Origin of the sequence: Mobilicoccus pelagius NBRC 104925 (assembly GCF_000247995.1) — a bacterium.
Lineage (GTDB): Bacteria > Actinomycetota > Actinomycetes > Actinomycetales > Dermatophilaceae > Mobilicoccus > Mobilicoccus pelagius.
The window spans coordinates 113,635-228,977 of sequence record NZ_BAFE01000094.1 but is presented as its reverse complement, the minus strand read 5'-3'; the positions used below and the strand labels follow the sequence as shown (position 1 = coordinate 228,977).

Below are 115,343 nucleotides of genomic sequence, written 5' to 3'. Positions count from 1 at the left end.
GAGCTCATCGGCGCCCTTCCCGGCGTCGAGCTCCGCGAGATGCCGCGTCACGGCATGAAGTCGTTCTGCTGCGGTGCCGGTGGTGCCCGCATGTGGGCCGAGGAGAACCTCGGCACCCGCATCAACCTCAACCGCACCGCCGAGGCCGTCGAGACCGGCGCCGACCGCATCGCGATCGGCTGCCCGTTCTGCCGCGTCATGCTCTCCGACGGGCTCACCTCGATGCAGTCCGAGGGTTCGGCCCGCGAAGAGGTCGAGGTCGTCGACGTCGCCCAGATGCTGCTCGCCGCCGTCCGTCGCGACGAGGAGCCCGAGGCCGCGCCCGACGCCGAGGTCGACGTCGACTCCGCCGGTCGTGGCGGAGACGCCGGGGCCGACACCCCCGAGCAGGTCGAGGCCGAGGCGCAGGAGGAGTCCGCCGAGGGCGGCTCCGGCGAGTTCGAGACGAGCGACGCGACCGCCCAGGCGGCCGCGGAGGCCCGGCGGCAGGAGGCTCCCGCACAGGCCGCCCCCGCCGCCGACACCACCACGGAGGCCCCGGCCACCGAGGCGCCCGCCAAGCCCGCCGGCGGCAAGATGTCCGCCGCCGACGCGCTCGCGATGATGCAGGCGCAGGGTGGCGCCCAGGCCGAGGAGACCCCGGCTGCGGATGCTCCCGCCGCTCAGGCTCCTGCCGCCGAGGCTCCCGCCGCTCGGGCGGGTACCGAGTCGGTGGCGCCCAAGGCCATGCCGAAGGGCAAGATGTCGGCCGCCGACGCACTCGCGATGATGGGTGCCGCCTCCGGCGGTGCCGCTGCCGAGGCCCCGGCCGAGGCTCCGACCGCTCCTGCCACCACGGAGGCACCTGCCGCGCAGGCTCCTGCGACCGAGGCGCCTGCCGCCCCGGCGGCAGAGGACCCGAAGGCCGCTCCGGCGACCGAGGCCCCCAAGGCCGCTCCGGCGGCTCCGGCGGCTCCGGCGGCCAAGGCCCCGGTGGAGATGCCCCAGGGCAAGATGTCCGCGGCCGACGCGCTCGCCATGATGCAGGCGCAGACCGCTGCGGCTCGCGCCGAGGAGACCCCGGCTGCGGCCCCGGACTCCGAGGCCACTGCTGCCGAGGCTCCTGCTGCGAAGGCGCCCGTCGCCGAAGCACCCGCTGCCGAAGCCCACGTCGCCGAGGCCCCCGCGGCCGAGTCGACGCCTGCGGCGCAGACCGAGGAGACCCCGGCTCCGGCCGAGGCCTCCGCGGCCCCGGCTCCGCAGGCCGCCGCTCCGTCGGCGGAGAAGGCCCCGGCCCGCCCGGCCGCCGCCTCCGCGAAGAAGATCGAGATGCCGTCGGGCCGCATGTCGGCCTCCGAGGCCCTCGCTCTCCTCAGCGGTGCCGCGGCCACGGCCGCGGCGGAGGCCCCCGGGGAGCCCGTGATCCCGGCGCCTGCCGCCAAGGCACCCGCCGCCGAGGCACCTGCCGCCCAGACCCCGGCCGCCCTGCAGACCGAGGAGCCCGCTTCCCCGACCCCGACGTCGGAGGCCCCGGCCCCCGCCGCCGAGGACGCGACGGCTCCGGCCGACGCGGCTCCGTCGACCGAGGCTGCGGCCGCCCCGGCGACCGTCACCGACACGCCGTCGACGGACTCCCCCGAGGAGCCCGTGCCGGCCCGGCCGGAGACGCCGACGGCGAGCCCCGCCCCGGAGGTGCAGGCGCCCACCCCGGCACCTGAGCCCACCGAGGAGCAGGCGCCGGTCGAGGCCCCGCGGGAGGCCCCGCAGGAGCAGGCCGCCCCGACGGCTCCTGCGGCCACCGAGCAGGCCGCTCCGGCCGCGGGCCCCCGCCCGGGCTCGGCCGCCTGGCAAAAGCTCCTCGACGCGGCGGACGGCAAGCCCATCGCCGCCTCCGAGGCGCTCAAGATCCTCGGCGGCTGACCGACGGATCGACCCGACGGAGCCCCCGTCACCACCCCGGTGGTGACGGGGGCTCCGTCGCTGCCGAGGGGACACCCCGCGCCACGGGCTCCTGCTCTGGCCCCGCCCCGTGTGCCGGACCGAGCCCCTCACGACGGGCGCCAGGGCGGGAGCGGGAGCGGTCAGGTCTGCTCGCCCGCGAACTGCGCAGCCTGGAGGCGGGTGTAGGCCCCGCCGGAGGCGAGGAGCGCCTCATGTGTGCCCTGTTCGACGATGCGCCCCTCCTCCATGACGAGGATGAGGTCGGCGTCGCGGATCGTCGACAGGCGGTGGGCGATGACGAAGCTCGTGCGGTCAGTGCGGAGTGCGGCCATCGCCTGCTGGAGGAGCAACTCGGTGCGGGTGTCGACGCTCGAGGTGGCCTCGTCGAGGATGAGCAGACTCGGGCGGGAGAGGAACGCCCGCGCGATCGTGATGAGCTGCCGCTCCCCCGCGCTGATGCTGCCGCCGTCGTCGTCGAGCACGGTGTCGTAGCCCTCGGGAAGGTGCTGGACGAACCGGTCGACGTACGTCGCCTCCGCCGCGGCGCGGATCTCCTCGTCGGTGGCGCCCGGGCGGCCGTAGGCGATGTTGTCGCGGATCGTGCCCTTGAACAGCCACGTGTCCTGCAGCACCATGCCGATCTGGCTGCGGAGCTGCTCCCGCGACATGTCGGTGATGTCGACACCGTCGAGGGTGATGCGGCCGGCGTCGAGTTCGTAGAACCGCATGACGAGGTTGACGAGAGTCGTCTTGCCGGCGCCGGTGGGGCCGACGATCGCGACCGTCTGCCCCGGCTCGGCGACGAGGTCGAGGTGCTCGATGAGGGGCCGCTCGGGGTCGTAGGAGAACGACACGTCCTCGAACTCGATGCGGCCTCGGGCACGGTCGGGCAGGCCGGGGTGCTCGTGGTCGGGGGTCTGCTCGGGGGCGTCGAGGAGTTCGAAGACCCGCTCGGCGGAGGCGACGCCCGACTGGAGGAGGTTCGCCATCGACGCGACCTGCGCGAGGGGCTGCGTGAACTGCCGCGAGTACTGGATGAACGCCTGCACGTCGCCGAGGCTCATCTGCCCGGAGGCGACCTTGAGGCCACCGACGACGGCGACGAGGACGTACGTGAGGTTTCCGACGAACATCATCACCGGCATCATGAGGCCGGAGACGACCTGGGCCCCGAACGTCGCCTCGAAGAGCTCGTCGTTCGTGCGCATCGCGTCGGCGACGGCCTCCTTGCGGCGGCCGAAGACGGTGACGAGTTCGTGGCCGGTGAAGGCCTCCTCGATCTGCCCGTTGAACACGCCGGTGCGGTTCCACTGACGCACGAAGAGCTTCTGGCTGCGCTTGCCGATGACGGCCGTGGCGATCGCCGAGAGGGGGATCGCGACGAGGGCGATGAGCGTGAGGGTCGGGCTGATCCACAGCATGATCGCGAGGATCCCGACGACGGTGACGAGCGAGTTGAGCAGCTGCCCGAAGGTCTGCTGGAGGCTCTGCCCGAGGTTGTCGATGTCGTTGGTGACGCGGCTGAGGAGTTCGCCGCGGGGCTGACCGTCGACGTAGGCGAGGGGGAGGCGGTGGAGCTTGTCCTCGACGTCGGAGCGGAGCCGCCGCATCGTCACCATCGAGACGTCGTTGACGATGCGACCGGCGCCCCACATGAGCACCGCCGCCGCGAGGTAGAGCCCGAGAACGACGAGGAGGACGCCGCCGATCTCGTCGAACGGAACCCCGCGACCCGGGACGACGTCCATCGACGCGAGCATCCGGGCGAGGTCGGTCTGGCCGCGCGCCTGGAGGCCGGCGACGACCTGCTCCTTGGACGTTCCCGCGGGCAGTCCGGCGCCGACGACGCCGGCGAAGAGGAGGTCGGTGGCCCGGCCGAGGACCTTGGGGCCGAGGACCGAGAGGGACACGCCGAGGACGGTGAGGACGACGGCGGCGGCGACCTGGAGGCGCACCGGCGCGAGACGGCCGAGGAGGCGGCGACCCGAGCCGAAGAAGTCCATCGATCTCTCGGCGGGCATCCCCATGCCGCCGTGCCCGTGGCCACCGCCGCGACGACGCGCGGCCTTGGCGACGGCGGCCTGGTCGAGCTCCTCGTGTCCGGCTCCACCGTGACCGCCGGCGCGGGTGGAGTCGGGCGTGGAGCCCGGGGTGGAGGCGCGCGTGGACCCGCTCATGAGCCGGACTCCTCGGTGACGTGGGGGCGGTCGGTGGTCGAACCCGGGCGGGGCAGGGCGTCGAGATCGGAGGCGCGGAGCTGGGAGGCGACGATCTCCTGGTAGGTCTCGCACTCCTCGAGGAGGCCCTCATGGGTGCCGATGCCGACGACGCGACCGGCGTCGAGGACGACGATCTGGTCGGCGTCGACGATGGTCGCGACCCGCTGGGCGACGATGATGACGGTCGCGTCGGCGACGACGGGGGCGAGCGCGGCACGGAGGCGGGCGTCGGTGGAGACGTCGAGGGCCGAGAACGAGTCGTCGAAGAGGTACAGCTCCGGCCGCGCGACGAGGGCGCGGGCGATGCAGAGGCGTTGGCGCTGACCGCCGGAGACGTTCGAGCCGCCCTGGGCGACCGGGTGGTCGAGGCCGTCCTCGTAGGTGCGGACGAAGGACTCGGCCTGGGCGACGCGCAGTGCCTCCCACAGCTCCTCGTCGGTGGCCTCGGGTCGCCCGAAGCGGAGGTTGGAGGCGACGGTGCCGGAGAAGAGGTACGGCTTCTGCGGGACGAGACCGACCCGCGTCCACAGGTCCTCGGGGTCGATGTCGCGGACGTCGACCCCGTCGAGGCGGACGCTGCCGCCGGTGGCGTCGAAGAGGCGCGGGAGGAGCTTGAGGAGGGTCGTCTTGCCGGAGCCGGTGCTGCCGACGATCGCCGTCGTCGTGCCGGGACGGGCCGTGAACGACACGTGGTCGAGGACGGGGGCCTCGGCGCCGGGGTAGGTGAACGAGACGTCGACGAGATCGACCTCACCGTGGAGGTCGCCGAGCGGCACGGGATTCTCGGGTGCGACGACGCTCGTGCGCTCCTCGAGGACCTCGCCGACGCGTTCGGCCGAGACCGACGCCCGCGGGATCATCGTCGCGACCATCGTCGCCATCATCACGCTCATGAGGATCTGGATGAGGTAGGTGAGATAGGCGAAGAGGGAGCCGATCTGCATCTGACCTGCGGCGACGCGGTGGCCGCCGAACCAGATGACCGCGACGGTGGAGGTGTTGAGGATCGCCATGACGAGGGGGAACATCACCACCATGAGCCGCCCGACGGCGAGGGTCGTGGCGGTGAGATCGGCGTTGGCCCGGGCGAACCGCTCCTGCTCGTCCTGCTCACGCGTGAACGCCCGCACGACGCGCAGACCGGAGATCTGTTCGCGAAGCACCCGGTTGACCGTGTCGATGCGGGTCTGCTGCTGCCGGAACAGCGGCACCATGCGCCGGATGATGAGGAGCACCGAGACGAGGAGGACGGGGACGGCCACGGCGACGAGCCACGAGAGCCCGACGTCCTCCCGGAGCGCCATGAGGACGCCGCCGGCCATCATGATCGGCGCGCTCACGAGCATGATGCAGCCCATGACGACGAGCTGCTGGATCTGCTGCACGTCGTTCGTGTTGCGGGTGATGAGCGAGGGCGCCCCGAACCGGGCCATCTCGCGGGCGGAGAAGCTCATCACCCGGTCGAGGACGTCGGCGCGGATGTCGCGGCCGAGGCTCATCGCGGCCTTGGCGCCCGCCCACACCGCGCCCACCGAGCAGACGATCTGGAGGAGGGAAGCGAGGAACATCCACCACGACACCCCCCAGATGTGGGCGACGTCGCCCTTGGCCACGCCGTTGTCGATGATGTCGGCGTTGAGCGAGGGCAGCCACAGGGCGGCGAACGTCGACCCGAGTTGCAGGACGAGGACGACGGCGAGCAGCCCCGTGTACGGCCGGAGGTAGCGACGCAGGAGTCGGATCAGCACACGACCATGATGACGCCCGCGACCGACCGTCACCGCCACTCACCGCCACTCACCGCCACTCACCGACACTCACCGACACGTGGGCCCCGGCCTGCGCGTGGCGGGTCGGGGCCCACGTGTCGTCCGCGCGTCGGACGGGGCTCCGGCCGGGGATCGCCGAACGCGCGGGGCGTGTCGGCGGGAGCCGGGCGTGTCGGTCCGGCGGGGTCAGCGCTGCAAGGTGCGGGCGAAGAACGGCTCGAGCTCGGCGAAGGCGCGCTTCTCGCCCATGTCCTGGTAGGAGGAGGTGTCGGCCATCGTGAAGCCGTGCGGCGCGTCGGGGTAGATGGCGCTCGAGTACGTGAGTCCGGCCTGCTCGAGGCGGCGTTCGAGCTCGGCGACGGCGTCCGCGTCGTTCATCGTGTCGTTGTCCGCGTGGCCGAAGAGGTAGTCGGCGTTCGTGCGCGGCAGGAGGAGGTGCGGGGAGTCCTCCGCGTCGTCCTCGACGAGGTTCGCGCCGTGGAACCCGGCGACGGCGGCGACGTCGTCGGGGTGCAGGGCGGCGGCGCGGATCGCGAGGCGCGCACCCATGCAGAACCCGACGGTGCCGTACGGCGTCGACGCGTACTGCCCGAGGGTGTCGAACCACGCCTGCGTGTCGGGGTTGGAGAGATCGGGCGTGTACGCCTTGACGCGCGGACCGCTGATCTCGCCGAACTCCTTGCGCTGCTCGGGGTCGGTGAGGTCCATGTCGGGCGCGAGCTCGGCGACGGTGCCCTCGCGGTAGAAGACGTTGGGCAGGAGCACGACGTACCCCCACGAGGCGATACGGTCGGCCATCTCCTTCGTGCGCTCCCGCACCCCGATCGCGTCCATGAACATGAGGACGCCGGGGCGCTCCTGCGCGTCGGGGCGGGTGAGGTAGGCCTCGGCCCGCCCGGCGTCGGTCGTGATCGTCAGCATCTCGTTCATGTCCCCTGCCTACGGGACGCGGCCGGGCCACGCAAGAGGACGAGACGCCGGCCCCGCCCGTGGACGGTGTACTCCCGGGCCGCGACTCGTGGCGTCACGCCGGGCCGTCCCCCCGCGACGAGGCCCCACGACGAGGCCTCTGTCGAGGTCCCGCGACGGCGCCGGGCGGGTGCGCCCCGGGCGCCGTCGCGGAGAGAGACGTCAGTCGAGCGGGTGCCCGTCCAGGTACTCCTCGGCCACCTGGGCCGGGTCGGCGTGCTCGACGTCGACCTTGGTGAGCATCGTCTGGAGGTCCTTCGTCGTGAGGGAGGTCGACAGGGCGTCGAGCGCCTCGACGGCCTTCGTGTTGCCCTGGACCTCCTTGGTGATGAGGGGGACGACGTTCTGGCTGCCGAAGAGGCCCTTGTCGTCCTCGAGGGGGACGAGGTCGTGCTGGGTGAAGGCCGGGTCGGTGGTGAAGACGTTCGCCGCGTCGACCTGGCCGTTCGTGAGGGCCTGGACGAGGGCCTGACCGCCGAGCGCACGGACCTCCTCGAACCGGATCCCGTAGGTCTTCTCGAGGCCGGGCACCCCCTGGGGGCGGTTCTTGAACTCCGACGGGGCGCCGAGGGTCATCTCGTTCGACACCTTCGCGAGGTCGCCGACGGTGCGCAGCGACTTCGACTGGGCGGTCTCGCGGGTGACGGCGATGCAGTCCTTGTCCTCGGCGGCGCTCGGCTTGAGGACGGCGAGGTTGCCCGGCAGGGACTTCTCGAGGTGGCTGTAGACCTCGTTGGGGTCGGTACCGGCGAACGACTTGTCGTAGTGGAGCGCGAGGGCGCCGGTGTACTCGGGGATGACGTTGATCGAGCCGTCGTCGAGGCCCTTGAGGTAGACCTCGCGGGCGCCGATGCCGAGGCGGGGCTCGTTGACCTGGACTCCCTTGGCGCGGAGCGCGCCCGTGTAGAGGTGGGCGAGCAGCTTGGACTCGGAGAAGTCGGCGGACCCGACGGTGACGGTGCCGGCCGGGGCCGCGGTGCCACCTCCCCCACCGGAGTCCTTGGCGAGGGGGTCCTCTCCGCCGCCGCAGGCGGTGAGGATGACGGCGGTGGCGGCGACGAGCGCGAGGGCGCCGACGCGGGTGCGGATGCGGGTCACGGTGTGGACCTTTCTGCCGGAGACGAGGAGGGGGTGGAAGCGGCCGGGGCCGAGGCGGGCGCGACACCCGCGGTGTCGGCGGCGGTGGACGTGGTGTCGGTGGCGTCGGCGGAGCGCCGCGAGCGTCGGGATCGTGCGGGGTGGGCGTCGAGGCGGAGCCCGGGCGAGACGACGCGGCGTTGGACGAGCGCGAGGATTCCGTCGAGGAGGAGCGCGAGGGTCGCGACGAGGAGGGCGCCGCCGGCCATCTGGGCGTAGTCGCCCGAGGCGAGGCCGTCGACGAGGTACCGGCCGAGACCACCGAGGCTGATGAACGAGGCGATCGTGGCGGTGGCGACGACCTGGAGGGTCGCGCTGCGCACCCCGGAGAGGACGAGGGGCAGGGCGCAGGGCAGTTCGACCCCGGTGAGGACCTGCCGCCCCGTCATGCCGATGCCGTAGGCGGCGTCTCGTGCCGCGGGGTCGACGGCCTCGACGCCGCTGTAGGCGCCCGAGAGGAGCGGCGGCATCGCGAGGACGACGAGGACGAGGAGGCTCGGGAGGACGAACGCGAGGTCGGAGGAGAGTCGCGGGCCGAGGACGAGGGCGACGGCGAAGAGCAGGCCGAGGCTCGGGATCGCCCGGGCGGCATTCGCCGAGGTGACGACCCACTTGCCCCGACCCGTGTGGCCGATGAGGAGGCCGACGGGGACGGCCACGGCGGCGGCGAGGAGCACGACGACGACGGAGTAGACGAGGTGTTCGAGCAGCCGGGTGGGGATGCCGTCGGCACCCGCCCACCTGGCGGGGTCGGAGAGCCAGGCGAGGAGGCGCGCGATCATCGGACACCTCCTGCACGGGTCCACGGCGTGAGGAGTCGCGCGGTGACGACGACGACGAGATCGAACGCGAGGGCGAGGAGGAGGCAGGAGACGATGCCGACCCACAGCTCCTCGGGGAAGTTGCGTCCGTACCCGTCGGTGAGGAGCACACCGAGCTGCTGCACCCCGATGAGGGAGGCGACGCTGACGATGCTCACGTTGCTCACGGCCGCGACGCGGAGCCCGGCGGCGATGACGGGAACGGCGAGCGGGAGGTCGATGCGGAGTGTGCGGGCGAGGCCGCCGTATCCCATCGCGGTGGCGGCGGCGGTGACGTGCTCGGGCACGGAGTCGAGGCCGTCGGCGACGGTGCGCACGAGGAGCGCGATCGTGTAGAGCGTCATCGCGACGACGACGTTGACGGGGTCGAGGATGCGTGTGCCGAGGAGGATCGGCATGAGGACGAACAGGGCGAGCGACGGGATCGTGTAGAGGAGCCCGGTGCCCGCGACGAGGACGGGCCGCCACCGTTCGCGGCTGTGGGCGAGCCACCCGAGCGGGAGCGCGAGGGCGAGACCGACGAGGAGGGGGACGCCGGCGAGGACCGTGTGCGCCCCCGCGAGGTGGGCGACGGTGCCGAGGTTGTCCGGCAGCCACGTCATGGCGCGCCCTCCGCATCGTCGGCTCCGGCACGGCCCGCGGCCTCGATGGCGGCGAGGACCTCACTCGGGTGGACGATGCCGACGAGGACGCCGTCGTCGTCGACGACGACACCGCGGCGGCTCGGGGAGGAGAGGGCGGCGTCGAGGTAGGCCCGCAGGCTTCCCCCGCGTCGTGCGAGGGTGCCGCCGAGGCGGAGCGACTCGGGCGCGGCGACGTCCTCCCCACCACGGGCGGGGCTCCCGTCGATCCAGCCGAGGGGGCGGCTCTCGTCGTCGACGACGAGCCGCCAGTCGCCGCGGACGGGTTCACCCATGCGCACGGCGGCCTCGCGGTGCAGCGGCACGTCGACGTCCTGGAACGCGAGCGAGCGGTAGCCGCGGTCGCGGCCGACGAAGGACGCGACGAAGTCGTCGGCAGGTTCGGCGAGGAGGCGGGCGGGCTCGTCCATCTGCGCGAGACGACCCCCGACGCGCATGACGGCGACCCGGTTGCCGAGTTTGACGGCCTCGTCGATGTCGTGGGTGACGAGGAGGATCGTCTTCTGGAGCTGCGCCTGGAGGCTCATGAGCTCGTCCTGCAGCTGCTCGCGGACGACGGGGTCGACGGCGCTGAACGGCTCGTCCATGAGGAGGACGGGCGGGTCGGCGGCGAGCGCACGGGCGACGCCGACGCGCTGCTGCTGGCCGCCGGAGAGCTGCCCGGGGTAGCGCGAGGCGAGATCCGGGGAGAGGCCGACGACCTCGAGGAGCTCCCGGGCGCGGTCACGGGCCTCGGCCCGGGGGCGGCCGAGGAGACGCGGCACCGTCATGACGTTCTGCTCGATGGTGCGGTGCGGGAACAGGCCGCCGTGCTGGATGACGTAGCCGATGCCCCGCCGCAGCTCGGCCTGCGACATCGTCGACACGTCGACGCCGTCGAGGAGGATCGTGCCCGAGGTGGGCTCGACCATGCGGTTGACCATCCGCAGCGACGTCGTCTTGCCGCAGCCGGAGGGCCCGACGAGCACCGTGATCTCGCCACGCGGCGCCTCGAGCGTGAGGTCGTCGACGGCGACCGTGCCGCCCGGGTACGTCTTCGTGACGTGATCGAACCGGATCATGCGCCCAACGTAGCGGTCACGACCGACGACCGCCCGCCCGACGCGATGTCGTGTCCGATGTCGCGCGGTCCCGGATCCGACGGGGGACGACCGCGGTTCGCGGCGGCGGCAGCGCGGCGTGGCGTGGCGTGGCGTGGCGCGGCGTGGCGTGGCGCGGCGTGGCGTGGCACGGCGCAGCGCGGTGGGGGCCGGGGTCCGCGACTGTGCGGTCTCAGCCCTCGGGGAGCAGCGTCCGCACGAGGTGGTGGGCCGCGAGGTCGTGCCACTGCGAGGCGCGCCGGTACATGCCGTGCCCGCACCCGGCGAGGATCTCGTAGTCGACGTCGCCGCCGGCGTCGCGGAGCCGGTCGACGAACGCGTCCGTCTTGTGTTTCGGGCAGATGAGGTCGCGGTTCCCCTGGACGACGAGGACGTCGCGCCCGACGAGGTGATCGACCGCGTCGTGGGGTGTGACCCACGGGGCGAGGGCGGCGACGGACGTCACCTGCGAGTGCCCCGCGGCGGCGAGGGCCGTGCGCCCGCCGAGGGAGTGACCGAGGAGGCCGACGGGCAGCTCGGGTTCACGACGGGCGAGGTCGGCGAGGAGGATCCGCGCCTGGCCGAGGGTCGTCTGCTCGCCGCCGTTCCAGCCCGTCTGGGTGTGCCGCACGTGGACGATCGCGATGCGGTCGCCGGAGAGCTCCCGGATGCGGCGGCCGAAGGGGAGGAGCCGCAGATAGGCGGCGTTCCAGGCGGCGGTGCGACGGAACCCGCGCTCGGGACCGCCGTGGAGGGTGACGACGACGGCCTCGACCGGCCGGCGCCCACGGCGGAGCGTGTGGATCGCCCGCTCGAGCGGCTCCCGGCGCAGGACCCGGGACACCTCAGATGTCCGCCTGCGTGAACCCCGCCCACGAACGACTCGCGGTCGGGCCGCGCTGCCCCTGGTAGTGCGAGCCGTACACCTCGCTGCCGTAGGGATGCTCGGCCGCGGAGGACAGCTGGAAGAAGCACAGCTGCCCGATCTTCATGCCGGGGTAGAGCTTGATCGGCAGGGTGGCGACGTTGCTCAGCTCGAGGGTGACGTGGCCGCTGAAGCCGGGGTCGACGAACCCGGCCGTGGCGTGGGTGAGGAGCCCGAGGCGCCCGAGGGACGACTTGCCCTCGACGCGCGCGGCGATGTCGTCGGGCAGCGTGACCTGTTCGTACGTCGATCCCAGGACGAACTCGCCGGGGTGGAGGACGAACGCGTCGTCGCCGTCGACCTCGACGAGCCGGGTCAGTTCCGGCTGCTCCGCGGCGGGGTCGATGAAGGGGTACTTGTGGTTGTCGAACAGCCGGAAGTACTTGTCGAGCCGGACGTCGATGCTCGAGGGCTGCACCATGCCCGGGTCGTAGGGGTCGAGGGAGACGCGCCCGGCGTCGACCTGGGCCCTGATGTCGCGATCTGAGAGCAGCACGGGGGTCACGCTACCGCCCTGAGCAGCGGCGGAGCATCCCCCGTGGGGAGCAGGACGCCCGGTGTGAGCGCCGGGCGTGGGCCAACCCTGGGAGCCCGGTTCGCTCAAGGTCACCCGGACGGGTGTCGAAGAGGGGGCTGCGGGTCACGTCACGAACGGGTCACGGCGCCGGATGCACTGGGACACAGGGCGACTCGCAATCGACCTGCATCACCCCACCCGATTCGAGGCCCCATGCGTCCGCACACCCCCTCCTCCGCCCGCCGCGTGGCCCCGCTCTCCCTGGCCGTCGCGACGCTCCTCACCCCCGCCCTTCTCGCCGGCCCGGCGACCGCCGCCCCTACGACGACGACGAGCGCTACGACGACGAGCGGCACGACGAGCGCCACGACGACCGCCACGACGACCGCCGCGGTCGCCACGACCACCGTCACGAGGTCCGCCCCGAGGACGAAGGCCGCGACCACGCCGACGACGGCGGCGATGCGCGCGCGTCTCGACGCGGGTGCGCAGAGCCGTTACCTCGCGGGTGGGTTCTCCGGGATCGTCCTCGACGAGGCGAGCGGGGCGACGCTGTGGTCGCGCAACTCGGCGCGGACGCGCATGCCGGCGTCGACGCAGAAGGTCCTGACGGCGTACACCGTGCTCCACTCGACGTCGCCGCAGACGCAGCTCGTCACGCGGACGTTCCGGTCGCGCGCCAACCCGGGCAACGTCTATCTCAAGGGCGCGGGCGACCCCTCGCTGTCCTCGGCCCGGTTGCGCACCCTCGCCGCGCGGACGGCGGCGGAGCTGAAGAAGGACGGCCGCACGTCGGTGACGGTGTACGCGGACGCCTCGGTGTTCCCCGCGCCGGTCTCCGCGACGGGGTGGAAGCGCAGCTACGTGCCGGGTGAGGTGCAGCCCGTCCGGGGCCTCACGCTCGCCGGCCATCGCGGCACGAACGGGTCGATCGCCGCGGCGAACTCCTTCGCGGGCTCGCTGCACAAGGCGGGCGTGAACGCGACGGTCGGGGGCGCCGGCGTCACGCCGCAGTCCGCGGTGCAGGTGGGCGAGAGCTGGTCGGCGCCGGTCTCCTCGCTCGTCGGCCGGATGCTCGCGGTGAGCGACAACACGTACGCCGAGTACCTGCTGCGCATCGCGGCGAAGGAGTCGGGTCTGCGTCCGACGTGGACGAACTCCCTCACCCACCAGCGCGCGATGCTCTCCCGCGGAGGCGTGCCGCTCGCCGGGTACGTCAACAAGGACGGGTCGGGCCTCTCGCGGGCGAACCGGATGCCGGTGCGCACCCTCGCGACGACGGTCGACCGCCTGTGGGACGACCCCTCGACGCGTCGGGTCGCGTTCGCGTGGGGCGCGATGCCGCGGTCGGGGCAGACGGGGACGCTCCGTTCCCGGTTCCGTGCACCGGCGCAGCGGTGCGCCATGGGCCGCGTCATGGCGAAGACGGGCACGCTCGGCGACGCGGTCGCCCTCGCGGGTGTCGCGGAGGGCGTCGACGGGCGTCGTCGCGTGTTCGCGTTCATCGAGAACGGGAGCACGCGGACGGCGTCGGTGCGCTCGGCGGTCGACACCCTCGGCACGGCCGTCGTGGGCTGCCGCTGACGTGTGACGCGCGGGGCGAGGTGAGCACGGTGGGGCCATGAACGCTCCGCCCTGGGGGTGACGCCGCGGGCGCGACGGCGGATGCACGGAACGCCGCCGGTGCCGTAGACTGCTTCCCACGCGGTCATGCGCCGCCGACCCCGCCGCTCCCCCCACGGGAACGGGACAGGTCGGAAACGGCACCTGACCTGCGAAGACGCGAGTGTAGTTCAATGGTAGAACACAAGCTTCCCAAGCTTGATACGCGGGTTCGATTCCCGTCACTCGCTCCACGACGAAGGGCGGTGGCCGAGGCCACCGCCCTTCGTGCTGTCCGTGCCGGTCGTCGATGCCGGTCGTCCGGGGCGGAATTCAGTCGTTGCGTCGTTCGTCGACGGCGAGGATCCGCCGCTGCAGCGGATGCGTGGCCGCGAGGGCCGTCGCCGCGACGAGCAGCCCCCCGAGCAGGACCGCGAGCATGGGGACGAGACCGCTGTCGTGGGCGTCCAGGCCGGACTCCCGGATCTGGCGCGCCATGGGCGCGGCGAACAGCAGCCCCAGGCCCGCGCCGAGGACCGTACCGACCACGAGGGGCGCGAACGTCTCGACCCACATCACCCGCGTCGCGAACCCGTCGGGAACGCCCATGCGGTGCAGCGCCCGCGACTGCTCGGCGCGTTCGATCGTCGCCGACGCCTGCGTGATGAGCAGCGACGTGGCGGTGAGCACGAACCCGAACGCGAGGGTGATGATCGCGCCGCGCGTGAAGTCGCCGCCGGCCTCGCGCATGAACGACGCCTCGGCGTCGCTGTGCGCGTTGGCCGCGTCGTAGGCGAACGGCATGTTCGCCAGGTATCCCCCGATGAACGCGAGGACCCCCAGGGTCGACACCCGCGCCCACGTCGCCCTGGGCGAGGCGACCACGCGCCGCGCGGCGGTGACGACCGTCGGCGACGGCACGACGAGGAGTACGCGGGCGAGCAGCTGCATGAGGAACGGCCCGGCGAGGTTGACGGCGGCGAGCACGGCCGCGACCACCCCGGCGGCGATGAAGAGTGCCCTGCCCATCGCCTGTGCCCCGGAGGGCAGGAAGGTCATGACGAGCCCTGCGACCGCGACGACGACGACCAGCGCGACGAGTCGCCACGCCCGCACGGCCGGGGAGTTCACTCGGCGCGACACCCCGAGCGGGGAGACCCGCACCTGGTGCAGCCCCCACGCGGACGCCCCGAACCCCAGTCCCACGAGCACGACGGCGAGGGCGACGGCGTACGTCCACGGCAGCACCATCTCGCCCGGGTCGATGGGTGTCGCCTCGAACCGCAGGTTGCCCCACAGCGGGAGCGTGAGGCGGTAGACGAGGAATCCCAGCAGGGTGCCGAGCGTGGTCTGGGCCAGGGCGTCGATCGACGCCATCCGGGTGACGTCGCCCGACGAGAGCCCGAGGAGCCGCAGCGCGGCCAGGCGCCGCTCCCGGCCGCGCGCCCCGAGCTGCGCCCCGGCCGCGCACAGCGACACGAGCGACGGCACGACGAGGGCGCACGCGAGCGCCGCGAGCGCGACGTAGGAGCCGAGCAGGACGCGGAACGTCGGGTCCTGCGCGAGCAGGGCGAGGGTTCCCGTGGGGTGCGCCCACCGCTCGTAGAACATCCACGTGCCGCCGGCGACGGTGAACGCGACGCCCGAACTCACCGTCGCGGCCAGCACCGAGGCGCCGTACAGCAGGGACTCGCCGTTGCGGGCCGCGAAGCGCGCCCGGGTGAGGCGGACCGTGAACGGGACGAGCCCGGTGACCCCGGCGGTCATCGGGCGGCCTGCGCGTCGAGGAGCCGGTCGGAGTGCACGAGCCCGTCGCGGATCTCGACGAGGCGGGAACACCAGGCGGCGACGTCGGCGTCGTGGGTGACGAGGACGAGCGCGGCATCGGCCATGCGCGCCGACGTGGTGAGGAGCTGCATCATCTCGTGGCCCGTGGCCTGGTCGAGCGCGCCCGAGGGCTCGTCGGCGAAGATCACGGCCGGCTGCCCCGCCAGGGCCCGCGCGATCGCCACGCGCTGCGCCTGCCCGCCCGACATGTCGCCGGGACGGCGGTGCCGCATGTCCCCGAGCCCGAGCTGCCCCAGGCGCTCGTCGGCGGCCTTGAGTGCCCTCCCACGCGACGTACCCGTGAGCATGAGCGGCAGGGCGACGTTCTCGCGGGCGGGGAGCTCGGGCAGCAGCTGACCGTCCTGGAACACGAACCCGAACTGACGCAGCCGCAGGTGGGAACGGTCCCGGTCCTTCAGGCCCGACAGGTCGACGCCGCCGAACGTGACGCGGCCCGCGTCGGGCACGAGCACTCCCGACAGGCAGTGCAGCAGGGTGGACTTGCCGGAGCCGGAGGGGCCCATCACGGCGACGGACTCCCCCGCGTCGATCGTCAGGCTCACCCCCGCGAGGGCGGGCACGTCGCCGAACCGCTTGGTGATGTCGTGGGTCGCAAGGCATGTGTTCATGTCGTCCATTCCATCGGCGGGCGGGTCGCAGGACCATGGTGCGCGCACCCGTTCCGGGGTAGTGCCAGCGCTACCGCGCGCGCCACCCCCGGGTCGCTACCGTGGCGGCATGCCCCTGTTCCGCCGCCGTCGCGCCACGGAGTCGACGTCGGCCGAGCAGACCGCCCGCCGCGAGGTCGAGGCCCTCACCGCGTCGCGGCGGGTCATCGTCGACGCGTACGAGGTGGAGCGGCGCCGCATCCAGCGCGATCTGCACGACGGGACGCAGCAGTACCTGGTGGCGGCCGCGATGAAGCTGGGCGAGGCGCAGCTGTCCCCCGCCGTGGCGGCCGATCCCGCGCTCGCCGCGCTGCTGGGTGAGGCGAAGGGCGCGGTGCAGGCCGGGCTGGACGCGCTGCGCGTGACGGTGCGGGGCATCCACCCGCAGGTCCTCGGTGATCTGGGCCTGGAGGCGGCCGTGCGCGACGCGGCGGTCGCGAGTCCCTCCGACGTGCGTGTGGTCTGCCCGCACCGGCTGCCCGACATGCCCGAGGGGGTCCTGGCGGCCGCGTACTTCTTCACGGCCGAGGCCCTGACGAACGCGGCCAAGCACGCCCCCGGCGCGCCCGTGACGGTGCTGCTCGCGGCCGACGCCGCGCTCACGGTCTCCGTCGTCGACGCGGGGCCCGGTGGCGCGCGCCTGGTCAAGGGTCACGGCCTGGCGGGCATGCGGGAGCGGCTCGCGGCCTTCGGCGGATCGCTCGAGCTGGCCGCCCCGCCCGGCGGCCCCACGCAGGTGGTCGCCCGCATCCCGCTGCTCCTGGCCCACGGGGAGCCCGGCGTCGTCGTGGGGGCACCGTGACCACCGCGAACTGGGCAGGTCCCGCAGCCGACACCCCGGCCCCCACCGTCGTCCTGGCCGACGACTCCGCCCTGCTGCGCGAGGGCGTCGCCGGGCTGCTCGGGCGGCAGGGGTTCGACGTCGTCGCCCAGGCGGCCGACGCCGACGAGCTCCGCTCGTGCGTGCGGGATCTCGCCGCCCGGAGCGCGCTGCCGGACGTCGTCGTCACCGACGTGCGGATGCCCCCGACGATGACGAACGACGGCCTGCTCGCCGCCATGGATCTCAAGCACGAGCACGACGTGGCGGTGATGGTCGTGAGCCAGTACGTCGCCCCCGCATACGCCCAACAGCTGTTCTCGCTGCCGTCGGCGAGCGGCACCGGCTACCTGCTCAAGGATCGAGTCTCGGAGGTCGCGGACTTCGTCGCCTCACTGCGGGTCGTCGCCGCCGGCGGCGTGACGATCGACCCCGAGGTGACGCGGGCGATCATGCGATCCCGCACCGCGGGCCTCGGCGACCTGACCCCGCGAGAGCGCGACGTGCTCGAACTCATGTCGCGCGGCCTGTCGAACTCCCAGATCGCCGCCGAGCTCGTCGTTTCGGGCGCCGCCGTGGCCAAGCACGTCGCCAACATCTTCACCAAGCTCGGCCTGGAGGCCGGCGAGGAGAACCGTCGGGTCCGCGCGATCCTCACCTACCTCGGTGAGGCCGGGCGCCCCTGACGCCGGACCTCGACGACGGGGACACCTCCACCCGCGGCGTCATCACCATCACCGCGGCCCGCACCCGAGCTCACGCCCACGCCCACGCTCACGCCGGGACACGACGAACGCCCTCACCCCGAGCGCGCGATGAGGGCACTCGACGGCCGGGGCGCTCAGCCGAGGGCGGCGGCCGCCTTGCGGGCCTCGTCGAGCAGCGGGACGTAGCGTTCCTCGACGCTGCGGGCCACGGCGTACTCCCGCTCGGCGAGGACGCCGTAGGTGAACGTGTCGCGACCGCTCCTGCGGGCGTCCGCGGCGAGCCGCATGACGACCCCGCGGGAGACGACGCTGTCCTGGTGGTCGCCGAGCGCCTCCTGCAGATCGGTGAACGCCCCGACGACGTCCTTCGCGGAGGTTCCCGCCGCGGCACCCGCCGCCTCGGCCGCGTACCGCGCGGCCTTGGCGAGCTTGCGGATCTCGTGGACGGCCTCGTCGCGCTCCGACCCCTCCGGCATCGCGGCGGCCCTCTTAGCCTGCCTGACGACCTTGGCCGACGCCTTGGCGACGAGTCCGGGCAGGACCTCCGCCGCCGGCTCGGACGCGGCGGGGAGGAACGGCGGGTGGAGGAGGAGGTCGGTGAGGTCGGCCATGAGCCGCTCGTACCGCGGCGAGTCGAGCCCGGCGACGAGCGCTGCGTGGGCCTTCGCGTGCTCGGCCTCGAGCGCCTCCCGCATCGCGACGTCGGCACCGTCGACGACGAGGTCGGGCTCGAGGGAGTCGAGGAGCCCGGAGATGCGCTGGAGCATCACCTCGCCGTCGCGCGGCTCGCCGAGGAGGCCCGTGAGCCACTTGACCTCCTCGCGCAGCGGGTCGGTCTCGACCCGGTCGAGGACGTCGCGGTAGGTGCGCACCGTGCTGCGGAGACGACGGGTGGCGACGCGCGCCTTGTGGACCGCGTCGTTGGCGTCCTCACGGAGCCGGTTCTCGCTGCCCTGGAGCACACCGATCTGCGTCGAGAGGTAGTCGAGGACGACCGCCCCCGCGGTGCGCCCCTCGCCCTTGCCCGGCAGCGGACGCGCGAGCGGCTCGGCGAGGGCGCGACCGAGCTTGCTCTTGTGGGTCGACGGCGTGAGCCCGGACGCGACGAGCGCGGCGCTCACGGCCTCGAGGTCGGCGGGGGTGCCGTCGACGATCTCGACCTCGACCTCTCGCCAGCGGTGGACGCGTTCGCCGTCGACGTACGTCGTCGCCTCGACGGTGTCGTCCTCCACGAGGACGAGCACGGTGCCCGCCTCGTCCTTGACGGCGCGGCGGGTGCGGCGGGTGCGCAGCTGCGCGACGGGCACGAGCGCGGCGTCACCGACGAGGTCGGCGACGATCTCCCGCAGCTCGACGGGGACGAGCGCCGCGGAACGGCCGAGCGGCAGGCGGTGCTCGACGCGACCGCTGCCGTCGCCGGGGGTCTTGAGGTGCCACCCGGCGTCGCTCCCGCCGGTCCGGCGCCGGAGCGTGTGCCGCCCCCGCAGCAGCGCCAGGTCGAGGGTGTCGAGGTAGGTGGCGGTCTGCGTGAACCGCCTCGGGGCGTCGACTTCGGCGACTCCCTCGACGCGGTCGAGTCGCGGCATCGCCCACCGGCGCGGGGCCTCGAACTTCGACTCGGCCTCGACTGCGACCTCCGGCGTCGCCGCGCCCGAGGACGTCACCTCCGGGGCGGACGTCGTGGGCGTCTCGTCCACCGCGGACGTGGTCTCCGGCCGCGTCTTCGCGGGTGCGCTCTTCGCGCGGGGCGCGTCCTTCGCCGTGCGGGCGGACTTCTTCGTCCCCGCGGCCTTCGTCCCCGCGGCCTTCTTCGTGCGCTTCCGGTTGCCGGCCTTGGACTCCCCGACCATGTCGTTCACCTCGTGTTCACGTCGTCGACAACTCACCTCCACCCTATCGGCTCGACCCTCCCGCCGCCTCGGACGACGAGGAGTCGACGACGCCTCGGGGAGGGGGCGACACGGGCCTCCGTCGATGCGATCCCGGTCATGAGTCGGGGCGCTTGCAGGAGTGCGCACCTTGGGTCATGCTGATTACCCATCAGTAATGTGCCCGGCGTCGCGCACCCAGCGGTGCGAGGTCGGCACGCGACGCGACGACGGAGTCGGGTTCCACCCGACCGCACGAGGGGAAGGCCGACGTGGGCCACTACAAGAGCAATCTGCGCGATCTCGAGTTCAACCTCTTCGAGGTGCTCGGCCGGGACGAGGTCCTCGGCACCGGGCCGTACGAGGACTTCGACGCCGACACAGCCCGCCAGATCCTCCACGCCGTGGGCGAACTGGCCGAGAACGAACTCGCCGACAGCCTCATCGACTCCGACCGCAACCCGCCGGTGTTCGACCCCGAGGCCGGCACCGTCACGCTGCCGGAGTCCTTCAAGCGCTCCTACAAGGCGTTCGTCGACGCCGACTGGGGCCTCCTCAGCGTCCCGGCGGAGCTCGGCGGCATGGTCGTCCCGCCGTCGCTCAACTGGGCGGCGGCGGAGCTGGTGCTCGGTGCGAACCCCGCGATCTACATGTACTCGGCCGGTTTCGGCTTCGCCCGCGTGCTCTACGAACTCGGCACGGAGGAGCAGAAGAAGCTCGCCGCGCACATGGTCGAGAAGAAGTGGGGCGCCACGATGGTGCTCACCGAGCCCGACGCGGGCTCCGACGTGGGCGCCGGCCGCACCAAGGCCGTGCAGCAGCCCGACGGCACGTGGCACATCGAGGGCGTCAAGCGCTTCATCACCTCGGGTGAGCACGACATGTCCGAGAACATCATCCACCTCGTCCTCGCCCGCCCCGAGGGCGCAGGCCCGGGCACCAAGGGTCTCTCCCTCTTCGCCGTGCCGAAGTACATGGTCGACGCCGAGACCGGTGAGCTCGGCGACCGCAACGGCGTCTACGTCACAGGCGTCGAGCACAAGATGGGCCTCAAGGTCAGCACGACGTGCGAGGTGCGCTTCGGCGAGAAGCACCCGGCCGTCGGCACGCTCGTCGGCGACGTCCACGACGGCATCGCCCAGATGTTCCGCGTCATCGAGTACGCCCGCATGATGGTCGGCACGAAGGCCATCGCGACGCTCTCGACCGGGTACCTCAACGCGCTCGAGTACGCCAAGGAGCGCGTGCAGGGCGCCGACCTCACGCAGATGGCCGACAAGGCCGCCCCACGCGTGACGATCACCCACCACCCCGACGTCCGCCGCTCCCTCATGCTGCAGAAGGCGTACGCCGAGGGCCTCCGTGCGCTCGTGCTCTTCACGGCCATGCAGCAGGACATCGTCGACCAGCACTACCTCGAGACGGGCTCGATGGAGGGCGAGAAGGGCTCGGCCGTCGACATGGCCGTCCGCGTCAACGACCTCCTCCTGCCCATCGTCAAGGGCGTCGGCTCCGAGCGCGCCTGGGTCCTCCTCGGCACCGAGTCGCTCCAGACGTTCGGCGGGTCCGGGTTCCTCCAGGACTACCCGGTCGAGCAGTACGTCCGCGACGCGAAGATCGACACCCTCTACGAGGGCACGACCGCGATCCAGGGCCAGGACTTCTTCTTCCGCAAGATCGTCCGCGACAAGGGCAAGGCCCTCACGTGGATGAGCGAGCAGGTCATGGCCACCGTCAAGGGCGGCGAGGGCCTCGAGTCCGACCCGCTCGCAGCAGAGCGCGAGCTGCTCGGCAAGGCGGTCGAGGACATCACGGTCATCGGCGGCTCCATGATCGACCAGCTCATGAAGTCCGACCCGCGTCAGGAGGGTGGCGACATCACCAACCTCTACAAGGTCGGCCAGAACACCACGCGCCTCCTCATGGCGGCCGGTGACGTGCTCGTCGGGTGGCTCCTGCTCAAGCAGGCCGACGTCGCGCAGAAGGCCCTCGAGGCCGGCGCGTCGGGCAGCGACGTCGACTTCTACACCGGCAAGATCGCCGCCGCGCGGTTCTTCGCCCGCACCCAGCTCCCGCTCCTGCAGGGGCAGCGCACGGCGTGCGAGCTCACGGACAACTCCCTCATGGAGGTCCCCGAGTCCGCCTTCTGACGGACCGCACCCCGGGTTCCCCGCGCGGGAACTGACGAGAACGCCGCCCCCACCGAGATCACTCGGATGGGGGCGGCGTCGTCGTGGGGTGATCCCACGAGCGCGTCCGTGACCACCCGCGAGGGATGCGCGCGGGCGGGGACGGCCGACGCCGCCCGGCCGGGCGGGTCGGTCCGGACGGACGGGTCGAGCGGTGTCGGCGGGGGTCAGGCGGCGTAGGGGCTGTGCGGGTCCTCGACCGTCGTCGCTCGACGGGCGACGACCGCGCGGGAACGGGTCATCATCGTCGCCGAGACGAGCGCCGTGACGAGACCGGCCGCCATGAGGATGTAGCCGATCATGGTGAGGTCGACGCCCGGCATGGCGTCCTTCACCGCGAACGACAGGATCGCGCCGAGCGCGACGAGGAAGATGCCGAAACCGATGGACATGGTGCCTCCGCAGACGAATGGATGTCGCCCAGTCCATCGGCAGGAATCGGGCGAACCCGATGAGGACGGGCCCATCCGTACCGGATCGGCCCCGTCGGAGACGCAATAAGAGACCCCCGATCGACGTTGACACCCCCATGAGTTCGTCACGCCGTGTCCCCCTGTCCGTCCTCGACCTCGCGCCGGTGAGCGCCGGTTCCACCGCCGCCGACGCCCTCCGCGAGAGCACGGAGCTCGCCCGCACGGTGGAGAAGGCGGGATACACGCGGTTCTGGATGGCCGAGCACCACGGCAGCGTCACCTTCGCGAGTTCGGCCACCGCCGTGCTCCTCGGGCACGTCGCGAGCCACACGGAGTCGATCCGCGTCGGCTCCGGCGGCGTCATGCTCCCCAACCACGCCCCGCTCATGGTGGCCGAGTACTACGGCACCCTCGCCACGCTCTACGGCGACCGCATCGACCTCGGCCTCGGCCGCGCGCCGGGCACCGACCCGGTGACGGCCGCGGCGCTGCAGCGCACGTCGGCCGAGCTCCGGGACTTCGCGCAGGACGTCGCCGACCTCGCGACGCTCCTCGGCGACCGGGAGAACCCGGGCCGTGACGGCATGCGCGTGCGGGCGCTCCCCGGAGAGGGCACGAAGGTGCCGCTGTGGATGCTCGGCTCCTCCCTCGGTGGCGCGAGCGTCGCCGCCGCCCTGGGGCTGCCGTTCTCGTTCGCCTCGCACTTCGCACCCGACGCGATCGAGTCCGCCCTCGAGGTGTACCGCAACCGGTTCACCACCGAGGCGTACACGGCGCAGATCGACGCGCCGTACGCGATGGCCGGGGTCAACGTCGTCTGCGCCCCGACGACCGAGGAGGCCCGCCACCTCGCGACGACGGCCGACGCGCTGCGCACCCGCATCCAGACGGGCCGCCTCGCTCCGCTCGACCCGCCCGGTGAGGACATGCTCGCGTCCCTCCGCGGGGGGCCGCGGCTCCCTCGTGCCGAGCGGACGGACGGTCGCCCGTCGTTCTCGGCGGTGGGCACGCCCGAGGAGGTCGTCGCCCAGCTCGACGACATCGTCGAGCGCTACGGCGTCGACGAACTCATCGTCACGACGTACACGTGGGACCCGGCCCTGCGCCGCCGCAGCTACGAGCTCCTCGGTGAGGCCTGGGGGCTCCCCCGCCACTGAGGCGCCGGTCGGGAGCAATGCGACGCGCCTCGCGGCGTCAGGCGACGCGACGTGGCTCGATCCGACGGACGTGCCCCACGCGCACCGGCACCCGCGCACGACGGCCGCCGGTCACCGACGAGGTGACCGGCGGCCGTCGTGCGTGCGGGCCGGGGACGGCTCGGGTCAGCGGGTGAGGCCCTCGTCGGCGAGCGCCTGCTCGAAGCGGGCACGGGCGCGCTGCCACACGTCACCGTCGGGGAGGGTGAGGAGCGTCGGGAGGAGGTCCTCGGCGTACGTGCCGGCGGCCTCCGCGGGCAGCAGCGAGGGGAGGTTGTCGATCGCGATGATCCGCACCTCGGGGTGTCCGTTCTCGGGGTCGGCCGGGCGCAGCACCCGCACGGGCTCCGGCCACGACGTGATGTCGTCGTAGATCGGCAGCACGTTGCAGTCGGAGGTGACGTCGCACGTCACGTCGGAGATCACCGAGAGACGACGGCCCGGGGCGTCGAGGTCCTCTGCCGTGACGAACGGCGGCACGGGGGTGCTCACCATGACGCAGTTGACAAGGATGTCGTGGCCGATCAGGGCCTCCTTGTCGAGGTTCTTCGTCTCCTCGACGTCCCAGCGCGTGGTCGCGATGCCGGCGACCTCGAGAGCGTCGCAGGCGCCGCGGCCGCTGCGACCGAGGGCACCGATGACGAGAGCGGTCGCCTCGTCGCCCTCGGCGTCCTCGCGGAGAAGCGCGTCGAGCTCCTCCTTCGTGCGACGGGCCATGCTCGGCTCGAGCCGACCACGATGGTCGAGGACGGCGAGCGCCGCGCCGACGTATCCCGCCCAGTAGCCGAACGCGGCGACGCGGCGGCCGTTCTCGTCGACGAGGTACTCGAGGTCGAGGAGGGTGCCGCCGCCGGCGACGAACCGCTCGAGGAGCTGCTTGGCGCCGTGCTGGTGCTTGAACGCGTGGCCGAAGTAGACGTGGTCGCGCAGAGGGGTGTCGCCCTCCGGGAGCTCCTTGAGGCCGACGACGATCGCGTCCTCCGGCGCCTCCGGCCACGAGTTCGTCGGGGCCGTCTCGCAGCCCGCGTCGACGTACTCCTGGAGGGGGAACGACCGCTGGTCGCTCTCCTCGACGGTGATGGGGAACCCCGCCTCGCGCAGCACCCGGGCGCTGTGCGGGGAGATCGCGGCGCGCCCCTCTCCGGGACGTACCTCGTGGCGGAGCCAGAGCTGGGGACGGTCGGTCATGACGCACTCCTTCGTCGCGCGGGAACACCTCTCGCGCCCGACACTAGGCGAGCCGCGGGCATGCGTGCGCCCCGGGCAGGGACGGCCTCCTCACAGTGACGCCGCCCCGCCCGACCGTGAGGGTCGAGCGGGCCGGCAGCGGTCCGGCGGCGGTCCGGTGGCGTCTCCGCCGCATCCCTGGCGGGTGCGGCCGGGACGGCGGAGGCGTCACTCGTCGGGGTGGTGGGAGCCCCCGTGCCGGTGAGCGTGCTCGTGGCGTGCCCGGTAGCGGGCCTCCTCGGCCTCCTCGGCCCGGCGCAGCGCCTCGCCCCGCTGACGGAGCGACGCGTTGTACGCCTCGAGGGCGGCGTCGTGGTCGCGGGCGGCCTGACGGTCGTGCCGCTTGGCCTCGTGCTCCTCCGACTTCATCCACGTCGCAAGCGTGAGGAGGGCGAGGACGAGCATCGGGAACTCGCCGATGCCCCACGTGATGAGGCCGCCCTTCTCCTGATCGGCCATGAGGTCGCCCACCCACGGCAGATTGAGCTGCCGGAAGTAGTCGCCACCGAGCAGCGTCGACATCGACGTGATGACGACGCCGAAGAACGCGTGGAACGACATCGTCGCGAAGAGGAGCACGAGCCGCAGCGACGGCGGCCAGCGACGCGGGCCGGGGTCGACGCCGACGAGCGACCAGGCGAAGACGTACCCGGCGAGCATGAAGTGCACGATCATGATGACGTGCCCGGTGTGGGTGCGCAGGGCCAGGTCGAACAGGTGCGTGAAGTAGAAGATGTAGAGGCTGCCGGCGAAGTTGAAGCCGGCGACGACGGGGTTGGCCCAGAAGTTCATCCACCGGGAGTGGGCGGTGGCGAGGAGGATCTCGCGCGGGCCGAGCGTCTTGTCCTTGCGGGGCCGCAGCGTGCGGGATGCGAGGGTGAGGGGCGCACCGAACGCCATGATCACGGGTCCGCCCATCGTGAGCATCATGTGCATGACCATGTGTGCCGAGAACGTGAGCCGGCCGTAGACGCCGGGCGCACCGCTCGTCGTCCACACGAACGCGAGCCAGCCGAGGGTCCACAGGATCGTGCGGTGGACCGGCCACGAGTCGCCGCGGCGGTGGAGACGCAGGACGCCCGCGAGGTAGAGACCGACGGCGAGGATCGACGCGGCGAGGAAGATCCAGTCGGGCCGCCACACCGTGAACCAGTCGAGGCCCTCCAGGGGTCCGCCCGGGTCGGGGTATCCCGTGAGGGAGGTGACGACGTCGGGCGACGCCTCCTGGGAGATCGGCGGCGCGGTGCGCGACATCGCGACGGCGACGCCCTGCGCGAGCGCCATGAGAGCGATCTCGCAGCCAGCGAGCGTCGCGAACGCGCGGCTGTCACCGTGGTCCGCCTCGAGGCGACCGATGAGGTGGTCGCGCATCCGCCACCCGGCGACGCCGAGGACGAAAAACGTGACGACCTTGGCGCACAGGAGCATCCCGTACGGCGTGAGGAGGTCGGCGGGGCGCGCGATGCGCAGGGATGCGTTGAGGACACCGGAGACGACGACACCGCCGTACGCCCAGATCGCGAGGGCGGAGTACCGCTCGACGACGACGGGCAGATCCACGCCGAGGACGGGTCGCAGGACGACGACCGCGATGAGGCCACCGAGCCACACGGCCGATGCGGCGAGGTGCACGGCGAGAGAGTTGACGGCCGTGTCGTGCGCGGCCGCCCCGCCGGAGTGGCCGGTGAGCGAGAGGACGAGGAGCGCGACGAGACCGAGGACCGCACCCCACGTCATCCCCGTCGTCGTCCGCGACGCGAGCGCGCACAGCGTCGCCCCCACCGCGACGAGGGCGCTGATGAACACGGCGCGGAAGTAGTCGAAGTCGAGCGCGGAGGCGAGCTGCCCCCCGAACGTCGGGTCCGTGACGGAGACACCGGAGATGTTCGACATCGCGAAGACGATGACGGCGAGGGAGGCCACGACCCACACCGACCCGGTGACCACCGCGATGCGGCAGGCCGCACGGCGGCGGTCCGTCGACACCCGCTCCGGGACGATCGTCCCGGCGAGGAGGAGCAGCCCGATGGTCGCCGAGGCCGAGACGTCGAGGATCACCCGGGAGACCGGCACACCCCACCGGGCGAGGGCCCCACCGTCGTCGAACCCGACGAGAGGGGCGAAGATCCCCCCGACCGCCCCCGCGAGGGCCATCGCGGCGAGCGCGACACCCCCGGCGACCAGCAGGATCGGTGTACGCAGCGACCGATGCGGCGACGACGCCGACGCCGGTGGCTGCGGAGTGGTTGAAGACGTACGGACCCGCTCCGAAGTGGCCATGACGACCAGCCTAGTTAGGCTGAGGGCATGCCCATGCACCCGGCCGCTCCCGAAGATCTGTCCGGACTCGTCGACGCCTACACCCAGACCGCCCAGGCGCTCGTCGACCTGGCCTTCCCCTGCTCCGACCCCGACTTCGACAAGCCGACGGAGTGCCCGGGGTGGACGGTCAAGGACCAGATCTCCCACATCGTCTCCGCGGAGGCGGCCCTGATGGGCCGCCCCGACCCGCAGGTCGACGTTCCCGACTACCCCCACCTCGGCACCACCCTCAACCGTGCGATCGAGAACGGCGTCGAACTGCGTCGCTCCTGCCCCGGCCGTGAGGTCGTCGAGGAGCTGCAGACCGTCGTCGCCCGGCGACTCGGCCAGCTCAAGGACCTCCGCGACAACGAGCCCGAGGACCTCGACGAGGTGACCGTCGACATGCCGATGGGTCCCAAGCCTCTCCTCGAGGCGCTCCGCTTGCGCGTCAACGACCTGTGGTGCCACGAGCAGGACATCCGCGCCGCGCTCGGTCGTCCCGGCAACCTCGACTCCCTCGCCGCGGCGACGTTCTGCCAGACGGTGATGGACGCCCTGCCGATGATCGTCGTCAAGCGGGCCGGAGTGCCCACCGGCCGGGTCGTCATGGTCGAGCTCACCGGGCCCGTCGTCGCCCGTACCGGCGTCCGCGTCGAGGAGGGCGAGGACGGCTCCCCGCACGGCTCGCTCATGTTCACCGGCGGCGTCGACGAGACGGGCCCCATCCCCGTCATCGGCAAGACGACGAGCATCCAGATGAGCACCGAGGCCTTCACCCGCCGCGCCGCCGGCCGCCGCGCCACGAGCGACCTCCACTACTCCGTCCATGGCGACGACGAGGTCGCCCGCCGCGTCCTCGACGGTCTCGTCATCACGCCCTGACACCGCGGGCGCTCACCCGTATCGGATCTTCGATCTTCACTGCCCCTGACGCTGGCGACTTCTCGACGTGGGGAAGGGGTTGCTGGGGTGGGGGAGGTGACGTCCGCAGCGGCTCACCTCGGGTTCCCCGCACACCCCCGACGACCTCACCGGTTCACCTCGGCAGTGAAAGTCGACGCCCCCGGCAGGTGGGCCATTGCCGTATGCGTTCAAGAGGGGTTTCGGTTTCCACCCGTCGTGTGTCTTCGTCGACCACGGTCCGGACGGCACCGGGGCGCCCTTGGCGATGCTGCTGCGCCCGGGTCACGCCGGGTCGAACACCGCGACCGATCACGAGCAGGTGATCAAGGCCGCGCTGGCCGCGACGCCGGGGGTCGACCTGGCCCGGCCGGGCAAGAAGGTGTTGATACGCGCCGATGGCGCCGGCCGAGATCACCGGCCCGTTGAAGCTGAAGGGCTACCCGCCGGGCATCCGGGTCATCGTCCGTCGTGAGCGTCCTTCCCCTGGGCGCAGCTGCGGTTCGAGGACGTCGATGGGTACCGCCTGACGGCGTTCGTCACCGACACGACCCGTGGGCAGCTGGCCGACCCGGAGTTACGCCACCGCCGCCGGGCCCGTTGCGAGGACCGGATTCGTATCGCCAAAGACACCGGACCGAGGAACGTGCCCCTGCAGGGGTTCGATCAGAACCGGCCGTGGCTGCTGATCGTGCACCTGGCCAACGACACCCTCGCGTGGATGGCCATGCTCGCCCTGAACGGTGACACCGCACGGCGGTGGCGCGAGGGTCGAGGTCCCGCACGGAGCCAGAGACTCTGCCCCTCTTCTGGTCGCCAGGAGACACGACTGCGTCTGACCTCAGTGGCGGGCAGCGACGCCGGTGGCGGCGGCGATGTGCAGGACGCTGCGGGGGTCGTAGGCCGTGCGCCAGAGACCGCCGTGGGCGGCGTGGGCGGCCTCGTCCTCCCACGGGTGGGTTGTGGCGGGCCGGTCGGCGTAGAGGTCGTGGACGAGCAGCGCGGCCATGAGCGTGTTGCTCGTCGCCGGGTCGAACACCTCGACGCCGAACCGGTGGGCGCCCGCGTAGGCCGCGGCGAGCGCGCGGTTCTTCACGACGGAACGGGTGCGCGTCGGGGGTGCGACGGCGAACGCGACCGGCACCCCGGCGGCGCGGGCGTCGGTGGCGCGCCAGCGGTGGATCCGCTTGGCGAGCAGGTAGTTCGGGCCCTGCTGGGGGACGATGCAGTCGGTGATCCCCGGCCCGTCGAGACCGGCCGGGTAGCCGGGCCGGTAGAGCGCCCCGCGGGTGGCGGCCCGCAGCCCGGCCGTGAACATGCGCGCGCGGCGCCCACCGAACCTCTCCCGCGAGTGGGTCACGGCGGAGGGCGGCACGGCGAAGACGTCCGTCGGGGTCGCGAGGTAGGCGAGGGCGACGTCGGGACGGTGCTGCAGGAGCCGCACCGTGAGCGCGTCCGTCGCGGCGGAGAGGCGCAGGTTGAGGGCGCCGTCGGCGTAGACGTAGTTGCCGAGGACGAGCCCGTTCCCCGACGCGAGCCCCTCGGCCCACGCGGCGATCCGCGGCAGGTCGTGGAGGAGGTCGGCGCCCGCGCGCTCCTCGACGGGACGCACGTCGGTCCGCTGCATCGGCACGTGCAGGGTGCCCGCGTAGCGGCGCACGTCGGGGAGGAGCCCCTTCCACAGGTCGGGGCGCGGGAGGTCGAGGGCGGCAACGTCGGCACCCCACCGCAGGAGCGAGCGCAACGGCCCCATCTCGGCCGCGGCGCCGAGGACGAGCGTCGTGCGGCCGGGCAGCGACAGCCACTCCGGATGTTCCTGGACGCGGCGGACCGCGTCGGCGAGGTCGGGTTCGACGATGCCGTGCTCGACCCAGCGGTCGACCTGACGCCGGAGGTCGTCCCCGACGAGACGCCCACCGCGGTACGGTACCGAGAGCTCCGTCTCCGGTGTTCCGATGCCGACGACCGTCTCCGTCGTGAGCGGCGTCTCCTCGCCCGCGGGCGAGGAGAGACGATCGGCGAGCGCGGCCTCCGGCGCCTCGGGATCCTGCCAGCGCATCCGGGACGCGAACGAGTCGAGACCGTCGGCGGCGATGCGCCGCGCCACGTCGGCCGAGCCCAGCCCGACCTCGACGAGTCGCCGGAAGTGCGCCGGGTAGCCCTTGCGCCAGTCGGACTCGTTCTCCGCGACCGCGGCGCCCGCCGGGTCCACGCCCCGCAGCGCGTCGGCGACGACCGCCCGCCCGAGCGCCGACGTGCTTCGCTTCCCGTCGACGAGGGGCACGACCACACCGGTGGATTCACTCATGGCCCTACCTTGACACGCCCCTCGCCCGAGACCGCGCCGGCCCGTGCCGCGCGACGGCCCCCGGCCCCCGGCCCACACCCGCGCTCGGTCTCGGGCTCGGGCTCGGTCTCGGGCTCGGGCTCGGGCTCGGTCGAGGGTGCAGAACGACGACGCAGCCGGGCGGTCGTGACGACGACCACCCGGCTGCGTTCTCGATTGTGCTCTCGGCTGCGTGCTCAGCCCCAGACGAGTCCCTTCGCGGGGTCGTGGAGCACGGCGGCGACGTCGGCGAGGAACCGGCTGCCGAGGTCACCGTCGATGAGGCGGTGGTCGAAGCTCAGGCCGAGCTGGGTGACCCAGCGCGGCTCGATGCGCTCGTCCGCACCCTCACCGACGACCCACGGCTGCCGACGCACGGCACCGAACACGAAGATCGCCGACTCGCCCGGGTTGATGATCGGGGTGCCGGTGTCGACGCCGAACACGCCGACGTTCGTGATCGTGATCGTGCCGCCCGACATGTCCGCCGGCTGCGTCTTGCCCGCCCGCGCCGTGTCGACGAGCTGCCCCATCGCCTCGGCGAGTTCGCGCATGCTCATCGCGTCGGCGTCCTTGATGTTCGGGACCATGAGGCCCCGCGGGGTCGCCGCGGCTATGCCGAGGTTGACGTAGTGCTTCTGCACGATCGTCGCCGAGCCGTCGCTCTCCTCGACCCACTGCGCGTTGACGCCCGGGTTGCGCTTGCACGCGAGCAGGAGCGCCTTGGCGACGACGAGGAGCGGCGTCACCTTGACGTCGCGGAACTCCCGGTCGGTCTTGAGCCGCTCGACGAGTTCCATCGTCGCCGTGACGTCGACCGTGACGAACTCGGTGACGTGCGGGGCGGTGAACTTGCTCGCGGTCATCGCCTGCGCCGTGACCTTGCGGACGCCCTTGACGGGGATGCGGGTCTCACGCTCACCGGAGCGGGCCGGAGCCGGGGCCGCCGCGGCGACCGTCGTGTCCGTCGCCGTGGCGGGAGCAGTGGCCTGCGCCGATCCGCCGGAGACGAACGCCTCGACGTCGGCCCGCGTGATGATGCCGTTCGGTCCCGAGCCGGGGACCTGTGCGAGGTCGACGCCGTTGTCCTTGGCGAACTTGCGCACCGGCGGCTTGGCGAGCGGACGCCCTTCCCGCAGCGGCACCCCACCGGGGGTCGAGACGGGGACGGACGCCACGGGTGCCGGGGCGGGGGCGGCAGGCGCAGGAGCGGGGGCCGGAGCAGCGGGCGGAGCGGCGGGCGCGCTCGGTGCCGAGGCCGCCGGTGCCGGGGCGCTGCGGCGGCGACGGCGGGTCGTCGACGTGGCGATCTCGCCGTAGCCGACGAGGTTGGGTTCGCGCTTCTCGCCCGAACCCGAACCACCGGTGGCGGGAGCGCCGGTCTCGGCGGGACCGTCGACGGCGATCGTGATGATCGGCGCGCCGACGGGCACCTCGGTGCCCTCGGCCTCGAGGATCTCGACGACGGTGCCCGCCCACGGGATCGGCAGCTCGACGAGGGACTTGCTCGTCTCCACCTCGACGACGATCTGGTTGACCTCGACCTCGTCGCCGGGCTTGACCTTCCAGCTCACGATTTCGGCCTCGGTGAGGCCCTCGCCCGGGTCCTGGAGGTTGAACGTGCGGACCGTGCCGCCGCCAGCCGGGGCGCCGCCCTTCGCGGGGGTGACGTCGGTGACCTCGGTCGCCGCGGACTCGCCGGTGGATCCCGGGGAGGCCGTGCCGCCCCAGCCACCGCCCGCGTCGGCCGGCGGTGCGGCCGGGACGGCGGGGATCGGGGACTCGTCGCCCGCACCCGCGACCTCGACGCGGATGATCGGCGCGCCGACCTCGACCTCGGTGCCCTCCTCGACGAGGAGTTCGGCGACGGTGCCGTCCCACGGGATCGGCAGTTCGACGAGGGACTTGCTCGTCTCGATCTCGACGACGATCTGGTTGACCTCGACCTCGTCGCCGGCCTTGACCTTCCAGCTCACGATCTCGGCCTCGGTGAGGCCCTCACCGGGGTCGGGGAGGTTGAACGTCTTGATGCCCATGTGCGTGCGCGTCCTCTCGTCAGTACGCGAGCGCGCGGTCGACGCCGTCGAGCACGCGGTCGAGGTCGGGCAGGTGGAGGTGCTCGAGCTTGCTCGGCGGGTACGGGATGTCGTAGCCGGTGACCCGCTGGACGGGAGCCTCGAGGTGGTAGAAGCAGCGCTGCTGGACCTGGGCGGCGATCTCGGCGCCGAGGCCGAGGAACCGGCTCGCCTCGTGGGCGACGACGAGACGGCCCGTCTTCTCGACGGACGTCGTGATCGCACCGATGTCGAGCGGGTTGAGGCCGCGCAGTTCGACGACCTCGATCGACGTGCCCTCCGCCTCGGCCGCGGCGGCGGCCTGCAGGGCGGTCTTCATCATCGGGCCCCACGCGACGAGGGTGACGTCGGTGCCCGGGCGGGCGAGGACGGCCTCCTCCATCGACCGCGGCGACGACGGGGCGTCGAGGTCGACCTCCATCTTCTCGTGGTAGCGACGCTTGGGCTCGAAGAACATCACCGGGTCGTCGGAGGCGACGGCCTCCTGGATCATCCAGTAGGCGTCCTCGGCGTTGCTGCACGTGACGACCCGCAGGCCGGCGCTGTGGAGGAAGTACGACTCGTTCGATTCGCTGTGGTGCTCGACCGCACCGATGCCGCCGCCGTAGGGTACGCGGACGACGATCGGCAGACGCACCGACCCGTGGGAACGGGCGGGCATCTTGGCGATCTGGCTCGTGATCTGGTCGAACGCCGGGTAGATGAACCCATCGAACTGGATCTCGACGACGGGCCGGTACCCGCGCAGCGCGAGACCGACGGCCGTGCCCGCGATGCCGGACTCGGCGAGCGGGGTGTCGATGACGCGATCCTCGCCGAAGTCCTTCTGCAGACCCTCGGTGATGCGGAACACGCCGCCGAGCTTGCCGACGTCCTCGCCCATGACGAGGACCTTCGGGTCCTTCTCCATCGCGCGGCGCAGACCGGCATTGATGCCCTTGCCCAGGGTGATCTTCGTGCTCATCACGACTCCTGCGTCTCGAAGCCGGCCTGGTACTCCTCGAACTCGGCGCGCTGCTCGGCGAGGGGGCCGTGGGGGTCGACGTACGTGTGGTCCCAGAGCATGCTGCTCGGCGGGTCGGGCATCTGCTGGACACCGGCGCGGATCGCGGCGGCGAGCTCGTCGGCCTCGCGGTCGACCTCCTCGAAGAACGCCTCCTCCGTCTCGTGGAGGGAGAGGAGGAACTTCTTGAGACGGGTGAGCGGGTCGCGCTCGCGCCACAGCTCGACCTCGGCCGAGTCGCGGTACTTCGTCGGGTCGTCCGAGGTGGTGTGTGCGCCCATGCGGTACGTGTACGCCTCGATGAGGAACGGGCCCTGGCCGCTGCGGGCGTGCTCGAGCGCGTGCTGGGAGACGGCGTAGCAGGCGAGCACGTCGTTGCCGTCGACGCGGACGCCGGGGAACCCGAAGCCGCTCGCCCGCTCGTAGAGGGGGTTGCGGGTCTGACGCACGTTGGGCTCGGAGATCGCCCACTGGTTGTTCTGGCAGTAGAAGACGATCGGCGCCTGGTTGACGGCGGCGAAGACGAAGCTCTCCATGATGTCGCCCTGCGCGGTGGCACCGTCGCCGAAGAACGTGACGACCGCGGTGTCGCGCTCGGGGTCACCGGTGCCGTAGTCGCCGTCGCGCTGGACGCCCATGGCGTAGCCGACCGCGTGGAGGGCGTTGTTGCCGATGACGATCGTGTAGAGGTGGAACTTCTTCTCCTCCGGGTCCCACGCCGCGTGGGTGCACCCGCGGTACATGCTCATGATCGAGAGCGGGTCGACGTCCTTGCACCACGCGACGCCGTGCTCGCGGTAGGCGGGGAACGCGTGGTCCTGGGGCTTCATCGCCCGGCCGACGCCGATCTGCGCGGCCTCCTGACCGAGGAGCCCCGGCCACAGGCCGAGTTCGCCCTGCCGCTGGAGGGCCGTGCCCTCGGTGTCGAGCCGCCGAACGAGGGCCATGTCGCGGTAGAGGCGACGGCCGTCCTCCTCGGTGAGGGCGTCGACGTACTTGTCGTAGGGGAGGTTGACCTCGTTGCGGATCCGGTTCCCGTCCTTGTCGATGAACCGCACCGCGACGGGACCACCGTCGTAGTAGGGGGATCCGACCGTCGTCTCGTGGTGTTTGACGCCTTCGACCTCGAAATCGAAGGCTCTGGCAACGCCGTTGTCGCTCATAGGCACTCCTTCGTGGAGAGTGGGACGGATCCGGCCGGGGCGGCACGGGGTGGGGGCCGTCCTGGCGCCCGGGGCCGTCCGGGCACGTGTCCGAACGACGGTAACCCAGATCACGTCCGGCCGGGTCGTGCTCGCGAGGACTGTGAATTCCTCCGCGTCCGCGCCGATGAGAGGGGTATGCCCGTCGCCGACGCCTCCCCTTCCCCACGGCGTCTCCTGCCCGTCCTCGCCCTCGTGGTGACGACGCTCCTCGCCCTCGCGTTGTGGGGTCTCGCGGTACGGCAGGTCGTCACGGGGGTGACTCCAGGACGCACGTCGGCGACGGGGATCGTGACCGACTGCCCGTCGGCGCCCCTCGGGCCCGGATGCACGGTGCGGTACGCCGACCCCGCGGGTGTCGTGCGCGAGCAGCCGATCGACCGGCCCGGTCTCGTCGGGGTCGCCGAGGGTGATCTCGTCCCCCTCGCGCTCGTCGACGACGGCTCGATCTCCGTCCGGGGGTGGCGGCTCTGGGTCGACGCGCTGATCCTCGCCGGTCTCGCCGTCGCGTGCACGACGGGCGCGACCCGTTGGCTGCGGACCGTCCTCGCCGAGTCCGACCGACGTGCTCTCGTCCACGGCGCCGACCTCACCCTCCTCGACGAGGACCGTCCTCGTGGCCACCGTGGGGACGGCGGGACGAGCGGACTCCGCGACGTGGGCTGACGGGCCCGTCCGACCTCGCACCGCCGCCCTCCTCCGGACACGCCACGGCCCACCGTGCGGGCCGGAGCCTGCGACACGGTGGGCCGTGAATGTGCGTGGTGCGGCTCAGGAGGCCTGGCCGCGGAAGTCGCGGGCGACCTCGAGCAACCGGTCGTTCGCCTCGGGCACCTCGACGGAGACGCGCACGCCCTCCCCGGCGAAAGGCCGCACCGACAGTCCGCGGGCGTCGGCGGCCTCGGCGAACCCCTCCGCGAGCTCCTCCAGGGGGAGCCACAGGAAGTTCGACTGGGTGTCGGGCACGTCGTACCCGAGGTCGCGGAGGGCGGCGAGCATCCGTCCACGCTCCTCGACGAGGTGCTCGACCCGCTCGAAGAGCTCCTTCTTCGCGCCGAGCGAGGCGATCGCCGCACGGGCGGCGAGGTCGGACACGGCGAACGGGATGACGCAGGAGCGCAGCGCCGTCGCGAGGCGCGGCCGCGCGACGGCGTACCCGACGCGGAGCCCGGCGAGCCCGTACGCCTTGCTGAAGGTGCGGAGCAGGACGACGTTGGGGTGGGCACGGTAGACGGCGAGACCGTCGACGGCGGCCTCGTCGCGGACGAACTCGAGGTAGGCCTCGTCGAGGACGACGAGCACGCCCTCCGGCACGGTCGAGAGGAACTCCTCGAGCTCCGCCGCACCGACCGCCGGGCCGGTCGGGTTGTTCGGGCTGCAGACGAGGACGAGACGCGTGTCGGGCGTGATCGCCGCGCTCATCGCCGCGAGATCGTGCCGGCCGTCCTCGGTGACGGGCACCTGCACTGAGCGGGCGCCCGAGAGGGCGACCATGATCGGGTACGCCTCGAAGCTGCGCCATGCGTAGACGACCTCGTCGCCCGCCTCGCACGAGGCTCCGACGATCGCCGAGAGCACCCCGGAGCTGCCCGTACCGGGCACGATCTCCTCCGGGGAGACGCCGAGGTCGGCGGCGATCGCCGTCCGCAGCTCCGCCCCGCCCATGTCGGGGTACCGGTTCATCGCGCGGGCCGCCTCGCTGACGGCCTCGACGACGCCGGGCAGCGGCGGGAACGGGTTCTCGTTGCTGCTCATCTTGTAGGGGACGACGTCGGGCACGACCGTCGGCGGCTTGCCCGGCTTGTACACCGGCACCCCGTAGAGGGCCTCGCGGAGGTGGACCACCGCCTCGGCTCCCTCGACGTCCTGCGGTTCACCTGCGGCGACGCCGCGGGCGTGGTCGTCCGTCATCGTCTCTCCTGTTCCGTCGGGTCGGGTGCGCCGAGATGCGGCACGTCGTGGGCACGTGCGTCGCGTCGGCCTCCCCTTCACGATGGCACGCCGGGGCGCCGGGGCCTGCACGGCGGGGTCGTCGTCCCCGCCGTGACGACCCGACACCCGGCCTCGTCGGGGCCGGGTGTCGGTGTCGGGTGTCGGTGTCGGGTGGGCGCCCGGGGACGGCGTGAGCCGCGGTCAGGGGAGGGCGCCCACCGTCGGAGGGACGGTGCGGGTGAGGCCCGAGCGGCGGTACTGGCGGTCGAGGACCGCGACGAACAGGGCGGTGACGACGACGGAGACGATCGCCTGGCCCGGCGTGCCGGTCGTCGTCGTGTCGACGTAGCTCTCGGTGATCGTGCCGTTGAGAATGCCGACGACGCCGACGACGACGTTGTTGACGACGTGGAGCGCGATGCCCGCCTCGAGCCCTCCGGTGCGCCACGCGAGGTAGACGCAGCCCGCGGCCATGCCGGCGAGGTCGGTGATGATCCACGGGTCGGCCGAGCCGTGTGCCGCGGCGAACAGGCCGCACGAGACGGCGCCCGCGACGACGAGGCCGACGAGGGGACGCCGGAAGTAGGAGCCGATCGTCGTGAGGACGAACCCGCGGAAGAGGTACTCCTCGCCCGCGGCCTGGAGCGGGGTCATGACGAACGTGAGCACGAGGAGCCAGGGCCAGGCGGCCGGCCGGGGCTCGGTGCGCGACCCGTCGAGGAACCACGCGCCGACGATGTAGACGGCGAAGAGCGGCAGGAGGACGAGGACGCAGCGGAGCAGCCAGCCCCACCGCACCCGACCCTCGACGGAGTGGAGGAACCGCGCCGAGACGCGGTGGCCTGCGGCGACGGCGAGCAACGCGGCGACGGGGAGGAGCGCCAACGACACGTCGAGGACGAACATCGTCGTCGGATCCGTCACGTCGTCGAGCCGGCCCAGGGGGTCACCGGCGCCCCGGAGGGCGGCGACGATCGCGTAGACGACCATCGGCAGGATCGTCGCGATCGCGCCGAGGAGGAACGCGAGCGGCCACGCGACGGGGGCGTGCCACCACCGCCACCGCGGCGTCCGGAGGACCTCCGGGTAGGTGTGCCCGACGAGCGGCAGACGCAGCGGCTTCCACGTGGGCGACGGGGGCGTGAACGTCGAGGGCTGCGGGGCGACACCCCAGGGGCCGACCTCGCCCTGCGGCGCCGCGTGCTCGATCTGCTCGATCCCTGCGGCGCCGGAGCCGCCGGTCGGACGGGCACCAGAGGCCGCGGGGGCGGCCGAGGCGACGGGCGTCGCACCGGAGGCGCCGCTCGCGGACGACGGGGGCCGAAGATCCGGGGACGGTGTGGATCCCCCGGTCGCGGGCGGGTCGGACGGCGTCACGGGGCGAGGCGGCTCGGAGGCCGGGCGGTCGAACTGCATGCCTTCATGCTCCCAGTCCCCGCCGCACGCGACACCGGTCGACGGTGCACATCGCCCGGTCTGAAAGTCGGGATCGCCGCGCGTCTCCCGGCGGGGAGACCTACGATCGACGGCCACCGGATGGCGCCGAGAGCGGCGCCGGGGCGCGCCGAACGAGCGGGGACGACCGGACCGGAGGACGACCGGACCGGAGGACGACCGGGATCCGGCGGGCGTCGGGCGACTCATCGGCAGGAGGAGGCAGGACCGGGTGGGGTCAGCCGGGGGTGTTCTCCCCGCTGGCCTTTTCCCCGTCGCGCTTCTTCTCGCGGCCGTCGCGACCGTTCTTCTCCTGGCCGCGGCCGTGCGCACCCTGCCCACGGTCCTGGCGCCGCTCCTCGCTCCGGCCGGGCCCGCGGGCGCGGTCCGCCGCCTCCTCGGCGGCCTCGTGACGCTCGGGGGGCGCGGCGTCGCCGCCGGGCTCCTCCAGGCGCTGCTCGGTGACGGGCGGGTCCTCACGCTGCGTTGTATCGACCGGCGGAGGCGCCGGGTCGACGTGCTGCGTCGGCGGGTCGACCTTCGGCGTGTCCCCCTGCGGAGGCGGGGGGTCCTGCGGGACGGGCGGGGGCGGCGCGACCGGTGGCCGTGGCGCGACGGGCTTCTCCGAGGTGTTCAGCGCCTTGGGAGGCCGGGGTGCCTGCGGCGCGACGGGCGGGGGTGCGACGGGACGCCCCGGTGCGGGCTTCGCGGTCGTGGGCCGTGGCGTGGGACGCCCTGCGCCGGGCACCGGACGCACGGCGGGCGGGGGCGTGCGCGACGGGGGTGCGTCGGTCGGCTGGGTCGTGAATCCCGGGCCGTTCGTGGGGACGTGCGTCGGGCTGCTCCCCCCACGCCGGGTCGGTGATCCCGAACCGGGCGCGCCGCTCGGTCGCGTGCTCGGGCCGGGCACGGCGGCCTGGCCGACGCCGGCGGTGACGCCCGTCGCGCGGTAGTGGGCCGCCCACGGCAGCACGTCGCCGGGGAACGTCGCGCCGTCGTCGACGCGGACGAGTGCCCGGGCGAGCCCCTCGGGGGTCGTGACGTCGGCGCCGGCGGAACACAGGAGCGTCCCCACGGAGAGGGCGGCGTCGTCGACGTCGGCGACGTTCGCGTTCCCGTCCCCGTCGCCGTCGCGACCGATCGCGGCCCACGTGCTCGGCACGACGAGCATCGGGCCGACGCCGCGGTCGAAGGTGAGGTCGCCGTCGAGAGCGCCCTGGTCGGTGTCACGCACCGTCGTCGAACCGACGATCGAACCGTCGAGGCGCGGCCCGACGACGCGCACCGTCGTCACACCGGCCGCGTCGACCTGCCCGGAGGCGGCGTGGTCGGACTGGACCTTGCCGACGCCCGCGAGGAGCCACCACGGCAGACGGCAACGGGGTGCGTCGTCGGCGAGACGTGACTCGGCGGAACGGTAGGCCTCGAGGACGCGCGGCGGGACGACGTCGCGCTCCCCCGCGGCCAGGCCGGGCGGGGCACCGATCGTGCCGTCGAGGGCCGACGTCGCGAGCGGGAGGGACTTCTCGACGGCATCGCCGCCGCCGACGACACGGTTGCCGAGGCTCGTGACGATCTCGGCGTCCGCCGCGCGGGTCACCGCCTCGGAATCGGTGGGGCGGGTGAGGGTCCAGGCGACGAGGCCCGCGGCGAGGGTGACGACGAGCGCCGATCCGGCACCGACGAGCACCGCCGGACGGCGCACCCGCCCGTGTGTCTCCTCCACATCGTCGAACTCGTCGAACGCGTCGGTGTCGTCGGGCAGGTCGTACCCTTCGGCGTCGAGTCGACGCCGCCTCACGATGCACTCCCCATGACGCTCCCCTGCAGTTCCCCCACGACCGGCCACACTCGGGGACGGTCGTCCGACAGGGACACCGTATCCGCCCCGCACACCCCCGATCCACCGATCCCAGTAGCGATTTCGTCTCGATCGGGCGACGCGGGGCCGAGGATCGGCCCCGCCGTCCGGGCGCCCGACCGTAAGCTTCTCGGCGCTCTCCGAGGACCCGGAGCGCACGCGGCGACCGGACGCGTCGTCGAGGAGCTGCGCCGACGGCGGTGACGTCGGGCCCCGCCCGATTCCGGACCGCACGTCCGCCAGGCGACATCACCCACCATCAGGGTGCCGCCGGGAGTCGCGAACGACCACGGCCCCGACCGGCCACACCGACCGGCCACACCGACCGGCCACACCGACCGGCCACACCGACGACGAAGGCCCCCGCCGTCGCGGCGGGGGCCTTCGTCTGTCGTTCGTGGAGAGGCGGATTCCTGGTCAGTCCTCCGGCGTCGTGCAGGTCGGCGTGGGGACCGGGTGTTCCTTGCCGTCCTTCCCGATGACGTGATTCCACCGCGGATCCTCGAGCGGTGCCCTGGGGTCGAAGTCCTCGGGGTCGATCCCGTCTGTGGGGAAGACGCACATTCCCAGCTCGTCCTCGTCCGGCTCTTCGGAGGGCGACGGGCTCGTCGAGGACGACGAGGACGGGGTCGGCTTGGGAGTGGACGTCGTCGACGGCGGCGACGACGAGGTCGTCGGCGTGGGCTTCGGCGTCGTCGGCGTGGTCGTCGTCGTCGTCGGCGTCGTCGGCGTGGGCTTCGTCGGCGTCGTCGGCGTCGTCGGCGTCGTCGGCGTCGTGGGTTTCGGCGTCATCGTCGCCGACGGCTTCGGCGTCGCCGTCGCGGGGGGCGTCGTCGTGGGAGGCGCGCTCGTGGGAGGCGCGGTCGTGGGCTTCGGCGTCGTCGGCGCGGGTGTGGGGGTCGTCGTGGCGGACGGCGTCGGCGTGGCGCGACGCGGCGTGGGGGTCACGGGCGTGCCCGAGTCCCGGGGCGCGGCGGGGCGCGGCAGCGGGATGGGTAGCGGCGACGTGCCACCGGTGTCGGCCGGGGGGACCGCCACGGGCGGCGGGGTCGCGCCGTCGCGGTAGGCACCGCCGGCGGCGAGCACGTTCGCGACGTACTGCTCTGACGGGTTGTACCGCATGATCGCAGCGTGCAGGGCGGAGGCGTCGCGGAGGTCGCCGCCACCGGCGCAGAGGTAGCGGCCGGCGCTGAGGGCGGCGTCGTGGACGTTCTGGGGGTCGGCGGTGCCGTCACCGTTGCCGTCGGCACCGAACCCGCGCCACGTCGATGGGAGGAACTGCATCGGTCCGACGGCGCGGTCGTAGACGCTGTCGCCGTCGAGGACGCCGCGGTCGGTGTCGCGGACGGTTGCAGTCTGCGGGGTGGATCCGTCGAGGCGGGGACCGAAGATGGGGGTGGTCGCGCGGCCCGCGGCGTCGACCTGGCCGCCGGCGGCGTGGCCGGACTCGACGTAGCCGATGCCGGCGAGGACCCACCAGGAGAGGTGGCAGCCGGGCTGAGTGCGCGCGACGCCGGCCTCGGCCTGGCGGTACGCGGCGGCGACGGTCGCGGGGATGCCGGTCGTCGGCAGCGGCGCGGTCGAGGGGGTGCTCGGCTGTACCGCGGCGGGCGCGGCCTGGATGAGGCGGGGCAGCGCCGTCCACGGCAGGGTGGCGGGCGTCTCCGTCCCGACGCGGCCCGAGAGGATGTCGATCCCGGCACCCTGCTGGGCGGCGGGGCGCGGTACGCCCGTCTGCGGAGGCGGTATCGGCGTCGAGGTCGGGGCTCCGACGGCGAGCGGGGCGAGTGCGATGAGGGAGGCCGTCCCGACGACGGCGGCCTGGCGTGCGCGGGTCGAGACCCCCACTTGCGGACGGTCCCGGTGCTGCGGCGGACGTCCGTGCGCCTCCGCATCCCGGGCGGGACGCTTCGGACGTGACAGACGGGCACCGACACGCGACAGGGCGTCGCGACGAGTCATGGGAATCCTCTCCTGCGCGCATGCGGCATCACCGCGGGGGCCACGGTCTCCCCTGCCCATCGGCCGGTGTCCCCCTGGTCTGAGCCGGGAGACCGTTGTCATGCCCATTGTCCTCCTCCCGGCGCCTCTCGGCGAACCGGCCGGTGGCCGAGCGACCACCTCGGTCGGGCCTCGTCGACGGCGGGTACCCATCACCGTCGACGGCCCGGTCGGGCGACCGGTGACGGAAGTCCCTTCCGTGGGTCGGCCTGGCGGGGGTAGACAGCCCCCCATGACCGAGTACGTGGAGACCGTCGACATCGCCGTCGACCCGCAGCTGTTGTTCGACTACCTCGCCGACGTCGCCAATCTGCCCCGGTACATGCCGCGGCTGTCCCGGGCGGAGGAGGCCGGAGACGGTGCGGTCTCGGTCACGGCGGCGCCTCGACTCGCCGACGGGTCGCGGGTCGAGGTCGAGGGCACCGCCTGGACCCGCGTCGACGCGCCCGGCCGCACGTTCAGCTGGGGGTCCGTGGGCGGGCGCCACGGCTACCGGGGCAGCTTCGACATCGACGCCCACGAGGGCGGCTCGTCGCTCACGGTCCGCATCATGAGCGAGCGTGCCGACGCCGACTCGGTGCGGGCGGGTCTCCGCGACGTGCTCGCCTCGATCAAACGCCTCACCGAGGGCGGCACCACCACCTGACGCACCCACCCGAGACGACGACGGGACGGCGCTCCGAGATTCGGGGCGCCGTCCCGCGCGTCCGAGGACGATGGCGGGCCGTGGTGGCCCGCATGCGGATCCGACGGCATCACGTGACGCGTGCCCCCCCCCTGGCGGCGCGGTCCGGCCGTTCCTCGTGTCGACAAGGGACGCTGCGTGGTCCCCGCGCATCTCCTACCGTGGTGCGACGGGAGTCGGACGCTCGACTCGGACAGAGGGGGAATCGGATGACGTGGCGTACAGCGCTGGTGGGTGTCGGGGTGGCCGGGATGCTCGCGGCCTGCGGAGGTGGGCAGCCCGCCTCGCAGGAGGGGAACGACGCTCCGGGGGCGGGCGCGACGACGAGTGTGGTGACCTCGCAGGGGCCGTCGATGGGGGGCGGAGCCGTCTCCGAGCGGCTCGATCTCGACGCGGTGGGTGACGGGATCACCGAGCACCGGCTCGACCTGTTCCTGCCGAAGAACCAGGGGGCCGGTCCGTTCCCGCTCGTCATCTGGGTCCACGGCGGTGGCTGGAAGGGCGGCGACAAGAGCGACATCGGCCGCGGCGAGGACATCCAGATGGTGCAGACGAAGCAGCTGCTCCTCGACAAGGGCTACGCCGTCGCGGCACCCAACTACCACCTGCTGCCCGACACGCGGTTCCCGCAGCCGATGCAGGACGTCGCCGCCGCGGTGCGGTACCTGCGGGCGCACGCCGCCGAGTTCGGCCTCGACCCGGAGCGGTTCGCCCTCATGGGCGACTCCGCCGGCGCGCACCTCGCGGCGATGACCGCGATGACGCCCGACGAGCCCGACCTCCAGGGCACGCTCGGCGACTCCTCGACCGACGCGCGCGTCGACGCGTTCGTCGGCTACTACGGCCTCTACGACCTCACGCAGCGCACCGAGGACCAGAAGAACGTGTGCGGCGGTGGCAAGCCGGGCGCGGAGTCCTCCCACGGTCGCCTCGTCGGCGCGGACCCCGACTCGCCCGAGGGTGAACCGGCCGCGCGCACGGCAAGCCCGGTGACGTACGCGTCGGCATCCTCGCCCGCAGTCCTGCTGTTCTCGGGCCGGGAGGACTGCACCGCGCCCTACCCGCAGGCCGAACGGTTCCACGCCGCGCTGAAGCAGGCCGGCGCCCCGACCGAGCTCACCCTCATCGACAAGGCCCACGGTGACGCGCAGTTCTTCACCGACCCGGCCATCCAGTCCCAGCTCGTCCGGTTCCTCGACGCACACGTCAAGAACTGAGACGCCCCGGCGGCCGCCCGGGGACGCACGCCGGAACGACGACGGATCCCGCCCGGGAGGTCTCCTGGGCGGGATCCGTCGTCGTGTCGTGGTGCGTGTCGTACCGGGTCGTCGATCCGGGTCAGTGCCGGCGGAGGTCCGCGGCGGCGAGGTCGACACGGGTCGACTTCGTGACGACCTTGTGGCCGATCCACAGGGCGAAGAACAGCGGCAGGCCGATGTACGTCGCGAGGAGTTGGATGAACTGCCCCTCCGGGTGGAGGATCATCTCCGAGCCCTGCCCGATGACGACGATCGTGCACATGACGAGCGCGACGATCGGACCGATGGGGAACAACGCGGCCTTGTAGGGCAGGTCGGCCGGGTCGCCACCCTGGGCGACGTAGGCCCGGCGGAAGTTGAAGTGACACCAGGCGATGCCCATCCACGTGATGAAACCGGCGAGACCGGAGGCGTTGATGAGCCACGTGTAGGCGACGCCCTCCCCGACGAGGCTCGTGAGGAAGCAGAGCGCACCGATGGCGGCGGTCGCGAGCAGGGCGGGCATGGGGATGCCGTGCTTCGTCACCTTGGTGAAGAGCTTCGGCGCCTTGCCCTGCACGGCGAGGCCGTAGAGCATCCGGGTCGAGGCGAACATGCCGGAGTTCCCCGCGGAGAGGATCGCCGTGAGGATGACGGCGTTCATGAGGGTGGCGGCGCCGAGGACGCCCGCGTTCTGGAAGATGAGGGTGAACGGGGCGATCGAGATGTCCTCGGACTCGCGCGCGCCGAGCAGACGCGGGTCGGTGTACGGCAGGAGAAACCCGATGATCGCGATCGCGCCGATGTAGAAGAGCATGATCCGCACGAAGACGCTGCGGATCGCGCGCGGGATCGACTCCTCGGGGTTCTCGGCCTCACCTGCGGCGACGCCGACGAGCTCGGTGCCCTGGAACGAGAACCCGGCGATCATGAAGACCGACAGCATGCCGGCGAACCCGTTGACGAACGGCGCCTCCCCCAGCGTCCAGTTGGAGAACCCGGGCGACTTGCCGCCGAGGATCCCGAGGATCATGAGGACGCCGACGACGAGGAACACGACGACGGTGACGACCTTGATCGACGCGAAGAGGAACTCGCCCTCGCCGAACACGCGGACGTTGACCGCGTTGAGGGCGACGAGGATCGCGAGGAAGAGCCCCGACCACACCCAGCCGGGCGTGTCCGGCAGCCAGAACTTCATGACGAGGGCCGCGGCGACGAGCTCGACCGCGACGGTGATCGCCCAGTTGAACCAGTAGTTCCAGCCGAGGGCGAACCCGAACGACGGGCTGACGAACCGTGACCCGTAGGCCTCGAACGAGCCCGCGACGGGCAGGTAGGTCGCCATCTCGCCGAGGCTCTGCATGAGCAGGAAGACCATCAACCCGATGGCGGCGTACGAGAGGAGCGCACCTCCCGGGCCGGCGTTCGTGATCGTCGCACCGGAGGCGACGAACAGGCCCGTGCCGATCGCGCCGCCGATGGCGATCATGTTGATGTGTCGGGGGCGCAGCCCGCGATGGAGTTCCTCCCGCGGAACGCCCGTGGCGGGGTCCACCGCCGTGTGCCCGGAGGCACCGCCGGGCGTGTCGTGTGCGTCGGTCGTGGCCATCGCCAACCTCTCTCGTCCCACCGGCTCCATGCTGGGTCCTGCGGAACCTACCATCGGGGCGGCGCCGGGGGCGGGGACGGGGACGTCGCGATTCGGTGTCGCCCCGGGACGACGGGGACGGGGTCGCGAACGGCGCGACGAACCGGCGCGACGCGCGAGAACGGGAGCGAGGGCGGGGCGATCGACGACGCGGCGACCGTGCCGCCGTCGGCATGCCGGCGCGACCCGCGGCGGCGCGACGGTGCGTTGCGACGGCGCAGCGTCCGGCGGTGCGACGACGCGGCGGGTGGCGCGGGAACGGCGCGGGGCCGGGGCGGGCTCGGCCCCGTCGTTCAGCGCGGGAGCGGGGGGGGAGCGGGGCGAACTCGCGGGCGAGGGTGCCGTCGTGGAAGACGTCGGCGTGGAAGACGTCGGCGCCACCGGGGATCTCGCGCACGGTCCGGCTGCGACGACCGCGGGCGGTCGGGCCGGGGCGAGGCGCGCGAGGACGAACTCCCGCGCATGCTCGGGCATGACGTCGAGGCCCCGCCGCCGCAGGTACTCGAGCTTCTGGGCCCGCAGGTGGAACGTCACGCGGGACGGGAACCGGGCGATCCTCTCGATGCGCGCGTCGATCCGCGCGCATCGTCCGCTGCCATGCCTCACCTCACGTCGGTAGGGCCACGCCTCCGGACATGCGTTGCGGGTCCGAGGCGGCCCGGGGCTTCCGCCCGCCGGGAGCGGACGTGACGCCCTCGGAACGGTCTCGACCACCTCTCGGAGCGTGCAGGACCGTGACCTGCGGCATCACGAACGACAGGTGCATCGAGACCGTCCTCACGGCGCTACGCGGCAGAATCCCCCCACGACCGACCGGAGGACGCGCGGGAGTGCGGGTCGGCTCAGGCGAGCAGCGTGTCGAGGGCGCGGTAGTCGATGCCCGTCGGCGCGGTGGCGCGGACGGCGGCGAGGAGGCCGAGGCGGGCGGCCTTGACGTCCTCCTCCTTCGCCATGACGAGGATGTCGTCGAAGAACCGGGCGATCGCGGGGACGAGCCCGGCGTCGCCGACGGCGGCGAGGTACCCGGGCAGGTCGTCGTGCGAGGCGAGGCGTTCGAGGGACTCGCGCAGCTCGACCTCGGCGGGCTCGGTGAGGAGCGCCGCGTCGTACGTCGCCGCGGTGCCGGCGGGCACGATGCGCTCGATGCGGACGAGCGCCTCGACCAGCGCCTCGAGCTCGTCCGCCCGGTCGCCCTCGCGCAGCGTCGTGACGTCGGCGAGCGCCTGGGCGAGCGAGCCGGGCCGATCGGCGGCGGGCAGGACGGTGGCGACGAGGTCGGCCCCGACGCCCTCGTCGCGGAGGAGCTGGGCGAGGCGGCCGGTCGTGAACTCCGCGGCCGAGGCCACGGCGTCGTCGGACACGGTGATGCCCTGCTCGCGCAGTCGCGCGGCGGCGGCGGTGAGCCCGTCGGTGACCGTGACCCCCGAGAGCGGCGCGAGCGGACCGCCCGCGTGGGCCTCGCGGAGAATGCGGACGACGCCGAGAGCCGCCCGGCGGAGACCGTACGGGTCGGAGGATCCGGTCGGTTTGGCGCCGAGCGCGAACATCGCCATGAGGAGGTCGAACCGGTCGCCGAGCGCGAGGAGCGCGCCTGACACCGAGGCGGGCACGGCGTCGACGGCGGTGTGCGGCTGCTCCATCTCGTAGAGCGCCTGCGCGACGGCCTCGGGCTCGCCCTTGCGGAGCGCGTACTCGCGGGCGACGAACCCGGCGAGGCTGCTCATCTCGACGACGAGCTGCGTCGCGAGGTCGAACTTCGCGAGCTGCCCGGCACGGGTGAGGGTCTCCCGCTCCTGCGCGTCGAGGGCGACGGCGTCGCCGAGGGCGGAGGCGACCGCGGCGATGCGGCGGGCGCGCTGACCGACGGAGCCGAGGCGGTTCTCGAACGTGAGGGTGTCGAGGCCGGGGACGAACTCGTCGACGGTGCCCGCCTGGAGGTCGGCGTTCCAGAAGAAGAGGGCGTCCTCGTAGCGGGCCCGGATGACGGACTCGTTGCCGGCGCGGACGACGTCGTCGTCGCAGGTGCCGTTGGCCATCGTGACGAAGCACGGCATGAGGTCGCCCTGCGCGTCGAGGACGGGCAGGTAGCGCTGGTGCCTGGCCATGACCGAGGTGAGGATGCGGTCGGGCAACTCGAGGTATCGCTCGTCGAAACGGCCGAGGATGCCGTGGGGCTGTTCGACGAGGTTGGTGATCTCGTCGAGCAGGTCGGCGTTCGCGTCGACGTCGATGCGGCCGCCCTCGGCCTCGGCGAGCGCCGTGGCCTGGCGGACGACGTCGGCGCGGCGATCGGCGGTGCGCCATTCGATCTCACCGCGTTCGATGGCGGTGAGGAGTTCGTCGGCGGAGGTGACCTCGACGTGACCGACGGGGGCGCCGTCGGCGCGGCGACCGGAGCGGCCGTCGGCGCCGCGGGAGGCCTCGGTGACGCGCTGGAGGTACGTCGTGCGACCGGCGTGAACCTCGGAGATCTGCGCGGGGACGACGACGTCGCCCCACAGCGCGACGAGCCAGCGCACGGCGCGAGAGAACGAGAGGGCGGGGTCGCTCCACCGCATGTTCTTCTCGGCGCGCAGGCCCTTGACGCAGGACTCGACGATGCCGCCGAGGACGGTGACGGCGTCACGGCCGGGCACGTCGATCTCGACGCACGCGTGCTCGTTGCCGCCGATCTCGGCCTTGACGACCTGGTCGCGGGTGACGCCCTGGCCGCGCATGAAGCCCTCGAGCGGCTTGGTGAGGTTGCCGTCGGCGTCGAACGCGGCGGCCCACTTGGGGCCCTTGCGGAGCTGCGTCGCGTCGGGTTCGCGGGCGGCGACGCCCTCGACGACGGCGACGACGCGGCGGGGCGTGCCGTCGACGGTGATCGTGCCGTGCTCGAGGCGCGTGGCCGCGAGTCCGGAGGTGAGGGCCTCACGCACGGCCTCGACCGTCTGCGGGAGGACGTGCGGCGGGAGCTCCTCGACGCCGATCTCGAGGGCGAAGGTCTGCGGGGCGGCGTCGGCGGCGATCTCCGGGGCCTCGGTGACGGCGTCGGTGCTCGCCTCGGCGGCCGGGGCCTCCTGTGCGTCGGCGTCCTTGAGCAGGGGGAACCCGAGCTCCTTGCGGCGCTCGACCCACAGGGCGGCGGTATCACGCATGAGGCGACGCATCGTCGCGAACGCCTGCGCACGCTCCGTCGTGGAGATCGCGCCGCGGGCGTCGAGGACGTTGAACGCATGGCTCGACTTGAGGATGTACTGGTGCGCCGGGACGGGCAGGCGCGCCTCGACCATGCGCGTCGCCTCGGCGACGAACGTCTCGTACAGCCGCTGGTTGGCCTCGACGTCGGCGTCGTCGAGGTAGTAGCGGCTCATCTCGTACTCGTTCTGCCCGAACGTCTCGCCGTACGTGATGGGGGTGCCGTCGGGCTTGATCGCGTAGACGATGTCCTTGAAGTGGGTGACGCCCTGCTGCGCCATGAGGATGCGTTCCATGCCGTACGTGAGCTCGACGGGGATCGGGTCGAGATCCTGCCCACCGACCTGCTGGAAGTACGTGAACTGCGTGATCTCCATGCCGTCGAGCCAGACCTCCCAGCCCAGGCCCCACGCGCCGATCGCCGGCTGCTGCCAGTTGTCCTCGACGAACCGCACGTCGTGCGCGTCGAGGTCGATGCCGAGGGCCTCGAGGCTGCCGAGGTACAGCTCCTGGGGGTCGCCCGGCTCGGGCTTGAGGATCACCTGGAACTGCGTGTGCGTCTGCAGGCGGTTGGGGTTCTCGCCGTAGCGGGAGTCGTCGGGGCGGACCGACGGCTCGACGTAGGCGACGTCCCACGGCTCCGGGCCGAGCACACGCAGCACGGTGGCGGCGTTCATCGTGCCGGCGCCGACCTCCGTGTTGAACGGCTGCCAGGTGAGGCAACCACGGGAGGTCCAGTAGTCGGAGAGCTTGCGGAGGGCGTCTTGCATGGTCAGCACGCTCCCAGGCTACCGGCCCGACCGGCGCCGCCCCGACCGTGTTTCACGCCGACCCCACCCGCGCTCCCCGCCGGCACGACCACGGGCCCGCCCCGACGCGCCGAGCGGGCGTGGGCGTGCCAGAGTGGATCCGACACATCAGCCCGACGAAAGGACCCGCCATGGGCAAGGACAACGGTCAGGTCTCCGAGGTCTCGCAGATGACCCCCGAGGGCGGCGCCGAAGGCACCCCGGGCACCGAAGAGGGCACCCCGGCCGCGGCCGACACCCAGCACGCGCCGCACGAGGGCCCGAAGGACTACACGGACGCCGACGCCACCCGCGCGACGGATTCCGCCGCCGGGGCCGAGTGAGCCGATCCCTCACGACGCACGACCGCGCCGCCGTCCCCTCGGGGGCGGCGGCGCGGTCGTGTATGGGTGGGACGGGCGCGCGACGAGGGGTCGAGACGGGTCCGGCGGGTGGGGTCAGGAGGCGAAGACGCCGATGACGGGGTTCCACTCGGTGATCTCGGACCGCTCGAGGATGCCCTCGGTGCGGAACGGGTCGTCGGCGAGGGCGGTCTCCACGGCCTCGGCGCTCTCGGCCTCGCAGACGAGGACGGCGGCGGGCTTCTCCACCCCGACGAGCGGGCCGGAGGCGCGGAGGACGCCGCGCTCGACGAGCGTGGCGAGGAACTCGCGGTGTCGGGGCCGGACCTCGTCGATGCGGGGGTCGGCGCGGTAGTGGTAGGTCACGACGTAGAAGGCCATGCCCTCACGCTACGACCCCGCCCGCACCCCGACCCCACGTTCGGCTCCACCCGGGACCGATGACGTCGTCGATGAGGTCGTCGGATCGGGGGTCACGGCACCCGCGCGGGAGGGACCGATCGGCGGGAGGTCGACCCGGGTCAGGCCTTGGGGGTGGCCGTGGCCATGGCGCCGACCTTGGCGACGACCTCGTCACCCGTCCACGTCGACACGGCCAGGGCCCGCGGCAGCGTGAGGAGCGGCCGGTCGGGATCGATCGGCTTCTCCTCGAGCTGGAACGCCGTGGAGTACCCGGCCTTCTGCAGGTGCGGGAGCGCGGCGGTGTTCCACGCGCCGTAGGGGTAGGCGAAGGTGTCGACGTCCTGCCCGGAGAGCTTCTGCAGGAGGGCCCGCGGCTCCTCGAACTGCGTCGCCCAGTCCTTCGCGCCGTACTTGCGCACGTCGTGGTGGTCCCACGTGTGGCAGCCGATGACGTGGCCGGCGTCGGCGACCTGCCTGATCTGGTCCTTCGTCGTCCATCCGTCGTTGCCGACGACGACGGTCATGATGAACCAGGTGCCCTTCATGCCGCGGGCGGTGAGGTCGGCGAACGCGATCTCCGGCTGGTTGTCCTTGCCGTCGTCGTAGCTGAGGATGACGGGCTTCGCCGGCAGCTCGACGCCCTGCGTGAGGTGCGCGTGGTACTGGTCGGGCGTGATCGTCGTGTATCCCGCGTTCTTGATCGCGTCGAGGTGTTCGCGGTGCTTCTCCGGCGGGATGACGAGCTGGGTCTTGGTGTAGCTGCTGTCGGAGGACGTCCACGGACGCACCTGGTGATAGCAGAGCACCGGCACCGTGGCGCGGGCGATGACGTCCTTCGGGGAGGCCTCGGCGACGGCCGAGGACGTCGTCGGCGAGGCGGACCCGCCCGTGGCGGAGGGGCCACCGGGGGCGCTCGCGGCCTCACTCTGGGGCTCGGCGGGGATCGAGGGGGCCGCACATGCGGCGGCGAGAGCGGCGACACCACCCAAGGCGGCGGCGCCGAGCACGCTGCGGCGGCTCACGGTGTGACGTTCGTTCGACTGGTCCATCTTTCCCCGACTTCTCTTCTCGTGGCTGCGTGGTCCCCCGGCCCGTCCGGACCCCGCCGTCCAGGGTAGCCACCTCACCCACGGAGGCCGGTGAGGCGTGCGGCGCGGCGACGTCGGGCGCGAATCAGCGACGACCAAGCGGGAGTTCGGCGAGGGTCTCGTAGCGGGGGCGACGGCCCGGGCCCTCGCCGAGGTAGGACGCGACGAGCTCGATGCCCGCCGCCCGCCAGCTCGGCCCGACGTAGGTGCCGAACACCTCGAGGAGGCCGCTCGCGTCGGCGGGGCAGGCGAGCCGGGCGAGGGTGACGTGTGGGGTGAACCCCCGACCCTCGACCGTGGTGCCCGCCGCGACGGCCGCGTTGCGGCACCCGACCGAGAGGCGGTCGAGCTCGGCGCGGTCGTCCGCGGTGGCCTCGACGCCTGTCCACAGCACCTTCGCGCGGGTCGCGTCGGGGAAGACCCCGCCACCGGCGAGCCGCGCGTCGGGGGGGCGGCGACGCGCCGCGGCGTCGGCGAGCCGGTCGGTGAGCTCGTCGAGGTCGGCGTCGAGCACGTCCGGCAGGAACGCGAGGGTGAGATGCCACTGGAACGCGTCGGTCCACCGCAGATCGGGCAGGGCCGTGCGCCGGGGCGCGCAGAACTCGTCGAGGTCCTCACGCACCTGCTCGGGGGGAACGATCGCCACGAAGCACCGCATGGCCCGATGGTCCTAGGCGCTGCGGCTCGCGGGAAGGACCCGTGTCCGAGAGCGACCTCCCAACCCCGATCTCACGACCGACCCCCGCCGGCACCACCGTGATTCGAGCGCCGCCGAGCGGGTAGACGAGAGCCATGACGACCTTCCCCGAACGACTCGGCATCACCGGCGTTTCCCCCGACGAGGCACTCCGCCCCGGCGACGACGCGGGCCGCGCGCTCACCGTCACCGACGATCTCATCAACATCAACGGCGGCCTCCACGGCGGCGTCGTCGCGACGATGCTCGACGCGACGATGGGCGACGCCGTCCGCGACGGGCTCGAGGAGGACCAGTCGACCGTCACCGTGTCGATGACCGTCACCTACCTCGAAGGCGCGAAGAAGGGCGACGAGCTCCGCTCCAGCGCCGAGGTGCGCAAGCGCGGCGGCAAACTCGTCCTCGTCGAGGCCGACATCACCCGCGCCTCCGACGACGCCGCCATCGCCCACGGCGTCGGCACCTTCACGATCATCGAGAAGTCCCACGACTGATCCCCCGGGGCGCGCCACGCGTCCACCGCGGGAGGCGGATCGGCCGCTCGGTGCTCATGGCGCCCCGGTCACCGACCGGGGCGCCGCCGCCGTCCTGCCCCGTCGCGCCGCACGCCCACCCGGCGCCACCGATCTCGTCGTACCCCCAACCGCCGGAACGACGAGTTCGTTCCGGCGACGTCGACACGACCCCCGCATCGCCCCTGGTCACAGACCTTCGCGCCCTGACCGGCCCGCACAGTCCGTCGTACCGACGGTTCATCTCCGCCGGCCCTGCCCTCCTCGTGCCCTCCTGGTGCCCACGGCAGGGAACGTCCGGGGCCTGCACGGCGTTGTCATGGGCGAACGCCCACGCCTCGTGGGCCGCCCTCAGGAGGCAGACATGACTCCCCTCGACTCCTACCGCGTCCCGTCGGTCACGACTCTCGGTACCCCGCCGCCGCGCAAGTCGCTGCTGCTCTCGGCGCTGCTCACGTTCTTCCTCGGGCCGCTCGGCATGATCTACACGACGATCCCCGGGTTCCTCCTCATGTCGGTGCTCACGACGATCATCGGCGTCCTCACGCTCGGCCACGGCCTCGCCGTCATGTGGCCGTTGTGCATGATCTGGGGCGTCTGGGCCGGTCACCGTCGCAACGAGCGTGAGCGTCTGCTCGCCTCGGTGCGGGGTTGGTGACGATGACGGGTTATCAGGCCCCCATCCCGCCGTTCGGCGAACCGCACCCGGCCGCACCGCAGGACCGGGTCCGTACGGCCCCGCGCCCGACGCCGACCGTGCCGCCCGCCACGACGTCGCGGCAGCACGTCGTCCTGCCGCGACGCAAGTCCGTGCTGCTCGCCGGGACGCTCGCATTGTTCCTCGGCCCGGTCGGCCTCGCCTACGCGAGCCTCCCCGGCGCCGCGATCACCGCCGCACTCGTCCTGTTCGTGGGGTTGCCGGTGGCGCTCGTCTTCCCACCGTGGATGTACGTCGCGGCGCTCCTCGTCACGCCGGTCTGCGTCGTATGGGGCGTGTCGGCGGCGCTCGCCCACAACATGGGCCGTCAGGCGCTGCTCCTCACCGCCCGCGCCCCGCGCCCCGCGCCCCGCGCCCCGCGGCACAGTCCGGTTCAGATCCCGTGATCTCCACCCCGCCCGACGCCTCGGCCCCGCCCGACACCGCCGGGCCACAGGTGACGGCCGTCGTCCTCTGCGGCGGCACGTCCGCGCGGATGGGTGGGGGCGACAAGACCGCCAGCCCGCTCGGCGGGGGCAGCGTCCTCGAGGCCCTGCTCACCGACCTGCCGCGGGAGTGGAGTGTCGTCTGTGTGGGCGAGGAACGCCCGGTGTGCCGCGAGGTCGCGTGGGCACGCGAGCGGCCTGCGCTCGGCGGGCCCGTCGCGGGACTCGCGGCCGGACTGGTGCTCGTCGACACCCCGATCGTCGCCGTCCTCGCCGGGGACCAGCCGTTCGCCGCCGACGCCGCACGTCGCACCGTGGTGGCCCTCGTCGAGGCACCCGAGTCCGTCGACGGCGTCATGGCTGCCCAGACCGACGGCCGCGGCCAGCCCCTGCTCGCCGCCTACCGCACGGGCGCCCTCCGCGGGGTGATCCCCGCCGACCCGGCCGGCAGCGGCGTCCACCGCACCGTCGCCTCGCTGCGCCTCGCCCAGGTCGCCGTCGCCCCCTGCTCGACCCTCGACGTCGACACCCCCGACGACCTCGACCGCGCACGTCGGCTGCACGACGACCGCGCCATGGACGACGACGATGGCGCGGGACGACGCCCCGACGACCACGAACCGACCCTCGGCAGCACGGGTCGTGCCCGATAGGGTCGACGATCGGGTGAGCCCATCGATCCGTCAGTCCGCGCGAGTCGCGGCGGAAGGAGAAGCCATGAAGGCCGTCACCATTCCCGAACCCGGAGATCTCGACGCGCTCGTCGTGGCCGAGGTCGAGGACCCCACGCCGAAGCCGGGCGAGGTGCTCGTCGACGTCGTCGCCGCAGGCGTCAACCGCGCCGACCTGCTGCAGCGGCAGGGGCACTACGACCCGCCGCCCGGCTCCTCCCCCTACCCCGGCCTCGAGGTGAGCGGGCGCATCAGCGCACTGGGCGAGGGCATCGAGGGGTGGTCCGTCGGCGACGAGGTGTGCGCGCTGCTCGTCGGCGGCGGGTACGCCGAGAAGGTCGCCGTTCCCGCAGGGCAGCTCCTGCCGATCCCGGCGGGTGTCTCCCTCGTCGACGCCGCTGCCCTGCCCGAGGTGGCGAGCACCGTGTGGTCCAACGTCTTCATGACGTGCGGACTCGAGCGCGGCGAGACGCTCCTCGTCCACGGCGGCGGCAGCGGCATCGGCACGATGGCGATCCAGCTCGCCCACGCCCTCGGCGCGCGCGTCGCCGTCACCGCCGGGTCGCGTGAGAAGCTCGAGGCGTGCCGCGAGCTCGGCGCCGACATCCTCATCGACTACAAGGAACAGGACTTCGTCCAGGCGCTCAAGGACGCGACGGACGGCCACGGCGCCGACGTCATCCTCGACGTCATCGGCGCGAAGTACCTCCCCCGCAACGTCGACGCCCTCGCCACCGGCGGGCGCCTCGTCGTCATCGGCATGCAGGGCGGCGTCAAGGGCGAGCTCCACATCGGCAAGCTCCTCACGAAGCGCGGCGCCGTGCACGCGACCTCCCTGCGCGCCCGGCCGCTGGAGGAGAAGGCGGAGATCGTCGCCGCCGTCCGTAAGCACGTGTGGCCCCTCGTCGAGTCCGGCGAGGTCCGCCCCATCGTCCACACGACGCTGCCGCTGGCGGACGTCCGCGACGCGCACCGGATCCTCGACGAGTCCAGCCACATCGGCAAGGTGCTCCTCACGGTCTGACGCCCCACGACGGACGCCGCCCCCGCACCGCATCGGTGCGGGGGCGTCGTCGTCGCATCCGGTGACCGTCGCCGCCGGTGCACGGGAACGGCGGATGCGGTTTCCACCGGGCGGGCGGACTGCGCGATGATGGCCCGCATGTCGGCTTTCGGTGGTCTCGGTTCGTTCGTGCGTCGGCCCAAGTCGGAGCGTCCGGTCGTGGACCGGCGTCCGCGTCTCGACGGGGTGCCCGTCGACCGTCTGCCCGACATCCTGCCCGAGGTGAAGCGTGGCAAGCGTCGCCGGATCACCGTCATCGGCGAGGACGTGCTCCACCGCCCCACCCGCCCGGTCACGGAGTTCGGCACGAAGGAGCTGCGGGAGCTCGTCAACGACATGTTCGCGACGAACGCCGTGGCGAGCGGTGCGGGCCTCGCGGCGACGCAGGTCGGCGTCGACCTCGCCGTGTTCGTCTACGACTGCACCGACAAGTACGACGTGCGGCACGTCGGACACGTGTGCAACCCCGTCATCGAGGACCTCCCCGTCGACGTCGCCGGTCGACAGTCGGGCTGGGAGGGGTGCCTCTCGGTCCCCGGCGGCGGGTACGACCTCGCCCGCGCCGACTACGCCGTCGTCCGCGGCTTCGACCAGCGCGGCAACCCCCTGCGCCTCGAGGGCACCGGCCTCCTCGCCCGCTGCTTCCTCCATGAGACCGATCACCTCGACGGGATCCTCTACGTCGACCACCTCGGTGAGAAGGGCCGCAAGGTCGCCCTCGCCGAGATGGAGCAGTACAAGCAGGAGATCTGGGACGAGTGGGACGCCAAGGCGGCCGAGCTCGGCAAGTGACCGCACGGCGGCCCCACACCGGATCCGGTGTGGGGCCGAGTCATTCGCGCCACCGTATGCAACACCACCTCTGAGCAGGTCGTTCGTCTTGAATGCCCACCTGGACGGTCGATACAGTCGGTGCACCGACGCGGTCCTGGGGAGGACCGCGGAGGACGTCCGACGTCGACCACGGGGGCGTGGCCGGAGCGATGACGCCGTGGGGACGGCACCGTCGCGGACGAAGGGAACGGCCGTGGGGACGGCCGCCGCGGGTGTCATGGGGAGGACGCGGTCGGCCGGGGACGACGCACAGGCGCACGGACGCCGCAGGTGACGGACGTGGGACGACCCTCGGGGGAGGAGTCGCCCACGTCCGTCGCCCGTCCGCCGCTCACCGCCACTCGGGTGACGCACCCGACCGGCCCACCTCGTCGGCACCGCGCCGGGACCGAAGCGCACCCGGTCGATAGCATGGTCGTGAAGCCAGATGCCGGTCACCGGGATCGGCCCGGCACACCCGGGTCGGCGCCTCCCGCACCAACCGATCCCGAGCCCCGGCACGGACCGACGCACTGGCGTGTCTGCAGGGGCGGGGGCCAGGACCACCACGTCTGCGGCGCGCAGGAGGGTGACTCATGGCCACGTCCACCACCGACCCCGACGCCTCGACGCCGCAGGACCCGCGACCGGGCGACACCGCCTCGGCCGTCCCGGAGTCCCGCCGGGTCGCCATCGATCTGCGACTCGCGCAGGCCGGGTACCCCACGCCCGGGTTCGACGACACCGACACCGGTCGCCTCATGCGTCCGATCCTCGCCCGCGAGCGGGAACTCAACCGTCGTCTCTCCGAACGGCTCTGCGCCACCGATGGCCGCATCCAGTCCTGGCTCGACGACTACCTCGCCGACACCGGCGTCACCCCCGGCCTCCCCCGCCGGACGCTCATCCTCGACGAGCCCGGTCTCGCCCGCGAGCTCTCCCTGCCGCACGACGGCGACACGTTCACCTCGCCGCTGCTGAGTTCCTACCGCCTCGCCAACGGCGTGCTCCACAACCCGGCGAACGACCGCCGCACCACGGCGGGCGTGTTCCACATCGCCGAGGGTGGGCTGCCCATCCCCGACGACAAGATCGCCGTGCCCAAGCCCGTGTTCGCGCGACTCCTCGAGCTCGCCTTCCGCCCGCCCGAGGCCGACCTGCTCCTCCCCTACACGGGCAACCAGGACGAGGGCATCGGCTGCTTCGTGTCGCTGCTGCTCCGCCCCCTCGTCGCCCCCGAGGTGCCCGGCTGGGTGCCGGAGAAGCGCATGGAGACGCGGTTCGTCGTCCCCGGCGGCCTCGTCGCGAACCTCGACTTCGTCGAGGGCATCTTCGGCAACGCCGGCGACCCGCACCTGCCCGAGAACGACGCCTCCCTCGCGCCCGCCACGTGGACCGGGCACACGGGCCTCGTCGTCCTCGCGCCCCACCTCACCTCGCTGACGAAGAAGGAACTCGGCCTCCCCCACACGAGCGAGGCCACCGAACGTCAGCGCCGCGACGGCATGTGCTGGGACACCGAGGACGAGCGCTACAACGGCGGGCAGGCCTTCAAGGTGTGCGCCCGCGACGAGCGCGGCGTCATCGTCACGGTCATCGCCGACAACTACTTCGGCTACTGCAAGAAGGAGGTCAAGTCGCAGATCTCCTACTCGGCCAACCTCTTCGGCAACGCCGAGGAGGAGCACGCCGGCGGCGCGCTCGTCTACGCCGCGTACGACCTCGGCCGGCGGTACCACGAGAAGTCCTGCGGCGACGACTACACCCTCGCGGAGGTCCTCGCCCGCGACCCCGACCGATTCCGTCGCGCCGCCGAGGGGCACGCGGTCGACACGCAGCTGCCGAACGTCGTCCTCGTGCCCGCGAACACGCACTACTCGCTGCGCGACCTCTCCGCGACGTGGACCAACCCCAACGGCTCCGAGGGGTCGATCCGCCTGCGCGCCGACCGGATCTACATGAGCCCCAACGGATACCGCGTCCAGATGGTCCAGTCGACGTCCGACCGCACCCACTGGACCCTCGTCGGCACCGCCCCCGCCGTCACGTCGTGCCACAAGCCCGCGACGGTCTCCGGCGGCGGCAAGTCCGAGATCTCCAAGGCGATCACCGACGCGATCATCGGCGGCGACGCCTACGCGCCCGACATCGACGCCGACCTCGACGAGGTCGCCCGCATCGTCGGCGGCGACTACTCCGACCGGTTCCTCGACCCGGAGCGCCGCACCGACCACCGCCCGATCCTCGCGGAGTCCCGCTCGATCGGGTCGGTCATCAAGCTCCTCACCCCGTCCGAGGACTACACGCCCGAGTACAACGCGTGGCTCGAGTCCATCCCGGCCCACATCCGCGAACTCGTCTACGTCGTCAAGCGGTTCCACCGGCCCGAGTGGGGCGAGGACTGGCGCGGCCACTTCACCGTCGGCGTCATCAACGGCCGCAAGGGCAACAACCTCCGCGTCGACGACGGCAAGATCACCGTCAACATGCTCCGCGTCGGCTTCGAGCAGGACGGCTCGTGGCGCCTGTTCGGGCTGCGTCACGACTTCCACCCGGCCGTCAAGGTGCAGACCGAGGACGACATCACCGCCTCCACCGTCGTCCCCGGCACCCTCCTCGGTCGCGACCCGAACCGCTCGTACAAGCTCGTCGAGAACTGCGAACAGCTCCTCTTCCAGCGTCCCGACGAGGCGATCAACCGCGGTTACGACAAGCAGACGGAACGCGACCTCACCCGGCCCGACACGTTCCTCTCGAACTTCGAGCCGCTCACCCGTGGGGACGTCACCGAGCTCCGCGAGGACGCGGTGAACTTCTCCTTCTTCACCGACCCGATGAGCACGATGCTCGCCCGGTTCGCCGACTCGACGAGCGGCCCCTCGTTCGTCGTGAGCTCGGCCCACCCCCGCCTCGTCGGCGGCAAGCGGAGCAAGAACCCGCGCTACCTGCAGCAGCGTCCCGACCGCACCGACGCCATCGGCACGGCCGTCGCCGACCTCGCCTCCCACCTGTGGGACCGCCGCCCCACGACGGAGGAGCTGCCGCTGCCCGTCGACGTCGTCGCCGCCGGACGCCGCAACAACCCGCCCGAGCCGGGCGTGCCGCCGCTGTGCGCGTACAACCCTCTCCACTACATGGAGCCGCCCGAGCTGCTCGCAGAGTTCATCTCCTCGATGACCGGCAAGTCCCCCTCGACCACCGGCGCCGGCTCCGAGGGCGCGATGACGAAGGGCCCGTTCAACCCGCTGCCCGCCGTCCTCGACCTCAACGCGGCCCTGCTGTCGTTCGCTCTCGGCACGTACGACGGGTGGCTGTCGGCCGCCGGCTACGTCGGCCCGCACATGCGCATCGACCACGACTTCTCCCTCCTCGTGCCCGAGGTGTTCAGCCGCATGACCCCGGAGGAGCGCGACGCCCGGCGCCTCGTCGAACAGGGCTGCCTCGAGAAGCTCGAGGACTTCGAGTACGAGGGCCGCACGATCCTCGCGAGCCGCCTCGGCTACCGCATGACGCAGGCGTTCGCCCGCACGTACTTCGGGCGGATCTTCCTCCACCCGCACGTCGTGTTCCCGCCCGAGATGCTCCAGCCGGAACTGCAGGACCCGGTCGTGTTCGCCGAGTCCGTCGACGTCATCGTCACGACGCACAAGCGCGTCGCGCAGGCGTACATCGACGACGGCACGATCTCCCTCGCCGTCCCGCCGCTGCGGGCACTGCTCGAGATCATGGCGAACGGCACCTCCGCCGAGGGATGGACGCTCCAGAGCCCCGAGTTTCGCGAGCTGTTCACCCGCGAGTCGATCCTCGCCGCCGACTGGTACGCCGAGCGCCTCCACTCCAAGGCGCAGGCCGCCGCCGACCGCGCCGCCGCCGGACGGGCCGCCCTCGAGGAGTTCGCGGCGACGCCCGGCAACGAGGAGTCCGCGGCCCGCCTCGACATCGACTCCCGCATCGTGGCCGCCCGCGCCGAGGTCGAGAAGTTCACGAGCGAGCAATGGCGCCACAACCTCGTCGGCACCGTGGGGCGCCAGCCCCTCTGAGCCGCCGAGCATCGGCCGCCCCACGCAGGCGCCGGTTCCCCATGAGGGAGCCGGCGCCTGCCGCGCGTCCGGGGCACGTGGGCACGCCGGGGAAACCCGTGGCGGCAGGACTCACGATCCGTCGACGTGGGCGTCCACCTCGCCGTCGACGTCGCCGCGCGGGTGGGCGGTACGACGCCGTCCACAGGTGGCCGTCCGCGTGCCCCCACCGCCGTCGTCCGCCGTGCGAGCGTGGCCGCGCCCGTCCACCACCCGCAGCCCGCAGGTCCGAGGTCACGACCACGCCCGGGGACTGCCGAATCGAACCCCCGAGGTCGCCATGCGCCGTCGTCCTGCCCCCATTCGCCCCCACCCGCCCTCCGCGGCGGACGACGGGCCCCTCGTCACCCCCGCGTCACGCGACCGCTTCGCCGTCACCCCCGCCACCACCGCGCTCACGTCGTCCGCACCCGCGATCACGTTCTTCGTCCTCGCGTGGGTGTGGTTCGGGCGGTGTCTCGTCACGGGTCAGGAGGGCTGGATGGTCCTGCTCCTCGCGATCTGGGGGTGGCCGGTCGCGCTGCTGGCCTTCCTACCGCACGTCCTCGGTCGGCTGCGGCGCACGACCTCCGGCGACCGCTGCCCCATGAACTGCGCGGAGGTCGTGGCCCAGGTGGCGGCATGGGTGGGACTCGTCGTCATCGGCGCGTGCATCGTCGAGTTCGGGGACGTGCCCGACTCCGGCTCCTCGGTCCTCACCCACCTCGCCGGTCTGGACCCGGAGGCGCCGATCCGCGCGACCGTGCTCCGGGCGGCGTGCGTCGCCGTCGTCGTCTCCTGGTGTGCGCAACTCCTCCTCGTGGGGACACCCCCCCACCCGACCCCGCCCTCGCCTCGGGCCACGGGCGACTCGCCGTCGGGGCCGGGGCCGAATCCCGGCGCGAACGACGACGGAGGCGGTGAGCGCCGCTCCTTTGCACCCACCGCCTCCGTCACCCCCGGGGACGCCCCGTCTCAGGTCCTGCTCAACGGCAGACACCGTCCTCGACCGCCGCGGCCCGCACGGCCTCGGCGACGGCGGGGGCGACACGGTGGTCGAACGCCGTCGGCACGATGAACTGCGGGTGGAGGTCGTCGCCGACGACGCCCGCGATCGCGCGGGCCGCGGCGAGCTTCATGTTCTCCGTGATCGTCGTCGCCCGCGCGTCGAGAGCGCCACGGAAGATGCCGGGGAACGCGAGCACGTTGTTGATCTGGTTGGGGAAGTCGCTGCGGCCCGTCGCGATGACGGCGGCGATGTCCTTGATGAGCTCCGGGCGGATCTCCGGGTCGGGGTTCGCCATCGCGAAGACGATCGGCTCCGACGCCATGCTCCGCACGTCCTCGACGGTGAGCAGATCGGGCCCGGCAAGGCCGAGGAACACGTCGGCGTCCTCGATGACCTCGGTGATCGTGCCGGCGAGCAGCTCGGGGTTCGTGTTCTCGGCGAACCACTGCTTGCTCGAGTTGAGGTCGTCACGCCCGGTGTGCACCGCGCCGTGGCGGTCGACACCGATGAGGTTGGTGACGCCCGCGTTCAGGAGCATCTTGCTCACCGCGACGCCCGCGGCGCCGACACCCGCGACGACGACCTTGAGGTCCTCGTGCTTCTTGCCGACGATCTTGAGCGCGTTCTCCAGGCCGGCGACGGTGACGATCGCCGTGCCGTGCTGGTCGTCGTGGAACACGGGGATGTCGAGGGCCTCGGTGAGCCGCTCCTCGATCTCGAACGCGCGCGGCGCGGAGATGTCCTCGAGGTTGATGCCACCGAACGTGGGCGCGAGGGCCGTGACGATCGAGACGATCTCGTCGGGGTCCTTCGTGTCGAGGCAGATGGGGAACGCGTCGACGCCGCCGAACCGCTTGAACAGCTGCGCCTTGCCCTCCATGACCGGCATCGCGGCCTCCGGGCCGATATCGCCGAGGCCGAGCACGGCCGTGCCGTCGGAGACGACGGCGACGGTGTTCTGGCGGATCGTGTAGTCGAACGACTTGATCGGGTCCTCCGCGATCGTCGTGCACACGCGGGCCACGCCGGGGCTGTACGCCATCGCGAGGACGTTCATCGAGTCGACCTTGATGTCGGAAGTCACCTGGATCTTGCCGCCCTCGTGCAGGGCGTGCGTGCGGTCCTCCCACTCGATGATCTCGACACCGTCGAGGGCCTCGACCGCACGCAGCACCTCCTGCTGGTGGTCGACGTTCGCGCAGTAGACGATGACGTCCTCCTCGAGGTACGCCGTGCGCACGGTGAACCCCTCGAGGGCGTTGATGTTGCCGCCGGCCTCGCCGATGGCGACGGCCAACCGACCGAGCGCGCCGGGGCGGTCGGCGAGGCGGACACGGATACGGATGGAGTAGGCCGGGCTCGGCGTCTTCGATGACATGGCGCCGACATTAGCTGCGCGGCCCCCGTTGCGGCGGAGCGCGGAACGGGATGTGCGCTACGTCTCGTTCGTCCCACATACCGAAATCGTCATCCGGCACCTGGACCCCCGGCGCGGATCACCGTGTCCGCCGCGGGATCATGGACGTCACGGCCGCACCCGACCCACCCCCACCACGGAGGCAGACATGCCCATTCTCCGATCCGCGACGAGCACCTCCGGACGCACGATGGCCGGTGCCCGCGCCCTCTGGCGGGCGACGGGCATGACGGACTCCGACTTCGGCAAGCCGATCGTCGCCGTCGCCAACAGCTTCACGCAGTTCGTGCCCGGCCACGTCCACCTGCGCGACGTCGGCCGCATCGTCGCCGAGCAGATCGAGGCCGCCGGCGGAGTCGCCAAGGAGTTCAACACGATCGCCGTCGACGACGGCATCGCGATGGGTCACGACGGGATGCTGTACTCCCTGCCCAGCCGCGACCTCATCGCCGACTCCGTCGAGTACATGGTCAACGCCCACACGGCCGACGCGCTCGTGTGCATCTCCAACTGCGACAAGATCACCCCCGGCATGCTCATGGCGGCGCTGCGCCTGAACATCCCGACGATCTTCGTCTCCGGCGGCCCCATGGAGGCCGGCAAGATCACCGTCGCCGACGGCACGCGCTCCCTCGACCTCATCGACGCGATGATCGCGGGCGGCGACGACACGGTCCCTGACTCCGAGGTCGACGCCCTCGAGAACGCCGCCTGCCCCACGTGCGGCTCGTGCTCGGGCATGTTCACCGCGAACTCGATGAACTGCCTCACCGAGGCCCTCGGCCTCTCCCTGCCGGGCAACGGATCACTGCTCGCGACGCACTCCGACCGACGCGGTCTCTTCGAGCAGGCCGGGCGGCGCATCGTCGAACTCGCCACGGCGTACTACCAGGACGACGACGCCTCGGTGCTGCCCCGCGGCATCGCGACGCGCACCGCGTTCGAGAACGCCATGGCCCTCGACATCGCCATGGGCGGCTCCTCCAACACGGTGCTCCACCTGCTAGCCGCCGCGCAGGAGGCCGAGGTCGACTTCACGATGGCCGACATCGACCGCCTCTCCCGCCGGGTCCCCCACCTGTGCAAGGTCGCTCCCGCCACCGCCGAGTACCACATGGAGGACGTGCACCGGGCGGGCGGCGTGCTCGGCATCATGGCCGAGCTGCTGCGCGGGAAGCTCATCGACGGCAGCACCGCCACCGTCACCGGCGGCAAGCTCGCCGACGTCATCGCCGCCCACGACATCACCGACCAGGGGTCGGCGGGCGAGGACGTGCGGCAGATGTTCGCCGCCGCACCGGGTGGCGTGCGCACGACCGAACCCTTCTCCCAGTCGTCCCGCTGGAAGAGCCTCGACGTCGATCGCGAGAACGGGTGCATCCGCACCGTCGAGAATGCGTTCTCCGCCGACGGCGGCATCGCCGTGCTGTACGGCAACATCGCCGAGGACGGATGCATCGTCAAGACAGCGGGCGTCGACGAGTCGATCCTCCGGTTCACGGGGCGTGCCGTCGTCTTCGAGTCCCAGGACGACGCCTGCCAGGGCATCCTCGGTGGCGACGTGAAGGAAGGCGATGTCGTCGTCATCCGGTACGAGGGCCCCAAGGGCGGACCGGGTATGCAGGAGATGCTGTACCCGACGACGTTCCTCAAGTCGAAGCACCTCGGCAAGGCGTGCGCGCTCCTCACCGACGGGCGGTTCTCCGGCGGCACGAGCGGCCTCTCGATCGGCCACGCCTCCCCCGAGGCCGCCTCCGGCGGTGCCATCGGGCTCGTCGAGAACGGTGACGCGATCGAGATCGACATCCCGAACCGCCGCATCCACCTCGCCGTCGACGACGCCGAACTCGCCCGCCGCCGCGAGGCTGAGGAGGCCCGCGGCGCCGACGCGTGGACTCCGCACGCCCCCCGCCCGCGCCGCGTCACCACCGCCCTCAAGGCCTACGCCCTCCTCGCGACGAGCGCCGACAAGGGCGCCGTCCGCGACGTGAGCAAGCTCTGAGGCCTCCGGCCCGACCCGACCTCGCCCGAGAACGCAGCCGAGGACGTCGACAGGTGGTCGTGGGAGCGACCACCTCGCCGCATCCTCGGCTGCGACCTCGTGGGTTCAGCCGATCGGGAGGTCGTCCCAGACGAGGGGCGTGATGGTGCCGGTCTCCCAGTCGCGGCGGAGGATCGCGTAGGCGACGGAGGCCAGGGACGCGCCGCCCTCGACGGGCCATGCCTCGCGGTAGTGGGCCTCCTTGACGAACCCGCATCGCCGCATGAGGACGCGCATCGCGACGTTGTCCTCGCGGGTCTGGCCCTCGAACCGGTCGACGTCGGGCAGGGTCGTGAAGACGTGTCGGGTCACCGTGCCCAGGACCTCCTCGCCGAGTCCGCGCCCTCGGAACTCGGTGGCGAGCCGCAGGTCGAACAGGGGCGCGCCGTCGCTGAGGTCCTCGAGGCGGACGACGCCGAGGCGTCCGTACTCGTCGTGGTCGATCCAGAACGTGTCGTGGTCCTCGTCGTGGAAGGCCCCGTCGTCGATCGCCGCGTCCACCTGCTCGCGGGTACGACGGGTGCCGACGTGGAACGGCCATTCGTGCGTGGTCATGAACGCGACGAGGGCCTCCCGGTCGGCGCCGGCGGGGTCGAGTCTCACGAGCGTCACGGCCATGCGGCCCAGCGTACGCACCGGGGCCGCGCAGGCTGAGGGTGAGGAGGCGGTGAGGAGGCCGCTCCCTTCGCGTGGCCGGCTCCCTCGATCATCCTCCCCTGCGGCCCGGCGATCCGGCGCTCAGGGGACGGCGGGGGCAGGGCTCGTCGTCCAGCCGGGTCGGGCGGCGCCGTCGCGCTCGCGGAGCATGCGCTGTTGGACGCGCCGGCCCTGCACGACGAGCAGCGGCGCGAGGGCGAGGAACGCCCGGGGGAGAATGTCGCCGACGCGGAGAAGGGGTTCGCGCCACCAGGGGAACACGGTCACGGGACGCGGACGGTCGAGGATGCGCTCGAAGACCCGCGCCACCTCCCCGGGCTGCAGCAGTCGCCCGGAGGAGGACAGGGCGCTGCCCGGGTCGTCGAGCTCGTCATGCAGCATCGGGGTCCAGATGCCGTCCGGGCACAGGCAGGAGATGTCGATGTCGTGGATGCCTGCCTGCCGCAGATCCCCGAGGGTGCTGAGACTGAATCCGATGGCCGCGTGCTTGGACGCGGCGTAGACCGCCTCGCCCGTGACGGCCGTGATGCCCGCCAGTGACACGGTGGTGACGATGTGCCCGCCGCCGGTGTGCCGCATCGCGTCGATCGCGGCGACGGTGCCGTTGACGACGCCGCGGCCGTTGACGTCGAGCATGAAGTCACGCGTCGCCGCGTCCTGCTCCCATGCCGGGCCCGTGTGCAACACCCCGGTGTTGTTGACCCACACCGCGAGCCGACCCGCGCGGGCGACGATGTCGGCACACGCAGCCTCCACGTCGGGCGCACCATCGATGTGGAGGCTGCGTGTGCCCGCGGTTCACGAGCACCTCGGCGAGGAGTGCGCCCAGTCCACGCCCCGCTCCCGTGACCACTGCGCCACTCATCGGCATCTCCCCGATCGGTCGTCGGCGACGTGCGGAGGGAGAACGCACCGGGGGTGGTCCGCGACGTCGCCCTCGCGCGGGGGCGACGGGGACGGGTCGGGCCTCACCCGCCGACCGCCTTGCTGAACTCGGTGACGGCGAGGGCGACGAAGGCGAGGGCCACGAGCCCCATGAGGACGTTGGAGACCGGGCCGTTGCGCCACTCGCGCGGGACGCGGTCGGTGTTGAGGATCCACAACAGCGTGATGGCGAGGAACGGCATGAAGAACGCGCCGAGCACGCCGTAGACGAGGATGAGCTCGCCCGGTTTGGACCCGAACATCATCACCATCGGCGGGAACGTCAACCACAGGATGTAGAGCTTGTAGAAGCGACCGCCGGCGCGGCGGTCGGGGTGGTCCTGCGGACGCTTGAACAGCATCCCCGCGAAGTCGGCGAACATGAGCGAGACGCCGTTCCACACACCGATGAGCGAACTCATGGCCGCGGCCCAGAACCCGACGAGGAAGACCTTCCCCACCCACGGGCCGTACCGGTCGGCGAGGACGGTCGAGAGGTCGAGGAGCCCCTTGTCGCCGGTGCTCACGGCGATCCCGGCCGAGTAGAGCAGCTCGGCGCCGACGATGAGGGTGGAGAGCACGAAGATGCCGGTGACGACGTAGGCAGTCGTGTTGTCGAGCCGCATGACCCGCATGTGGCCGGGAGTGTCCCAGCTCTTCTCGCGCAGCCAATAGCCGTACGCGGCGAGGGTGATCGTGCCGCCGACGCCGCCTGCGAGTGCGAGGACGTTGACGAGCCCGCCCTCGGGGATCCACGGCACGAGGCCGGTGAGGAGTTCGGGGATGTTCGGCAGCGTCAGCAGCGCAGCGCCGACCATGCTGACGAACATCACGCCGACGAGGGCCGCGCACACCTTCTCGAAGATCGCGTACCGGCCCCACCACACCAGCGCGAGGCCCGCGAGCCCGGAGAGGATTCCCCACCACGTGACGCTGAGCTGCGGGAACAGCGAATGCAAGGGCAACCCGGTGCCCGCCATCGCCGCGGCGCCGTAGACGAAGCCCCAGATGACGATGTAGGGCCCGAAGTAGAGGTAGGGCCACCAGCCGAGGCTGGACCAGCCTTGGAAGATCGTCTTGCCCGTGGCGAGGCTGAACCGCCCCGCGCCCTCGACGAGGACGATCTTCATCACGCATCCGACGACCACACACCACAACAGCCCGTAGCCGAACTTGCTGCCGGCGATGAGCGTGGCCACGAGGTCCACGGCGCCGACACCCGTGGCGGCGACGACGAGACCGGGCCCGATGATGCTCCAACCCTGGCGGGGCACCGGGGCGGACTGGTCCTGGGCAGCGTCGGTGGCCATGCCGGGTAGTGAATCACGGGTGGGCGGCGATCCCGCGCGCACACCGTCCTCGATGCACCGCGACTTCCGGCGGTGCACCTCCCGTCGGCGGTGCACCACACAGCGACGCGGTGCACGGTCGGAGTTCGCGGCACCCGGCGTCGCCTGGGGGCACCCTGCGACGTCGACCGCGTTCCCGTCGGCGGGCGGACGACGGCGGGGCCGGGAGCGTGTGCTCCCGGCCCCGCCGTCTGTCCGAACCGCAGGATCAGCGGAAGTCGCTGCCCTCCGCGTCGTTGGAGGCGCGGCCGGCCTCGAGCCTGGCCACCGGCACGCGGAACGGGCTGCAGGAGACGTAGTCGAGCCCGACCTCGTGGAAGAAGTGCACCGAGGCGGGGTCGCCACCGTGCTCACCGCAGACACCGAGGTGGATGTCGGGACGGGTCTCGCGACCGGCCTTGGCGGCCATCTCGACCATCGCGCCGACGCCGACGACGTCGAGCGTCTCGAACGGGGAGACGCCGAAGATGCCCCGCTCGATGTAGCGGCTGAAGAACGCGCCCTCGACGTCGTCACGGCTGAAGCCCCACGTCGTCTGGGTGAGGTCGTTCGTGCCGAAGGAGAAGAACTCGGCCGACTCAGCGATCTGGCCGGCGGTGACGGCCGCACGCGGCAGCTCGATCATCGTGCCGATCGGGGTGTCGCGCAGGTCGACACCGGTGGCCTCGCTGACCTCGTCGGCGACCGTGCGGATCGCGTCCTTCATGATCTCGAGCTCCTGCACGGCGGCCACGAGCGGGATCATGATCTCCGGCTTGGGGTCGCCACCGGCCTTGCGACGCTCGGCGGCGGCCTCGAGGATCGCCTTGGCCTGCATCTCGAAGAGGCCCGGGATGACGATGCCGAGGCGCACACCACGCAGACCCAGCATCGGGTTCTGCTCGGCCATGCGCTCGACGGCCGCCATGATCTTCTTCTGGTCGTCGGTGATGTCGGTGCCCTTGGCCCTCGCGACGGCCATCTGGGAGGCCATCTCGATCTGGCTGGGCAGGAACTCGTGGAGCGGCGGGTCGAGCAGACGCACCGTGACGGGCAGGCCGTCCATCGCCTCGAGGATCTCGACGAAGTCGCCCTTCTGCAGCGGGGCGAGCGCGTCGAGCGCGGCCTTCTTCTCCTCGACCGTCTCGGCGAGGATGAGCTTCTCGACGAACGGGCGGCGGTCGCCGAGGAACATGTGCTCCGTGCGGCAGAGGCCGATGCCCTGCGCGCCGAAGCGGCGGGCGCGGGCCGCATCGTCGCCGGTGTCGGCGTTGGCGCGGACCTTGAGGCGACGCTTGGCGTCGGCGATCGTCATGATGCGGTGCACCGCGTGGACGAGCTCGTCGCCGTCGATCTCCTCCTGGCCGAGCTTGCCCTCGAAGTACTTGACGACGGGTGGGTCGACGACAGGCACCTCACCCTTGAAGACCTCACCGGTGGTGCCGTTGATCGACACGACGTCGCCGGCCTTCATGACGGTGCCGTCGGGCAGCGTCATCGTCTCGGCGGCCACGTCGATGCCGAGCTCCTCGGCGCCGCAGACGCAGGTCTTGCCCATGCCGCGGGCGACGACGGCGGCGTGGGAGGTCTTGCCGCCGCGGCTCGTGAGGATGCCCTGCGCGGCGATCATGCCGACGAGGTCGTCGGGGTTGGTCTCGCGGCGGGCGAGGATGACCTTCTCGCCCTTCTCGGCGAGCTCGGCGGCCTTGGGCGAGGAGAAGCACAGCGCGCCGACGGCGGCACCCGGGGAGGCGTTCATGCCCTGCCCGATCTTCTCCTTCTTCGCCTTCTCGTCGAAGCGCGGGAACATGAGCTGGACGAGCTGGTCGCCGTTGACGCGGGAGAGGGCCTCCTCCTCGCTGATGGCGCCCTCGTCGACGAGCTGGCAGGCGATCTTGAAGGCGGCCTCGGCGGTGCGCTTGCCGACGCGGGTCTGCAGCATCCAGAGCTTCTTGTTCTGGACGGTGAACTCGATGTCGCAGAGGTCCTTGTAGTGGTCCTCGAGCTTGCTCATGATGCCCATGAGCTCGTCGTAGGCGTTCTTGTCGACGCCCTCCATGTCGGCGAGGCTCATCGTGTTGCGGATGCCGGCGACGACGTCCTCGCCCTGCGCGTTCTGCAGGTAGTCGCCGTAGACGCCCTGGCTGCCGGAGGCGGGGTCGCGGGTGAACGCGACGCCGGTGCCGGAGTCCATGCCGAGGTTGCCGAACACCATGGTGCAGACGTTGACGGCGGTGCCGAGGTCGGCGGGGATGCGCTCCTGGCGGCGGTAGAGGATCGCGCGCTCGGAGTTCCACGAGCGGAACACGGCGCGCATGGCCTCGAGCAGCTGCTCCTTGGGCTCCTGCGGGAACGGCTTGCCCGTCTCGTCCGCGATGATCTGCTTGAACTTCTCGACGATCTTCTTGAGGTCCTCGACGTCGAGGTCGAGGTCGTTCTTCGTGCCCTTGGCGTCCTTGGCCTCGTCGAGGACGTCCTCGAACTTCTCGCCGTCGATGTCGAGCACGGTCTTGCCGAACATCTGGAGGAGGCGGCGGTAGGAGTCGTAGGCGAACCGGGGGTTCTCGGTGACCGTGGCGAGGCCTTCGACGCTCTCGTCGTTGAGGCCGATGTTGAGGACGGTCTCCATCATGCCGGGCATGGAGAACTTGGCACCGGAGCGTACGGAGACGAGCAGCGGGTCGCTCGGGTCACCGAGCTTCTTGCCGATCTCGTCCTCGATCTTGGCGACGTGCTCGTCGATCTGCTGCGCCAGCTCCTCGGGCTCGCTGCCCTTCTCGAGGTAGGCCTTGCAGGCCTCGGTGGTGATCGTGAAGCTCGGCGGGACGGGCAGCCCCATGTTGTGCATCTCCGCGAGGTTCGCCCCCTTGCCTCCGAGGAGATCCTTGAGGTCGCGGTTGCCCTCCGAGAGGGCGTAGACGAACTTGGTCATGGGGTGGTGCCTCCCAGTACGACTTCGGACAGGAATATGACGTCAGCCTAGACGTGCACCCTGGTCGCCGGAGGGTCGTTGGTCCGATTGCCCGAGGCGCGGGACGGACGTCCCCCACCTGCACGGAAACCGGTCGTTCGGAGTGGTCGAGGTCACGTCCGATCGGTCGGGGACATGTGGCCCGGGGGCCCGCCCGGCCGACCCCGGCCACGACCCGCCGAAGTCGCGGTGCCGACGTGAGATCGGTACGGGCGAAAACATGGCCCGCCCTCGGTTCCACGTGGGCCGAGGCGATCGCCTCGTGGTCGACGGTGGAGGCGGCGTTCCGGAGGAGGGCCCGCAGGTGGGGCTGGGCAAGCACGACCGCCCCCGGACGTGCGACGTCCTCGCTGCCGCACGTCGTCCCTGAGCAGAGGCGGCGCGCCGTCGACGACGGGCTGCTCTCGACGGGCGCCCGGCGTGCTCGCGGCATCTCGACGGGGCCCCTGACGTCGCCGCGTCGCGCGCGCCTCTGCGGCGAGACGTCTGTTCAGGCGCCGGTGCCCGACGACGCCTTCGTACCGGGCAGGGTGAGCCAGGTGGGGGCCGAGGCCGTGAACGTGGCGGTGTCGAGACGGCCCGCACCCGACGGGATGCGGCCGAGGAGGGAGCGGCCGGTGACGCGGGGCAGGTCGAGGACGTTCTGCTCGAGGACGAGAGGCACTTCACCGTCCGTGGGCCAGGTGCCGAACACGTAACCGTCGCAGGGCAGCCCGCGGTGGTCGAGTGCCTCCTGGGTGAGGGCGCAGAGGTTGAGCGTGCCGAGCACCGGGTCCGCGATGACGACGAACCCGCAGTCGATCCCGTCGTCGAGGAGCGCGCGGGCGAGGTCGGCCTGCGTACCGCCCTCGGTGTCGAGCTGCACGAGGAGCCCACCGGCGCCCTCGGCGACGACGAGGTCGACGTCGTCGCGGCGCGCGAGCTCCGCGAGGGACGCGGCGTGCCCGGCGACCGTGGGGATTCCCACGCCCGCGACCCGTGCCGCCGCGGCCGGGGCGAGCGGGTCGGGCAGGCGGACGAACTCGTGGGTCTCGACCTCGCCTGCGAGGCGGCGGATCTCGTCGGCGTCGCTGCCGTGTTCACCCGGCTGCAACCCCGTCTGCGCGGGCTTGACGTAGACGACGCGTCGCCCCGCCGCCCGGGCGGCCGCGACGATCGCCGCCGCCGCGACCGTCTTGCCGATGTCGGTGTTCGTTCCCGCGATGCAGAGCACTCGTGCCGTCATGACCCGATGATCCCCCGGAGCACCGCGAGGGCCGGAGCGAGGTCGGCCTCGGTGTGATCGGCGTGGGAGGAGCCCGTCCCACCGCCGTACGTGCGCACCGCCGCGATCGCACCCTCGATCACGTCGGGGTGGGTGAGCAGCCCGAGGTAGCCGTTCCCAGCGAGTCGAGGGCGGCCGCTCCCCCGCCGCCGGGGCGGGCAGACGCGGCGGCCGGGCGACGAGGGTCCGGACGAGTCCGAGACGCTCCCGGCGTTCCTCGTGCGCCGTGAGGAACGCGTCGAGTCCGGGGTTGCCCGCATCCCCGACGCCGGGCCCGGCGGTGGGTGAGGTGTCGGTCATCGTCCGTGCACCTCCCCGACGGCGGTGACGAGGGCGGCACCGATGGCGGCGACGTCGTCGGGCTCGGCGACGAACGGGGGCATCGTGTAGACGCAGTCGCGGAAGGGTCGGACCCACACGCCGTGGTCGAGGGCGAGTGCGGCGACCTCGGCGGCGCGGACGGGCTCGCGGAGCTGGATCACGCCGACCGCGCCGAGGGTGCGCACGTCGGCGACGGACGCGAATCCGGCTGCGGGAGCGAGCGACTCGCGCAGGCCGCCCTCGACGCGGGCGACGCGGGGCAGGGGGTCGTCGCGGCGCAGGAGGTCGAGGCTCGCCCCGGCGATCGCGGCGACGAGGGGGTTGCCCATGAACGTCGGTCCGTGCATGAGGGCCCCGGCGGGTTCGGCGCTCACGCCGCGGGCGATGCGGGGGGCGCAGAGCATCGCGGCCATCGTCGCGTACCCGCCGGTGAGGGCTTTGCCGACGCAGAGGATGTCGGGCACGACCCCGACGCGGTCGGCGGCCCAGAACGTGCCGGTGCGCCCGAAGCCGGTGGCGATCTCGTCGAAGATGAGCACGGAGTCGTTGGCGCGGGCGAGCTCGGCGAGGACGCGGACGCAGTGGGGACTGTAGGCGTGCATCCCGCCTGCGCCCTGGAGCACGGGCTCGCAGATGACTCCGGCGATGTCGTCGGCGTGCGCGGCGAACAGCGCGCGGGTCTCGGTCTCCCACGCGACGATCTCGGGGTCGTCGGGGGCGCGGTCGACACCGGCGGGCGGGCGCGGCGCGAAGAGCTGCTCGGGCAGGACGCCGGTGAAGAGGGAGTGCATGCCGCCGACCGGGTCGCACACGCTCATCGCGCCGAACGTGTCGCCGTGGTAGCCGCCGCGGATCGTGAACATCCGCCGCCGGGGCCGTCCGGTGAGGGCGTGGTACTGCCACGCGGCCTTGAGCGCGACCTCGACGGACACCGACCCGGAGTCGGCGAGGAAGACGTGCTGCAGCGTCTCGTCGTCGCCGACGTCGTGGGCGCCGGGGTCACCCGCGGCGCCCGTTCCGCCGATCGTGCCGTTCGCACCGGGGGCGAGGGCGATCAGCTTCTCCGCCAACGAGATCGCGGGTGCGTGGGTGAGTCCGCCGAACATCACGTGACCCATCGCGTCGAGCTGCTGCCGGGCCGCGGCGTCGAGCTCGGGCACGCCGTACCCGTGGATCGCGCACCACCAGGACGCCATCGCGTCGATCGCCTCGACGGTGCGTCCCGGGTCGTCGGCGGGGCGGAGCCGGATCCGCACCCCCGACGCGGACTCCGCGAACTGCATCACCGACGGCCGCAACGCGGACGAGTAGGGATGCCACACGTGCGCCCGGTCGAATGCGAGCAGCCGCCGCACCTCCTCCTCGGGCAGGGCGGACGGGGCGGGGATCGCGGCGCTGTCGGTCACGGGGCCATTGTGCCGACGCCGCCACGGCGGCGGGGCGGGGTCCCGGGGCGGTCGTGCGTCACTCGCGCGGCATCGGCCCCGTCGGCACGAGTCGGTCAGAAGTCGCGGTCGGTGAGCCCGAGGCGTCGCCACCCCTCTCGGGACTCCTCCTCGTCGAGCCACGTGACGTCGTGGGTGACCTCCGGTCCGGGCTCGTACACCGTCCTGACCCGCCGGCCGAGGAGGCGTCGTGGTCGTGTCGTCCCCTCGGCCTCGCGGGTGTAGTGGCCTTCGTCGAGGTCGCGGACCTCCACGACGCGCCTGTGACGCCCACGCAGCAGAAGGACGGACGTGGGGAAGACCGAGCCGGTGGTCGGGCCGCAGGTCGGGTCTCAACCGCGGGTGCGGCGACGGGTGAGCGCACCGGCGCCGAGGCCGACCACCGCCGGAACGGCGACGAGGCCGATGTGGAACGGGGTGAGGGTCCGCAGGTCCGAGGCGAGGACGGCGGTGTCGACCGGCCGGGTGAAGCCCTGCGCCTGCAGCGGAGCCGACAGGCCGAGCAGGACCGCTACGGCGATCCACCATGCGACGCGGGCCGCGAGCGAGGCGCCACGCGCGGGTCGTCCGGCCTCCGCCGCGCGCACACCGCTGCCCGACCGCGGCGCCCGGTGCCCGTCGAGAAGCGCCCACACGAGCGAGAGCAGCGCGGTGACGGCGAACGCCATGAGACCGGCACCGATGTTCACCCCCACCTCCGCGTCGGACATGCCGAGATCGAGGAGCCACACCGTCCCCCACGAGGCGACGAGCAGACCGAGGAGGCGGACGACGACGGCGATCACATGAGTCATGCCACCACCTTCCCGCCCGCATCCCCGCACGTCTTGAGCACGACTACTTACCCGCGATCACACGCTCCCGGCCTCACCCGGGCCACGCCGCGCCACCGTGGGTACGGGTCAGCGCGGGGAGAGGCAGGCGGTGAGGGCGGCGACGTACATCCCCGGGTCCTTCGCGCCGGTGAGTTCGCGGGCCGAGTGCATCGAGAGCATCGGGGCGCCCACGTCGACGGTCGTCGCGCCGGTGAGTGCGGCCGACATCGGGCCGATCGTCGACCCGCACGGCATGTCGCCACGGCTGCGGAACACCTGCATCGGCACCCTGGCCTGCTCGCACGCGAGGGCGAACGCGCCGGAGCCCGGGGCGTCCGAGGCGTACCGGCCGCGGGAGTTGACCTTGAGCACGGGGCCGCCGTTGATCTCGATGCGATGGTTCGGCTCGTGGAGGTCCGCGTAGTTGGGGTGCGTCGCGTGCGCCATGTCGGCCGAGACGATGAGGCTGCCCGCGAGCGCCCGCAGGTGGTCCTCCCGGCTGCCACCGCGGGCGAGGACCACCCGTTCGAGCACGGCGGGCAGGAACGTCGAGTCGCCGCCGGAGGACGTCGTCGACCCGATCTCCTCGTGGTCGAAGAGGACGAGGAACGGGATGTGCGGGGCGCCCGACGCCTCGGGCCCGGAGCCCTCGAGCGCGTCGACGGCGTCGAGGAGCGCGGCGGTGCCCGCATACGACGTGCCGAGGTTGTCGAGGCGCGGCGCGGCGACGAGATCGGCCTCCCGGCCGAGGGGGCCCGACGGGGTGAGGTCGTGGGTCATCACGTCCCACGCGAGGACGTCGGTGGGGGCGACGTCGAGGAGCTCGGCGAGCCAGGCGTCGAACGTCGGCGCCGCGCCGGTCGCACCCCAGATCGGCGTGAGGTGACGCTGCGGGTTGAGGGCGAGCCCGTCGTTCGTGCTGCGGTCGAGGTGGATCGCGAGCTGCGGCACCCGGAGGACGGCCTCGTCGACGCGGACGAGACGCTCCGCCACCCCGAACGGCGACGAGGCGTCGCGCACGGCGACCCGACCGGAGAGGCCGAGGTCGCGGTCGAGCCACGAGTTGAGCAACGGCCCGCCGTAGACCTCGACGACGAGCTGGTCCCACCCGGCCGACGAGGCGTCGGGGCTTGGGGAGACGCGGAGGTTCGGGGAGTCGGTGTGGCCGCCGACGACGCGGAACGGGGTCGCGGCCGGCGCGTCGGCGGGGAGGTGCGCGGTCGACCAGGCGGCGAGCGACCCGCCCCGACGCACGAGGTGGTGGCCGGGTTCCGTCGGCCACGCCTCCGTCTCCTCCAGGACGCGGAACCCCGCCCCCTCGAGACGCCGGGTCACCTCGGCAGTGGCGTGGTACGGCGACGGGGAGGCGTCGACGAACGCGCACAGCTCGCGGGCACGGGCGTCGAGGCCGCGGAGGTCGGGGGCGGTGGACGTGGCGGGGCGGTGGGCGTCGTCGGACATGTCCCCACGATACGAGCGCGGCGACGCCGTCCCGAGGTTTTCCGCCGCACCCCTCACCCCCTGGGGTCGTCTCCCTCCCATCCACGGTCACGACGTCCCGCGCACGACGGGCCATGCCGCGCCGGAGCCCGCGGGTCCCGGGGACGCGGCAGGCCCCCCGGCGGGCGCCGCCGGCGCTGCCGGCCGTCGAGGCCGCCGTGCATACGGATCCCCGACGACGGGTACTCCAGGGGCATGAACGCATCGGTCGCGTCTCAGGCGCAGCAGGGTCGGCGCGCCTCCGCCGAGGACCGCCGCGTGCTCCCACTCTGGGTGATCTACGGCGGGCCACAAGCGGATTCGCTGCGCCGCCTGCTCAATTCCGACCCGCACGCGCCCTACATCGCGGTGAGTTCCACGTCGGCGGACGCCCTGCAGGCGCAGAACATGCCGGGGTTCCTCCGCCTGCTCAACCACGCGGACGCCTTCATCTGCGAGCGCCTCCCCCGCGCCTACCGCGGCCTGCCGATCGGCTTCGAGGATCTCCTCCCGCACCTGCGCCCCGGGATCCCGGTCGTCACCTTCCCGCGCATCACCTACTCCGGGCTGCACCCGTTCCAGGTCGGTCGCGATCCGTCCGCCGGGCTGCCCGACCCGCCGCTCGTGCCCTATCACGACCTCCGTTCGGTGGCGGCCGCCGCGGGGACGGTGCCGGTCGAGGAGGCCCGTCACACCTTCCCCAGCGCGCAGGTCATCCGCGAGTACGCGGCATGGCAGCTCTTCCGCATCCGGCAGGAGGAGGGACGCACCGACTGCGCGATCGCCGCGTCCGTGCGCAGCGCGGGCCTCGAGGCCGTCCACACCGTCGACCGGCCGGGCAATCCCTTGCTCCTGCGGATCGCGCGCAACGTCCTCGCCGCGCTCGACGCGGAGGACACCGTCGTCGATCCGACGACGATGCTCCTCGGCCAGTGCCGCTCACCCGTGGACGCCAGGATCGCCGAGGCACTCGGCACCCCGGCACCCGACACGGACTCCTGGACGATTCACGGCCGCGAACTCACGCTCGAACAGATCCGGGACGCCCAGATCTCCTGGTACCGAGGTCATCCCGACGTCGTCAAGGCGGTCATCGCCGCCGAGGCGCCGCGGATGCACCTCCTCGGCCTGCTGTGATCGCCCGCGCCCGTCCCGCGGGACCGGTGCCGGACACGCGGACGGCGCCGCGCGTCCTGGCCGGCACGACCGCCGCGCGCCCTGGCCGACCCGACCCGACCCGACTCACTCGTAGAGGACGTACTCCGGAGTGGGCGTGAGGGCGAGCACCTGCGCGGGGGTCATGAGCTTCCATCCCGGCCGCGCGGTGTCCTCCTGGTAGAAGAGCTTGAAGCCCGGGTGGACGAACGCCGGCTTGACCCCCATGAGGGCCTTCCACGTCCCCTCCTTGAGCTCCTGGTCGCCGATCCCGTCGACGCTGAGGATGAACGCGACACCCTTGCGGTCCTGCAGCTGGGCGTGGTTGCGCACCCAGTTGACGCGGATCATGTGGTAGAGCATGACCTTCTGCGGCAGGTCGTTGTCGGTGACGATCCGGTCGAGGTAGGCGGAGACCGCGTTGAGCTCCTTGGCGTCGGTGCTCCCGAACGACTTCATCGGCTCCTGGTTCGGTCCCATGCGCCATTCCGGGTCGAGGGCGACGCCGACGTCGGGCTCCTTGAGGAACTTCTCGTACTTCTTCACCTCGGTGACGAAGTCGGAGCGGCCCGGCTGGATGGCGAGGAGGAGCACGCCGTCGACCTTGCGGATCGCGTCGAGGTGCGCCTGGATCTTCTCGTCGCTCGACACGGTGCGGCATTTGGGTGCGACGCGGCACGGCTGCACCGTCGTCGCGATGACCTCGAGGACCGGCATGATCTTGCGGCCGTCCGTCGCGTACGGCTGGGCCCGCTCGACGATCTCCTTCATGCGGTCGTCGATGTCGCCGACGCCCGCCCGGCCGAGGCCCGGCCCGCTGCCCTTGACGCCGGAGTAGCCGACGAGGCGGTAGGTCGGGAAGATCTCTCGCCCGCCACCGGGCAGTTCCTTGGGGGTGGGGGTCGGCGTCGGCGTGGGCGCCTGCACCCCCACGTCGGCCCGGGACGTGCCGCCGGTCACCGAAGGCTCCGGCGGGATGCCGGAACACGCGGAGAGCGTCAGGGCGGCCGTCAGGGAGAGGAGGGCGAGTCGGGAGCGACGCACGGGAGACCTTTCACGCTCGGCGGGCCGCCGCGGTTCTCGGCGACTCTCTTCATGGTACGGGCGGATCCGGGCACGACACGTCTGCGCGGCGCCCCGTCGGATGCGACGCCGCGCAGGCTTCCCCCGGGGTGACGCTCAGGCCCCCGCCACCCACGCTCCGGCCGCCATCACCCCGCGGACCTGCAGGTCCGCGTCGAGGACGACGAGATCGGCCGGGGATCCCTCGACGAGGGCGCCGCCCGGGACGCCGACGGCGCGGGCGGGATTCGTCGAGGTCTGACGCACGGCGTGGAGGAGGGCCGCGTCTCCCTCGTGGCCGCCGTGGGCGACGGCGAACCGGAACAGACGGTCCATCGTCGCCGTGCTGCCCGCGATCGTGGGTGTGCCCGCGACGCGGGCCGTGCCGTCGACGACGTCGACGTCGAGCGCCCCGAGGAGGTAACGGCCGTCGGTCATCCCCGCCGCGGACATCGCGTCGGTGACGACGACGACCCGATCCGGCCCCGCCTCCGCACACGCGAGGGCGTACACGGACGGGTGGAGGTGGACCCCGTCGGTGATCATCTCGACGGTGACGCGGGGGTCCTCGAGGAGCGCGACGACGGGCCCGGGTTCACGGTGGTCGACGGGACGCATCGCGTTGAAGAGGTGCGTCCCGACCCGGGCGCCCGCCTCGATCGCGGCGCGGGCCTCCTCGTACGTCGCGTCGGTGTGGCCGACGGCGACGACGACGCCCGCTTCGACGAACCGGTGGACCGCGTTGATCGCACCGGGCAGCTCGGGCGCGAGGGTGATCATGCGGATCGCGCCGTCCGCCGCCTCGAGGAGGCGGTCGATCTCGGCCGGGTCGGGCGCACGGAGGGTACCGAGGTCGTGGGCGCCGAGACGGCCCGGCGACATCCACGGCCCCTCGAGGTGGATCCCGCAGACCGCCCCCTCCTGCACGACAGGGGCGAGTCCGGCGACCTCTCGGAGGAGCTCGTCGGGGTGGGCGGAGACGAGCGAGGCCATCATCCGCGTCGTGCCGTGGGCACGGTGGAGGCCGGTGGCCGTGGCGACGGCCTCGGGGGTCGCGTCGGTGAACGCGGCCCCGCCGCCGCCGTGGGAGTGCATGTCGACGAATCCGGGGACGACGGTCGTCGCGCCGAGGTCGGCGACCTCACCCGCCCCTGGGGCGGGGCGACCAGCGCCGACGTTCGTGACCTGCGTCCCCGTGATCTCGACCCACCCCGGACGGTGGACGTCCGTGCCGGTGACGACGGCGTCCGCGGTGAGCAGGGTCGGGGCCGCGTCGTGCGTGTCGTCCGGCATGTCAGAGGCCCTGCCAGGCGGGCTTGGTCTCCCAGGACTGCCGGAAGTACGGCGCGAGCGTGAGACGCCCGGCGGCGGCCTCGTCGAGGAGGATCGTCGCGTGCGGGTGGTGCTGGAGGATCGTCGCCGGCCACATCGCGCTCACCGGGCCCTCGACGAGGTGCTGCACGGCCTCCGCCTTGCCCTCGCCCGTTGCGAGGAGGACGACGTGCCGCGCCTCCATGATCGTGCCGAGCCCCTGGGTGAGGCAGTGCACGGGGACGGCGTCGAGGTCGTCGTCGAAGAACCGCGCGTTGTCGACGCGGGTCTGATGCATGAGGGTCTTGATGCGGGTGCGGGACGCGAACGAGGAGCCCGGCTCGTTGAACGCGATGTGCCCGTCGGTGCCGATGCCGAGGATCTGCAGGTCGATGCCGCCGGCGGCGGCGATGGCCGCGTCGTAGGCGGCGCACGCGGCGGGGATGTCCTGCGCCGCCCCGTCGGGGGTGTGGAGGGCGTTCGCGGGCAGGTCGACGCGACTCGCGAACTCGCGCTCGATGACGGTGCGGTACCCCTCGGGGTGTCCCGGCGGCAGGCCGACGTACTCGTCGAGCGTGAACGCGCGCGCCTGCGCGAAGCTCACCTCCCCCGCCTCGTGACGGCGGACCAGCTCGTCGTAGACGGGCAGCGGCGACGACCCGGTGGCGAGTCCGAGGACGGCGCCCGGGCGGTGCTGCAGCAGCGCGACGATCGCGTCGGCGGCCAGCCGGCCCAGCTCGGCGGCCTCCTCGAGGATGACGATCTCCATGACAACTCCTGATGTGACGGTCGAGGGTCGACTCTCGCGTCGGGCGCGACGACGTGCCGGGCGAAGAGACGGGACGGGGGGAGCCGGTCCACCCCCGCCGGGGCACCCGGAGGATGCCCCGGCGAGGACGGGGTTCAGCGGTGGGCGGTGAAGAGCTCGTCGAGACGCGCGACCTCGCGGCCGGCCTCGCCGCGGATGTCCTCGCCCTTCGCCTCGAGGACGACGACGGGGACGACGCTCGCGTGACCGGCGGCGCGGACGGCGGGCACGTCGTACGTCGTCATGAGCTCGCCGGCACGCACCGTGGCGCCCTTGCCGACGTGGGTGACGAACCCGCGACCCTCGAGACGGACCGTGTCGAGGCCGAGGTGGACGAGGACGCCCGTGCCGTCCTTGGTCTCGATCGCGAACGCGTGCGGCCAGGACTGGACGACGGTGCCGCTCACCGGCGCGACGACGTCCACGTTCTCGTGACGCGGATCGATCGCGAGACCGTGACCGACGAGGCCCTGGGCGAACGTCGCATCCGGCACCTCCGAGAGCGGGACGACACGTCCGGCGACCGGAGCGAGGACGACGGTCTCGCCCGGGTGGGCGGCCTCGCGGTGCGCGGCGACCGCGGTCGGGGTGGGGGCGATGCCCGTCGCGGGCCACCCGGCGAGCGCGGCGCGGATGTCCGTCTTGAGGGCGTCGGCCTGCGGGCCGAACACGGCCTGGACGTTGTTGCCGACCTCGACGACACCCGCGGCACCGAGCGCCATGAGCTTGTCCTTGCTCACCCGCGCCTTGTCGACGACCTCGATGCGGAGACGCGTGATGCAGGCGTCGACGTCGCGAAGGTTGTCACGGCCACCGAACGCCTCGATGAGTGCCTCGGCGCGGCCGCCGCCGGTGGCAGAGCGGCCCGTCGTGTGCGTCCCGTCGTCGGCGACGGCCTGGACGTCACCGCGGCCCGGGGTGCGCATGTTCCACTTCGTGATCGCGAAGCGGAACAGGACGTAGTAGAGGACGAAGAACCCGACCCCCATCGAGACGAGCAACGGGATGTTCTTCGCAGCCGGTGCGGTGCCGTAGAGGAGCAGGTCGAAGAGTCCCGCGGAGAACGAGAAGCCGAGGTGGATGTCGAGCGCGTAGGCGATCGCCATCGAGACACCGGTGAGGATCGCGTGGAGGACGTAGAGCGGGAACGCCGCGAACATGAACGCGAACTCGAGCGGCTCGGTGATGCCGGTGAGGAACGCGGTGAGGCCGGCGGCGCCGAGGATGCCCGCGGCGGCCTTCTTCTGCTCGGGGCGGGCGACGTGCATCATCGCGAGCGCGGCGCCGGGGAGGCCGAACATGAGGATCGGGTAGAAGCCCGAGGTGAGGTGACCACCGGTCGGGTCGCCGGCGGCGAAGCGGGTGAGCTCACCGGTGACGACGGCGGTCCCGGTGTTGTAGTCGCCGTAGATGAACCAGATGAACGAGTTGAGGATGTGGTGCAGGCCGAAGGGGATGAGCATGCGGTTGGCGAACCCGTAGAGGAACGCACCGACGATGCCCGAGCCGGCGATGAACTTGCCCGTGGCGGTGAGGCCGGTGGCGAAGATCGGGTAGAAGTAGCTCATCGCGAAGCCGACGACGAGGGTCGCGAGCGAGACGACGATCGGCACGAACCGGCGGCCGCCGAAGAAGCCGAGGTAGGTCGGCAACTGGATCTCGTGGTACCGGTCGAACAGCCAGGCCGTGATGAGGCCGACGATGATGCCGCCGAGGACGTTGTAGCTGATCATCGCTTGGTTGCCGGCCTGGTCCATCTGGCCGGCGAGGATGACGGGCGACATCGCCGTGAAGACGCCGTCGAGGACGAGGTAGCCGGCGACCGCCGAGAGGGCGGTGGAGCCGTCGGCCTTGCGGGCGAACCCGATGGCGACGCCGACGGCGAAGAGCAGCGCGAGGTTCTTGAAGATCGCATCGCCACCGGCGCTCATCGCGTCGAAGAACGGGCCGATGATCGGCGTGTCGATCTTGCCGAGGAGGTCGTCCTGGCCGAGGCGCAGCAGGATGCCGGCCGCGGGCAGCAGGGCGATGGGGAGCATGAGGCTCGTGCCGAGGCGCTGGAGTCCCGCGAAGCCGGGGCGCCTTCCGGCGGATGGTGTCGTCGTCGCGGGCGTCGTGGCCACGTCGACCTCCTTGGGTGTCCGTGTGGATGTCGGTCCGTCCGCGTCCCCGCAGGAGGTGCGGGGACGGCGTCCTGTGGTCCAGTATTGGACTAGACCAATCGAGGGTCAATACTCGAAGAGATGCGAGGGCCGTCGGTCCTCCCCGGAGGGCGACCCCGGTGTCGTGCGAGACTCGCGGACCGGATGTGCCCACGTCGACGCAGGTGAGAAGGGGGGCGGCCGTGCGGGTCCCGAAGTACTACCGGGTCAAGGAGCAGCTCCTCACCCTGATCGCCGACGCCCCCGCGGGCGCGCCCGTGCCGGCGGAACGCGATCTCGCCGAACGCTTCTCGACCTCGCGTACGACGGTGCGGCAGGCCATCGCCGAACTCGTCGTCGAGGGACGCCTGGAGCGCACGCAGGGGCGCGGCACGTTCGTCGCGCGGCCGAAGCTCTTGCAGGTGCGCCCCCTCACGTCGTTCAGCCAGGACCTCGAGGCGGAGGGACGCCGACCGGGCAGCCTCGTCCTGTCGGTGACACGCGCCGCCGCCGACGCCGATCTCGCCCGCCTCCTCGACGTGGAGGTGGGCGCCGTCGTGCATCGCGTCGACCGCCTGCGCACCGTCGCGGACGAGCCGATCGCCCACGAGATCGCCCACGTCCCCGGCCCGCTCGACGACCTCGAGGCCGAACTGGCCGCACGAGGATCTCTCTACGCGACCCTCGCCGAGGCCTACGGGCGGCGCATCGCTACCGTCGAGGACGTCGTCGAGACCGCCCTCGCCGACCCCCGGGAGGCCGACCTCCTCGGCGTCGAGGTGGGCCTGCCGATGCTGCTCGTCCACCGCACCGCATGGGACACCCACGGTCGCCCCCTCGAACGCACGAGGTCCGTCTTCCGCGGCGACCGTTTCCGCTTCGTCGCCCGCCACGACGTCGCCCGCACGGACCCTGCCGACCCCGTCGGCCCCGACGAGGTCGCCGGGCCCGACGAGGTCGCCGGGCCCGGCGGTCGGATCGCGCGGCGGGGATGAACGGAGGACCCCTCGGGCTGCGCGGGGCGACGCGGGCACCGGCGTCGCCCCAGGACGTGACGAGTGTGCACGACGTGGCGGCGCTCCACCGTCACATGGTCGGCTCGGACCCCGCCGGGCAGGATGGCATGTATGACCGAATCCCCTCCCCCCTCACCGGTATCGGACACCACCGGCACGCCACTGCGTCGTGCCGTGGGCACGACCGGACTGTTCCTCTTCATCCTCGGCGACGTGCTCGGCGCCGGTGTCTACGTCCTCGCCGGTGAGGTCGCCGGTCGGTCGGGTGGCGCCGTGTGGGTGCCGTTGCTCCTCGCCCTGATCCTCGCCCTGTTCACCGCCGGTTCCTACGCCGAGCTCGCCACCCGCTACCCGCGGGCCGGTGGATCGTCGTCGTACGCGCACCGCGCGTTCGGACCGTTCGCCGGGTTCCTCGTCGGGTACTGCATGCTCGCGGCCGGCATCGTCTCGGTCGGCGCTCTCTCCCTCGGCTTCGCCGGTGACTACCTCAGCGAATTCGTCGACGTGCCCGTGCCCGTCGCGGCGACGATCTTCCTCGTGCTCCTCGCCGCGCTCAACGCCCGCGGCGTCAAGGAGTCCCTCGGCGCCAACGCGGTCGCGACGGTCGTCGAGGTCTCCGGCCTGCTCCTCATCATCGGCCTCGGCGCGTGGGTGATCCTCCGCGGCGACGCCGACCTCGGTCGTCTCACCCAGCTCGGCACCCCGGAGGAGGGGCCGTTCCGGGCCGTCCTCGGCGGCGCCGTCCTCGCCTACTACTCCTACGTCGGGTTCGAGACGTCGGTAAACATCGCCGAGGAGGCCCGCGACCCGCGCCGTTCCTACCCGCGGGCCCTGTTCGGCGCCCTCGCCGTCGCAGGTGTCATCTACGTTCTCGTCGGTGCCGCCGCGAGCGCCGTCGTCCCCACCGACCAGCTCGCCGCGTCCTCCGGCCCGCTGCTCGAGGTCGCCCGCGTCGCGGGTGGCGTTCCGCTCGTGCTGTTCAGCGTCATCGCGCTCGTCGCCGTCGCGAACGGCGCGCTCCTCACCGGGATCATGTCGTCCCGCCTCGCCTACGGCATGGCCCGCGACGGTCTCCTCCCCTCGGTGCTCGGCCGGGTCCTGCCGCAGCGCCGCACCCCGTGGGTGGCGATCGTCGTCACGACCGGGCTCTCGCTCGTCCTCGCCCTCCTCGGCAGCATCGCGACACTCGCCTCGACGCTCGTCCTCCTGCTCCTCGTCGTGTTCTCCTCCGTCAACGTCGCCTGCCTCGTCCTGCGCCGCCACGACGACGGACTGCCCGACCACTTCCGCGTACCGACGATCCTGCCTGTCCTCGGCCTCGCCTCCTGCCTGCTGCTCTTCACGCAGGTCGAGGCCGAGACGTGGGCGTTCGGTCTGCCGATGCTCGCCGTCGGTGCCGTCATGGCGTTCTTCGCCGCCCGCCACGCCCACCGGGTCGACGCCCGCCCCGCCGACGCCACCGCCTGACCCGGCCCTCGCCCGCGGCGCAGCCGCCCTGACGATCACGCCCGGTGTGGCCCCGGCCCACCGGGCGTGGTCGTCCCCACCTCGGCGTCGCGACGCCGAGCCGTCGCACCACCCGGCTCTCCGGCGCCGTCGGAACGGCCACCCCGCCCGCCGACACCCGCCCCACCCGACCAGGGGATGCGGGGCATCGGTCGACGCCCCGGCGACAATGGCGACATGGACGAACGCGGCTCGGTGCCGACACTGGAGGCGAGCGCCTCGCGGTACCTCGAGTGCGGGCAGCACCTGTTGTTCGCGCTCCTTCTCGTGCTCGGCACGGCCCGTGCGGTCCTCGTCGACCACGGCACGGCCGACCGGGGTGTCGCGGCGCTCGTGGGAGCGGCCCTCACGGCGGTCTGGTACGTCGTCGGCGCCGTGATGAGTCGCGCAGGGCAGGACCGTGCGCGTCGCCGCCGCGAGGCCGAGCTGAGGGGGATGCGACTGCCCTCGGACGACCTCCGGGACGACGCGGCCTCGACGCGCTCCCGCGTCCGGCGGGCCGGGGACGCCGAGCACGCCGGGGACGCAGAGGAGGCCATCACGGCACGGGGCGCACGCGGTGGACTCGCCTGGTTCGTCGTCCTCGTCGCGTGCTGGCTCGGGCTCCTGTGGATCTCCCCGGACTTCTCATGGGTGGCGTTCGCGTTGTTCCTCCTCGCGATCCACCTGCTGTCGACACCCGCGGCGCTCGGCACGATCGCGGCCCTCACCTGCTGCGTCGTCGCGTCGCAGGTGTCGGCCGGGGTGCCGAGCCCGGGACGGATCGTCGGCCCCGTCGTCGGCGCGATCGTCGCCGCGGGCGCCGGACTCATCTACCGGCGCATCCTCGCCGAGAGCGAGGACCGACGCCGCCTCGTCGCCGAGCTCGTCGTCGCGCAGGACGACCTCGTCGCCGTCCACGACGAACTCGCCGCCACCCAACGGGAGGCCGGTGTCCTCACCGAACGGCAGCGCCTCGCCCGCGACATCCACGACACCCTCGCGCAGGGTCTCTCCTCGATCGTCCTGCTCTCCCGCGCCGGGCTCGCCGGGGACGACGCCGCCCGCACCGACGTCCTGCGGCAGATCGAGGCGACCGCGGCCGACAACCTCGAGGAGGCGCGCCGCGTCGTCCACGCCCTCACCCCCGCCTCCCTCGAGGCGGCACCCCTGCCCACGGCCCTCACCCGCCTCCTCGAGCGGCTGCGCGAACAGACGTCTCTCGAGACGACCATCGACGTCGACGGCGACATGACGACGCTCGGCACCTCCGGCGAGGTCGCGCTGCTCCGGGTCGCGCAGAGCGCGCTGTCGAACGTGCGCCTCCACGCCCGCGCCGACCGGGTCGTCGTGGCCCTGACGAACACCGGGGACGCCGTGATGCTCGACGTCGTCGACGACGGCCGCGGCTTCGACCCCGCCCGCCTCGACGCCGCGCCCCTCGGCGGCACGGGCTTCGGCCTCCGCGCGATGCGAGAACGCCTCGCCACCCTCGGCGGCGCCCTCGGGGTCGACTCCGCCCCCGGCGAGGGCACGACGCTCACCGCGACGGTTCCGCTCGCGAACCCGACTGCAGCAGCGGGACGTCCCCCCGCCGGTGGCGACCGATCCGCCACGGTGGAGACGGCGGTGGACCCCGACCACACCGCCACCGATCCGACCGCCACCGATCCGACCGCCACTGATCCGACCGCCACTGACCAGGCCACCCCCGATCACCCGCCGACCGACCACCCCGGGAGCCCTCGATGACGCATCCGTCCGACGCCACCGGTACCCCGCCGCCGATCCGCGTGATGATCGTCGACGACCACCCCGTCGTCCGTGCCGGCCTGAGGGCGTTGCTCTCGACGTCGGGCCGCATCGAGGTCGCCGCCGAGGCGGAGAACGGCGAGCGTGCGCTCGAACTGCTCCGGTCGCTGTCGGTCGACGTCGTCCTCATGGACCTCCAGATGGGTGAGGGCATGGACGGCGTCACGGCGACGACGCAGATCCGCGCCGCGGACGGGCCGCCGGTGCTCATCCTCACGACGTACGACACCGACCGCGACATCGTCCGCGCCGTCGAGGCGGGCGCCGCAGGGTACCTCCTCAAGGACGCGCCCCCCGCCGACCTCGTCGAAGCCGTCGACACCGCCGCCCGCGGCGAGACGGCGCTCGCCCCCCGCGTGGCCGGGCGCCTCCTCACCCGGATGCGCGCGCCCCACGCCCAGCTGACCGGCCGCGAACTCGCCGTCCTCGGGGCCGTCGCCCGCGGCCTCACGAACCGGGCCGTCGCGAAGGAACTCTTCATCAGCGAGGCGACGGTGAAGACCCACCTCGTCCACGTCTACGAGAAGCTCGGCGTCGACTCGCGCACCGGCGCCGTCGCCGCCGCCCGCGAGGCGGGTCTCATCCGCTGACCCCCCAACCCCGGGGACAGTCACGGGGCGGCACCGGCCGTGAACACGACGCAGCCCGGTGGTCGTGACGACCACCGGGCTGCGTCTCGATGCGGTTTCGGACCCCGTCAGCGCCGGGCGGCGGGATGGGAGCCGTGGGCGCGGGTCTCGGGGAGGGTGCTGCGCTCCCAGCCGCGACGGGAGTCACGGGCGCCGAGGCGGCTGCCCTGGCGGCTGCGGTACACGACGTAGGGCCGCCAGAGGTAGCCGACCGGCGCGGAGAACACGTGGACGAGGCGCGTGAACGGCCACAGCGCGAAGAGCAGGCACGCGAGGAGCGCGTGGAGCTGGAACGTGAGCGGAGCGGCCGACATGAGGTCGGGGTCGGGCCGGAACGCGAACAACTGCCGGAACCAGATCGAGACGCCCTCGCGGTAGTCGTAGTGGGAGATCACGTTGCCGAGCGCGGTGTTCGCGAGGCCGAGGAGGATCACGGAGGCGAGCAGCACGTACATGAGCTTGTCGTTCGCCGTCGTCGCCTTGAACACCGCCGGGGTGAAGCGGCGACGCGCGAGGAGGATGAGCATCCCGACGACCGTGCACACACCCGCGACGGCACCGACGGAGACGGCCATGAAGTGGTAGGCCTCCTGGCTGAGGCCGACGGCCTCCGTCCACGACTTCGGGATGACGAGGCCGAGCACGTGACCGCCGATGACGAACAGCAACCCGAAGTGGAAGAGTGGGCTGCCGATCTGCAGCAGGCGGCTCTCGTACATCTGGGAGGAGCGCGTCGTCCACCCGAACTTGTCGTACTTGTAGCGCCACCAATGGCCCACGACGAACACGCCCATCGACAGGTAGGGCAGGGCCACCCACAACAGCTCACCCATGTCAGATCCTCACTCCGCTCGTGACGTGACTCCCCGAGGCGTACGCCTCCATGCCGACCTGCTCGTCGGGCGGGCCGTACGCGATGAGCGTGCGCACCACGTCCCGGTCGTGACCGGCGAGCGTGGGGAGGGTCCTGCTCACCGCCTCGACGGCGTGCCGGTACACCGAGCCGCGCTCGGTGAGGGAGATCCGCAGGAGCTCCAGGCCCGGACGGTGGTCGAGGAGCAGCGTGCGACCGACGGCGGGGGCGCCGCCTGCCGCGAAGTCGAGGACGACGCACAGGTGGTCGGGCAGTTCGTCCCCGCGCAGCGTCGCACCGCACCGCTGATAGGTCTGCTTGATGTCGAGGAGCGCGAGGCCGCGCCGCCGCGTGTCGCCGTACGCGTAGTACGTGAGGTGCAGGCAGCAGCGGCGCCGCATGTCGAACGTCTCGACGTAGTGCTGCTGGAGCTCGGCGAGCGGCGTCGACTCGACGTGCTCGACGAGGGCGAGGAGGTGCCGTGCGGCCGCGCCGTGGACGCCCTCCTCGACGGCCGCCCGGAGGACGGGCAGGTCGGCGAGGAGACACTCGTCGGGGTAGTCGAGCAGGAGCGAGGCCGCCTGATGGACGACCCGGTCCGACTCGGGGACGTGGACGCCCGCGGACCGTTCGATCACCGTCGCGCTCGCCGGGACGGGTGGCGCGTCCTCGGCCGAGGGCGGGACCCAGGGCGTCCCCGCCTCGGAGTCCTCCCCACGGTCGGGCAGGAACGCGCCGGCGAACCCGGGCGAGGGCGGCCCGTCCTTCTCGGGGCGTCGCCGCAGCAGGGGCAGGGAGATCTTCACTGCGTCAGCCCCGGCTCGCGATCGGCCGGGTGGCCCATCTCGTCGGACGTCATGCGGGTCGCGATCTCGCGACGGCTCTGGATCGCGACGGGCACGGGCCCGCCACGGCCGGAGTCCGCACCGAACGGGGAGTCGCCCCCACCGAACGCGGAGACCGAACAGTCGGTCGCGAGTTCCTCGAGCCGATGTGCGTCCTCGACGTGGGCGCTCGGGATGACGTACCGCTCGTCGTACTTCGCGATGGCGAGGAGGCGGTACATCTCGTACATGTCCTCCTCGCTCATGCCGACCGACGCCGGGATCTCCCCGCGCGGATCGCGGCCGAGGTTGATGTCGCGCATGTAGGAGCGCATCGCCGCGAGCTTCTTGAGCACCCGGTCGATCACCGTGACGTCACCGGCCGTGAACAGCTCGGCGAGGTAGGCGCTCGGGATGCGGAGCGTGTCGATCGCGGAGAACAGCACGTCCGCCGACTCGGCGTCGACGCCCGTCCTCGCGACCTCGTCGACGATCGGCGACAGCGGCGGGATGTACCAGACCATCGGCAGCGTGCGGTACTCCGGGTGGAGCGGCAGCGCGATCTCGTAGTCGTGGATGAGCCGCCACACCGGGGAGCGCTGCGCGCCCTCGATCCAGTCCTCGGGGATGCCCGCCTCGCGAGCAGCCGCGACGACCTCGGGGTCGCGGGGGTCGAGGAAGCACTCGCGCTGGGCCTCGTAGAGCTTCGTCTCGTCGGGCTCCGTCGCGGCCTCGAGCACCTTGTCGGCGTCGTAGAGGACGAGCCCGATGTAGCGCAGCCGACCGACGCACGTCTCCGAGCACACCGTCGGGATGCCGACCTCGATGCGCGGGAAGCAGAACGTGCACTTCTCGGCCTTGCCCGTGCGGTGGTTGAAGTAGACCTTCTTGTAGGGGCAGCCGGTGATGCACTGACGCCAGCCGCGGCACGCGTCCTGGTCGACGAGGACGATGCCGTCCTCGTCACGCTTGTAGATCGCGCCACTCGGGCAACTCGCCGCACAGCTCGGGTTGAGGCAGTGTTCGCAGATCCGAGGGACGTAGAACATGTACGTCTTCTCGAACTCCATCTTCACGTCGTCCTGCACCTTGGTGAGGACGACGTCGCGCTGGAGGAGTTCGGTGTTGCCGCCGAGGTTGTCGTCCCAATTGGCCGACCACTCGATGTTCATCGGCTTGCCGGTGACGAGCGAGTAGGGCCGGGCGACGGGCGTGTGCTCCTGCAGCGGCGCCTTGACGAGCGTGTCGTAGTCGTACGTCCACGGCTCGTAGTAGTCCTCCAAGCTCGGCAGCACGGGGTTCGCGAAGATCTGGAGGAGCTTCTTGAACCGGCCGCCGGCGCGGAGCTGGAGCCGTCCGCTCTTCGTGAGGACCCAGCCGCCCTTCCAGCGCTCCTGGTCCTCGTACGTGCGGGGGTAGCCCAGGCCGGGACGGGTCTCGACGTTGTTCCACCAGATGTACTCGGTGCCGGACCGGTTGGTCCACGCCTGCTTGCAGGTCACCGAGCAGGTGTGGCACCCGATGCACTTGTCGAGATTCATCACCATGGCCATCTGTGCCATGACGCGCATCAGTACTGCACCTCCTGGGAGCGGCGGCGGATCACGGTGACCTCGTCGCGCTGGTTTCCGGTGGGTCCGTAGTAGTTGAACGACCACGCGATCTGGCCGTAGCCGCCGGCGACGTGGCTCGGCTTGAAGAGGATGCGGGTGGCCGAGTTGTGGATGCCGCCGCGCTTGCCGCTCGCCTCGGCGAGGGGGACGTCGACGGTTCGGTCCTGCGCGTGGTGCATGTAGACCGTCCCCTCCGGCATGCGGCTGGAGACGATCGCGCGGGCGGCGATGACGCCGTTGCGGTTGACCGCCTCGATCCAGTCGTTGTCGGAGATGCCGAGCTTGGCCGCGTCCTTGTCGCTCATCCAGATGGCCTGGCCACCGCGGGCGAGGCTGAGCATGAGGAGGTTGTCCTGGTATTCGGAGTGGATGGACCACTTGTTGTGCGGCGTGAGGAACCGCACGGTGAGGCCCACGCCGTCGGCGTCGGGGCCGCCGAGCTCGGGCTCGCCGTAGAGGAGGTGCATGTTGAGCGGCGGCCGGTAGATCGGCAGGGACTCGCCGGTCTCCATGAGCCAGTCGTGGTCGATGTAGAACTGCATGCGGCCGGTGACGGTGTGCCACGGCTTGAGCCGCTCGACGTTGACGACGAACGGGGAGTACCGACGCCCGCCGTGCTCGCTGCCCGACCACTCGGGCGAGGTGATGACCGGCTGCGGGGCGACCTGGGTGTCGCGGAACGTGATCCGCTTGCCCGCCTCGCCCTCCGACAGGTCGGCGAGACGCTGCCCGGTGCGCTTCTCGTACTGCTTCCACCCCTCGGTGGCGATGCGGCCGTTCGTCGTGCCGGAGAACGCGAGGATCGTCTCGCACACGTCGACGTCGCGGGCGAGGGAGGGGCGCCCGTCGGCGACGCCGCCGCGGACGGTGCCGTTACGGCCCTTGAGCACCTCGACCTCGGGCGTGGGCTTGACGTTGATGCCCTTGACGGGCAGCCCGAGCTCCTCGGCGAGGGGCCCGACGGCGCCCCACTTCTCGGCGATCTCGGTGTAGTCGCGCTCGATCTCGATCATCTTGGGCATCGTGCGACCGGGCACCGGCTCGCACTCGTCGTGACGCCAGTCCTTGACGACGCCGCGGGAGACGGCGAGCTGGTCGGGGGTGTCGTGCTGCAGCGGGGCGAGGACGAGGTCGGTGCGCGTGCCGAGGTGGGTCCCCGCGAGCTCGCTCACCTTCTCGGCGAGGAGCTTGAACGTCGCGAAGTCGCTCTTGGCCTGCCACGGCGGCTGGATCGCCGGGTTGAAGCTGTGCACGAACGGGTGCATGTCGGTGCTCGACAGGTCGTACTTCTCGTACCAGGTGGCGGCCGGGAAGACGAGGTCGGAGAACAGGGTCGTGCTCGTCATGCGGAAGTCGAGGCAGGTGAGGAGGTCCAGCTTGCCCTCGGGCAGGTCGTCGTTCCACTGCACCTCGCTGCCGCGGCGCCCCTCCGGCGCCGGCTCGGCACGGAGCGAGTGGTCGGTGCCGAGGAGGATCTTGTTGAAGTACTCGTTGCCCTTGGAGCTGCTGCCCATGAGGTTGGACCGCCACACCGTGAGCACCTTGGGGTGGTTGTCCTGCCCGTCGGGGTCCTCCGCGACGAACCGCAGACGCCCCTCCGTGAGCTCCCGGACGACGTAGTCCTTCGGGCTCATGCCCTCGGCCTTCGCCGCGTCGCAGTGGTCGAGGATGTTTCCCGCGAGGGTCGGGTAGCTCGGCATCCACCCCATGCGGGCGGATGCGGCGAGGAGGTCGGCCGGCGACCGGTCCTTCCACATGCCCGTGCCCGTGGCGGCGGCGGTGGCGTCGGCGCCGAACGCGTCGTACCGCCACTGGCCGGTGTGGAGGTAGAAGAACGCGGCCGAGATGTTCTGCCGGGCGGGACGCTGCCAGTCGAGCGCGAACGCCATCTGCGCGAACCCGAGCTGGGGGCGGACCTTCTCCTGACCGACGTAGTGCGCCCACCCGCCACCGTTGCGGCCCTGGCAGCCGGTGAGGTTCGTGAGCGTGAGGAACGCCCGGTAGATCGTGTCGGAGTGGAAGTAGTGGTTCGTGCCGGCACCCATGATGATCATGCAGCGGCCGCCGGAGTCGCGTGCCGTCGAGGCGAACTCGCGGGCGATGCGGACGGCCTGCTCGGCGGGCACGCCGGTGATCGACTCGGACCACTCGGGGGTACCCATCGCGTCGGGGTCGTCGTACCCGCTCGGCCACTGTCCGGGCAGGCCCGGGCGGGAGACGCCGTACTGGGCGAGGAGCAGGTCGAAGACGGTGCACACGAGGTGGCCGCCGATCTCCCGGGTGGGGACGCCACGCGTCACCGTGCCGGGCGTGCCCTCGAGGGTGTCGAACCGCGGCAGCGTCACCTCGACGCCGCGCGCGTCACCGGCGGCGGCGCTGAGCAGTGGACGGATGTCACCGAGGTCGAGGTTCCAGCGACCCTCGCCCTCCTCGCCGTAGCGGAAGCCCATCGACCCGTTGGGGACGACCGGCTCGCCCTCGGGGTTCGTCGACCCGTCGAGGAGGACCGTCTTGAAGTCGGCGTGCTCGCTCGAGTCGCCGAGGTCGCTCGCCATGAGGAACTTGCCCGCGACGAGCCGCTGCTCCCCGTCGATCTCCCGCTCCTCGAGACGCACGAGGAACGGCAGGTCGGTGTATGTCGCGACGTAGGAGGAGAACTCCGGCGTCTCCTGCTCGACAAAGAACTCCTTGAGGACGACGTGCCCCATCGCGATCGCGAGCGCGGCGTCGGTGCCCGGGTAGACCGAGAGCCACTCGTCCGCGAACTTCGCGTTGTCGGCGTAGTCGGGGCTCACCGTGACGACCTTCGTGCCGCGGTACCGCACCTCCGTCATGAAGTGCGCGTCGGGCGTTCGCGTCACCGGCACGTTCGAGCCCCACATCATGAGGTAGGCGGAGTTCCACCAGTCGCCGGACTCGGGCACGTCGGTCTGGTCACCGAAGACCTGCGGTGAGGCGGGCGGCAGGTCGGCGTACCAGTCGTAGAAGCTGAGGATCGTGCCGCCGAGCAGGGAGTAGAAGCGCGACCCGGCGGCGTAGCTCGCCATCGACATCGCGGGGATCGGCGAGAACCCGGCGAGACGGTCGGGGCCGTACGCCTTGATCGTGTGGACGTGCGCGGCAGCCGCGATCTCGACGGCCTCCTCCCACGTCACGCGGACGAGGCCGCCCTTGCCGCGGGCCCGCTTGTAACGGTTCGCCTTCTCGGGGTCCTCGACGATGCTCCGCCACGCCTCGACGGGGTCGCCGCCGTGCGCGGCCTTGGCCTGGCGGTACATCTCGAGGAGGACGCCACGGGCGTACGGATAGCGCACGCGCGTGGGGCTGTAGGTGTACCAGGAGAACGCCGCGCCGCGCGGGCAGCCGCGCGGCTCGTACTCGGGGCTGTCGGGGCCGACGCTCGGGTAGTCGGTCTGCTGCGCCTCCCACGTGATGATGCCGTCCTTGACGTACACCTTCCACGAGCAGGACCCGGTGCAGTTGACGCCGTGGGTGGAGCGGACGACCTTGTCGTGGCTCCAGCGGTCGCGATAGAACGTGTCGGCGTCGCGACCCCCCTCGTAGGAGATCGTGCGCAGGTCCTGCGCGACGTGACCTTTGTCGTGGAACCGACGCCCCATGCGGAGAAGGGCATCCGTGGCCGAGGTATCCATACCTGCGGCCCGGCGGAATCCGGCGGTGGTGCTCAACGGGTGCTCCTTCGCTAGGGACGACCGCCGCCGATATTACAGGCTCACCCCGGCGAAAAGGTCACGACGCTTCGGGCTTCTCGGCGTCCGTGTCGATCTCGGCCACCGACACCTCGCACCGTTCGGGCGTCACCCATGGTCGCAGCTCCGCCTCGACCTGCCCCCGCGACGTGAGGGCGATGACCTCCCGCGTCATCCCCCGGTGCATCTCGCACACGAGCGGATCGACGCCGCCGGCCTCGACGAACGGGCAGCTCCGCAGCCGCACCTCGCGCCGGGAGTCCGACACGGTCGCCCCGAACCCGAGGGCCGTGAAGAAGTACGCGATCTTGTCCATGTGACCGGCGAGCGCGAGGTGGCCATAGGCCTCGTCGTCGTGCTCGGCGTGATCGGGCAGCGTGCGCCCCACCATCCGGCCGGCCCACGACCGACCGATCGCCTGCGCGACGGCGGCCGGGTCGGAATGGACCTCCCGCAGCGTCTCCGCGGTGGCCGTGACGATGTCGACGAACATCGACATCGGGCCGTCGACGCCGGTGGGTGTCGTCGCCACGTAGCCGTACGACGGACGCCCGGGGCCGGTGATCGGCATGCGCTCCCGTCGGACGAGCCCCGAGGCGAGCAACCCGTCGAGCGTCTCGCGCGCCGTGCTCGGTCGGATCCCCAACTCTTCGGCGAGGGTCGCCGCGGTGACGGGCTCGCCTGCAGCGCCGAGACTCGTGAGCATCGTGCGCTGCGCCGGGCTGAGGGCAGCGACCCGCTTGAGCGCGTCGACGGCGGGGAGCACCCCGGCGTCGGCACCCGAGGCCAAACCGGAACCCGGCAAGTCGCTTCCCCCTGTCGTTCCGTTCCCCCCGCGGGGCCCGCCCCGCACGTCCGCCGACGCGTCCCGTCGTTCCGACGCCATCACGTCCCCTGCCTCTCGCCGACCCGCTCGTCCCGCGTGTCCGGTCGTCGCCCAGTGTCCCGCCTCCACCGACACCGGTGGACACCCAGGACCCCGAACCACGAATCACCCCCCATTGTGCGGGATACTGCCGTCGTAAAGGGTGGCGCGATGTCCGCCACCACCACTCCCGATCGAACGAGGTCTTCCCCCGATGAGCAGCACCCCTCCACCGGCCGACGCGCCGGCCACCCGTTCCGGCGGTGAATGGCTGGAGTCGTGGGACCCGGAGAACGCCGAGACGTGGGACTCCGGTCTCGCCTGGCGCACCCTCTGGATCACGACGTTCTGCCTCACCCTGTGCTTCGTCGCCTGGTTCCTCCCCAGCGCGATCATCCCCAAGCTCAACGCCCTCGGCTACACCTTCACCAAGGACCAGCTCTACTGGATGGCCGCGATGCCCGGCCTCGCCGCCGGCCTCCTCCGCATCGTGTGGATGGTACTCCCGCCCCTCATGGGCACCCGCAAGATGGTCACCCTCACGACACTGCTGCTCATCCTCTCCACCCTCGGATGGGGCGTCCGCGTCATGGCCCCGACCGCCCCCTACTGGGAGCTCATGGTCCTCGCGTTCCTCGCCGGCATCGGCGGCGGCGCGTTCTCCGGCTTCATGCCGAGCACGTCCTACTTCTTCCCCAAGCGTATGCAGGGCACGGCCCTCGGCATCCAGGCCGGCCTCGGCAACCTCGGCGTCTCCCTCGTCCAGCTGCTCACGCCCTACCTCATCGGCATGAGCTTCCTCGCCGTCGTCGGCGGCAGCCAGATGATGTCCGTGCCCGGCAAGCCCGACAAGCAGGTGTGGTTCCAGAACGCGGCGTTCGTGTGGATCCCGCTCATGCTCGTCGGCGCCGCTCTCGCATGGACGATGCTCCGCTCGGTGCCGATCACCGCGAACATCAAGCAGCAGTTCGACATCTTCGGCAACGTCGACACCTGGTACATGACGCTGCTCTACATCATGACGTTCGGCACGTTCTCCGGCCTGTCCGCCCAGTTCGGGCTCCTCATGGCCAACCTCTACGGCATCGGCAACCCCGGCATCGTCGCCGGCACCGGCGCGGGCACGCAGGTCCTCGTCCCCGGGTACACCGTGCCGGAGGTCGCCTCGTTCGTGTTCCTCGGCCCGCTCGTCGGCGCCCTCGCCCGGTTCGCCTTCGCGCCGCTCACCGACCGCATGGGCGGAGCGATCTGGACGCTCATCTCCGGCATCGGTCTCGTCGCCTCGATCGCCTGGACGATCCCCGCCCTCACCCCCGACACGACGTCCGCCGAATCCCTTCACGCCGGGTTCATGCGGTTCCTCTGGGGCATGATCGCGATCTTCCTCTTCTCCGGTATCGGCAACGCGAGCACGTTCAAGCAGATGCCGATGATCTTCGAGAAGCGCCAGGCCGGTGGCGTCATCGGCTGGACCGCCGCCATCGCGGCGTTCGGGCCGTTCTTCTTCGGCATCGGCGTGACGACCCTCGGCCCGACGGTCTTCTACATGATCGGCATCGCCTTCGCGGTGCTCTGCATCGTCATCACGTGGATGCGGTACGCCCGCAAGGGCGCCCCCAAGCCCAGCTGACCCATTCCATCCCTGCAGAAGGCCCGCCCGTCCTCACCAGGACGGACGGGCCTTCTGCGTTCCCCCGGGGATGAGGAAGGGAGTCGCCGGGGCGTGACCCCTGATTCCACGCCCCGACGACTCCCGCCGATCCGATTCCTCGAACCGATCCGCTGCGGCCTGCCACCGCTGCCCCGACGCTACGGAGGTGCAAGGCGGGAGTCATCAGACTTCCGGATGAATCGAGCGTCGTCCGACGTCGTAGACGGGATCCGTCTGGGGATCACGGCACCCGGACGGGGTCGAGGCCACCCCTTCCCCACCGCCCCCGGAGGACGCGCCGAGAGAGCGGGACGACCCGGAGCTCACGCGCGGGAGAAGAGCACCCGGTACTCGTCCTCGGAGACGGTGTCGACGTCCGCGGAGTACTGGCCGGGGAGACGCTCCTCGAGGAGGTCGGCGATACCGGAGGGGTCGGAGTTGACGACGATCCGCACGACACCCTGCGGCGGAAGACCCATGAGGACACCGAAGATCGCCGACTGACGGATCATCGGGTCGAGCTCGCGCGCATCCAACTCGGGGACATAGGGCCCACCACAGGCGCCTCCGCAGCCCCCGCACCCGCCGCCGTCGCCGCTGCCACAACCGTCGCTCATGTCCTGCCTCTTCTCGTTCTCGCACCGTCCCTGCCGACGAGGCACGGGAGGGTGACATCTGCGGCGTCCGCGGCACGTCACCGGGAATCGCACGACCCAGCCTAACGACGCCCCCACGGATGCAACACTGGCCGGGGGTGCCGTGCCCGACCCGGGCCGGGCACCACTGCACGACACCGCGACAGGAGACTCCATGCTGGTCCGAGAGATCATGACCGCCCCCGCCGTCAACATCCACGCGGAGGCCGCGCTCGACGAGGCCATCACGCTCCTCGCCAGCAAGCGCATCACCCTGCTGCCCGTCGTCGACGACGCCGACCACCTCGTCGGCGTCATCAGCGAGATCGACGTCCTGCGCCGCGCCGTCGAGCCCGACGCCCGGGCCCGCGCGAGCCGGCTCCCCGACAGCCCGCCGCTGCCCGTCCACATCACCGAGATCATGACGACCGACCCCGTGACGACGACCGAGGGTGTCGACGTCGCCGACCTCGTCGACGTGTTCATCACGACGTCGATCAAGAGCATCCCCGTCGTCCGCGGGCAGCGACTCGTCGGCATCGTGAGCCGCAGCGACATCATCCGCGCCCTGTGGCGCAGCGACGAGGAGCTCCACGACGACCTCGTCTCGGTGTTCGCCGACTACGGCCAGCAGACGTGGTCGATCGACGTCGAGCACGGCGTCGTCACCGTCCGCGGCACCGGCTCCGCCCGTGACCGCGACGTCGCCGTCGCCATCGCGCGCTCCGTCCTCGGCGTGCGTCGCGTGCGGGTCGAGGGGCAGGAGTGAGCCGCACCTCCCCCACCGGGTCGCCCGACCCCACCGATCCCCGCGCCTCGACCGGGACTCCGGGCTCGACCGGCGCGACACCTCAGGTCGTCACCGACGCCTCCCGGCCGCGTCGACGCCGGGGGCGTGCTCCCCTCGCCGCGGGGATCGCCGGAGCCGCGCTGCTCGTCGGCGCCCTCGCGACCGGCAGCCTCCAGGGCGGCCCGACACCCTCGGCATCCGATACCCCCGCGCCGTCGGCCCCGACCTCCTCCACCGGCTCGGCGGCCGAGTCGTCCCCCGGCACCGTCGAGGAACTCGTCGCCGCGATGCAACGGCGCGAGAAGGACGACCCGCTCGCCCTCGGCCGCGTCGACGCCCCCGTCGTCCTCGTCGAGTTCTCCGACTGGCGTTGCCCCTTCTGCGGCCTGTGGGCCCGCAACACGAGGCCCGCGCTCCAGAAGTACGTCGACGACGGCACGCTCCGCATCGAGTACCGCGACCTGCCGATCTTCGGGGAGGAGTCGCAGCTCGCCGCCCGCGCCGGCCGCGCCGCCGCGAAGCAGGGCCGCTTCTGGCAGTTCTACGACGTCGTCTACGGCGCGGCCCCCGAACGCGGCCACGCCGCGCTCTCCCCCGAGAAGCTCGTCGCATTCGCCCGGGAGGCCGGGGTCGCCGACCTCGAACGGTTCGGGGACGACCTCGCCTCGCCGCAGATCGCCACCGAGCTCGAACGCGACCTCGACGATGCCCGCAGACTCGGCGCCCCCAACAGCGTGCCGCTCTTCCTCGTCGGCACCGAGGCACTCAGCGGCGCCCAACCCACGCAGGTGTTCGTCGAGGCCGTCGAGCGTCAGGCCGCCGCCGCACGGTGAGGGGCGCGCGGTGATCGACGCGCGGTGATCGGCACGAGTCGTCCACCACCCGCCGACCTCCGTGTGCCGATCGGCAGGTGTCGATCGCCGTACGCTGGACGACTCCCGCACCCCCGACCCCGGAGCCCCATGACCGACATCGGTTACGCCGTCGCCCTGCTCGGCGGCGTCGCGACGATCCTCAGCCCGTGCGCGGCGATGCTCCTGCCCGCGTTCTTCGCGTACGCGTTCACGTCGGCGACGACGCTCGTCGGGCGCACGTTCCTCTTCTACACGGGCCTGCTCACGACCCTCGTCCCCCTCGGGGCGCTCTCCGGCGGGATCGGCGCGGCGCTCCTCGCCCAGCGGTCGTGGCTCATCCTCGCGGCGGCCGCCGTCGTCGTCCTCCTCGGCCTCGCCCAGATGCTCGCCCTCCCGATGCCGGGCCTCACTCGTCGTGGCAGCGCGGACTCCGCGAGTCCCGTCGCGATCTACACCCTCGGCCTCGCCTACGGCGTCGCCGGCGTGTGCTCGGGACCGATCCTCGGCTCGGTCCTCACCGTCGCGGCCCTCGGCGGCAACGCCTTCTACGGGGCGATGCTCCTCGTCGTCTACGCGACGGGCATGGTCGTGCCAGTCCTCCTCCTCGCGCTCGGTTGGACCCGCCTCGACCTCGCCTCCGCGCGTTGGCTGCGGCCACGCCCGGTGCAGCTCGGCCGGGTCTCGACGACCATCGGCAACCTCGTCTCCGGCGGGCTCTTCGTCGCCGTCGGGCTGCTCCTCATGGCCACCGAGGGCACGGCCTCGATGGGCGGGATCCTCGGCGTCGACGCCCAGCAGCGCCTCGAGGAACGGATGCTCACGCTCGGCCGCGGGATCCCCGACGTCGCCGTCGTCGCCCTCGTCGTCGCGCTCTTCACCCTCGCGGCACTCGTCGCCCACCGTGCCCGCACCTCGGGGACGCGCGGCACCGCCGCGCACTCCGGCACGTACTGAGCGTCCCGTCGCCGCAGCGGCCCGGCGGCAGGGGGCGGCCGTCGTGTGGACGGCGCCGCATGGTGCCGGGCCGAGAAGGGCCCGGTCGAGGGCTTCAGGAGACCTGCCGGACCTCGACGAGGTCGGGGTAGGCCTGGCGGACGGCCGCCTCGACCCGGAACCGGAGGGTGGCGGTCGCGGCGGCGCAGTGGCCACACGCGCCGGTGAGTCGCACGTCGACCCGCCCGTCGTGGGCGGCGACGAGTTCGATGTGACCCCCGTGGGAGCGGACGTAGTCGCCCGCCTCGCCCGCGATCGCCGCGGCGGCGGCCTCGGTGAGCGCGGCATCGGGGCCCTCGATGTGGCCCTGCGTCGCCACCCACCCCTGCGGGTCGCGGAGCGCCTCGCCGAGGGCGGTGCGGACCCGTGGCCCGAGCTCGCGCCACGAACGCCCCGGGGCGAGGCGGATCGTCACGGCGTCGGACGCGGCCTCGACCTCCGCGACGTCGCCGCCGGCGAGGAACGCGTCGAGCGGCGGCGGCGCGGACGTGACCCGACCTCGCGCGGTGAGAAGCCCGGGCGGGACGACCCACCGCAACGCCGAAGGATCACCCTCGACGGCCTCGGGATGGACGGCGACGACGCCACCGGTGGGGACGTCCGTACCGGACGCGCCGTCCTGAGGCGTCGCCTCCTCCGGGGCGGTGCGTGAGGCGGGAACCGCGGACGCGACACCACCGGCGCACGCGCAGGAGTCCCGGGCGGCCGTCGCCGGAGCGGTGCCCCGCGGGCCGTCGGCGGAGCCGAAGGCCGGATCGGCGGCGCGGCGCCGGAACCTCACGTCAGTGCGGCGACGACGTGCCGGACGAGGAACGCCGCCGTCCAGGCGAGGACGAACATGTACGTGAACGCGATGGCGGGCCACCGCCACGTGCCGGTCTCGCGCCGCAGCACACCGATCGTCGACATGCACTGCAGGGCGTAGAGAAAGAACACGAGGAGCGCCGCCGTCGTCGGGGCATCGAAGAGCTTCTCGCCCGCGTGCTCACCATCGGTGCGGGTCATCGACGAGAGCGCCGCGGTGGGCTCCTCGGGGTCGGTCGCGGAGGCGATCTGACCGAGGGTCGCGACGAACACCTCCCGCGCCGACAGCGAGGCGAGGACGCCGACGTTGACGCGCCAGTCGAACCCGAGCGGCTCGAAGGCGGGCCCGACGGCCCGGCCGAGACCGGCGGCGTAGGAGTTGTCGATGACGTACGAGCTCACCGCGACGTCGTCACCGGGGTCGACGCCCGCGACGGCGAGGTCGGCGTCGCTGCGCAGGGGGAGGTTGAGGAGCAGCCAGAGGACGATCGTCGTCGCGAGGATGATCGTCGTCACCTTGCGGAGGAACGCGCGGCAGGCGTCCCACACGGCCAGGCCGACGGAGCGCCAGCTCGGCCAGCGGTAGCTCGGCATCTCCATGTAGAAGGGAAGGATCGGGCCCCGGCGGTTGCCGAGACGCTTGAACACCCACGCCATCCCCATCGCCGACAGTGCGCCGACGAGGTAGAGCGCGAACATCACCGCGCCCTGCGCACCGAACGGGCCGAAGCGGGCCTCGCGCGGCACGAGCATGCCGATGAGGAGAACGTAGACGGGCAGACGCGCCGAGCACGTCATGAGCGGCGCCGCCATCATCGTCGCGAGACGGTCGCGGGCCGAGGGCAGCGTGCGGGTCGCCATGATGCCGGGGATCGCGCACGCGACGCTCGACAGGAGCGCGACGAACGCCCGCCCCTCGAGCCCGGCCCGCGCCATGACCCGGTCCATGAGGAACGCGGCCCGCGACATGTACCCCACCGACTCCATGAGGGAGACGAGGAGGAACAGCAGCGCGATCTGCGGGAGGAACACGACGACGCCACCGAGACCGCCGATGAGCGCGTCGCCGAGGAACGAGGCGAGCCACGGGTTGGTGACGTGCGCGGCGACGAGCTCGCCGAGGTGCGTGAAACCCGACTCGACGGCGTCCTGCAACGGCGCGGCGAGGGTGAAGATCGTCTGAAAGAACGTGAACATCACCGCGAAGAACACGAGCGTGCCCCACACCGGATGGAGTAGCACCGCGTCGATGCGGCGGGTGCGGGTGTCGATCTGCGGCACGACGTACCGGGAGGCGCGCAGGATCGACTCGATCCACGCGGACGTCTCGGCCGTGTCGGTGGGCGGGGCGAGCGGCGGGATGCGCCACTGCGCGGCCTGCGGGAGGGCCTCCTTGAGCTCGGCGAGCCCTTCGGAGCCGCCGACGACGACGTGGACGTCTACCCCCAGCGCCCTTCGGAGGGCGGGCACGTCGATCGCGCCGCCGCGCCGGGCGAGGTCGTCGGTGAACGAGAGGACGACCGCCGTGGGCAGACCGACCTGGAGCACCTGGGCGAGGAGCCCGAGGGAACGACGCAGCGACGTCGCGTCGAGGAGGACGAGGAGGCCGTCGGGCGTGCGGGTCTCGGGCCTCTCCGGGTCGAGGACGTCGGTGACGACGTACTCGTCGGGGCTGATCGGGTCGAGGCTGTACGTGCCGGGGAGGTCCTCGATGACGACGTCCTCGTCGCCGCACCGGCACAGGCCCTCGAAGCGGGCGACGGTGACGCCGGGGTAGTTGCCCGTCTTGGCCCGCAGGCCGGTGAGGGCGTTGAAGAGGGTCGTCTTGCCGGCGTTGGGGCTGCCCACGAGTGCGATGCGCAGGTCGTCGGAGGCGACCGCCGTGCTCCCGCCGCCCGAGGACGCGCAGTGGTCCGTCATCGGTGGGTGAGCTCGTCGGCCTGCACGAGGATGCTCTCGGCGTGACGACGGCGCAGCGCGATCTCGGTGTCGGCGACGCGGAACACCGTCGGGTCGCCCATGGGCGCACGACGGAGGACCTCGACGTGCGCGCCGGGAGCGAAACCGAGGTCGACGAGACGCCGGGCCGCGGCCGGGTCGAAATCGCCACCGACGCCGGTGACGATCGCGTGCGCACCGACGGGGAGCGCGGCGAGGCTGCCGCCGAGGGGGCGACGACGACGGAGGACGTCGGCGACCGGGCGGCGACGGGCGCGCCCCGCGGTGTCGGCGTGGGCGACGGGCGAACCGGCGGGGATCTCCCGCTGGGCGAAGACCGTGGCAATGGCAGACATGGCGACTTCTCTCGGACCGGAGGGCCGGATCACAACAGACGGCGTCGATCGCCGCGATAGACGATCGTGAACGAGGTCAGCCTAACCTAAGCGATCGAACGCCACCAGGGTTCCGTCCCACCGTTCCCGCGTGCTCTGGCTCACGCCCACACCCCTCCCACCCCTCCCGCGCCTCCGCACCCCCGACGTCCGGGCGGCGACCGCTACGACGACGGCAGGGACGACCGCAGCGACGGCCGTGGTGGACGAGGCGGACGAGGCGAACGGGCTCGGCGGACACCACGTCGACCGCGGTGAGGGACGCCGGGACGGACGCAGCGGGCGAGTGCCGCGGCGGGCGCCCTCACGGGTGGGACCGGGCAGGCCCGGACTCCCGGGAACCGGCCGACCACACCCCCGCACCCCGCGACACGGCGAGTCACGGTTCAGGTCAGAGGTTTTCGCACCGATCCCAGGTGTCATGGAGGTGTGCCGCGCGTACGCCCGTCGACACGTCGGGCACGCACTGCCACCCCGTGACCGACGAGGACGGAGACCGACGTGGCGCCCCCCTTCTTCCGCGCGACCCTCGCCGCCGCGGCCGCCGGCGCCCTCCTCACGACGTCGACGTCGGGGTACGCCGCATGGCAGGAGGCCGCCACCGACGCCCGGGAGCCGGCCCCGCTCGAGGCCGGCCCGTCCACCGTGGAGCTCCTCGGCGCGGACGACTCGCCCCGTCGGGTCGACGCGGGCGATCACGGCACCGAGATCCGCGCCGTCGTCGGCGAACGGATCCGGGTGACCCTCCCGGTGACGATCCACACGCGTGGCGCCGGCGGCATGCTCCGCGTCATCGTCCCGCCTGCCCGCGGTGACGCCCCACTCGCGGCCGAACTCGCCGCGACACCACCGCGACTCGAGGTCGTCCCGCAGGACGGGGACGCACCGCTGCGCGTCTCGCCCGAGGGCGCCGCCGTGCCCGCCGCTGCCGACGGGCACACCTATCTCGTGCGGTGGACGACGGCGACGCGGCCGACGCGAGACGGGCGTCCGGCCGGAGCTCGCAACGCGTGGGGCTCGGGCACGGCATCCCTCCAGGGCGCCGGCGTGGGACCGCGCCAGCTCACCGTGACCCTCACCCGCGGGGACGAGGCGGGTGGGGACGAGGCGGGCGGGAACGAGGCGGGCGAGGTCCGCACCGTCGTCCCCGCGATCGCGATGGACACGGCCGCGCTCCGTGTGACGACGGCACCGGACGGATCGACGTTGAGCGGGCTCGGGACGCGGCCGCTCTCGCTGCGCCCCACGTCCGTCGCGCTGCACCCCGTCACCCCCCTCACCGAGGCCCGGGCCCGCGAGCTGCGCACCGACGCGCGACTCGGTGTCGAGATCGGGTGGGGAACCGACGACTGTGCCACCCGGTGGACCGTGCCCGTCGGTGGCCTCGCCCGAGCGACCCGGGCCTCCCCTCGTCCCGCACGCGCCGAGGCCGCACCCACCGAGAACCTCCCCGCCGGCGGCGGGCGACGCACGTGCGTGCGGCTCCTCCCCGGCGTTGCGCGGGACGACCTCGTGCGCCGCCACGCCGGACGCACCCTCGAGGCGCGCACGACGTGGACCGCGACCTCACCCGCCCCCGCGACGTGGACGTCGACCGCGACGACGACCGAACGTCTGCCGATCCCCCTGCCCGCGCCCACCCCCGCGTCGTGTCGCCCCATCGGGAACCGGATCGCCGTGCGCTGGGCGTGGCCGACGACGTCGAAGACACCTCCGGCGCGGGTCGCGGGCACGACGGGCATCGAGCGATGGGCCCTCCTCGCCCGCCCCGCCGGGACCGGGACGTGGACGCAGGTCGCCGAGATCCGCGACGGCGACGGCCGCGAACACCGCCTCCCCCTCGCCGCGCTGCGAGGCGTCGTCCGAACGGGCCCCGCCGAACTCCGCGTGCGGGCCGTCGCCGGTGCCGGCGCGGAGAGGTCGTCCGGCGACGCCGTCCGCACGTGGACGGTGTCGGCGCGCGACGGCCGACCCACATGCGTCGCCACGACCCCCGCCCGGAGCAGCGTCCCGACCTCCCCGGCGGCCGGTACCGCGGCACCGGGCCCGACCCCGTCCGCGGCCGTCGCCACCCCGACGTCCGGGCCCCGATCCACGGCAGCGCCGACGCGCGGGGGTACGCGATGAGCTCGTCCACGCCCCACACGCGGCGGCTGCCCGGCTTCTCCCGACGCCGTCGCGACCGGTCGAAGGTGGCACCCGCCCCCCGGTCCGCCCGGGCCCGCATCGTCACCGCGGCACGTGCCGTCGCCGCCACGCTCGCCGTCGTCGCGGTCCTCGTCCTCGGCCCTCCGGCGATGCTCGGATGGGTCCCGCTCCCGGTGACGACCGACCTCCCGGGAGCACGGGCCGGGGACCTCGTCGTCGTCGACCCCGTCGAGACCGCCGACGTCGACACCCCGGAGCGGGGAGACGTCGTCGCCGTCCTCACGAGCACCGACCGTCTCGCCCTGCGCACCGTCGAATCCACCTCGGGGCCGACGCTCGCCGTCGCCTCCGCCGAGGGGGTGGTCTCGACGACGCCCGACCGGGTGCGGGCCGTCGAGCGGTACCGCCTGCCGGTCGTGGGAGCGGCCTACGGTGCGGGGTCGCCGACGCAGCGCATGTGGTGGGGGCGCGGACTCGGCGCGTTCGCGGCCCTCTGGGCCGGCCTCGAGATCTGGGACGGCATGCGCGGCAGCGGCCGCGACGAACGCGCCCCCCGCCGGTCGCGGTGGCGCAGATGGTCCGGGTCCCGTCGCGACGAGGGGGCGTCGTCCGCCCCCACACCGAGGGGTGCACCTGCGCCCGACGCCACACACCTCTGCGCCACGTCGAGGGGTGCTGCCTCGGGAACCACGGACACCCCCTCGACAGCCGCCGCGACAGCACCCCCGCACGTCGGTGCGACGCCCCCGACATCCCGACGCGGCACGCCCGGCGCTCCTGCTGCTGCACGCGCGGTAACCCCAGCCTCCCCGCACCGGCGTCTCACCGCCGCCTACCGCCTCGGCAGCATCACCTCGAGGGCGGACGTGCACGTGTCGGGCGGCCGCGGCGTGTCCGTGGGGACGTCCCTGCCGCCGCTCCCCCTCCCGCCGACCCCCGACACCGACGACCGCGAGCGGGCGTCGATCGGCTCCGACCTCGATATCCCCGGGGGACACCCGCAGCGACGGCCCGGGACCGACCTCGACGTGCCCGTCGTCTCCGTCGACCTCACGAGCAGGGAGTTCCCGACACGTCGCGAACTCGCACGAGCACGCCGCCGACGCCGACCGTGGGACCGGGTGACGGAGGCCGCAGCCTCGGCCGTCGGGGCCGTCGTCCTCGCCGCCCGCGCCCTCGACCGGCGGGCCGAGGACCCCGAGGACGACGCCGGTGGAGGCGGGCGTCACCGCAGCCCCCTGCCGGCCCGCACCATCGACGCCCCCGATCGTGCGGACACGGCTCCCCGCCCCGCGCTTAAGGCGGGCCCCACCCGGCCACGGCCCGACGAGGCCCCCCTCACCGGCTCACCCGCCGACCTCGCCGCGGGCCCGTCGACGACGACGGGGGACGACCGGGCCACGTCCCCGACGACCCCACGCTCACGCGCGGCGATGCGACGCACCCGCCCCCCGGCGAGGGCCGCCGGAGCGGCCTCCTCGACCACCCCGACCGGGCCCACGACCGAGACGCCGCACGCGGCGCCTCGTGCCGCTCGCCGCGGGACACCCGAGGACACGTCCGCCGTGGCGGGACACACGGCCGGCGACACGGCCCCTGCTCGGGCCGACGACACCGAGACACGACGGTTGTGGCGACCCCGCGCCTCCGCCGAAGAGGCGCGGCGGGTCGCCCTCGTCCAGGACTTCGAGGCGCGTCGGGCCGCGGCGGAGGCGGCGTTCCGTCACGAGTTGGCGCGACGCGAGCTCACTTCACCGGCGGAACGCCTCATCGCCGAGCGTGAACGGCGTGCGCAGGCCCCCCGCGGGACGGAACCGGAGGCGCCGACCGGGGACGGACACGAGGACGACCCCACCGCCTGAGACCCTGCGCACCGAGATCGGGACGCCCGAGACTCGGGGTTCCGAGCGCGCCCGGCCGGAGCCTCTCGCGCAGCCGTCCCCACCTGGTCCACGGTGGCGGCCGGGCCCCGGCCGGAACCACACGCGCGTCGCCGGATCCCGCCCCGTGGGGAGATGCCGGGCGTCGTGCGCGTCGCGCACTGCGGGTCCGACCCGCGTCGTCACCACGTCGTGCAGGCGCGCACGGCCTCGGGCCGAGGGTGCCGACGAAGGCCATCGAGCCGGGGACGTCGTGAAAAGCCGGGAACGTCGTGAAAAGAAGGCCGGGGCATGCCCGGCCGCGCGCGTCACCGGCCCTGTCGCCATGTCGGGACGAGCCCGAACGCAGGGAGGAGGGTGTGCAGGCGCGAGGCGCGCGGCTCAGGAGAGGTCGGGGCCGAGGACGGCGAGCTCGCATCCGGCGAGATAGGCGAGGGCGAGGTCGAGGAGGTCACCGCCGAGCGGGGTGCCGGCCGGGTGGTCCTCGTAGACGGTGTAGACGTCCTCGACGTAGGTGATGGGGACGTCCTCGCCGCCACGCAGGGGACCGACGAGGCGGTCGACCGCGAGTTGGAGCATGAAGAAGCTCACCGGGAGCTCACCGACGATCTCGCCGGGGAGGCGTTCGCCGGTGACGACCGCGACGAGGTCACGGTCGGACGCGGTGAGGCCCGCGAGCTCGGCCGCGCCGACGCGCACCCATCGCGTCTCGCCGGTCACCGTGCCCAGGTCGGTGGACGCGGCCTGGACGAGCGGCGACAGATCGAAGCCGTCGAACTGCGTCATCGCCATCCCTCCTCGTCCGGCCGTGTCTGCTCCAGGCCGGTGTTCGCGGCACCTATCGGCATCGCTCCCGTCGGCCTGAGGACAGAATTGCCACCTTCGGCGCCACAAGTGGCATTGGCGCGCAAGGGTTTTGGTCAACTCTTCGTCTGGTCCGGGCAAGGGCGGCGCCTTCACTCCGGCCGTCACCCTCCCGCTCCCGCCTGGGTGCGGGCCGTGCGGTGGCGCAGGATCTCCCGTGAGCGCACCGTCTCACCCCGCCCGGGCGCGGTCGTGACGGAGCCAGACGCGTGTCGTCTCGACGACGTCGCCCGGTTCCTCGCCCCGCAGGTGCCCGGCGGCCTCGAGCTCCCGCACCTTCTCGGCGAGCGCCGGGGGGGTGCCCTTCCCGTCACGGTCGAGGCGGTCGAGGCGGTCGAGCTCCTCGACGTACCCCTCGACGGCGTGGTCGGCGCGGACGCCACGGGAGGGGCGGCCGGTCGAGACGGTGACCTGGTTGCGGGATCGCCTGTTGGGGGCACCCTCGGCGTGGGGCACGACGTCACCGGGGTTGACGACGTGGAGGTAGGAGACGCCGGGCACGACGGGCATGCGTCCGGTCGGGGATCCCGCGGTGAGGACGGAGAGTCGGTAGCGACGCATCTCGGGCAGCGCGGCCGCGGCGGTCGCCGTCATGCCGCCCTGGCTGTGACCGGCGAGGAGGATCTCGGCGCCGGGTGGGACCCCGGCCCGGGCGAGGACCTCGGGGACGAGTCGTGCTTCGGCGGAGGCCCGCCCCAGCGCGCCCTCGAGGTTGGGGCGCAACGTGCGTACCTGCTCGTCGCCCTGTCGCATGCTCAGCAGATCCCACCCGGACGTGCCCGCGAAGGCGACGACGTAGGTCTCTCGGCGGCGCCCGTCGGGGTCGACGTGGACGTGCCGGCGGATGTCGATGGGGTCGCCGTCCTCCGTCCCGTCCGAGGAGGGGGCCCCGTAGTTGTCGTGGACGGTGCGGAACGCCCCGCCGAGACCGGGGCGGGGCCGGCTCGGTGGCGGGATCCGACGGACCTCCCCGACGAAGAGGCGCTGCGGCCGCATGAGATCCGCCGGGTCGAGCGGAGTGGGCCCCTTGTACCCCGGGCAGGTGGGCAGGCGGTACTGCTCGGCATCGCCCGGGGAGGAGCACCGCCCCTGCCGTTCGAGGATCCACGGCGGCGGCATCGGCGGGAACTCCCCCGACCGGAGGAGCCGGTCGAACGCCGCGGCGCTGCTCTCGTCGACGTCGCGGTAGAGGGCCACGGCCGCCTGGGCACGGCGGGCGAGCTCGGCGCGGGCCCCGGCGTGCGATGCGAGCCGGTCGGCGAGCCGCCACAGCCGCCACGCGTCGACGATTCGAGAGACGGCGTCGCCCCGCGAGAGGAGCGCATCGGCGAGGCGGAGGTCGAGCCGCCGGAGCTCCGCGGCCTGGCGACCCATCGCGTCGGCGCTCGACCGGTAGACGAGGGCAGCCCGCTGCACGGCCTCGACGTCGGCGACGAACCGGCTCTGCGGGTCGGCCGAACCCCCGGCGGCCTCGACGGGGCCGCGGGTGCCGCCCTCGCGGACGACGCCGCCCCCTCCGCCGGTCCCGCTCGTCGCGGTCGTCCCGGCCGTCATGGGATCCCCCCGGGCCACCGGGACGTCGCGCCGAGCCGGACGGAGTCGGCGCGGGCGCGGACTTCGGCGACGAGGGCGTCGAGATCCGCGTCGAGACGGTCGAGTTCGGCGTCGAGGGCGGCGCGGGCGTCGTCGTCCCACACGACGGAACGGAACCGGCGGCGCGAGACGCGCCCGTGGAGGGAGAGGTCGTCGGCGATCCCGGCGAGACGGGCCGCGAGGGCGGGCAGGTCGACGGTGAGGGCGTCCGGGAGCGCGGTGGAGCGGGCGACGGGCCCTGCGGAGGCGGCGGAGGCGGCGGAGGCGGCACTCACGGCGGGAGCCGCCGCGCCGGCCGGCGGGTGAGGGGGAGGCATGCGCTCACGCTAGGAAGGGGCGCGACGCCGTGGCCGCGGCCCTCCACAGGCACCCCGCACGTCCGCGGCCCCTCGCTCCGCCTGTGGGAACGTTGGACCTGAACCCCGCGTTGGGGTGCAATGGTACGGAACGTCCCCTTTCCTCCCGAGGAGATCCCATGACCGAGCCCCTGCAGCCGCCTGCCGGGATGGCCGCAGCGCCTCCGCTCACCTTGGAGGCGCCCACGCCGCCGCGGCCGGTGCCCGCCACCGCGGCCCCCGCGATGGCGCCGCAGGTCGCTCCCGAGGCCGTGCCGGTGCTCGACACGAAGGTCGACGACTACCTCTCCGGCCTCACCTCGGCCGCCGCCAGGAGCCCCGAGTTCGACCGGCGCGCCGCCGACGTGCGCACGATGGGCGACGCCGACATCCGCGCCGCCGCCGAGACGAGCAACCGGCTCCTCAAGTCGCCGGTCAAGGCGCTGCAGTCCGGGGGCGTGAGCCAGGAGTCCAAGGTCGGCGCCACACTCCTCGACCTGCGTCGCACGGTCGAGGACCTCGACCCGAGCCAGGCCAAGGGCGCCAAGAAGATTTTCGGGAGGATCCCCTTCGGCGACAAGATCACCGACTACTTCCGCAAGTACGAGTCGGCCCAGAGCCACCTCGACGGCATCCTTCACGCCCTCAAGAGCGGGCAGGACGAGCTGCAGCGCGACAACGCCGCGCTCAATCTCGAGAAGCAACAGCTGTGGAGCTCGATGGCGCGTCTCAACCAGTACGTCTACATCGCCGAACAGCTCGACGCGAAGCTCGACGCCCAGATCGCCGAGCTCGACGCGACCGACCCCGAGCGGGCCAAGGCGATGCGCGAGGACGTCCTGTTCTATGTGCGTCAGAAGCACCAGGACCTGCTCACCCAGCTCGCGGTGTCGATCCAGAACTACCTCGCGATCGACATCGTCATCAAGAACAACATCGAGCTCATCAAGGGTGTCGACCGCGCGACGACGACGACCGTCTCGGCGCTGCGCACGGCCATCATCGTCGCGCAGGCGCTCAACAACCAGAAGCTCGTCCTCGAGCAGATCACGGCGCTCAACACGACGACGAGCAACCTCATCGAACGCACGAGCGTCATGCTCCGCGACAACTCCGTCGCCATCCAGGAGCAGGCCGCGAGCGCGACGATCGGGCTGCCGCAGCTGCAGGCCGCGTTCCAGAACATCTACGCGACGATGGACTCCATCGACGAGTTCAAGGTGCGGGCGCTCGACTCGATGGCGCAGACGATCGGTGTGCTCGAGACCGAGGTCACCAAGTCGCAGGCCTACCTCGACCGTGCGCGCGCGAGCGAGGCGCGGCGGGAGGCCGGTGCGTTCGACCTCGGCGAGACCGCCTCGCTCTGAGCCGGTCGACGCCGGCCGGACACACACGAGCACGAGAGCAGGGGATGGACATGGCGATCGGGGAGTTCTTCTCCCGCCTGGGCGGCAAGGACCGCCCGGAGGCCGAGCCCGAGGTGGCGACGCCGCGTGCCCCCACCGCCGACGACCTCCGTGCCGCGCTCGAGCGGGCGGAGGCCCTCGTCGACGGCGCCTCCGCCCCGTCGGTCGTCGCGGCGCGGGTGCGGCGCGTCACCGCCACCGTGCGGGACACGCTCCCGCGGCTCGAGGTCGTCGGTCTCGGCAGCGACCAGGGGTATTCCGTCATGGCGACGGCGACCGACTACCTCCCGGAGGCGGTCAACGGATACCTGCGGCTGCCGCGGCGATTCGCCGACACTCGGCCCGTCGACGGCCCTCGCACCTCGCTCATGGTGCTCGTCGACCAGCTCGACCTCCTCGGCGCGACGATGGACCGGGTGTTCGACGCGGTCTGTCGTGACGACGCCACGGCCCTCGTCGCCCACGCCCGGTTCCTCGAGGACAAGTTCGGTCACCGCAGCACCGGTGGGGGCCTCGACCTCGCCGGTGCGGGGGCCGCGATCCCGGCGATGCCGGACGAGGTCGAGCAACCCGCCGACCTGCAGGACGGGGCGGATGCCGTCGGCGAGCACGGCGACCTCGACGACGCCTCCGTGAGCGGGGCCGACGAGAGCTCCACCGACGCGATCCCCGACGCCGCCGACGTCGCCACCGCCGACGAGGCGGGCGCCGACGCTCAGCTCCCCCCGCATCTACGCCCTCTCGCACCGCCCACCCCATGAGGTTCGTCGTGCCTCGCCCCGCACGGCCCTGCCCGCGGCCGTCGCACGCCTCCCCCGCCCGCTCGGAGATCCCGTCATGACCACCCCGTCCCAGCCGCTCCCGGCCGCCCTCGAGGCCCTCGTCCGCATCGGGGTCGCCGCCGGGCTGGAGGAGTCCGCCGTCCGCGCCGAGGGCGTGCGTCTCGCCGCCGGTGTCGTCAACACCTCCGGCCCCTCCCAGGTCCACGTCGGCTGGCGGGAGGTCATGGGGGGCACGACGCAGGAGTTCTTCCTCGCCGCCTCCCAGGGCCGCCGGTTCGCCTCCGGACCCACCCCGCTCCTCTCCTACCTCCTCGCCGAGTCCCCCGAGCAGGCCTGCGGGTACGCGGACGCGCTCGTCGAGGTCGCCACCGCGGCGTGTACCGTGCCGGGCGCCGACGCGGCCGCCGCCGGGCGCGCGACCACGGCAGGGCAGAGCCAGCTCGCCGCCGTGGGCGGAGCGACGGGGGCGACGACCGCGCCCGGTACGCCCGCCTCGACCGGTCGGAGCGCCCCGACTGATCCGACCGCTTCTCGGATCCCCGGCGACCCCGGCCTCGGCGCGTTCCCCGGGCTGCCGTCCTCGCCCGACACCCCGCCGTCGGCCCTCCCCGAGGCCCGACTCACGTCCCAGTCCGTGCTCGACCAGCTCACGGCGATCACGCGCGCGACGCGTGAGTTGTGGGGCGGTGGCGCGGGCGCGAACCCGGCATCCACCCCCACGACGCCGGGCCCGCTCGCATCCCCGACCACGCCGACCACCCCCACCACGCCGGGTGCCGCCGACGCAGGCATCCCCGACGCAGGTACCTCCGGCGGCACTCCGCAGACCGCGGCCGCGGCACCCGACGGCGCCCCGGCCCCGGCGCCCGCGCCGCGGGAGCCGGAGAAGTCCGTCGAGGAACTCCTCGCCGAGCTCGACGCGCTCACCGGCCTCCGCCGGGTCAAGCGGGAGGTGCACCAGCAGGTCGCGATGCTCAAGGTCGACGCGATGCGTCGGGAGGCGGGCCTCAGATCGGCGTCGATGACGCGACACCTCGTGTTCGTCGGCAACCCCGGCACGGGCAAGACGACCGTCGCCCGACTCGTCGGCGGCATCTACCACGCCCTCGGTCTCCTCAGCACCGGGCAGCTCGTCGAGGTCGACCGCTCCGAGCTCGTCGCCGGCTACCTCGGACAGACCGCGGTCAAGACCTCCGAGATCGTCGCCTCCGCCATCGGCGGGGTCCTCTTCATCGACGAGGCATACACCCTGGCGGGCGACCAGTACGGGCAGGAGGCCGTCGACACCCTCGTCAAGGAGATGGAGGACAAGCGCGACGAACTCGTCGTCATCGTCGCCGGGTACCCCGAGCCGATGCAGCGGTTCATCGACACGAACCCCGGCCTCGCGAGCCGGTTCCGCACGACGATCACGTTCGACGACTACACCGACGACGAGATCACCGGCATCCTCCGCACCCTCGCGGAGAAGAACGACTACGTCCTCACCGACGCGGCGACGACGCGCTTCCGCGAGATCCTCGCCGCGACGCCCCGCGACGAGTCCTTCGGCAACGGCCGGTTCGCCCGCAACGTCCTCGAGGGCGCCATCGGTCGGCACGCGTGGCGCATCCAGGACATGGAGGACCCCTCCATCGACGACCTCCGCACCCTCGACCGCATCGACCTCGAGGACCGGCCCGACGTCGACCCCGACACCGACCCCGGTTCCGCGACGACGGCCGCCGAGGAACCGACGACCGCGTCCTCCGACGAGGAGACCGCATGAGCAACGTAGGCACGGCCGGCGCCACGGCCCCCGCACCGCGTCCGGGTCGTGGCGCGCCCACTGCGGCGACCGCCCCGGCCTCCTCGGCCGTCTGGCGACCGACGTCGCAGCCGAGCGCGCAGGAGGTCGCCACGGCCGAGGCGGCAGGCACCCCCACCCCGCAGGCGTGGCGCCGCGGTTCCCTGGCCCGGGGGCTGCGCAAGCTCACCGCGGCCGGGGTCCTCGCGTGCTCGATCAACGGTCTGGCCGCGTACGCCGTCGTCACGACCGACGCGGCCCGAGTGCAATCCGTCGCCGCGACGCAGGCCGCCGAGATCGGGGCCGTGACGTCGACGATCGACACCCTGGGGACGACGGCGAAGGTCACACCCGTCGGCGCCGCCAAGGAGAAGGCGTACCTCACCACGGTGAGCGAGGCGTCCTCCCGGCTCGCCTCCGTCACGGCCCGGGCCGCCACCGGCCCCGCCGGTCTCGCCGAGGACACCGTCGCATTGCAGGGACTCTCGGCCGATTACACCCGCTACGTCGCCCTCCTCGAGAGCGGCCGTGCCGCCACCGGCAAGGTCGCCGCCGACCGGTACGGCCAGGCGGAGACCCTGCGCACGACCCGACTCGACCCGGCTCTCGCCGAGCTCCAGCGGCAGAACACCGACCGCAGCACCGAGGCGAAGACCCTCGCGTGGGTGACGATGGGCGGCCTCGGGCTCACCTCGCTCGTCACGCTCCTCACCCTCCTCGGCGGGTCGCGGTGGCTCGCCTCGCGCACGAAGCGGGTCGTCAACCCCGGTCTCTTCGGGGCCCTCGTCATGTCGGCGGCCGTCTCCGGGTACGCGTTCTCCCAGCTCGGGTCCGCGACGATCGTCGCCCCGGGCGCCGGCCCGTTGCTCCTCGTCGGCGGTCTCGCCGCCGCGGGTCTCGTCTGGCTGGGTCTCGACCAACGTCTCAAGGAGTACCGATGAGCATCCCGGGCCCGGCCGCCACCGTCACCGCCCCGCCGGCGCCGGGGTCCCTGGGGGCCGACGTCCCCGCCGACCAGCTCCTCGCCTACCTCGACGCGCTCGGCGCATGGCGCGACCGTCGCCGGGCCGAGCTCGACGAACTCGACGAGGCCGCCCTGCGTTCCCCCGACCGGGCCGCACTCACGAACGACATCCTCCTCTCGATGACGTTGTGGAAGGCCGTCGCCGACCGGCACGACCTCCTCGTCGCCGCGTGGGATTCCGGCCGGATGCTCCCGCAGGACCGGATGCGGCTCACGACCCTCGTGTGGGGTCGACTCGACCAGGAGGCCGGGGAGTCCTCGGCCCTCGCCGTCTCCCTCCCCGAGGCGTGCCGCCTGTCGGACTCCCTCGCGGCGAGCCTGTGGCGGGCCCTCGGGCTCGACGGCCAGACGGCGGGCATGGAGCATCGCGTCCGGGAGCTCCGCGCCTCCGTCGAGCGCATCCGCGATCTCGTCGCCCAGATCCCCGCGCACCGGGCCGGCTCGGCGCAGGAGGTCCTCGTCGGTCTCGACCGGCGCCTCGTCGACGTCACCGAGCGGCTGCGTCGCGGCGCCGACGTCGGTGGGCTCGTCGGACCGCTCGAACTCGCCGTCGCGACGACGGAACGCGACCTCATCGTCGCCGCCTCCGAGCGCACCCGCACCCGCG

General features: G+C 72.6%; 90 protein-coding genes, 1 tRNA gene and 2 pseudogenes (2 of these 93 only partly in view). 37 read left to right on the top strand and 56 right to left on the bottom strand.

Going from position 1 to position 115,343, the window contains the following annotated elements; all coding sequences use genetic code 11:
- Nucleotides 1-1,899, top strand: the final stretch of a protein-coding gene (locus tag MOPEL_RS15325) for a (Fe-S)-binding protein (protein ID WP_040634939.1). The gene continues 1,986 nt to the left of window position 1, outside the view; the window shows 1,899 of its 3,885 coding nt (coding positions 1,987-3,885); its start codon lies beyond the left edge, outside the window; its stop codon occupies nt 1,897-1,899.
- A gap of 161 nt (nt 1,900-2,060) precedes the next feature.
- On the opposite strand, the gene MOPEL_RS15320 is transcribed toward MOPEL_RS15325, so the two are convergent.
- From MOPEL_RS15320 to dcd, 9 genes are all read right to left on the bottom strand, one after another.
- Nucleotides 2,061-4,097, bottom strand: coding sequence for an ABC transporter ATP-binding protein (locus tag MOPEL_RS15320; protein WP_009760615.1), 2,037 nt, complete (start codon nt 4,095-4,097; stop codon nt 2,061-2,063).
- Complete coding sequence (locus MOPEL_RS15315) at nt 4,094-5,887, bottom strand: ABC transporter ATP-binding protein (RefSeq protein ID WP_009760614.1); 1,794 nt, start codon at nt 5,885-5,887, stop codon at nt 4,094-4,096. The genes MOPEL_RS15320 and MOPEL_RS15315 overlap by 4 nt, the downstream gene beginning before the upstream one ends.
- 207 nt (nt 5,888-6,094) lie before the next feature.
- Complete coding sequence (locus MOPEL_RS15310) at nt 6,095-6,838, bottom strand: dienelactone hydrolase family protein (protein ID WP_009760613.1); 744 nt, start codon at nt 6,836-6,838, stop codon at nt 6,095-6,097.
- Nucleotides 6,839-7,039: 201 nt separating this feature from the next.
- A complete protein-coding gene (locus tag MOPEL_RS15305) occupies nt 7,040-7,975 on the bottom strand; it encodes an ABC transporter substrate-binding protein (RefSeq protein ID WP_009760612.1) in 936 nt (311 codons plus the stop codon).
- The gene (locus MOPEL_RS15300; protein WP_009760611.1) at nt 7,972-8,796 is read right to left on the bottom strand and encodes an ABC transporter permease; all 825 of its coding nucleotides are present in this window, start codon (nt 8,794-8,796) and stop codon (nt 7,972-7,974) included. Before MOPEL_RS15300 ends, MOPEL_RS15305 begins: the two co-directional genes overlap by 4 nt.
- A complete protein-coding gene (locus tag MOPEL_RS15295) occupies nt 8,793-9,437 on the bottom strand; it encodes an ABC transporter permease (RefSeq protein WP_009760610.1) in 645 nt (214 codons plus the stop codon). The genes MOPEL_RS15300 and MOPEL_RS15295 overlap by 4 nt, the downstream gene beginning before the upstream one ends.
- Nucleotides 9,434-10,537 carry an ABC transporter ATP-binding protein gene (locus MOPEL_RS15290; protein WP_009760609.1) on the bottom strand — a complete coding sequence of 368 codons (1,104 nt, stop codon included), beginning with the start codon at nt 10,535-10,537 and terminating at the stop codon, nt 9,434-9,436. Before MOPEL_RS15290 ends, MOPEL_RS15295 begins: the two co-directional genes overlap by 4 nt.
- A 211-nt stretch (nt 10,538-10,748) precedes the next feature.
- Entirely contained in the window at nt 10,749-11,399 is a 651-nt protein-coding gene (locus MOPEL_RS15285) for a dienelactone hydrolase family protein (RefSeq protein WP_009760608.1), read from the bottom strand.
- A gap of 1 nt (nt 11,400) precedes the next feature.
- Complete coding sequence (gene dcd / locus MOPEL_RS15280) at nt 11,401-11,976, bottom strand: dCTP deaminase (RefSeq protein WP_040635024.1); 576 nt, start codon at nt 11,974-11,976, stop codon at nt 11,401-11,403.
- Between the two features lie 234 nt (nt 11,977-12,210).
- Between dcd and MOPEL_RS15275 the strand changes: the two genes are divergently transcribed.
- Entirely contained in the window at nt 12,211-13,581 is a 1,371-nt protein-coding gene (locus MOPEL_RS15275) for a D-alanyl-D-alanine carboxypeptidase/D-alanyl-D-alanine-endopeptidase (protein ID WP_009760606.1), read from the top strand.
- Between the two features lie 198 nt (nt 13,582-13,779).
- Nucleotides 13,780-13,853: transfer RNA gene (locus MOPEL_RS15270), tRNA-Gly, on the top strand.
- A 79-nt stretch (nt 13,854-13,932) separates the two neighbouring features.
- On the opposite strand, the gene MOPEL_RS15265 is transcribed toward MOPEL_RS15270, so the two are convergent.
- The gene (locus MOPEL_RS15265; protein ID WP_009760605.1) at nt 13,933-15,366 is read right to left on the bottom strand and encodes an FtsX-like permease family protein; all 1,434 of its coding nucleotides are present in this window, start codon (nt 15,364-15,366) and stop codon (nt 13,933-13,935) included.
- Nucleotides 15,363-16,055: an ABC transporter ATP-binding protein gene (locus tag MOPEL_RS15260; RefSeq protein WP_009760604.1), complete on the bottom strand. Its 693-nt coding sequence runs from the start codon at nt 16,053-16,055 to the stop codon at nt 15,363-15,365. The genes MOPEL_RS15265 and MOPEL_RS15260 overlap by 4 nt, the downstream gene beginning before the upstream one ends.
- 109 nt (nt 16,056-16,164) lie before the next feature.
- On the opposite strand from MOPEL_RS15260, the gene MOPEL_RS15255 reads away from it, so the two are divergent.
- Entirely contained in the window at nt 16,165-16,896 is a 732-nt protein-coding gene (locus MOPEL_RS15255; protein ID WP_009760603.1) for a sensor histidine kinase, read from the top strand.
- Nucleotides 16,893-17,600, top strand: coding sequence for a LuxR C-terminal-related transcriptional regulator (locus MOPEL_RS15250; protein ID WP_009760602.1), 708 nt, complete (start codon nt 16,893-16,895; stop codon nt 17,598-17,600). The genes MOPEL_RS15255 and MOPEL_RS15250 overlap by 4 nt, the downstream gene beginning before the upstream one ends.
- Before the next feature lie 155 nt (nt 17,601-17,755).
- On the opposite strand, the gene MOPEL_RS15245 is transcribed toward MOPEL_RS15250, so the two are convergent.
- Nucleotides 17,756-19,471, bottom strand: a complete 1,716-nt coding sequence (locus tag MOPEL_RS15245) for a CYTH and CHAD domain-containing protein (protein ID WP_009760601.1) — start codon at nt 19,469-19,471, stop codon at nt 17,756-17,758.
- Between the two features lie 290 nt (nt 19,472-19,761).
- Here MOPEL_RS15245 and MOPEL_RS15240 point away from each other — a divergent pair, with 290 nt between their 5' ends.
- Nucleotides 19,762-21,639: an acyl-CoA dehydrogenase gene (locus tag MOPEL_RS15240; protein WP_009760600.1), complete on the top strand. Its 1,878-nt coding sequence runs from the start codon at nt 19,762-19,764 to the stop codon at nt 21,637-21,639.
- Nucleotides 21,640-21,845: 206 nt separating this feature from the next.
- Here the strand turns inward: MOPEL_RS15240 and MOPEL_RS15235 are convergent, their stop codons facing one another.
- Nucleotides 21,846-22,070, bottom strand: a complete 225-nt coding sequence (locus MOPEL_RS15235) for a DUF6458 family protein (protein WP_009760599.1) — start codon at nt 22,068-22,070, stop codon at nt 21,846-21,848.
- Nucleotides 22,071-22,207: 137 nt separating this feature from the next.
- Between MOPEL_RS15235 and MOPEL_RS15230 the strand changes: the two genes are divergently transcribed.
- Nucleotides 22,208-23,248 carry an LLM class flavin-dependent oxidoreductase gene (locus MOPEL_RS15230; protein WP_009760598.1) on the top strand — a complete coding sequence of 347 codons (1,041 nt, stop codon included), beginning with the start codon at nt 22,208-22,210 and terminating at the stop codon, nt 23,246-23,248.
- A gap of 165 nt (nt 23,249-23,413) precedes the next feature.
- Here MOPEL_RS15230 and MOPEL_RS15225 read toward each other — a convergent pair whose 3' ends face one another.
- Together MOPEL_RS15225 and MOPEL_RS15220 are read right to left on the bottom strand one after the other, a co-directional pair.
- A complete protein-coding gene (locus tag MOPEL_RS15225; RefSeq protein WP_009760597.1) occupies nt 23,414-24,475 on the bottom strand; it encodes a saccharopine dehydrogenase in 1,062 nt (353 codons plus the stop codon).
- 207 nt (nt 24,476-24,682) lie between these two features.
- The gene (locus MOPEL_RS15220) at nt 24,683-26,794 is read right to left on the bottom strand and encodes a bifunctional copper resistance protein CopD/cytochrome c oxidase assembly protein (RefSeq protein WP_245544806.1); all 2,112 of its coding nucleotides are present in this window, start codon (nt 26,792-26,794) and stop codon (nt 24,683-24,685) included.
- A gap of 27 nt (nt 26,795-26,821) precedes the next feature.
- Between MOPEL_RS15220 and MOPEL_RS15215 the strand changes: the two genes are divergently transcribed.
- The gene (locus MOPEL_RS15215; RefSeq protein WP_009760595.1) at nt 26,822-27,700 is read left to right on the top strand and encodes a maleylpyruvate isomerase N-terminal domain-containing protein; all 879 of its coding nucleotides are present in this window, start codon (nt 26,822-26,824) and stop codon (nt 27,698-27,700) included.
- A 208-nt stretch (nt 27,701-27,908) separates the two neighbouring features.
- Nucleotides 27,909-28,493 (top strand): annotated as a pseudogene (locus tag MOPEL_RS16910) (transposase); the annotation flags it as partial.
- A gap of 66 nt (nt 28,494-28,559) precedes the next feature.
- Here the strand turns inward: MOPEL_RS16910 and MOPEL_RS15210 are convergent.
- The 4 genes from MOPEL_RS15210 to MOPEL_RS15195 all read right to left on the bottom strand — a co-directional run bounded on the left by MOPEL_RS15210 (nt 28,560) and on the right by MOPEL_RS15195 (nt 34,285).
- Entirely contained in the window at nt 28,560-30,026 is a 1,467-nt protein-coding gene (locus MOPEL_RS15210; RefSeq protein ID WP_009760593.1) for a hypothetical protein, read from the bottom strand.
- A 215-nt stretch (nt 30,027-30,241) separates the two neighbouring features.
- Nucleotides 30,242-32,080 (bottom strand): dihydrolipoyl dehydrogenase family protein, encoded by a 1,839-nt coding sequence (locus tag MOPEL_RS15205; protein ID WP_009760591.1) that lies wholly within the window; start codon nt 32,078-32,080, stop codon nt 30,242-30,244.
- 19 nt (nt 32,081-32,099) lie between these two features.
- On the bottom strand, nt 32,100-33,083 hold the full coding sequence (locus MOPEL_RS15200) for an alpha-ketoacid dehydrogenase subunit beta (RefSeq protein ID WP_009760590.1): 984 nt from the start codon (nt 33,081-33,083) through the stop codon (nt 32,100-32,102).
- The gene (locus tag MOPEL_RS15195; RefSeq protein WP_009760589.1) at nt 33,083-34,285 is read right to left on the bottom strand and encodes a thiamine pyrophosphate-dependent dehydrogenase E1 component subunit alpha; all 1,203 of its coding nucleotides are present in this window, start codon (nt 34,283-34,285) and stop codon (nt 33,083-33,085) included. Before MOPEL_RS15195 ends, MOPEL_RS15200 begins: the two co-directional genes overlap by 1 nt.
- 177 nt (nt 34,286-34,462) lie before the next feature.
- On the opposite strand from MOPEL_RS15195, the gene MOPEL_RS15190 reads away from it, so the two are divergent.
- Entirely contained in the window at nt 34,463-34,990 is a 528-nt protein-coding gene (locus tag MOPEL_RS15190; RefSeq protein WP_009760588.1) for a hypothetical protein, read from the top strand.
- Nucleotides 34,991-35,095: 105 nt separating this feature from the next.
- On the opposite strand, the gene hisC is transcribed toward MOPEL_RS15190, so the two are convergent.
- The 4 genes from hisC to MOPEL_RS16905 form a co-directional block, all read right to left on the bottom strand.
- A complete protein-coding gene (gene hisC, locus MOPEL_RS15185; RefSeq protein WP_009760587.1) occupies nt 35,096-36,235 on the bottom strand; it encodes a histidinol-phosphate transaminase in 1,140 nt (379 codons plus the stop codon).
- A 222-nt stretch (nt 36,236-36,457) separates the two neighbouring features.
- Complete coding sequence (locus tag MOPEL_RS15180; protein ID WP_009760586.1) at nt 36,458-37,672, bottom strand: CPBP family intramembrane glutamic endopeptidase; 1,215 nt, start codon at nt 37,670-37,672, stop codon at nt 36,458-36,460.
- A gap of 256 nt (nt 37,673-37,928) precedes the next feature.
- Nucleotides 37,929-39,491 carry a hypothetical protein gene (locus MOPEL_RS16280; protein ID WP_009760585.1) on the bottom strand — a complete coding sequence of 521 codons (1,563 nt, stop codon included), beginning with the start codon at nt 39,489-39,491 and terminating at the stop codon, nt 37,929-37,931.
- Nucleotides 39,492-39,968: 477 nt separating this feature from the next.
- Nucleotides 39,969-41,399 carry a lytic murein transglycosylase gene (locus MOPEL_RS16905; RefSeq protein WP_245544804.1) on the bottom strand — a complete coding sequence of 477 codons (1,431 nt, stop codon included), beginning with the start codon at nt 41,397-41,399 and terminating at the stop codon, nt 39,969-39,971.
- 385 nt (nt 41,400-41,784) lie between these two features.
- On the opposite strand from MOPEL_RS16905, the gene MOPEL_RS15165 reads away from it, so the two are divergent.
- Nucleotides 41,785-42,198: an SRPBCC family protein gene (locus MOPEL_RS15165; RefSeq protein ID WP_009760583.1), complete on the top strand. Its 414-nt coding sequence runs from the start codon at nt 41,785-41,787 to the stop codon at nt 42,196-42,198.
- 248 nt (nt 42,199-42,446) lie between these two features.
- Complete coding sequence (locus MOPEL_RS15160; protein WP_245544803.1) at nt 42,447-43,454, top strand: alpha/beta hydrolase; 1,008 nt, start codon at nt 42,447-42,449, stop codon at nt 43,452-43,454.
- A gap of 121 nt (nt 43,455-43,575) precedes the next feature.
- Here MOPEL_RS15160 and MOPEL_RS15155 read toward each other — a convergent pair whose 3' ends face one another.
- The 3 genes and pseudogenes from MOPEL_RS15155 to MOPEL_RS15145 form a co-directional block, all read right to left on the bottom strand.
- The gene (locus MOPEL_RS15155) at nt 43,576-45,087 is read right to left on the bottom strand and encodes an amino acid permease (RefSeq protein ID WP_009483767.1); all 1,512 of its coding nucleotides are present in this window, start codon (nt 45,085-45,087) and stop codon (nt 43,576-43,578) included.
- Between the two features lie 429 nt (nt 45,088-45,516).
- Nucleotides 45,517-45,732: pseudogene (locus MOPEL_RS19065) on the bottom strand (DUF4186 family protein); the annotation flags it as partial.
- 236 nt (nt 45,733-45,968) lie between these two features.
- Entirely contained in the window at nt 45,969-49,076 is a 3,108-nt protein-coding gene (locus MOPEL_RS15145) for a glycine--tRNA ligase (RefSeq protein ID WP_009483766.1), read from the bottom strand.
- Nucleotides 49,077-49,246: 170 nt separating this feature from the next.
- On the opposite strand from MOPEL_RS15145, the gene MOPEL_RS15140 reads away from it, so the two are divergent.
- Nucleotides 49,247-49,438 carry a hypothetical protein gene (locus MOPEL_RS15140; RefSeq protein ID WP_009483765.1) on the top strand — a complete coding sequence of 64 codons (192 nt, stop codon included), beginning with the start codon at nt 49,247-49,249 and terminating at the stop codon, nt 49,436-49,438.
- Nucleotides 49,439-49,552: 114 nt separating this feature from the next.
- Here the strand turns inward: MOPEL_RS15140 and MOPEL_RS15135 are convergent, their stop codons facing one another.
- The 3 genes from MOPEL_RS15135 to thpR all read right to left on the bottom strand — a co-directional run bounded on the left by MOPEL_RS15135 (nt 49,553) and on the right by thpR (nt 51,592).
- Nucleotides 49,553-49,837, bottom strand: coding sequence for a YciI family protein (locus MOPEL_RS15135; RefSeq protein ID WP_009483764.1), 285 nt, complete (start codon nt 49,835-49,837; stop codon nt 49,553-49,555).
- 140 nt (nt 49,838-49,977) lie between these two features.
- Nucleotides 49,978-50,907 (bottom strand): polysaccharide deacetylase family protein, encoded by a 930-nt coding sequence (locus tag MOPEL_RS15130; RefSeq protein ID WP_009483763.1) that lies wholly within the window; start codon nt 50,905-50,907, stop codon nt 49,978-49,980.
- A gap of 124 nt (nt 50,908-51,031) precedes the next feature.
- The gene (thpR, locus tag MOPEL_RS15125) at nt 51,032-51,592 is read right to left on the bottom strand and encodes an RNA 2',3'-cyclic phosphodiesterase (RefSeq protein ID WP_245544802.1); all 561 of its coding nucleotides are present in this window, start codon (nt 51,590-51,592) and stop codon (nt 51,032-51,034) included.
- A 146-nt stretch (nt 51,593-51,738) separates the two neighbouring features.
- On the opposite strand from thpR, the gene MOPEL_RS15120 reads away from it, so the two are divergent.
- The 8 genes from MOPEL_RS15120 to MOPEL_RS15085 all read left to right on the top strand — a co-directional run bounded on the left by MOPEL_RS15120 (nt 51,739) and on the right by MOPEL_RS15085 (nt 60,981).
- Nucleotides 51,739-52,137, top strand: a complete 399-nt coding sequence (locus MOPEL_RS15120; RefSeq protein ID WP_009483761.1) for a PaaI family thioesterase — start codon at nt 51,739-51,741, stop codon at nt 52,135-52,137.
- 382 nt (nt 52,138-52,519) lie between these two features.
- A complete protein-coding gene (locus MOPEL_RS15115; protein ID WP_009483760.1) occupies nt 52,520-52,813 on the top strand; it encodes a hypothetical protein in 294 nt (97 codons plus the stop codon).
- 2 nt (nt 52,814-52,815) lie between these two features.
- Entirely contained in the window at nt 52,816-53,259 is a 444-nt protein-coding gene (locus MOPEL_RS17450; protein WP_009483759.1) for a hypothetical protein, read from the top strand.
- Nucleotides 53,256-53,951, top strand: a complete 696-nt coding sequence (gene mobA, locus MOPEL_RS16275) for a molybdenum cofactor guanylyltransferase (protein ID WP_009483758.1) — start codon at nt 53,256-53,258, stop codon at nt 53,949-53,951. The genes MOPEL_RS17450 and mobA overlap by 4 nt, the downstream gene beginning before the upstream one ends.
- 64 nt (nt 53,952-54,015) lie before the next feature.
- A complete protein-coding gene (locus MOPEL_RS15100; RefSeq protein ID WP_009483757.1) occupies nt 54,016-54,993 on the top strand; it encodes an NAD(P)H-quinone oxidoreductase in 978 nt (325 codons plus the stop codon).
- Nucleotides 54,994-55,131: 138 nt separating this feature from the next.
- Nucleotides 55,132-55,824, top strand: a complete 693-nt coding sequence (gene def / locus MOPEL_RS15095) for a peptide deformylase (RefSeq protein ID WP_141631390.1) — start codon at nt 55,132-55,134, stop codon at nt 55,822-55,824.
- 617 nt (nt 55,825-56,441) lie between these two features.
- Complete coding sequence (locus MOPEL_RS15090) at nt 56,442-59,885, top strand: PPi-type phosphoenolpyruvate carboxykinase family protein (RefSeq protein WP_009483755.1); 3,444 nt, start codon at nt 56,442-56,444, stop codon at nt 59,883-59,885.
- 319 nt (nt 59,886-60,204) lie between these two features.
- Nucleotides 60,205-60,981 carry a hypothetical protein gene (locus MOPEL_RS15085; protein WP_009483754.1) on the top strand — a complete coding sequence of 259 codons (777 nt, stop codon included), beginning with the start codon at nt 60,205-60,207 and terminating at the stop codon, nt 60,979-60,981.
- Here MOPEL_RS15085 and MOPEL_RS15080 read toward each other — a convergent pair.
- Entirely contained in the window at nt 60,890-62,290 is a 1,401-nt protein-coding gene (locus MOPEL_RS15080; RefSeq protein ID WP_009483753.1) for an NAD-dependent malic enzyme, read from the bottom strand. The genes MOPEL_RS15085 and MOPEL_RS15080 overlap by 92 nt on opposite strands.
- 187 nt (nt 62,291-62,477) lie before the next feature.
- Between MOPEL_RS15080 and ilvD the strand changes: the two genes are divergently transcribed.
- Nucleotides 62,478-64,331: a dihydroxy-acid dehydratase gene (gene ilvD, locus MOPEL_RS15075; RefSeq protein ID WP_009483752.1), complete on the top strand. Its 1,854-nt coding sequence runs from the start codon at nt 62,478-62,480 to the stop codon at nt 64,329-64,331.
- Between the two features lie 105 nt (nt 64,332-64,436).
- On the opposite strand, the gene MOPEL_RS15070 is transcribed toward ilvD, so the two are convergent.
- From MOPEL_RS15070 to MOPEL_RS15030, 10 genes are all read right to left on the bottom strand, one after another.
- Nucleotides 64,437-64,988 (bottom strand): GNAT family N-acetyltransferase, encoded by a 552-nt coding sequence (locus MOPEL_RS15070; protein ID WP_040634930.1) that lies wholly within the window; start codon nt 64,986-64,988, stop codon nt 64,437-64,439.
- A 120-nt stretch (nt 64,989-65,108) separates the two neighbouring features.
- Nucleotides 65,109-65,783 (bottom strand): SDR family NAD(P)-dependent oxidoreductase, encoded by a 675-nt coding sequence (locus tag MOPEL_RS15065; protein ID WP_009483750.1) that lies wholly within the window; start codon nt 65,781-65,783, stop codon nt 65,109-65,111.
- 212 nt (nt 65,784-65,995) lie between these two features.
- Nucleotides 65,996-67,261: an Nramp family divalent metal transporter gene (locus MOPEL_RS15060; protein WP_040634928.1), complete on the bottom strand. Its 1,266-nt coding sequence runs from the start codon at nt 67,259-67,261 to the stop codon at nt 65,996-65,998.
- A 247-nt stretch (nt 67,262-67,508) separates the two neighbouring features.
- Nucleotides 67,509-70,211 (bottom strand): pyruvate, phosphate dikinase, encoded by a 2,703-nt coding sequence (gene ppdK / locus MOPEL_RS15055; protein ID WP_009483748.1) that lies wholly within the window; start codon nt 70,209-70,211, stop codon nt 67,509-67,511.
- Nucleotides 70,212-70,740: 529 nt separating this feature from the next.
- Nucleotides 70,741-71,475 carry an ATP-dependent dethiobiotin synthetase BioD gene (bioD, locus tag MOPEL_RS15050; protein ID WP_040634927.1) on the bottom strand — a complete coding sequence of 245 codons (735 nt, stop codon included), beginning with the start codon at nt 71,473-71,475 and terminating at the stop codon, nt 70,741-70,743.
- On the bottom strand, nt 71,472-71,597 hold the full coding sequence (locus tag MOPEL_RS18805; protein WP_281023938.1) for a hypothetical protein: 126 nt from the start codon (nt 71,595-71,597) through the stop codon (nt 71,472-71,474). The genes bioD and MOPEL_RS18805 overlap by 4 nt, the downstream gene beginning before the upstream one ends.
- Nucleotides 71,598-71,810: 213 nt before the next feature.
- Entirely contained in the window at nt 71,811-73,241 is a 1,431-nt protein-coding gene (locus MOPEL_RS15045; protein WP_009483745.1) for an aminotransferase class III-fold pyridoxal phosphate-dependent enzyme, read from the bottom strand.
- A 95-nt stretch (nt 73,242-73,336) separates the two neighbouring features.
- On the bottom strand, nt 73,337-73,534 hold the full coding sequence (locus MOPEL_RS18655) for a hypothetical protein (protein ID WP_009483744.1): 198 nt from the start codon (nt 73,532-73,534) through the stop codon (nt 73,337-73,339).
- A 78-nt stretch (nt 73,535-73,612) separates the two neighbouring features.
- Nucleotides 73,613-74,074 carry a hypothetical protein gene (locus MOPEL_RS18650; protein WP_009483743.1) on the bottom strand — a complete coding sequence of 154 codons (462 nt, stop codon included), beginning with the start codon at nt 74,072-74,074 and terminating at the stop codon, nt 73,613-73,615.
- A 108-nt stretch (nt 74,075-74,182) separates the two neighbouring features.
- Nucleotides 74,183-75,556 carry a M18 family aminopeptidase gene (locus MOPEL_RS15030; protein WP_009483742.1) on the bottom strand — a complete coding sequence of 458 codons (1,374 nt, stop codon included), beginning with the start codon at nt 75,554-75,556 and terminating at the stop codon, nt 74,183-74,185.
- A 234-nt stretch (nt 75,557-75,790) separates the two neighbouring features.
- Between MOPEL_RS15030 and MOPEL_RS16270 the strand changes: the two genes are divergently transcribed.
- Nucleotides 75,791-76,711 (top strand): WcbI family polysaccharide biosynthesis putative acetyltransferase, encoded by a 921-nt coding sequence (locus tag MOPEL_RS16270; RefSeq protein WP_009483741.1) that lies wholly within the window; start codon nt 75,791-75,793, stop codon nt 76,709-76,711.
- Between the two features lie 105 nt (nt 76,712-76,816).
- Here MOPEL_RS16270 and MOPEL_RS15020 read toward each other — a convergent pair whose 3' ends face one another.
- The 4 genes from MOPEL_RS15020 to MOPEL_RS15005 all read right to left on the bottom strand — a co-directional run bounded on the left by MOPEL_RS15020 (nt 76,817) and on the right by MOPEL_RS15005 (nt 82,033).
- Nucleotides 76,817-77,773: a hypothetical protein gene (locus MOPEL_RS15020; RefSeq protein ID WP_009483740.1), complete on the bottom strand. Its 957-nt coding sequence runs from the start codon at nt 77,771-77,773 to the stop codon at nt 76,817-76,819.
- A 135-nt stretch (nt 77,774-77,908) separates the two neighbouring features.
- Nucleotides 77,909-79,084, bottom strand: a complete 1,176-nt coding sequence (gene nagA / locus MOPEL_RS15015) for an N-acetylglucosamine-6-phosphate deacetylase (RefSeq protein ID WP_009483739.1) — start codon at nt 79,082-79,084, stop codon at nt 77,909-77,911.
- A gap of 1 nt (nt 79,085) precedes the next feature.
- Nucleotides 79,086-79,871, bottom strand: a complete 786-nt coding sequence (gene nagB, locus MOPEL_RS15010; RefSeq protein ID WP_009483738.1) for a glucosamine-6-phosphate deaminase — start codon at nt 79,869-79,871, stop codon at nt 79,086-79,088.
- A 134-nt stretch (nt 79,872-80,005) separates the two neighbouring features.
- Entirely contained in the window at nt 80,006-82,033 is a 2,028-nt protein-coding gene (locus MOPEL_RS15005) for a glucose PTS transporter subunit IIA (RefSeq protein ID WP_009483737.1), read from the bottom strand.
- Nucleotides 82,034-82,254: 221 nt separating this feature from the next.
- Between MOPEL_RS15005 and MOPEL_RS15000 the strand changes: the two genes are divergently transcribed.
- The 4 genes from MOPEL_RS15000 (at nt 82,255) to MOPEL_RS14985 (ending at nt 86,954) form a co-directional block, all read left to right on the top strand.
- Complete coding sequence (locus MOPEL_RS15000) at nt 82,255-83,046, top strand: GntR family transcriptional regulator (protein WP_009483736.1); 792 nt, start codon at nt 82,255-82,257, stop codon at nt 83,044-83,046.
- Between the two features lie 132 nt (nt 83,047-83,178).
- Nucleotides 83,179-84,534 (top strand): APC family permease, encoded by a 1,356-nt coding sequence (locus MOPEL_RS14995; protein WP_009483735.1) that lies wholly within the window; start codon nt 83,179-83,181, stop codon nt 84,532-84,534.
- A gap of 216 nt (nt 84,535-84,750) precedes the next feature.
- Nucleotides 84,751-86,304 carry a sensor histidine kinase gene (locus MOPEL_RS14990; RefSeq protein ID WP_051992344.1) on the top strand — a complete coding sequence of 518 codons (1,554 nt, stop codon included), beginning with the start codon at nt 84,751-84,753 and terminating at the stop codon, nt 86,302-86,304.
- On the top strand, nt 86,301-86,954 hold the full coding sequence (locus tag MOPEL_RS14985; RefSeq protein ID WP_009483733.1) for a response regulator: 654 nt from the start codon (nt 86,301-86,303) through the stop codon (nt 86,952-86,954). The genes MOPEL_RS14990 and MOPEL_RS14985 overlap by 4 nt, the downstream gene beginning before the upstream one ends.
- Before the next feature lie 107 nt (nt 86,955-87,061).
- Here MOPEL_RS14985 and narI read toward each other — a convergent pair whose 3' ends face one another.
- From narI to MOPEL_RS14960, 5 genes are all read right to left on the bottom strand, one after another.
- A complete protein-coding gene (gene narI / locus MOPEL_RS14980; protein WP_009483732.1) occupies nt 87,062-87,826 on the bottom strand; it encodes a respiratory nitrate reductase subunit gamma in 765 nt (254 codons plus the stop codon).
- Between the two features lies 1 nt (nt 87,827).
- Nucleotides 87,828-88,652: a nitrate reductase molybdenum cofactor assembly chaperone gene (narJ, locus tag MOPEL_RS14975; RefSeq protein WP_009483731.1), complete on the bottom strand. Its 825-nt coding sequence runs from the start codon at nt 88,650-88,652 to the stop codon at nt 87,828-87,830.
- Nucleotides 88,649-90,241, bottom strand: coding sequence for a nitrate reductase subunit beta (narH, locus tag MOPEL_RS14970; RefSeq protein WP_009483730.1), 1,593 nt, complete (start codon nt 90,239-90,241; stop codon nt 88,649-88,651). Before narH ends, narJ begins: the two co-directional genes overlap by 4 nt.
- Complete coding sequence (locus tag MOPEL_RS14965) at nt 90,241-93,936, bottom strand: nitrate reductase subunit alpha (RefSeq protein ID WP_040634924.1); 3,696 nt, start codon at nt 93,934-93,936, stop codon at nt 90,241-90,243. The genes narH and MOPEL_RS14965 overlap by 1 nt, the downstream gene beginning before the upstream one ends.
- Before the next feature lie 97 nt (nt 93,937-94,033).
- A complete protein-coding gene (locus tag MOPEL_RS14960) occupies nt 94,034-94,783 on the bottom strand; it encodes a helix-turn-helix transcriptional regulator (RefSeq protein ID WP_040634922.1) in 750 nt (249 codons plus the stop codon).
- A gap of 289 nt (nt 94,784-95,072) precedes the next feature.
- On the opposite strand from MOPEL_RS14960, the gene MOPEL_RS14955 reads away from it, so the two are divergent.
- Nucleotides 95,073-96,488 carry an MFS transporter gene (locus MOPEL_RS14955; protein WP_009483727.1) on the top strand — a complete coding sequence of 472 codons (1,416 nt, stop codon included), beginning with the start codon at nt 95,073-95,075 and terminating at the stop codon, nt 96,486-96,488.
- Between the two features lie 344 nt (nt 96,489-96,832).
- On the opposite strand, the gene MOPEL_RS14950 is transcribed toward MOPEL_RS14955, so the two are convergent.
- Nucleotides 96,833-97,126, bottom strand: a complete 294-nt coding sequence (locus tag MOPEL_RS14950) for a DUF2249 domain-containing protein (protein WP_009483726.1) — start codon at nt 97,124-97,126, stop codon at nt 96,833-96,835.
- A 193-nt stretch (nt 97,127-97,319) separates the two neighbouring features.
- On the opposite strand from MOPEL_RS14950, the gene MOPEL_RS14945 reads away from it, so the two are divergent.
- The 3 genes from MOPEL_RS14945 to MOPEL_RS14935 all read left to right on the top strand — a co-directional run bounded on the left by MOPEL_RS14945 (nt 97,320) and on the right by MOPEL_RS14935 (nt 99,742).
- Nucleotides 97,320-97,913, top strand: coding sequence for a CBS domain-containing protein (locus MOPEL_RS14945; RefSeq protein WP_009483725.1), 594 nt, complete (start codon nt 97,320-97,322; stop codon nt 97,911-97,913).
- The gene (locus MOPEL_RS14940; RefSeq protein WP_009483724.1) at nt 97,910-98,767 is read left to right on the top strand and encodes a DsbA family protein; all 858 of its coding nucleotides are present in this window, start codon (nt 97,910-97,912) and stop codon (nt 98,765-98,767) included. Before MOPEL_RS14945 ends, MOPEL_RS14940 begins: the two co-directional genes overlap by 4 nt.
- 129 nt (nt 98,768-98,896) lie before the next feature.
- On the top strand, nt 98,897-99,742 hold the full coding sequence (locus MOPEL_RS14935) for a cytochrome c biogenesis CcdA family protein (RefSeq protein ID WP_009483723.1): 846 nt from the start codon (nt 98,897-98,899) through the stop codon (nt 99,740-99,742).
- Nucleotides 99,743-99,836: 94 nt separating this feature from the next.
- Here MOPEL_RS14935 and MOPEL_RS14930 read toward each other — a convergent pair whose 3' ends face one another.
- From MOPEL_RS14930 to MOPEL_RS16900, 3 genes are read right to left on the bottom strand one after another with little or no spacing between them, the layout of a single operon-like run.
- Nucleotides 99,837-100,562 (bottom strand): NifU family protein, encoded by a 726-nt coding sequence (locus MOPEL_RS14930; protein ID WP_009483722.1) that lies wholly within the window; start codon nt 100,560-100,562, stop codon nt 99,837-99,839.
- Nucleotides 100,559-102,505 (bottom strand): ferrous iron transporter B, encoded by a 1,947-nt coding sequence (gene feoB / locus MOPEL_RS14925; RefSeq protein ID WP_009483721.1) that lies wholly within the window; start codon nt 102,503-102,505, stop codon nt 100,559-100,561. The genes MOPEL_RS14930 and feoB overlap by 4 nt, the downstream gene beginning before the upstream one ends.
- Nucleotides 102,502-102,879, bottom strand: a complete 378-nt coding sequence (locus MOPEL_RS16900; protein ID WP_009483720.1) for a FeoA family protein — start codon at nt 102,877-102,879, stop codon at nt 102,502-102,504. The genes feoB and MOPEL_RS16900 overlap by 4 nt, the downstream gene beginning before the upstream one ends.
- Nucleotides 102,880-104,894: 2,015 nt before the next feature.
- Here MOPEL_RS16900 and MOPEL_RS14915 point away from each other — a divergent pair.
- On the top strand, nt 104,895-106,928 hold the full coding sequence (locus MOPEL_RS14915) for a hypothetical protein (protein ID WP_040634920.1): 2,034 nt from the start codon (nt 104,895-104,897) through the stop codon (nt 106,926-106,928).
- Nucleotides 106,929-107,327: 399 nt separating this feature from the next.
- Here the strand turns inward: MOPEL_RS14915 and MOPEL_RS14910 are convergent, their stop codons facing one another.
- The 3 genes from MOPEL_RS14910 to MOPEL_RS17895 all read right to left on the bottom strand — a co-directional run bounded on the left by MOPEL_RS14910 (nt 107,328) and on the right by MOPEL_RS17895 (nt 109,720).
- Nucleotides 107,328-107,732, bottom strand: a complete 405-nt coding sequence (locus MOPEL_RS14910; RefSeq protein WP_009483717.1) for a hypothetical protein — start codon at nt 107,730-107,732, stop codon at nt 107,328-107,330.
- Between the two features lie 249 nt (nt 107,733-107,981).
- Complete coding sequence (locus MOPEL_RS14905; RefSeq protein ID WP_009483716.1) at nt 107,982-109,364, bottom strand: hypothetical protein; 1,383 nt, start codon at nt 109,362-109,364, stop codon at nt 107,982-107,984.
- Complete coding sequence (locus tag MOPEL_RS17895; RefSeq protein ID WP_169316334.1) at nt 109,361-109,720, bottom strand: hypothetical protein; 360 nt, start codon at nt 109,718-109,720, stop codon at nt 109,361-109,363. The genes MOPEL_RS14905 and MOPEL_RS17895 overlap by 4 nt, the downstream gene beginning before the upstream one ends.
- Before the next feature lie 158 nt (nt 109,721-109,878).
- On the opposite strand from MOPEL_RS17895, the gene MOPEL_RS14895 reads away from it, so the two are divergent.
- The 5 genes from MOPEL_RS14895 to MOPEL_RS14875 all read left to right on the top strand — a co-directional run.
- Nucleotides 109,879-111,105, top strand: coding sequence for a toxic anion resistance protein (locus tag MOPEL_RS14895; RefSeq protein ID WP_009483714.1), 1,227 nt, complete (start codon nt 109,879-109,881; stop codon nt 111,103-111,105).
- 50 nt (nt 111,106-111,155) lie between these two features.
- On the top strand, nt 111,156-111,905 hold the full coding sequence (locus MOPEL_RS14890; protein WP_245544801.1) for a hypothetical protein: 750 nt from the start codon (nt 111,156-111,158) through the stop codon (nt 111,903-111,905).
- A 76-nt stretch (nt 111,906-111,981) separates the two neighbouring features.
- Entirely contained in the window at nt 111,982-113,694 is a 1,713-nt protein-coding gene (locus MOPEL_RS14885) for an AAA family ATPase (protein WP_009483712.1), read from the top strand.
- Entirely contained in the window at nt 113,691-114,653 is a 963-nt protein-coding gene (locus tag MOPEL_RS14880) for a hypothetical protein (protein WP_009483711.1), read from the top strand. Before MOPEL_RS14885 ends, MOPEL_RS14880 begins: the two co-directional genes overlap by 4 nt.
- A protein-coding gene (locus MOPEL_RS14875) for a hypothetical protein (RefSeq protein WP_009483710.1) crosses the window boundary here: on the top strand, nt 114,650-115,343 show its 5' portion. 431 nt of this gene lie beyond the right edge of the window; 694 of the gene's 1,125 nt are visible here — the first part of the coding sequence; the start codon lies at nt 114,650-114,652; the stop codon falls past the right edge of the window. The genes MOPEL_RS14880 and MOPEL_RS14875 overlap by 4 nt, the downstream gene beginning before the upstream one ends.

Excerpts from the sequence above, each read along its gene's own strand:
- MOPEL_RS14995 (WP_009483735.1), top strand. The coding sequence starts at position 83,179 with ATGACCGAATCCCCTCCCCCCTCACCGGTATCGGACACCACCGGCACG.
- MOPEL_RS15225 (WP_009760597.1), bottom strand. The coding sequence starts at position 24,475 with ATGACCGACCGTCCCCAGCTCTGGCTCCGCCACGAGGTACGTCCCGGA.
- MOPEL_RS14990 (WP_051992344.1), top strand. The coding sequence starts at position 84,751 with ATGGACGAACGCGGCTCGGTGCCGACACTGGAGGCGAGCGCCTCGCGG.
- MOPEL_RS15275 (WP_009760606.1), top strand. The coding sequence starts at position 12,211 with ATGCGTCCGCACACCCCCTCCTCCGCCCGCCGCGTGGCCCCGCTCTCC.
- MOPEL_RS14965 (WP_040634924.1), bottom strand. The coding sequence starts at position 93,936 with ATGGATACCTCGGCCACGGATGCCCTTCTCCGCATGGGGCGTCGGTTC.
- ilvD (WP_009483752.1), top strand. The coding sequence starts at position 62,478 with ATGCCCATTCTCCGATCCGCGACGAGCACCTCCGGACGCACGATGGCC.
- nagB (WP_009483738.1), bottom strand. The coding sequence starts at position 79,871 with ATGGAGATCGTCATCCTCGAGGAGGCCGCCGAGCTGGGCCGGCTGGCC.
- MOPEL_RS15295 (WP_009760610.1), bottom strand. The coding sequence starts at position 9,437 with ATGACGTGGCTGCCGGACAACCTCGGCACCGTCGCCCACCTCGCGGGG.
- MOPEL_RS15155 (WP_009483767.1), bottom strand. The coding sequence starts at position 45,087 with ATGGCCACGACCGACGCACACGACACGCCCGGCGGTGCCTCCGGGCAC.
- MOPEL_RS17450 (WP_009483759.1), top strand. The coding sequence starts at position 52,816 with ATGACGGGTTATCAGGCCCCCATCCCGCCGTTCGGCGAACCGCACCCG.
- MOPEL_RS15215 (WP_009760595.1), top strand. The coding sequence starts at position 26,822 with ATGCCCATGCACCCGGCCGCTCCCGAAGATCTGTCCGGACTCGTCGAC.
- narI (WP_009483732.1), bottom strand. The coding sequence starts at position 87,826 with ATGGGTGAGCTGTTGTGGGTGGCCCTGCCCTACCTGTCGATGGGCGTG.
- MOPEL_RS14955 (WP_009483727.1), top strand. The coding sequence starts at position 95,073 with ATGAGCAGCACCCCTCCACCGGCCGACGCGCCGGCCACCCGTTCCGGC.
- nagA (WP_009483739.1), bottom strand. The coding sequence starts at position 79,084 with ATGCCGGACGACACGCACGACGCGGCCCCGACCCTGCTCACCGCGGAC.
- MOPEL_RS15310 (WP_009760613.1), bottom strand. The coding sequence starts at position 6,838 with ATGAACGAGATGCTGACGATCACGACCGACGCCGGGCGGGCCGAGGCC.
- MOPEL_RS14890 (WP_245544801.1), top strand. The coding sequence starts at position 111,156 with ATGGCGATCGGGGAGTTCTTCTCCCGCCTGGGCGGCAAGGACCGCCCG.
- MOPEL_RS15140 (WP_009483765.1), top strand. The coding sequence starts at position 49,247 with ATGGGCAAGGACAACGGTCAGGTCTCCGAGGTCTCGCAGATGACCCCC.
- MOPEL_RS15230 (WP_009760598.1), top strand. The coding sequence starts at position 22,208 with ATGAGTTCGTCACGCCGTGTCCCCCTGTCCGTCCTCGACCTCGCGCCG.
- MOPEL_RS15165 (WP_009760583.1), top strand. The coding sequence starts at position 41,785 with ATGACCGAGTACGTGGAGACCGTCGACATCGCCGTCGACCCGCAGCTG.
- hisC (WP_009760587.1), bottom strand. The coding sequence starts at position 36,235 with ATGACGGACGACCACGCCCGCGGCGTCGCCGCAGGTGAACCGCAGGAC.
- MOPEL_RS15160 (WP_245544803.1), top strand. The coding sequence starts at position 42,447 with ATGACGTGGCGTACAGCGCTGGTGGGTGTCGGGGTGGCCGGGATGCTC.
- MOPEL_RS14885 (WP_009483712.1), top strand. The coding sequence starts at position 111,982 with ATGACCACCCCGTCCCAGCCGCTCCCGGCCGCCCTCGAGGCCCTCGTC.
- feoB (WP_009483721.1), bottom strand. The coding sequence starts at position 102,505 with ATGACGGACCACTGCGCGTCCTCGGGCGGCGGGAGCACGGCGGTCGCC.
- MOPEL_RS15255 (WP_009760603.1), top strand. The coding sequence starts at position 16,165 with ATGCCCCTGTTCCGCCGCCGTCGCGCCACGGAGTCGACGTCGGCCGAG.
- MOPEL_RS16270 (WP_009483741.1), top strand. The coding sequence starts at position 75,791 with ATGAACGCATCGGTCGCGTCTCAGGCGCAGCAGGGTCGGCGCGCCTCC.
- MOPEL_RS15245 (WP_009760601.1), bottom strand. The coding sequence starts at position 19,471 with ATGGTCGGGGAGTCCAAGGCCGGCAACCGGAAGCGCACGAAGAAGGCC.
- MOPEL_RS15195 (WP_009760589.1), bottom strand. The coding sequence starts at position 34,285 with ATGAGCGACAACGGCGTTGCCAGAGCCTTCGATTTCGAGGTCGAAGGC.
- ppdK (WP_009483748.1), bottom strand. The coding sequence starts at position 70,211 with ATGACCAAGTTCGTCTACGCCCTCTCGGAGGGCAACCGCGACCTCAAG.
- MOPEL_RS18650 (WP_009483743.1), bottom strand. The coding sequence starts at position 74,074 with ATGACTCATGTGATCGCCGTCGTCGTCCGCCTCCTCGGTCTGCTCGTC.
- MOPEL_RS15100 (WP_009483757.1), top strand. The coding sequence starts at position 54,016 with ATGAAGGCCGTCACCATTCCCGAACCCGGAGATCTCGACGCGCTCGTC.
- MOPEL_RS14950 (WP_009483726.1), bottom strand. The coding sequence starts at position 97,126 with ATGAGCGACGGTTGTGGCAGCGGCGACGGCGGCGGGTGCGGGGGCTGC.
- MOPEL_RS15320 (WP_009760615.1), bottom strand. The coding sequence starts at position 4,097 with ATGAGCGGGTCCACGCGCGCCTCCACCCCGGGCTCCACGCCCGACTCC.
- MOPEL_RS14985 (WP_009483733.1), top strand. The coding sequence starts at position 86,301 with ATGACGCATCCGTCCGACGCCACCGGTACCCCGCCGCCGATCCGCGTG.
- MOPEL_RS14905 (WP_009483716.1), bottom strand. The coding sequence starts at position 109,364 with ATGACGGCCGGGACGACCGCGACGAGCGGGACCGGCGGAGGGGGCGGC.
- MOPEL_RS15200 (WP_009760590.1), bottom strand. The coding sequence starts at position 33,083 with ATGAGCACGAAGATCACCCTGGGCAAGGGCATCAATGCCGGTCTGCGC.
- MOPEL_RS15205 (WP_009760591.1), bottom strand. The coding sequence starts at position 32,080 with ATGGGCATCAAGACGTTCAACCTCCCCGACCCCGGTGAGGGCCTCACC.
- MOPEL_RS15290 (WP_009760609.1), bottom strand. The coding sequence starts at position 10,537 with ATGATCCGGTTCGATCACGTCACGAAGACGTACCCGGGCGGCACGGTC.
- MOPEL_RS14945 (WP_009483725.1), top strand. The coding sequence starts at position 97,320 with ATGCTGGTCCGAGAGATCATGACCGCCCCCGCCGTCAACATCCACGCG.
- MOPEL_RS14935 (WP_009483723.1), top strand. The coding sequence starts at position 98,897 with ATGACCGACATCGGTTACGCCGTCGCCCTGCTCGGCGGCGTCGCGACG.
- def (WP_141631390.1), top strand. The coding sequence starts at position 55,132 with ATGTCGGCTTTCGGTGGTCTCGGTTCGTTCGTGCGTCGGCCCAAGTCG.
- MOPEL_RS17895 (WP_169316334.1), bottom strand. The coding sequence starts at position 109,720 with ATGCCTCCCCCTCACCCGCCGGCCGGCGCGGCGGCTCCCGCCGTGAGT.
- MOPEL_RS15080 (WP_009483753.1), bottom strand. The coding sequence starts at position 62,290 with ATGTCATCGAAGACGCCGAGCCCGGCCTACTCCATCCGTATCCGTGTC.
- MOPEL_RS15085 (WP_009483754.1), top strand. The coding sequence starts at position 60,205 with ATGCGCCGTCGTCCTGCCCCCATTCGCCCCCACCCGCCCTCCGCGGCG.
- MOPEL_RS14880 (WP_009483711.1), top strand. The coding sequence starts at position 113,691 with ATGAGCAACGTAGGCACGGCCGGCGCCACGGCCCCCGCACCGCGTCCG.
- bioD (WP_040634927.1), bottom strand. The coding sequence starts at position 71,475 with ATGACGGCACGAGTGCTCTGCATCGCGGGAACGAACACCGACATCGGC.
- MOPEL_RS15300 (WP_009760611.1), bottom strand. The coding sequence starts at position 8,796 with ATGATCGCGCGCCTCCTCGCCTGGCTCTCCGACCCCGCCAGGTGGGCG.
- MOPEL_RS15265 (WP_009760605.1), bottom strand. The coding sequence starts at position 15,366 with ATGACCGCCGGGGTCACCGGGCTCGTCCCGTTCACGGTCCGCCTCACC.
- MOPEL_RS15210 (WP_009760593.1), bottom strand. The coding sequence starts at position 30,026 with ATGAGTGAATCCACCGGTGTGGTCGTGCCCCTCGTCGACGGGAAGCGA.
- MOPEL_RS15130 (WP_009483763.1), bottom strand. The coding sequence starts at position 50,907 with ATGGACCAGTCGAACGAACGTCACACCGTGAGCCGCCGCAGCGTGCTC.
- MOPEL_RS15220 (WP_245544806.1), bottom strand. The coding sequence starts at position 26,794 with ATGGCCACTTCGGAGCGGGTCCGTACGTCTTCAACCACTCCGCAGCCA.
- MOPEL_RS15145 (WP_009483766.1), bottom strand. The coding sequence starts at position 49,076 with ATGCAAGACGCCCTCCGCAAGCTCTCCGACTACTGGACCTCCCGTGGT.
- MOPEL_RS15235 (WP_009760599.1), bottom strand. The coding sequence starts at position 22,070 with ATGTCCATCGGTTTCGGCATCTTCCTCGTCGCGCTCGGCGCGATCCTG.
- MOPEL_RS15030 (WP_009483742.1), bottom strand. The coding sequence starts at position 75,556 with ATGTCCGACGACGCCCACCGCCCCGCCACGTCCACCGCCCCCGACCTC.
- MOPEL_RS15135 (WP_009483764.1), bottom strand. The coding sequence starts at position 49,837 with ATGGCCTTCTACGTCGTGACCTACCACTACCGCGCCGACCCCCGCATC.
- MOPEL_RS15180 (WP_009760586.1), bottom strand. The coding sequence starts at position 37,672 with ATGCAGTTCGACCGCCCGGCCTCCGAGCCGCCTCGCCCCGTGACGCCG.
- MOPEL_RS15260 (WP_009760604.1), bottom strand. The coding sequence starts at position 16,055 with ATGAACACATGCCTTGCGACCCACGACATCACCAAGCGGTTCGGCGAC.
- MOPEL_RS15090 (WP_009483755.1), top strand. The coding sequence starts at position 56,442 with ATGGCCACGTCCACCACCGACCCCGACGCCTCGACGCCGCAGGACCCG.
- MOPEL_RS16900 (WP_009483720.1), bottom strand. The coding sequence starts at position 102,879 with ATGTCTGCCATTGCCACGGTCTTCGCCCAGCGGGAGATCCCCGCCGGT.
- MOPEL_RS14895 (WP_009483714.1), top strand. The coding sequence starts at position 109,879 with ATGACCGAGCCCCTGCAGCCGCCTGCCGGGATGGCCGCAGCGCCTCCG.
- MOPEL_RS15120 (WP_009483761.1), top strand. The coding sequence starts at position 51,739 with ATGACGACCTTCCCCGAACGACTCGGCATCACCGGCGTTTCCCCCGAC.
- MOPEL_RS14915 (WP_040634920.1), top strand. The coding sequence starts at position 104,895 with ATGCGTCGCCACGACCCCCGCCCGGAGCAGCGTCCCGACCTCCCCGGC.
- MOPEL_RS15115 (WP_009483760.1), top strand. The coding sequence starts at position 52,520 with ATGACTCCCCTCGACTCCTACCGCGTCCCGTCGGTCACGACTCTCGGT.
- narH (WP_009483730.1), bottom strand. The coding sequence starts at position 90,241 with ATGCGCGTCATGGCACAGATGGCCATGGTGATGAATCTCGACAAGTGC.
- MOPEL_RS15060 (WP_040634928.1), bottom strand. The coding sequence starts at position 67,261 with ATGGCCACCGACGCTGCCCAGGACCAGTCCGCCCCGGTGCCCCGCCAG.
- MOPEL_RS14910 (WP_009483717.1), bottom strand. The coding sequence starts at position 107,732 with ATGACGCAGTTCGACGGCTTCGATCTGTCGCCGCTCGTCCAGGCCGCG.
- MOPEL_RS15190 (WP_009760588.1), top strand. The coding sequence starts at position 34,463 with ATGCCCGTCGCCGACGCCTCCCCTTCCCCACGGCGTCTCCTGCCCGTC.
- MOPEL_RS15070 (WP_040634930.1), bottom strand. The coding sequence starts at position 64,988 with ATGGCCGTGACGCTCGTGAGACTCGACCCCGCCGGCGCCGACCGGGAG.